At 55.3% G+C, this 115,343-nt stretch carries 106 protein-coding genes and 2 tRNA genes (1 of these 108 running past the window's edge); 25 read left to right on the forward strand and 83 right to left on the reverse strand.

What is annotated here, in order from left to right; all coding sequences use genetic code 11:
• Window positions 1-225: 225 nt before the first annotated feature.
• The 20 genes from KI367_RS04645 to KI367_RS04740 form a co-directional block, all read right to left on the reverse strand.
• The gene (locus KI367_RS04645) at window positions 226-1,548 is read right to left on the reverse strand and encodes a LysM peptidoglycan-binding domain-containing protein (protein WP_246536635.1); all 1,323 of its coding nucleotides are present in this window, start codon (window positions 1,546-1,548) and stop codon (window positions 226-228) included.
• Between the two features lie 136 nt (window positions 1,549-1,684).
• A complete protein-coding gene (locus KI367_RS04650) occupies window positions 1,685-2,590 on the reverse strand; it encodes an RluA family pseudouridine synthase (RefSeq protein ID WP_212947979.1) in 906 nt (301 codons plus the stop codon).
• Window positions 2,587-3,885 (reverse strand): glutamate-1-semialdehyde 2,1-aminomutase, encoded by a 1,299-nt coding sequence (gene hemL, locus KI367_RS04655; RefSeq protein WP_036712997.1) that lies wholly within the window; start codon window positions 3,883-3,885, stop codon window positions 2,587-2,589. The genes KI367_RS04650 and hemL overlap by 4 nt, the downstream gene beginning before the upstream one ends.
• 26 nt (window positions 3,886-3,911) lie before the next feature.
• Complete coding sequence (hemB, locus tag KI367_RS04660; protein WP_036712994.1) at window positions 3,912-4,913, reverse strand: porphobilinogen synthase; 1,002 nt, start codon at window positions 4,911-4,913, stop codon at window positions 3,912-3,914.
• 35 nt (window positions 4,914-4,948) lie between these two features.
• A complete protein-coding gene (gene cobA, locus KI367_RS04665) occupies window positions 4,949-6,502 on the reverse strand; it encodes a uroporphyrinogen-III C-methyltransferase (RefSeq protein WP_212947981.1) in 1,554 nt (517 codons plus the stop codon).
• 12 nt (window positions 6,503-6,514) lie between these two features.
• Complete coding sequence (gene hemC / locus KI367_RS04670) at window positions 6,515-7,471, reverse strand: hydroxymethylbilane synthase (RefSeq protein ID WP_212947983.1); 957 nt, start codon at window positions 7,469-7,471, stop codon at window positions 6,515-6,517.
• A gap of 2 nt (window positions 7,472-7,473) precedes the next feature.
• Window positions 7,474-8,121, reverse strand: a complete 648-nt coding sequence (locus KI367_RS04675; RefSeq protein WP_246536637.1) for a precorrin-2 dehydrogenase/sirohydrochlorin ferrochelatase family protein — start codon at window positions 8,119-8,121, stop codon at window positions 7,474-7,476.
• 7 nt (window positions 8,122-8,128) lie between these two features.
• Window positions 8,129-8,950, reverse strand: a complete 822-nt coding sequence (ccsA, locus tag KI367_RS04680; RefSeq protein WP_212947992.1) for a cytochrome c biogenesis protein CcsA — start codon at window positions 8,948-8,950, stop codon at window positions 8,129-8,131.
• Window positions 8,951-8,972: 22 nt separating this feature from the next.
• Window positions 8,973-10,367: a glutamyl-tRNA reductase gene (gene hemA / locus KI367_RS04685; protein WP_212947994.1), complete on the reverse strand. Its 1,395-nt coding sequence runs from the start codon at window positions 10,365-10,367 to the stop codon at window positions 8,973-8,975.
• A gap of 263 nt (window positions 10,368-10,630) precedes the next feature.
• The gene (locus tag KI367_RS04690) at window positions 10,631-11,155 is read right to left on the reverse strand and encodes an S-adenosylmethionine decarboxylase (RefSeq protein WP_212947996.1); all 525 of its coding nucleotides are present in this window, start codon (window positions 11,153-11,155) and stop codon (window positions 10,631-10,633) included.
• A 136-nt stretch (window positions 11,156-11,291) separates the two neighbouring features.
• On the reverse strand, window positions 11,292-11,690 hold the full coding sequence (gene speD / locus KI367_RS04695; RefSeq protein ID WP_036712991.1) for an adenosylmethionine decarboxylase: 399 nt from the start codon (window positions 11,688-11,690) through the stop codon (window positions 11,292-11,294).
• A gap of 333 nt (window positions 11,691-12,023) precedes the next feature.
• A complete protein-coding gene (locus tag KI367_RS04700) occupies window positions 12,024-12,611 on the reverse strand; it encodes a non-ribosomal peptide synthetase module (RefSeq protein WP_212947998.1) in 588 nt (195 codons plus the stop codon).
• A gap of 347 nt (window positions 12,612-12,958) precedes the next feature.
• Window positions 12,959-13,591 carry a ribosome biogenesis GTP-binding protein YihA/YsxC gene (gene yihA, locus KI367_RS04705; RefSeq protein WP_036712987.1) on the reverse strand — a complete coding sequence of 211 codons (633 nt, stop codon included), beginning with the start codon at window positions 13,589-13,591 and terminating at the stop codon, window positions 12,959-12,961.
• A 17-nt stretch (window positions 13,592-13,608) separates the two neighbouring features.
• Window positions 13,609-15,945 carry an endopeptidase La gene (gene lon, locus KI367_RS04710; RefSeq protein WP_212948000.1) on the reverse strand — a complete coding sequence of 779 codons (2,337 nt, stop codon included), beginning with the start codon at window positions 15,943-15,945 and terminating at the stop codon, window positions 13,609-13,611.
• Window positions 15,946-16,035: 90 nt separating this feature from the next.
• Entirely contained in the window at window positions 16,036-17,811 is a 1,776-nt protein-coding gene (gene lonB / locus KI367_RS04715) for an ATP-dependent protease LonB (protein ID WP_212948002.1), read from the reverse strand.
• Between the two features lie 213 nt (window positions 17,812-18,024).
• Complete coding sequence (gene ispG, locus KI367_RS04720; RefSeq protein WP_036712981.1) at window positions 18,025-19,122, reverse strand: flavodoxin-dependent (E)-4-hydroxy-3-methylbut-2-enyl-diphosphate synthase; 1,098 nt, start codon at window positions 19,120-19,122, stop codon at window positions 18,025-18,027.
• 122 nt (window positions 19,123-19,244) lie between these two features.
• Window positions 19,245-20,501 (reverse strand): ATP-dependent protease ATP-binding subunit ClpX, encoded by a 1,257-nt coding sequence (gene clpX, locus KI367_RS04725; protein ID WP_160045113.1) that lies wholly within the window; start codon window positions 20,499-20,501, stop codon window positions 19,245-19,247.
• 12 nt (window positions 20,502-20,513) lie between these two features.
• Window positions 20,514-21,104 carry an ATP-dependent Clp endopeptidase proteolytic subunit ClpP gene (gene clpP, locus KI367_RS04730; RefSeq protein WP_036712979.1) on the reverse strand — a complete coding sequence of 197 codons (591 nt, stop codon included), beginning with the start codon at window positions 21,102-21,104 and terminating at the stop codon, window positions 20,514-20,516.
• A gap of 387 nt (window positions 21,105-21,491) precedes the next feature.
• A complete protein-coding gene (gene tig / locus KI367_RS04735) occupies window positions 21,492-22,817 on the reverse strand; it encodes a trigger factor (protein ID WP_036712978.1) in 1,326 nt (441 codons plus the stop codon).
• A gap of 141 nt (window positions 22,818-22,958) precedes the next feature.
• Window positions 22,959-23,804 (reverse strand): hypothetical protein, encoded by an 846-nt coding sequence (locus KI367_RS04740; protein WP_246536639.1) that lies wholly within the window; start codon window positions 23,802-23,804, stop codon window positions 22,959-22,961.
• Window positions 23,805-24,232: 428 nt separating this feature from the next.
• Here KI367_RS04740 and KI367_RS04745 point away from each other — a divergent pair.
• The 3 genes from KI367_RS04745 to KI367_RS04755 all read left to right on the forward strand — a co-directional run bounded on the left by KI367_RS04745 (window position 24,233) and on the right by KI367_RS04755 (window position 26,635).
• Window positions 24,233-24,306: transfer RNA gene (locus KI367_RS04745), tRNA-Arg, on the forward strand.
• A gap of 272 nt (window positions 24,307-24,578) precedes the next feature.
• Window positions 24,579-25,457, forward strand: coding sequence for a UTP--glucose-1-phosphate uridylyltransferase GalU (galU, locus tag KI367_RS04750; RefSeq protein WP_212948004.1), 879 nt, complete (start codon window positions 24,579-24,581; stop codon window positions 25,455-25,457).
• 53 nt (window positions 25,458-25,510) lie between these two features.
• Window positions 25,511-26,635, forward strand: a complete 1,125-nt coding sequence (locus tag KI367_RS04755; RefSeq protein WP_036713589.1) for a glycosyltransferase family 8 protein — start codon at window positions 25,511-25,513, stop codon at window positions 26,633-26,635.
• 142 nt (window positions 26,636-26,777) lie between these two features.
• Here KI367_RS04755 and KI367_RS04760 read toward each other — a convergent pair whose 3' ends face one another.
• The 10 genes from KI367_RS04760 to KI367_RS04805 all read right to left on the reverse strand — a co-directional run bounded on the left by KI367_RS04760 (window position 26,778) and on the right by KI367_RS04805 (window position 38,988).
• Window positions 26,778-28,595 (reverse strand): ABC transporter ATP-binding protein, encoded by a 1,818-nt coding sequence (locus KI367_RS04760; protein ID WP_212948005.1) that lies wholly within the window; start codon window positions 28,593-28,595, stop codon window positions 26,778-26,780.
• Window positions 28,588-30,333 (reverse strand): ABC transporter ATP-binding protein, encoded by a 1,746-nt coding sequence (locus KI367_RS04765; RefSeq protein WP_212948007.1) that lies wholly within the window; start codon window positions 30,331-30,333, stop codon window positions 28,588-28,590. The genes KI367_RS04760 and KI367_RS04765 overlap by 8 nt, the downstream gene beginning before the upstream one ends.
• Window positions 30,334-30,717: 384 nt before the next feature.
• Window positions 30,718-31,599, reverse strand: coding sequence for an AraC family transcriptional regulator (locus KI367_RS04770; protein ID WP_212948009.1), 882 nt, complete (start codon window positions 31,597-31,599; stop codon window positions 30,718-30,720).
• A 166-nt stretch (window positions 31,600-31,765) separates the two neighbouring features.
• The gene (locus tag KI367_RS04775; RefSeq protein WP_036713586.1) at window positions 31,766-32,986 is read right to left on the reverse strand and encodes a CynX/NimT family MFS transporter; all 1,221 of its coding nucleotides are present in this window, start codon (window positions 32,984-32,986) and stop codon (window positions 31,766-31,768) included.
• Window positions 32,979-33,692 (reverse strand): FadR/GntR family transcriptional regulator, encoded by a 714-nt coding sequence (locus tag KI367_RS04780; RefSeq protein ID WP_212948011.1) that lies wholly within the window; start codon window positions 33,690-33,692, stop codon window positions 32,979-32,981. Before KI367_RS04780 ends, KI367_RS04775 begins: the two co-directional genes overlap by 8 nt.
• Before the next feature lie 151 nt (window positions 33,693-33,843).
• A complete protein-coding gene (locus KI367_RS04785; protein WP_052147254.1) occupies window positions 33,844-34,479 on the reverse strand; it encodes a phosphatase PAP2 family protein in 636 nt (211 codons plus the stop codon).
• Between the two features lie 254 nt (window positions 34,480-34,733).
• Window positions 34,734-35,615: a phosphate ABC transporter permease PstA gene (gene pstA, locus KI367_RS04790; RefSeq protein ID WP_212948013.1), complete on the reverse strand. Its 882-nt coding sequence runs from the start codon at window positions 35,613-35,615 to the stop codon at window positions 34,734-34,736.
• Window positions 35,612-36,562 (reverse strand): phosphate ABC transporter permease subunit PstC, encoded by a 951-nt coding sequence (pstC, locus tag KI367_RS04795; protein WP_306433215.1) that lies wholly within the window; start codon window positions 36,560-36,562, stop codon window positions 35,612-35,614. The genes pstA and pstC overlap by 4 nt, the downstream gene beginning before the upstream one ends.
• Window positions 36,563-36,654: 92 nt before the next feature.
• Window positions 36,655-37,509, reverse strand: coding sequence for a phosphate ABC transporter substrate-binding protein (locus KI367_RS04800; RefSeq protein ID WP_212948020.1), 855 nt, complete (start codon window positions 37,507-37,509; stop codon window positions 36,655-36,657).
• A 30-nt stretch (window positions 37,510-37,539) separates the two neighbouring features.
• Window positions 37,540-38,988, reverse strand: coding sequence for an LpqB family beta-propeller domain-containing protein (locus KI367_RS04805; protein ID WP_212948022.1), 1,449 nt, complete (start codon window positions 38,986-38,988; stop codon window positions 37,540-37,542).
• 211 nt (window positions 38,989-39,199) lie between these two features.
• On the opposite strand from KI367_RS04805, the gene KI367_RS04810 reads away from it, so the two are divergent.
• Together KI367_RS04810 and KI367_RS27440 are read left to right on the forward strand one after the other, a co-directional pair.
• Window positions 39,200-40,168 carry an MraY family glycosyltransferase gene (locus KI367_RS04810; RefSeq protein ID WP_036713579.1) on the forward strand — a complete coding sequence of 323 codons (969 nt, stop codon included), beginning with the start codon at window positions 39,200-39,202 and terminating at the stop codon, window positions 40,166-40,168.
• 149 nt (window positions 40,169-40,317) lie between these two features.
• A complete protein-coding gene (locus tag KI367_RS27440; protein WP_281422487.1) occupies window positions 40,318-40,440 on the forward strand; it encodes a hypothetical protein in 123 nt (40 codons plus the stop codon).
• Window positions 40,441-40,513: 73 nt separating this feature from the next.
• On the opposite strand, the gene KI367_RS04815 is transcribed toward KI367_RS27440, so the two are convergent.
• The 7 genes from KI367_RS04815 to KI367_RS04845 form a co-directional block, all read right to left on the reverse strand.
• Entirely contained in the window at window positions 40,514-41,500 is a 987-nt protein-coding gene (locus KI367_RS04815; protein ID WP_036713594.1) for a LacI family DNA-binding transcriptional regulator, read from the reverse strand.
• 143 nt (window positions 41,501-41,643) lie between these two features.
• Window positions 41,644-45,006, reverse strand: a complete 3,363-nt coding sequence (locus KI367_RS04820; RefSeq protein ID WP_212948024.1) for a GH36-type glycosyl hydrolase domain-containing protein — start codon at window positions 45,004-45,006, stop codon at window positions 41,644-41,646.
• A 118-nt stretch (window positions 45,007-45,124) separates the two neighbouring features.
• Window positions 45,125-47,284: a glycoside hydrolase family 3 N-terminal domain-containing protein gene (locus KI367_RS04825; protein WP_212948026.1), complete on the reverse strand. Its 2,160-nt coding sequence runs from the start codon at window positions 47,282-47,284 to the stop codon at window positions 45,125-45,127.
• 422 nt (window positions 47,285-47,706) lie between these two features.
• Window positions 47,707-49,305, reverse strand: coding sequence for a type 2 periplasmic-binding domain-containing protein (locus KI367_RS04830; RefSeq protein WP_036713575.1), 1,599 nt, complete (start codon window positions 49,303-49,305; stop codon window positions 47,707-47,709).
• Between the two features lie 174 nt (window positions 49,306-49,479).
• Window positions 49,480-50,382 (reverse strand): carbohydrate ABC transporter permease, encoded by a 903-nt coding sequence (locus KI367_RS04835; protein WP_212948027.1) that lies wholly within the window; start codon window positions 50,380-50,382, stop codon window positions 49,480-49,482.
• 18 nt (window positions 50,383-50,400) lie between these two features.
• On the reverse strand, window positions 50,401-51,357 hold the full coding sequence (locus KI367_RS04840; protein ID WP_036713572.1) for an ABC transporter permease: 957 nt from the start codon (window positions 51,355-51,357) through the stop codon (window positions 50,401-50,403).
• 20 nt (window positions 51,358-51,377) lie between these two features.
• Window positions 51,378-52,136, reverse strand: coding sequence for an alpha/beta hydrolase (locus KI367_RS04845; protein WP_036713570.1), 759 nt, complete (start codon window positions 52,134-52,136; stop codon window positions 51,378-51,380).
• A 494-nt stretch (window positions 52,137-52,630) separates the two neighbouring features.
• Here KI367_RS04845 and KI367_RS04850 point away from each other — a divergent pair, with 494 nt between their 5' ends.
• The gene (locus KI367_RS04850) at window positions 52,631-53,542 is read left to right on the forward strand and encodes a serine hydrolase domain-containing protein (protein WP_036713568.1); all 912 of its coding nucleotides are present in this window, start codon (window positions 52,631-52,633) and stop codon (window positions 53,540-53,542) included.
• Between the two features lie 553 nt (window positions 53,543-54,095).
• On the opposite strand, the gene KI367_RS04855 is transcribed toward KI367_RS04850, so the two are convergent.
• Window positions 54,096-54,169, reverse strand: a tRNA-Arg gene (locus tag KI367_RS04855).
• Between the two features lie 142 nt (window positions 54,170-54,311).
• Here KI367_RS04855 and KI367_RS04860 point away from each other — a divergent pair.
• Both KI367_RS04860 and asnB read left to right on the forward strand, forming a co-directional pair.
• Window positions 54,312-54,608, forward strand: coding sequence for a magnetosome magnetite crystal formation protein family (locus tag KI367_RS04860; protein WP_036713566.1), 297 nt, complete (start codon window positions 54,312-54,314; stop codon window positions 54,606-54,608).
• A gap of 469 nt (window positions 54,609-55,077) precedes the next feature.
• Window positions 55,078-56,922: an asparagine synthase (glutamine-hydrolyzing) gene (gene asnB, locus KI367_RS04865; protein ID WP_212948031.1), complete on the forward strand. Its 1,845-nt coding sequence runs from the start codon at window positions 55,078-55,080 to the stop codon at window positions 56,920-56,922.
• Window positions 56,923-57,088: 166 nt separating this feature from the next.
• Here asnB and fucU read toward each other — a convergent pair whose 3' ends face one another.
• Window positions 57,089-57,514, reverse strand: coding sequence for an L-fucose mutarotase (gene fucU, locus KI367_RS04870; RefSeq protein ID WP_036713563.1), 426 nt, complete (start codon window positions 57,512-57,514; stop codon window positions 57,089-57,091).
• A gap of 43 nt (window positions 57,515-57,557) precedes the next feature.
• Window positions 57,558-58,418 carry an AraC family transcriptional regulator gene (locus tag KI367_RS04875; RefSeq protein ID WP_052147253.1) on the reverse strand — a complete coding sequence of 287 codons (861 nt, stop codon included), beginning with the start codon at window positions 58,416-58,418 and terminating at the stop codon, window positions 57,558-57,560.
• Window positions 58,419-58,561: 143 nt separating this feature from the next.
• On the opposite strand from KI367_RS04875, the gene KI367_RS04880 reads away from it, so the two are divergent.
• Complete coding sequence (locus KI367_RS04880) at window positions 58,562-59,359, forward strand: histidinol-phosphatase (RefSeq protein ID WP_212948033.1); 798 nt, start codon at window positions 58,562-58,564, stop codon at window positions 59,357-59,359.
• A gap of 53 nt (window positions 59,360-59,412) precedes the next feature.
• Here KI367_RS04880 and KI367_RS04885 read toward each other — a convergent pair whose 3' ends face one another.
• The 5 genes from KI367_RS04885 to KI367_RS04905 form a co-directional block, all read right to left on the reverse strand.
• Window positions 59,413-60,288, reverse strand: coding sequence for an endonuclease/exonuclease/phosphatase family protein (locus KI367_RS04885; RefSeq protein WP_036713560.1), 876 nt, complete (start codon window positions 60,286-60,288; stop codon window positions 59,413-59,415).
• A 57-nt stretch (window positions 60,289-60,345) separates the two neighbouring features.
• Window positions 60,346-60,798 (reverse strand): ASCH domain-containing protein, encoded by a 453-nt coding sequence (locus KI367_RS04890; protein ID WP_212948034.1) that lies wholly within the window; start codon window positions 60,796-60,798, stop codon window positions 60,346-60,348.
• A 147-nt stretch (window positions 60,799-60,945) separates the two neighbouring features.
• Window positions 60,946-61,584: an XTP/dITP diphosphatase gene (locus tag KI367_RS04895; RefSeq protein ID WP_212948036.1), complete on the reverse strand. Its 639-nt coding sequence runs from the start codon at window positions 61,582-61,584 to the stop codon at window positions 60,946-60,948.
• Between the two features lie 2 nt (window positions 61,585-61,586).
• On the reverse strand, window positions 61,587-62,345 hold the full coding sequence (gene rph / locus KI367_RS04900) for a ribonuclease PH (RefSeq protein WP_036713558.1): 759 nt from the start codon (window positions 62,343-62,345) through the stop codon (window positions 61,587-61,589).
• 139 nt (window positions 62,346-62,484) lie between these two features.
• Window positions 62,485-63,555 carry a GerMN domain-containing protein gene (locus KI367_RS04905; RefSeq protein WP_036713557.1) on the reverse strand — a complete coding sequence of 357 codons (1,071 nt, stop codon included), beginning with the start codon at window positions 63,553-63,555 and terminating at the stop codon, window positions 62,485-62,487.
• A gap of 260 nt (window positions 63,556-63,815) precedes the next feature.
• Here KI367_RS04905 and KI367_RS04910 point away from each other — a divergent pair, with 260 nt between their 5' ends.
• Entirely contained in the window at window positions 63,816-64,382 is a 567-nt protein-coding gene (locus tag KI367_RS04910; RefSeq protein ID WP_212948038.1) for a phosphatidylglycerophosphatase A family protein, read from the forward strand.
• Between the two features lie 85 nt (window positions 64,383-64,467).
• On the opposite strand, the gene KI367_RS04915 is transcribed toward KI367_RS04910, so the two are convergent.
• The 4 genes from KI367_RS04915 to KI367_RS04930 all read right to left on the reverse strand — a co-directional run bounded on the left by KI367_RS04915 (window position 64,468) and on the right by KI367_RS04930 (window position 69,257).
• Window positions 64,468-65,451 (reverse strand): MBL fold metallo-hydrolase, encoded by a 984-nt coding sequence (locus tag KI367_RS04915; protein ID WP_373316204.1) that lies wholly within the window; start codon window positions 65,449-65,451, stop codon window positions 64,468-64,470.
• Window positions 65,452-65,457: 6 nt separating this feature from the next.
• The gene (locus tag KI367_RS04920) at window positions 65,458-66,228 is read right to left on the reverse strand and encodes a class I SAM-dependent methyltransferase (RefSeq protein ID WP_036713592.1); all 771 of its coding nucleotides are present in this window, start codon (window positions 66,226-66,228) and stop codon (window positions 65,458-65,460) included.
• Window positions 66,229-67,074: 846 nt separating this feature from the next.
• Window positions 67,075-68,304 (reverse strand): MFS transporter, encoded by a 1,230-nt coding sequence (locus tag KI367_RS04925; protein ID WP_036713555.1) that lies wholly within the window; start codon window positions 68,302-68,304, stop codon window positions 67,075-67,077.
• Between the two features lie 56 nt (window positions 68,305-68,360).
• Window positions 68,361-69,257 (reverse strand): TetR/AcrR family transcriptional regulator, encoded by an 897-nt coding sequence (locus KI367_RS04930; RefSeq protein WP_212948040.1) that lies wholly within the window; start codon window positions 69,255-69,257, stop codon window positions 68,361-68,363.
• Between the two features lie 280 nt (window positions 69,258-69,537).
• On the opposite strand from KI367_RS04930, the gene KI367_RS04935 reads away from it, so the two are divergent.
• On the forward strand, window positions 69,538-69,708 hold the full coding sequence (locus tag KI367_RS04935) for a hypothetical protein (RefSeq protein WP_197070033.1): 171 nt from the start codon (window positions 69,538-69,540) through the stop codon (window positions 69,706-69,708).
• A gap of 201 nt (window positions 69,709-69,909) precedes the next feature.
• Here the strand turns inward: KI367_RS04935 and KI367_RS04940 are convergent, their stop codons facing one another.
• The 4 genes from KI367_RS04940 to KI367_RS04955 form a co-directional block, all read right to left on the reverse strand.
• Entirely contained in the window at window positions 69,910-70,839 is a 930-nt protein-coding gene (locus KI367_RS04940) for a manganese-dependent inorganic pyrophosphatase (protein WP_212948042.1), read from the reverse strand.
• Window positions 70,840-70,977: 138 nt separating this feature from the next.
• Complete coding sequence (locus KI367_RS04945) at window positions 70,978-71,322, reverse strand: DUF1904 family protein (RefSeq protein WP_212948050.1); 345 nt, start codon at window positions 71,320-71,322, stop codon at window positions 70,978-70,980.
• 114 nt (window positions 71,323-71,436) lie between these two features.
• Window positions 71,437-72,186, reverse strand: a complete 750-nt coding sequence (gene gpmA / locus KI367_RS04950; protein ID WP_212948053.1) for a 2,3-diphosphoglycerate-dependent phosphoglycerate mutase — start codon at window positions 72,184-72,186, stop codon at window positions 71,437-71,439.
• Window positions 72,187-72,264: 78 nt separating this feature from the next.
• Complete coding sequence (locus KI367_RS04955; RefSeq protein ID WP_212948055.1) at window positions 72,265-72,624, reverse strand: hypothetical protein; 360 nt, start codon at window positions 72,622-72,624, stop codon at window positions 72,265-72,267.
• A 133-nt stretch (window positions 72,625-72,757) separates the two neighbouring features.
• On the opposite strand from KI367_RS04955, the gene KI367_RS04960 reads away from it, so the two are divergent.
• Together KI367_RS04960 and KI367_RS04965 are read left to right on the forward strand one after the other, a co-directional pair.
• Window positions 72,758-73,219, forward strand: coding sequence for a DinB family protein (locus KI367_RS04960; RefSeq protein ID WP_036713548.1), 462 nt, complete (start codon window positions 72,758-72,760; stop codon window positions 73,217-73,219).
• 359 nt (window positions 73,220-73,578) lie between these two features.
• The gene (locus tag KI367_RS04965) at window positions 73,579-73,803 is read left to right on the forward strand and encodes a helix-turn-helix domain-containing protein (RefSeq protein WP_036649309.1); all 225 of its coding nucleotides are present in this window, start codon (window positions 73,579-73,581) and stop codon (window positions 73,801-73,803) included.
• A 264-nt stretch (window positions 73,804-74,067) separates the two neighbouring features.
• On the opposite strand, the gene KI367_RS04970 is transcribed toward KI367_RS04965, so the two are convergent.
• Window positions 74,068-74,436: a hypothetical protein gene (locus tag KI367_RS04970; protein WP_212948057.1), complete on the reverse strand. Its 369-nt coding sequence runs from the start codon at window positions 74,434-74,436 to the stop codon at window positions 74,068-74,070.
• A gap of 212 nt (window positions 74,437-74,648) precedes the next feature.
• Here KI367_RS04970 and KI367_RS04975 point away from each other — a divergent pair, with 212 nt between their 5' ends.
• The 9 genes from KI367_RS04975 to KI367_RS05015 all read left to right on the forward strand — a co-directional run bounded on the left by KI367_RS04975 (window position 74,649) and on the right by KI367_RS05015 (window position 83,849).
• Window positions 74,649-74,945 carry a hypothetical protein gene (locus KI367_RS04975; protein ID WP_052147321.1) on the forward strand — a complete coding sequence of 99 codons (297 nt, stop codon included), beginning with the start codon at window positions 74,649-74,651 and terminating at the stop codon, window positions 74,943-74,945.
• A 197-nt stretch (window positions 74,946-75,142) separates the two neighbouring features.
• Window positions 75,143-76,015 (forward strand): iron uptake system protein EfeO, encoded by an 873-nt coding sequence (gene efeO, locus KI367_RS04980; protein WP_212948058.1) that lies wholly within the window; start codon window positions 75,143-75,145, stop codon window positions 76,013-76,015.
• A gap of 4 nt (window positions 76,016-76,019) precedes the next feature.
• A complete protein-coding gene (gene efeB / locus KI367_RS04985; RefSeq protein ID WP_212948067.1) occupies window positions 76,020-77,312 on the forward strand; it encodes an iron uptake transporter deferrochelatase/peroxidase subunit in 1,293 nt (430 codons plus the stop codon).
• A 28-nt stretch (window positions 77,313-77,340) separates the two neighbouring features.
• On the forward strand, window positions 77,341-79,197 hold the full coding sequence (locus KI367_RS04990) for an FTR1 family iron permease (protein WP_212948069.1): 1,857 nt from the start codon (window positions 77,341-77,343) through the stop codon (window positions 79,195-79,197).
• Window positions 79,198-79,420: 223 nt separating this feature from the next.
• Window positions 79,421-80,305: a MurR/RpiR family transcriptional regulator gene (locus KI367_RS04995; protein ID WP_212948071.1), complete on the forward strand. Its 885-nt coding sequence runs from the start codon at window positions 79,421-79,423 to the stop codon at window positions 80,303-80,305.
• A complete protein-coding gene (nagB, locus tag KI367_RS05000) occupies window positions 80,302-81,030 on the forward strand; it encodes a glucosamine-6-phosphate deaminase (protein WP_212948073.1) in 729 nt (242 codons plus the stop codon). Before KI367_RS04995 ends, nagB begins: the two co-directional genes overlap by 4 nt.
• Window positions 81,027-82,199 (forward strand): N-acetylglucosamine-6-phosphate deacetylase, encoded by a 1,173-nt coding sequence (nagA, locus tag KI367_RS05005; RefSeq protein ID WP_212948083.1) that lies wholly within the window; start codon window positions 81,027-81,029, stop codon window positions 82,197-82,199. Before nagB ends, nagA begins: the two co-directional genes overlap by 4 nt.
• Before the next feature lie 286 nt (window positions 82,200-82,485).
• Window positions 82,486-83,259 carry an MATE family efflux transporter gene (locus tag KI367_RS05010; protein WP_212948085.1) on the forward strand — a complete coding sequence of 258 codons (774 nt, stop codon included), beginning with the start codon at window positions 82,486-82,488 and terminating at the stop codon, window positions 83,257-83,259.
• On the forward strand, window positions 83,217-83,849 hold the full coding sequence (locus tag KI367_RS05015; RefSeq protein WP_212948087.1) for an MATE family efflux transporter: 633 nt from the start codon (window positions 83,217-83,219) through the stop codon (window positions 83,847-83,849). The genes KI367_RS05010 and KI367_RS05015 overlap by 43 nt, the downstream gene beginning before the upstream one ends.
• A 61-nt stretch (window positions 83,850-83,910) precedes the next feature.
• On the opposite strand, the gene KI367_RS05020 is transcribed toward KI367_RS05015, so the two are convergent.
• Both KI367_RS05020 and KI367_RS05025 read right to left on the reverse strand, forming a co-directional pair.
• Window positions 83,911-84,891 carry a YhcN/YlaJ family sporulation lipoprotein gene (locus KI367_RS05020; protein ID WP_212948088.1) on the reverse strand — a complete coding sequence of 327 codons (981 nt, stop codon included), beginning with the start codon at window positions 84,889-84,891 and terminating at the stop codon, window positions 83,911-83,913.
• A 109-nt stretch (window positions 84,892-85,000) separates the two neighbouring features.
• Window positions 85,001-85,561, reverse strand: a complete 561-nt coding sequence (locus KI367_RS05025) for a hypothetical protein (protein ID WP_212948090.1) — start codon at window positions 85,559-85,561, stop codon at window positions 85,001-85,003.
• Between the two features lie 217 nt (window positions 85,562-85,778).
• Between KI367_RS05025 and KI367_RS05030 the strand changes: the two genes are divergently transcribed.
• Window positions 85,779-86,693, forward strand: a complete 915-nt coding sequence (locus KI367_RS05030; protein WP_036714376.1) for an NAD-dependent epimerase/dehydratase family protein — start codon at window positions 85,779-85,781, stop codon at window positions 86,691-86,693.
• 74 nt (window positions 86,694-86,767) lie between these two features.
• On the opposite strand, the gene KI367_RS05035 is transcribed toward KI367_RS05030, so the two are convergent.
• From KI367_RS05035 to KI367_RS05045, 3 genes are read right to left on the reverse strand one after another with little or no spacing between them, the layout of a single operon-like run.
• Window positions 86,768-87,151, reverse strand: a complete 384-nt coding sequence (locus tag KI367_RS05035) for a hypothetical protein (protein WP_212948092.1) — start codon at window positions 87,149-87,151, stop codon at window positions 86,768-86,770.
• A 14-nt stretch (window positions 87,152-87,165) separates the two neighbouring features.
• The gene (locus KI367_RS05040; RefSeq protein ID WP_212948094.1) at window positions 87,166-88,227 is read right to left on the reverse strand and encodes a glycosyltransferase family 4 protein; all 1,062 of its coding nucleotides are present in this window, start codon (window positions 88,225-88,227) and stop codon (window positions 87,166-87,168) included.
• 27 nt (window positions 88,228-88,254) lie between these two features.
• On the reverse strand, window positions 88,255-88,590 hold the full coding sequence (locus KI367_RS05045; protein WP_036714372.1) for a hypothetical protein: 336 nt from the start codon (window positions 88,588-88,590) through the stop codon (window positions 88,255-88,257).
• Between the two features lie 182 nt (window positions 88,591-88,772).
• Between KI367_RS05045 and KI367_RS05050 the strand changes: the two genes are divergently transcribed.
• Window positions 88,773-89,402: a DUF1796 family putative cysteine peptidase gene (locus KI367_RS05050; protein WP_212948096.1), complete on the forward strand. Its 630-nt coding sequence runs from the start codon at window positions 88,773-88,775 to the stop codon at window positions 89,400-89,402.
• A gap of 89 nt (window positions 89,403-89,491) precedes the next feature.
• Here KI367_RS05050 and KI367_RS05055 read toward each other — a convergent pair whose 3' ends face one another.
• The 23 genes from KI367_RS05055 to KI367_RS05165 all read right to left on the reverse strand — a co-directional run bounded on the left by KI367_RS05055 (window position 89,492) and on the right by KI367_RS05165 (window position 113,360).
• Window positions 89,492-89,653: a hypothetical protein gene (locus KI367_RS05055; protein ID WP_246536647.1), complete on the reverse strand. Its 162-nt coding sequence runs from the start codon at window positions 89,651-89,653 to the stop codon at window positions 89,492-89,494.
• 34 nt (window positions 89,654-89,687) lie between these two features.
• A complete protein-coding gene (locus KI367_RS05060) occupies window positions 89,688-90,911 on the reverse strand; it encodes a glycosyltransferase family 4 protein (RefSeq protein WP_212948100.1) in 1,224 nt (407 codons plus the stop codon).
• Between the two features lie 204 nt (window positions 90,912-91,115).
• On the reverse strand, window positions 91,116-91,553 hold the full coding sequence (locus KI367_RS05065; RefSeq protein WP_052147319.1) for a hypothetical protein: 438 nt from the start codon (window positions 91,551-91,553) through the stop codon (window positions 91,116-91,118).
• Window positions 91,554-91,671: 118 nt separating this feature from the next.
• Window positions 91,672-92,385 (reverse strand): glycosyltransferase, encoded by a 714-nt coding sequence (locus tag KI367_RS05070; protein WP_036714368.1) that lies wholly within the window; start codon window positions 92,383-92,385, stop codon window positions 91,672-91,674.
• Window positions 92,382-93,314, reverse strand: a complete 933-nt coding sequence (locus KI367_RS05075; RefSeq protein WP_212948102.1) for an NAD-dependent epimerase/dehydratase family protein — start codon at window positions 93,312-93,314, stop codon at window positions 92,382-92,384. Before KI367_RS05075 ends, KI367_RS05070 begins: the two co-directional genes overlap by 4 nt.
• The gene (locus KI367_RS05080) at window positions 93,275-94,123 is read right to left on the reverse strand and encodes an SDR family oxidoreductase (RefSeq protein WP_036714367.1); all 849 of its coding nucleotides are present in this window, start codon (window positions 94,121-94,123) and stop codon (window positions 93,275-93,277) included. Before KI367_RS05080 ends, KI367_RS05075 begins: the two co-directional genes overlap by 40 nt.
• Window positions 94,123-95,106: a polysaccharide biosynthesis protein gene (locus tag KI367_RS05085; protein WP_212948104.1), complete on the reverse strand. Its 984-nt coding sequence runs from the start codon at window positions 95,104-95,106 to the stop codon at window positions 94,123-94,125. The genes KI367_RS05080 and KI367_RS05085 overlap by 1 nt, the downstream gene beginning before the upstream one ends.
• Window positions 95,099-96,190 (reverse strand): non-hydrolyzing UDP-N-acetylglucosamine 2-epimerase, encoded by a 1,092-nt coding sequence (wecB, locus tag KI367_RS05090; protein ID WP_212948106.1) that lies wholly within the window; start codon window positions 96,188-96,190, stop codon window positions 95,099-95,101. Before wecB ends, KI367_RS05085 begins: the two co-directional genes overlap by 8 nt.
• 12 nt (window positions 96,191-96,202) lie before the next feature.
• A complete protein-coding gene (locus KI367_RS05095) occupies window positions 96,203-97,621 on the reverse strand; it encodes a glycosyltransferase family 4 protein (protein ID WP_212948108.1) in 1,419 nt (472 codons plus the stop codon).
• Between the two features lie 144 nt (window positions 97,622-97,765).
• Window positions 97,766-98,902 carry a CgeB family protein gene (locus tag KI367_RS05100; protein ID WP_212948109.1) on the reverse strand — a complete coding sequence of 379 codons (1,137 nt, stop codon included), beginning with the start codon at window positions 98,900-98,902 and terminating at the stop codon, window positions 97,766-97,768.
• Between the two features lie 88 nt (window positions 98,903-98,990).
• A complete protein-coding gene (locus KI367_RS05105; RefSeq protein ID WP_212948111.1) occupies window positions 98,991-100,118 on the reverse strand; it encodes a CgeB family protein in 1,128 nt (375 codons plus the stop codon).
• A gap of 253 nt (window positions 100,119-100,371) precedes the next feature.
• Window positions 100,372-100,731 (reverse strand): hypothetical protein, encoded by a 360-nt coding sequence (locus KI367_RS05110; RefSeq protein WP_036714362.1) that lies wholly within the window; start codon window positions 100,729-100,731, stop codon window positions 100,372-100,374.
• Between the two features lie 24 nt (window positions 100,732-100,755).
• Window positions 100,756-101,031, reverse strand: a complete 276-nt coding sequence (locus KI367_RS05115; protein ID WP_036714360.1) for a hypothetical protein — start codon at window positions 101,029-101,031, stop codon at window positions 100,756-100,758.
• Window positions 101,028-101,366 (reverse strand): alpha-helical endospore appendage domain-containing protein, encoded by a 339-nt coding sequence (locus KI367_RS05120; protein ID WP_212948113.1) that lies wholly within the window; start codon window positions 101,364-101,366, stop codon window positions 101,028-101,030. Before KI367_RS05120 ends, KI367_RS05115 begins: the two co-directional genes overlap by 4 nt.
• Window positions 101,367-101,396: 30 nt before the next feature.
• Window positions 101,397-101,684, reverse strand: a complete 288-nt coding sequence (locus tag KI367_RS05125; RefSeq protein ID WP_036714357.1) for a hypothetical protein — start codon at window positions 101,682-101,684, stop codon at window positions 101,397-101,399.
• Window positions 101,685-101,817: 133 nt separating this feature from the next.
• A complete protein-coding gene (locus tag KI367_RS05130) occupies window positions 101,818-103,161 on the reverse strand; it encodes a glycosyltransferase family 2 protein (protein ID WP_212948115.1) in 1,344 nt (447 codons plus the stop codon).
• A 54-nt stretch (window positions 103,162-103,215) separates the two neighbouring features.
• Window positions 103,216-104,094, reverse strand: coding sequence for a GT-D fold domain-containing protein (locus KI367_RS05135; protein ID WP_246536651.1), 879 nt, complete (start codon window positions 104,092-104,094; stop codon window positions 103,216-103,218).
• Between the two features lie 236 nt (window positions 104,095-104,330).
• A complete protein-coding gene (locus KI367_RS05140) occupies window positions 104,331-105,062 on the reverse strand; it encodes a sugar phosphate nucleotidyltransferase (RefSeq protein ID WP_212948117.1) in 732 nt (243 codons plus the stop codon).
• Between the two features lie 27 nt (window positions 105,063-105,089).
• On the reverse strand, window positions 105,090-105,848 hold the full coding sequence (locus KI367_RS05145) for a glycosyltransferase family 2 protein (RefSeq protein WP_212948119.1): 759 nt from the start codon (window positions 105,846-105,848) through the stop codon (window positions 105,090-105,092).
• Window positions 105,845-106,957, reverse strand: a complete 1,113-nt coding sequence (locus KI367_RS05150) for a glycosyltransferase family 2 protein (protein WP_246536652.1) — start codon at window positions 106,955-106,957, stop codon at window positions 105,845-105,847. The genes KI367_RS05145 and KI367_RS05150 overlap by 4 nt, the downstream gene beginning before the upstream one ends.
• A 5-nt stretch (window positions 106,958-106,962) precedes the next feature.
• On the reverse strand, window positions 106,963-107,793 hold the full coding sequence (locus KI367_RS05155; protein ID WP_212948121.1) for a glycosyltransferase family 2 protein: 831 nt from the start codon (window positions 107,791-107,793) through the stop codon (window positions 106,963-106,965).
• A 205-nt stretch (window positions 107,794-107,998) separates the two neighbouring features.
• Window positions 107,999-112,138 carry a WIAG-tail domain gene (locus KI367_RS05160; RefSeq protein ID WP_212948123.1) on the reverse strand — a complete coding sequence of 1,380 codons (4,140 nt, stop codon included), beginning with the start codon at window positions 112,136-112,138 and terminating at the stop codon, window positions 107,999-108,001.
• A gap of 64 nt (window positions 112,139-112,202) precedes the next feature.
• Window positions 112,203-113,360 (reverse strand): glycosyltransferase family 4 protein, encoded by a 1,158-nt coding sequence (locus KI367_RS05165; RefSeq protein ID WP_212948125.1) that lies wholly within the window; start codon window positions 113,358-113,360, stop codon window positions 112,203-112,205.
• A gap of 306 nt (window positions 113,361-113,666) precedes the next feature.
• Here KI367_RS05165 and KI367_RS05170 point away from each other — a divergent pair, with 306 nt between their 5' ends.
• Complete coding sequence (locus KI367_RS05170; RefSeq protein WP_212948126.1) at window positions 113,667-114,749, forward strand: YheC/YheD family endospore coat-associated protein; 1,083 nt, start codon at window positions 113,667-113,669, stop codon at window positions 114,747-114,749.
• Window positions 114,750-114,774: 25 nt separating this feature from the next.
• On the opposite strand, the gene KI367_RS05175 is transcribed toward KI367_RS05170, so the two are convergent.
• Window positions 114,775-115,343, reverse strand: the 3' portion of a protein-coding gene (locus KI367_RS05175) for an energy-coupling factor transporter transmembrane component T family protein (RefSeq protein WP_212948320.1). 238 nt of this gene lie beyond the right edge of the window; the window shows 569 of its 807 coding nt (coding positions 239-807); its start codon lies beyond the right edge, outside the window; the stop codon is at window positions 114,775-114,777.

Here is a 115,343-nt window from a genome sequence, read left to right on the forward strand (position 1 = left end):
TGGGAAGACTATCCACTTCCATTTTACCAAACGGAAAGGTGTTTTTCTGTCAAGAACGAGATTTTTCAATAAGAAATCCTAGTCATATCAAGGCTTAACACTAATTTTCAAGGTGCGAAAGTTGAGTTATTAACATATGTATCTTTCTTAAACAAGGTCCTTCGGCGAAGGCACAAAAAGAACCGCCCGGCGCTTATTCGGGCACCGGGCGTCGTCAACGCGAATTTATGGGATGTAGAGAATCTGTCCTTCCTCGACGGTCTGTTCGGACAGACGGTTATACAGCAAAATTTCGCGCGCGGTGAGCTGGTAGCGGCTGGCGATCGTCTCCAGCGTTTCTTCCCGCTGCACGATGCAAAGGCGCACCTTGCGGAACTGGTTTTTCTCGGTGCTGCTGCCGAGAAAGAGATTCTGCCACTGAATATCATCGCTCACGGACGACTCGCGTTCCGCCTCCTCCGCTTTCGGCTCTTCCGGGGCGGCCTGCTGCTCCTGCTGATTCTGGGAGCGGCTGGAGGATAGCAACGAGGAAAATCCGATCGCTTCTTTTTCGCCGGACTCCGCTTCCTTCTTGCTGCCGAGCGCGACCCGCATTTCCCGCTCATCCGGCGCTTCTTCCTGCGCAACCGACTCGCTATGGAAAGCGCTGAACGGGAAGGCAGGCTCAAACGGCTGATCCTGACCCACGGAAGTCAGGTAGAGATCCTTTTCCGTATCCTCATCCGCTTGGATCGCCGTTTTTTCGGGATGCAGCAGTTCCGACTCGTCTTCATGCTCGAAATGCCAAACGTTCGGCTGGTTTTTGCCCTTTCCGCCGCGCTCCCCGGATTCCTTGTCCGTATGTAACGCGGCAAGCGCAGGTTCTTCTTCCGTCTGCGCCACCTCTTCGGAAGGACGCTTAACGGCTGCCGGTTCGTTTTCAGCCGCCTCCGCTTCGGCATCGCCGGGGCTTCCCGCAGCCTTCGGAGCGGCAGCGAATCCTTCCGTCGCAAATGCCTCCGCATCCTGTTCGTCCGCGGCTGCTTCATCGTGCGGTTCCCTGGTCTTCGCTTCATCGGCATCAAGCTCCCCTTCCTCCAAAAAAGCGGCAAGCACCGGATCCTCCGCGGGATCCTCGGACGCATGTACAACGGTAAATTCATCGGCATTCCATGAAGATTCCGGTTCGCTCGCCGCGGTCTCGATCCCGCGAAGCGAAAGGACGCCGGTAATGTTCATGCTTCGTTTGGACAAAAGATCCACGTCGAAGTTTTCGATTTCGACCGATATTTCGTCCAGCGAAGTGACGCGGTTCGCAGGGACCGTAATCTCCACGGGAATGAAATGCTCAAGCCGCTGCGTCCCGTCTTCCTCCCCGTCCCCCCGGTACAAGCCGGTAAGCAGCAGGTGGCCGCGCAGCGCGACCTGCTCATCCTGGCTGATGACCTGGATATTGGGCAGGAGCTCCACTTCTTCCAGCTCGGCAATGCCCGGCAATTCTTCCGTCAAATGAATCCGTTCATAAATATCAAAACGCAAACCGTAGGACTGGTCAAACACTAGAATCATGTCCTCCTTTCGGCATATTTCTAACCGCGAGCCTGCTCACGGCATGAGCCCCAAAAATCGTTACTCATTTTATCTATATGCTCCAAACAGGAGGGCATTCCATTTTTGCGCGCGTCCGGCGGTTTGCGCCGACATTTTATATTGTGGGGCTCAACAGCTTTTGCTCGAGCTGCCGGATATCGCTTGGCCAAGGATCGGCGACTTCGATGCGCTCGCCCGTAAACGGATGCGTAAAGGCAAGCCGGTCCCCGTGAAGCGCCTGCCGTCCGATGAGCGCGGTGCTGCCCCCATACAGCGCATCGCCGAGCAGGGGGTGTCCCAGATGGCTCAGATGCACCCGGATTTGGTGCGTGCGGCCCGTCTCCAGCTCCAAATGGACCAGCGAAGCGTTCCGGTACACCCTGCCCAAGCGCACGCGGGTCACGGCGTGTTGGCCCGTTGGCGATACGCGTCTGCGCTGCTTGTGATGGCGGTCCTTGCCGATCGGCAAATCGATCACATGCAAATCGGCGGGCACCGCCCCGTGCACGAATGCCGCGTAGCTGCGGGCGATGCGCTTATGGCGCATATCTTCGTCCAATTTAAGCTGGGCCCAATCGTTTTTGGCATACAGCACCGGACCTGACGTGTATTGGTCCAGCCTGTGAATATGACGGACGGCAATCTCTGCGCCCTGCATCTCGTAATGGGCGGCGACGGCATGATCGAGCGTCGGCTCCGATTCGCCCTTTCGACCGTCCGGGTGAATATTCATGCCCGCCGGCTTATGGACGACCAGGCAAAAGTCGTCCTCGTAGAGCACTCCCAAATCCTGCCATACGGGTTCGATGCCAGCCGTACTAACGGGAAAGAGGGCCAGCCGCAGCCGGTCCCCCCTCCATTCGATTCCACGGTTCGCTTGCAGCTGCCGGAACAGCTTTTCCGGCATCCCCAGCGTTTCGAGCAGCCAACGGGCGGTCGCTTCATTCCGGTCCGCCGCCCCGGTCAGGACTTTCCCCGGGGTCAGCTCCAGCCACTCGCCGCGGCGCCTCCACGCTGTCACAGGTTTTTCAGGGCATTGTAGTTGGCGGCGATGGTTGCATCGATATCCTCGACGCTGTGGGCCGCCGACACGAACATGCCCTCGAACTGGGAAGGAGCCACGCTGATGCCTTCCTCCACGAGATTGCCGAAATATTTCGTGAAACGCTGGATGTCGCTTGCTTTGGCCGTATCGTAGTTCACGACGGGTCCTTCCGTGAAGAACGGGCATACCATCGAGCCGACCCGGTTCAACGTGACCGGAACACCCAGCTCCTTGGCGTTTGCCTCGAACCCGGCCGCAAGCCGCGCCGCGCGTTCCTCGAGCTGGTCGTAAACCGCAGGCGTCAACAGCTTCAGCGTGGTGTAACCGGCCACCATCGCCAACGGATTGCCGCTGAGCGTTCCCGCTTGGTAGATCGGCCCGGACGGAGCGACCTGCTCCATGATTTCGCGTTTGCCGCCGTAAGCGCCGACAGGCAGTCCGCCGCCGATGACTTTGCCGAGGCAGGTCAGGTCAGGCGTAATGCCGAACAACCCTTGCGCGCAGTTGATGTGCACGCGGAAGCCCGTCATGACTTCGTCGAAGATCAGCAGGCTGCCGTAACGGGTCGTAATGTCGCGGAGTCCTTGCAGGAAGCCCGGAAGCGGAGGCACGACCCCCATGTTGCCGGCAATCGGCTCGACGATGACGCAGGCGATTTCCTCGCCGAAACGTTCAAAAGCCACCTTTACCGACTCCAGATCGTTATAAGGGACGGTAATGGTGTTCGTTGCCACGCTTTCCGGCACGCCGGGGCTGTCGGGCAGGCCGAGCGTCGCTACGCCCGAACCCGCTTTGATCAGCAAGCTGTCGGCGTGGCCGTGATAGGAGCCTTCGAACTTCACGATTTTGCCGCGCCCCGTATATCCGCGGGCAAGCCGGATCGCGCTCATCGTCGCTTCGGTGCCGGAGTTGACCATCCGCACGACGTCGATCGACGGAACGCGCTCGCATACCAGCTTGGCCATTTCCGTTTCGATCAGCGTCGGAGCGCCGAAGCTGGTGCCTTTCGCCGCCGTTTCCTGGATGGCCGAAATGACTTCGGGATGGGCATGCCCCATAATGAGAGGACCCCAAGAGCCGACATAATCGATAAAGCTGTTGCCGTCGATATCGTAAATCCGCGAGCCTTGGGCATGGTCCACGTAAATCGGCGTCAGGCCCACCGATTTGAATGCCCGCACGGGGCTGTTCACCCCGCCGGGAAGATACTGTTTGGCTTCTTCAAACGCAGTGCGGGAAGCCTCTTCTTTCCGTCTACCAGTCATACTCATGAAAGTCACTCCCGTTTCTTAAGTAATTAGCGCTCCTGCATCCAGCGGGCAACGTCTTTGGCGAAATACGTAATAATGATGTCGGCGCCGGCGCGTTTCATGCCGGTCAGCATTTCCTCGACGATCGCCTTTTCGCTGATCCAGCCTTGAAGCGCGGCGGCTTTCACCATGGAATATTCTCCGCTCACGTTGTAAGCGACCAGAGGCAGATCAAACTGGTCCTTCAGCGTCCGAATGACGTCCATGTAAGCAAGCGCCGGTTTGACCATCAGCATGTCCGCGCCCTCCAGCACGTCCGTTTCGGCTTCGCGCAGCGCTTCGCGGGCGTTGGCCGGGTCCATCTGGTACGTTTTGCGGTCCCCGAACTGCGGGGCTGAATCCGCCGCTTCCCGGAACGGTCCGTAGAAGGCGGAAGCGTATTTGACCGAATAAGACATGATCGGCACATGCTCGAATCCGGCTTCGTCCAGTCCGGCGCGGATCGCCTGCACGAATCCGTCCATCATGTTCGACGGGGCGATGATGTCCGCGCCCGCTTTCGCCTGGGATACGGCGGTTTTCGTAAGCAGTTCGAGCGATTCGTCATTCATCACGTCGCCGTGGACTTTCCCGTCCACTTCGAACGTATGAACCATGCCGCAATGGCCGTGGTCGGTAAATTCGCATAGGCAGGTATCCGCTACGACAAGCAGATCGGGATACCACGATTTGATCAGACGGGTCGCTTCCTGCACGATGCCGTCTTCCACGAACGCCGACGTGCCCACGCTGTCCTTCGTCTCCGGAATGCCGAATAAAAGCACGGCCGGAATGCCGAGAGACACGATTTCATCCACTTCGGCCTTCAGCATGTCCAGCGAAAAATGGTAAATCCCCGGCATGGAGGAAATTTCGTTTTTCACTCCTTGGCCGTATGTGACGAAGATCGGCATGATCAAATCGTTGACGTTCAGCACGGTTTCGCGTACCAGGTTGCGCATGCCTGCGGATTGGCGCAGACGGCGGTGTCTTACTATCGGAAAACTCATGATTCATGACCTCCTGTGTCGTTTATTCTTGAAGTTTATTGCGCTTGCTCATGCGAAGCGTTCAGGTATGAGCAAAGCGATTCGAGCAGACCGTCGATCGTCGCCTGTTCGGCTACGACGCTGACGCGCAGCCCTGCTTCGGCGGCCGTCTTGGCCGTGATTTCCCCAATGCAGGCAGCCTCCGCCTTGTTCAGCAGCCGAACCGGATCCTGTACGCCCATCTGCTTCAGCTTGGCGATCAGATTCGTTACGGTCGAGGAGCTGGTAAAGGTCACCACGTGAATGGCCCCTTCCTCAAGCAGCTTCAGGAGCTCCCCGTCCTCATCTTGGCTCATGACGGTCTGGTAAGTATCTATGGCGGTAACCTCAAGCCCCATTTCGGCCAGCTTCCCGGGCAGCCAGGCCCGCGCCAAGTCCCCGCGCGGCAGCAGCACCCGCTCCCCCGGCTGCAAACGGCTGCCGAGGGTTTCGATCAAACCTTCGGCCTGAAAGCGCCCGGGAAGTTCTACCGGAACGAGCCCGCGCTGCTTCAGCGCATCGGCCGTCGCCGGCCCGACCGCGGCGATTTGCGCCCGGTGCAGTTCCCGGATATCCCGGCCTTGCTCCTGCAGATGGCGGTAGAAATATTCGACGCCGTTCACGCTCGTAAAAAATACCCAGTCGTAACTTCCGAGCCGGGAGAGGGCGTCCCGAATCTCATCCAGCCGTTTCGGATCGTCCGGATACGCCGTTTCGATGACCGGAAACTCGTACGATTCGCCGCCGAGTTCGTCGATGCGTTCCGACAGCCTGGAGGCCTGGGATCTGGCGCGGGTGACGAGGATCCGTTTGCCGAAAAGCGGAAGAAACTCCGCCCATTTCAGCTGCTCCCGCTGCAGGACGACATCGCCGACGACGATCACGGCCGGCGGCTGGAAGCCGGCTTCGCGCACCCGCTGCTCGATATCCGCAAGCGTCCCGGTCAGCGTCTCCTGCTCGGCTCGCGTCCCCCATCGCACCAAGGCTACCGGCGTGCTGCCCGGCCGCCCGTGCCGCATGAGCTGATCCGCGATATAGCCGATTTTGGACACGCCCATCATAAATACGAGCGTCCCCGTCGCATGGGTGACCCGCTCCCAATCGATCATGCGGTCCAGCTTGTCCGGGCTTTCATGGCCGGTAATGATCGACAGCGACGAAGCCATTTCCCTGTGGGTGACGGGGATGCCGGCATAAGCGGGAACGCTGATGGCAGCGGTGACGCCGGGCACGATTTCGTAAGGTATTCCGTTTTTTTTCAGCAGTCCGGCTTCTTCCCCGACGCGTCCGAAAATCGTCGGATCGCCGCCTTTGAGCCGGACGACCGTCTGGCCTTCTTTCGCCAAATCCACCAGCAGCTGGTTGATTTCTTCCTGTTTCATCGTATGCCGGTCCGGCAGCTTGCCGACGTATATTTTCCTCGTTCCCGGCTTTACGGCCCCCAGCAGCTGCGGGGCGGCGAGACGGTCATAGACAACCACATCCGCTTTTTGCAGGCACTCCAGCCCTTTTACCGTAATCAGCTTGGCGTGGCCGGGGCCTGCACCAACCAGATATACTTTTCCCGCCATCTCCTCATCCCCTTATTCCCTGGCTTGTTCGAGAATTTTCTCTGCTCCCCGCTCAATCAGCTTCCGCGCTACGTCTTCCCCAAGCTGCAGCGGATCGGTGTCGGACATCGTTTCCTTCAGGATGACGTCTCCTTCCGGGGATCCGACCATACCCGTCAATTGTATAACGTTTGGTCCGGCAGGGGAATCACCTTCCGGCGCCTTGGCCAATACGGCATACGCTCCGATCGGAACCTGGCAGCCGCCGTTCAGGACGCCCAAAAATTTGCGTTCCGCCGCGACCGTCAGCTCGGATTCCTTGTCGTTGTACAGGGCCAGCAGCTTCAGCAGCTCTTCGTCATCCCCGCGGCATTCGATGCCGAGCGCACCCTGCCCGACCGCAGGCAAGCAGGTTTCAACCGGGATATAGGCAGTAATGCGGTCCTCCCAACCCATCCGGTGCAAACCGGCCGCCGCCAGCAAGATCGCCTGGAACCCTTCCGTCTCCAGCTTCTTCAGCCGGGAATCGATATTGCCCCGCACCGGCTCAAGCGTCAAGTCCGGACGGTATGCCTTAAGCTGGCTCGAGCGGCGGAGGCTGCTTGTTCCGACCTTTGCGCCCTGCGGCAGCTCGTCGATGTTTTTGCCGTCCAGCGTAATGAGGCAGTCGCGCGGATCCACGCGGCGCGGTACGGCGCCGTTGACCAGCCCTTCCGGCAAGACGGAAGGCATGTCCTTCATGCTGTGGACCGCCATGTCGATTTCGCCGTCCAGCATCGCCTGCTCGATTTCCTTGACGAACAGTCCTTTGCCCCCGACTTTGGACAGCGTGACGTCCAAAATGCGGTCGCCTTTCGTTACGATTTTTTTTACCTCGAAATCAAATTCGAAGCCATGCTCCTTGCATAGCCGTTTCAGGTCGTCGATCACCTGTCCCGTTTGTGTCAGTGCCAGCGCACTTTGTCTGCTGCCTACTACGATTGTCCGCATTCCTATTCCTCCTGGTTGTCGTGGATCCACTGCCTGATCCTCTCCGCGCTCCACAGGCCGAAACCATCCTGCCGCAGGGATTCAAGCATCTCAGGTCCGCCAGCCTTTTTTAACAGCTTTTGCCGTGCTGCCGGATCGCAAACCTGTTCCTTGACCGTTTTTCGTATTTCATATAAGCAATCGAGATATGTTTCGTATTCTGTTCCGAATTCCTGCTCAAGCCTTTTCCGGATCGCGCTTGCGGCATACGGCCCGGCTCCCGAAGCCGAGACGGCGATGACAAGCCGCCCCCGCCGAAGCACGCTCGGATGGATGAAGTTCCCCGCTTCCGGACGGTCGGTGACGTTGGCCAAAATCCCCCTGGCCCTCGCTTCCTCCGCCACGCGGCGGTTCACTTCGGGATCGTCGGCGGCGGCATGGGCCATAAACGCCCCCGCCAGATCTCCCGCCTCGTATCCCCGGGGAATCCATTCCAGCTCCCCTTGCTCATGATGCCGCCGCAAAACCGGCGTCACCTCCGGGCTGACGACCTTCACCTGCGCCGAGCAGGCGAGCAGTTCGCCCACCTTTCTTTCGGCGACGCGCCCGCCGCCAACCACCACGCAGACCCGGCCCCAGCAATCGAGCATGACCGGCATGTACGTTTTCACGTCAGCTTCACTCCCCGCCCCAGCGATGGAAATCAGACCATGAATTCAACACGAAAATGATGATGATAAATACGTACCCCGCCAAAAGCCATTTGGCCATCAGCGTGCCCGTATGCTGCTGCGAACGTTTTTTGAACAGGTAAAAATAATAGAACGAAAGTCCCGCCAGCGTCGCAAGCACCTTCAAATCCAACAGCAAATTGATCCTTCCCTCCGAAACGACCGACAGCACCGCCACGATAAACGAAACCGTCAGCACGGGCGTGCCGACAAACGCAAGCAAGTAGGCGTATTTGTCGAGCATTTCGAGGCTGGGGAGACGCCGGACCGCGTCCGTCCATTTCTTTCCTTTCAATTTTCGGTGAAGGAAAAGATACATCAGCGCAAACACGGCCGCGATGGTGTATACAACGAAGCTGAGATTGGCGAGCGTGATGTGAAGGATCAGCAGCCCGTGCACGGTTTCCCAATGCTTAAGCGGGTTGTTCCCGGGCGAAAACCACAGCCGGTTCAGCACCTGCACGCCAAAACCGATGATCCCCAGCAGCAAAACGGCAAATTCCGCCCGCTGCAGCAAGTTCATGATCAAAGCGGCGACCACAAGGCTGAACGCAAGCAGAAGCAAAAAATCGAACGGCGTAAAAATCGGAAGCGCATGTTCCTCGAAAGCACGAACAAACAACGCTCCCGCCTGCAAAACGCCGACAACGGCAAGAAGCCCTGTACCCATCCGCTTCGCGGCCCGATTGCGTCGAATGCAATCCGAGATAAAAAACAGAAGGCTCAGGGCATAAATATAAATTGCTGCATCATAAAATCCAGTGAGCATGTCCACTCCCCCTGACACCCGGTTATAGGCCAGCTGGCGTCAGCGTTCCTTTAATGGCAAACGGTTTGTGTTCATGCTTTTCTCTGCTGTAATCGTTTGTTGTTCCGGGCTTGTTCTGAAGGCCTTCCTTCGTTTGTCCGGCATCGTCAAGCTCGTTTTCGAGCGCGAAAATTTGCGTGAAATACTCCAGCGCCTCGTTTCCGTTTTTCCCTGCCGTCATTTCCTTGATCCGGTTGATCGGGTCGTGCATCATCTGGTTGACGATGCTTTTGGTCAGACGGTGGATCACCTTGCGCTGGCGCTCATCCAGCTCCGGCAGCTTGTTGAACAAGCTTTGGAGCGTTTCTTCGTGAATCGCCGAAGATTTTTCCTGCAAGGCCCGAATCACCGGTCTTACGCCCAGCGTTTTCAGCCATTGCTGGAATTCGTCCATCTCATGGCGGATCATCACTTCGATTTTGGCCGCTTCGGCCTTCCGCATTTCCAGGTTGCTTTCCACGATCCCTTCCAGGTCGTCGATATCATACAGGAAGACATTGTCAAGATCGGCAATCGCCGGATCAATGTCCCGCGGAACCGCGATATCGATAATGAACAACGGTCGGGACTGGCGTTTTTTCATGCTTTCGCTGACCTGCGCGCGATCCAGGACGTAATCCTTGGCTCCCGTAGAGCTGATCAGGATATCGACCTCCTGCAGCCGCCCCAAAGCCTGCTCCATCGTGCACGGCGTTCCCTTGAACTTGCTGGCGAGTTCCTCCGCCCGGGCAAGCGTGCGATTGGCGACGATGACCTCTTCCGCTCCGTTCGCGTACAGATGTTTCACCGTAAGTTCGCTCATTTTCCCGGCCCCGAGGATCATGACTTTTTTGTCGTCGAACATGCCAAAAATCCGTTTGCCCAGCTCTACGGCCGCATAGCTGACGGAAACGGCGCTTTCCCCGATGGAGGTTTCGGAATGCGCTCTTTTGCCCAGCGTGACCGCCTGCTTGAAGAGCATGTTAAACCATGTGCCCGTCGCTTTCTCCTGCTGGCTGAGCAAAAACGCCGAACGGACCTGGCCCAAAATTTGCGTTTCGCCAATCACCATCGAGTCCAGTCCGCAGGTCACGCGGAACAGATGCGAGATGGCCTGTTCATCTTCATATATATATAAATGCCGGGTAAATTCCTCGCGCGGAATGTCGAACCACTGCTCCATGAAACTGCGGATAAAATGTCCGCACATGTGCAGGCGGTCCACCACGACATATATTTCGGTACGGTTGCACGTAGCAACGATGACGCCTTCCATGACGCTTTTCGTCTGCATAAGCTGGCTGAGCGCTTCCGGCAGTTCGTTCGGTTCGAACGTGAAACGTTCCCTCACTTCTACAGGCGCTGTACGATAGTTCAATCCGACAACGACGATATGCATTAACATGTTCACCTGCCTAAGCTTTCGTTTCAAACACCAAATTTTGCGCAGGTCAGGCCATAAAATCCCTTCGAAACCCGCGCAAACCGTTTAAATCATCAGCAATCCAATGTTGCTGTTTTTGTCGAGTTGCTATATTAAGTATAGCACAGTTGTCTAGTGCCCCTGCATCATTTTATGAAATGTTTATGAAAATGCACGGCGTAACCCTAAAGCATTTTACTATCTTGCCAAAAACTGCACGGGATTATACGACAAGCCCTTTATTTCCCGTCGATCAGGTCGGCGAGCTGTTTGCCCGCTTTCTTCAGATCGTCGTTTTTCGAGGAAATGACTTGCCCGCCGTCGCTCAGCAGCTGCTGATAGGACTGGACCGCTCCCGAAAAAATCCCGCTGTATTCCTTAAGCAGCTCCTTCTCCTCTTCCCGCAGCGGCCGGTTGCCTCCGATCTGCCAGGACGTGATGGCGTCCACAAGGCCGCCAATGGCCGGGAACGCGTAAAGACGGTCCTTGCCGACCGCGTTGACAAGCCTGTCATGGGTAAAGGCAGCCGAATAAGCCGCCAGCTTCAGCGCGTTCAGGTCGTTCGTACCGCCGCTGTCCGCGGCGTCCAAAAGCGAAGTGTTCAGGACCTGCATCTGAAACAGCGCCACCTCGTACAGCATTCGCTCCGCATCCGCATGTTCCGTTTGCGGCCGCATCATCCGGTAACCCTGAATCACAAGAACCAGGAGCAGCAGCGCCGTCAGGCCCATAAACAACAAATCCCTTGCATTCCGTCTTCTCATTGGTCGCAAAGCCCCCTTAAAGCATCATATGAAGCTTGTTCCATACTTTAAAGTATATTGGGGACGCGCAAAACAAATAACCATGGAGGACGGCTCCATGGTTATGATCATTATCGTTCGGTAGCGCAGCGGCCTGTTACACCAGCTCGGCTTGTTTGAATTCCGGCGTTTCCACCTTCAATTCGCCCAGACCGCGCACAAGCTTTTTCGCATACGTTTTTTCGGGCTTCAATACGGATACCAGGTAATCGATTGCCAATTGCGGATCGACGGTTTCGCCACAGGTGTAGCAATCGATCGCTGCAAATCCTCTCTCGGGGTACGTATGAATCGAGAGGTGGCTTTCTGACAGCAAAACAAGCACTGTCGCTCCTTGAGGCTCAAACTGCTTGGATTGTACCGACATCACGGTCGCGCCGCATGTTTCCGCAGCTTCAACCAGCTGGGCTTGCAAAAACTCTGCGTCGTTCAGCATGTCGAAGTCGACTCCCCAAGTATCAACAGCAACGTGTCTTCCGAAAGTTGAATATTCCATCTTCCGGTTTCCCCCTTCCTAGGAATAAAATGTTTGAAAATTTCATCCGCTAGGACCTACGTCATTCACTTCCCGAGGGAATAATCTCTCGCAACATTCAATGTCCTGAGTGAATCCTGGTTCCTAATATATTCTTTTCAACGAGATTAAAAATAACATCTCTCCGGGCGAATTGCAATACTTTTTTTCGCTCCAGAACGTTTTATTTTTTCCTTATTTTTCAAGGGTAATACCGGACAATCCTTTCACTCTCCCGCCCGGCGCAAACCAGAATCAAAACCAAAAAAAGAACCCCTTCTTATGCGAAAGGGTTCCCGGTTTCTGTGTATGGGATCAAGCTTCTAATGCAAACCATTTTGCGGCTCCGAGCCGCAGCTTTTCGTCGATGCGGGCGATCTCCTCGCCTGTCTCCGCCTTGTTCCGTTGATCCAGCCAGTAATCGATGTCCTGATACAGCCGCGTAATTTCCTGCTCGACATCGTTCAGCTGATACACCCGCTGCAGTTCGCCTGCGGTATGTTTGTATTCATACACCAGCTTGCGATGGGAAGCGGTCACTTCCTCGATCTTGCGGACGGAACCCTGTTCATAATAATACATCATTGTGAATCCTCTATAAATCCGGTTGACGATGCCGCTCCCTTTGCATGAGGTGAACAGCTTGCGCACCAGGTTCGTCAAACGGGGATTCACCAAGCGGCATGACAGCACGCAGAAGTACAGGCCATTCTTACTTTCGAGAGGGAAATGAACCTCCTCGCCGCTTTCGTCCACCAGCACGATTTCTTGTCCTCCGCTGCCGAGCACTTTCACGATGGCGTGCATGTGGCAACATTCAGCCGAACGCATAAACTGGTTCAATTGAAGCTCCGTCATTTGCAGAGTGGCTTTGACATACTCCGTGGCTAACCGCTGAGCCATAAAAATCTCCTCAATTCTTTGTCAACGACCATAGAATCCTTCAAATCGAAATGAACGGAGGATTCCATAATCCGAACAAAAATTTCCGTCAAAAACGGCTTCCGTCATGGTTTCGAATCCCGGAATTTTTTCCGTCGAATCCATTCCTTAGTATTATTATACAGCACATCGCAAAACGATTGCTTGCAGGCGGAACCATGAATTTTCTTCATATTTCATTAAAAAACGGATTAAACCGGATTTTTGGGCAGACTTTTTACGGGATGCTCACTTTCCTGCCGGATAAGGTCCCAATCCCTACGCCATGCGCCTAAAATATCTGGTTTAACCCGCTTTCGCATTTTCCGTTATTCGGAAGTTTCCTCCGTTTTCGGCGCCTCGGCTTTTTCTTGCCCCAGGCCGGCCGCGGATGCAATATGCGCCCACAACTCGTCCCGTCCGACTCCCGTTTCCGATGAAAACATGATAAAGGCATCCGTTTTGCGCAGCAACAACGCGTCTTTCATTTGTTTCACATGTTTTTGCCAGCGCGTTTTCGGGATTTTGTCGGCCTTTGTGGCGACGACGCAGACCGGAATGTCATAATGCTTAAGCCAGTCGTACATCAGCTCGTCGTCCTTGGTCGGCGGATGGCGGAGATCCACCACAAGCAGCGCCAGCTTCAGCGTCTCCCGCTCAAGCAAATACTTTTCGATCATTTTCCCCCATACCTGCCGCTGGGTTTTCGAGACCTTGGCGTACCCGTAACCCGGGAAATCGACGAAATACAGTTCCTCGTTGATGCGGTAATAGTTTAAATGCTGGGTTTTGCCCGGGGTCGAGCTTGTTCTGGCCAAATTTTTGCGGTTGATCATGCGGTTGATCAATGAAGACTTGCCTACATTGGAACGCCCTGCCAGAGCAATCTCCGGCAAGGCGTCCACTGGATATTGGTCAGGGCCGACGGCACTGATCACAAATTCAGCTTGGGTTACTTTCATCGTATATTAGTTCCTCTCTAATGCACTTCCGTCTGCTCCACGAGCGCATGTTTCAGCACTTGGTCCATATGGGACACGGGAACGAACTCCACTTCGTCGCGGACGCTTTCCGGAATATCGCGAAGATCCCGTTCGTTGTCTTTCGGGAGCAGTATTTTTTTGTAGCCGGCGCGGTGCGCGGCAAGCGATTTCTCCTTCAGCCCGCCGATCGGAAGCACCCGGCCGCGCAGCGTGATTTCTCCGGTCATGGCCACATGCTTGGAAACATGTTTTTTGGTAAGAGCCGAAATGAGGGCGGTCGCGATCGTAATGCCGGCTGACGGGCCGTCTTTCGGGATGGCTCCTTCAGGAATGTGAATGTGAATGTCGTTTTTCTCATGGAAGTCGGGGTCGATCCCGAGCTCCGCCGCCTTGCTGCGCGTGTAGCTGAATGCAGCCTGGGCCGATTCCTTCATCACGTCGCCGAGTTTGCCCGTAAGCGTCAGCTTGCCGGAACCCGGCACCACCGTGACCTCGATCACCAGCGTATCGCCGCCCACCTCGGTCCAAGCAAGTCCGGTGACGGCGCCGATCTGGTCTTCCAGGTCGGCTACGCCGTGGCGGAACTTCGGTGCGCCAAGGTATTCCTTGACATCGTCCGCCCCGATCGTTATCGCATCCGATTCGCCCGACACGATTTTTTTGGCCGCTTTCCGGCAAAGGGCTGCCACTTGCTGCTCCAAGTTGCGGACGCCCGATTCGCGGGTATACTCCCTGACGACTTTCAGCAGCGCATCTTCGCCGATTTGCAGCTGCTCATCCTGCAAGCCGTGCTCCTTCTTTTGCTTCGGCAGCAGGTACCGTTTGGCGATCTGCAATTTTTCAAGCTCGGTATACCCCGGAATGTTCAGCACTTCCATCCGGTCGAGCAGCGGCCGCGGAATGTTGTGAATCGCGTTGGCGGTCGTAATGAACATCACCTGCGACAGGTCGAAAGGAATTTCGATGAAATGGTCGCTGAACGTGTTGTTTTGTTCCGGATCCAGCACCTCCAGCAGCGCGGCCGAAGGGTCTCCCCGGAAATCGGACGCCATCTTGTCGATTTCATCCAGCAAAAAGACCGGATTCAACGCGCCTGCCGTTTTCATTCCTTGGATGATCCGCCCCGGCATGGCGCCGACATAAGTCCGGCGATGGCCGCGGATCTCCGCTTCGTCGCGGACGCCGCCCAGCGAGATGCGGACGAACTTCCGATTCAGCGATCTGGCGATGGAACGGGCAAGCGACGTTTTGCCGACGCCCGGAGGACCCACCAAGCAAAGGATCGGCCCTTTCATTTTTTTCACCAGCTGCTGCACGGCCAAATATTCGAGCACCCGCTCCTTTGGCTTATCCAGGCTGTAATGGTCTTCGTTCAGCACCTGCTCCGCTTTATGGATATCGAGATCGTCTTCGGTTTTGGTGCTCCAAGGGAGCGCCAGCAGCCAATCGACGTAGTTGCGGATGACGCCGCCTTCGGCCGAGCTAGCGGGCATTTTCTCCAGCCGGTCGATTTCCTTCTCGACCTTCTCTTTCACCCGCTCGGGAAGCTCCTGCTTCGCCATCTGCTCGCGCAGCTCCTCGACTTCTCCGGCGCGCCCTTCCTTTTCGCCGAGCTCCTTCTGGATCGCCTTCATCTGCTCGCGCAAATAATATTCCTTTTGGGTCTTTTCCATCTGCTTTTTGACCCGCTGATTGATCTTGCGTTCGAGCTCCAGCACTTCCCGCTCGTTGTTCAGGATATCCAGCAGCTTTTCAAGCCGTTTCCCGACGTCGATCGTCTCCAGAATTTCCTGTTTGTCCTTGATCTTCAGCGACAGATGGCTGGTAATCACGTCGGCGAGACGTCCCGGCTCCTCGATATCGCTTACGGCGGCAAGCGTCTCGGGCGTCACCTTTTTCGATAAATTGATATAATGCTCGAATTGGCTCAGGACGGTGCGCATCAAAGCATCCACTTCCGGATTGCCGCTTTCTTCCTCATGCAGCTCCCGCGCAAGGACCTCGTAATATTCCTCGTTGTCGGTATACTGTATAATTTCGGCGCGCTCCATGCCTTCCACAAGGACACGGATCGTGCCGTTCGGGAGCTTGAGCATTTGTCTCACATTGGCAACCGTGCCGATGCGAAAAATATCGTCATGCGTTGGTTCTTCTATGTTCACCTCGGACTGAGAACAAAGGAGAATCAAGTTATCGTCCACCATCGCTTTTTCCAGAGCCTTGACCGATTTCTCCCGGCCTACATCGAGATGCAGTACCATGCTCGGGTAGACCAGAAGGCCACGCAAAGGCAATAACGGAAAACGGCGGCCTTTCGCTTTACTAAGCCCCATTTGCTTTTGCACCTCCAGCCGTTCTCAGGTTATACACATCCGGTTTTATTTTAGCAAATGTTCACAGAAAACACCAATCATTCGGCATGTTTAACAGCTGCCCGCATCGCTGATTTGTCCCTGACGGCCCGGCTTGGCCTGCAAAAACGACGCGGCGGGGGCTTGCGGGAAAATTTCGGGGGATGCGCTTTTTTCCAAGGCTTCGGCCGGCTCTTCCTGCGCCTGCGCGGTTGCTTCGGCAGCCGCCGGCTTCAGTTCCGTGCCGAATACGTGGAGGAACACTTCTTGTACGTTTTCGACCGGGATGACGCGATAGTCTTCCAGATCTTCAAACAGCGTCTGCCAGTTTTCTTTCGGTATGATGACGGTCGTCGCCCCGGCCTGGAACGCCGCTTCGACTTTGGCGATGACGCCGCCGATCGGTTTGACCCGGCCGTGGATGCTGATTTCTCCGGTCATGGCGACCCGGTTGTCGACCGGCACGCCTTTGATCGCCGACATGATGGCCGTAGCCATGGCGATCCCCGCGGACGGCCCGTCGATCGGCGTGCCGCCCGGGAAGTTGATGTGCAAGTCGTAGTCGCTTGGTCTCAGCCCCATCGAACGAAGCACGGTCAGCACGTTTTCGACCGAACCTTTGGCCATGCTCTTCCGGCGCAGCGTGCGGGAATTGCTCCCGATCTCCTCTTCCTCGACGACGCCGGTAATATTGTACGTGCCTTTTCCCGGAGTAACCGGCACGGCGGTCACTTCGATTTCAAGCAGCGCCCCCATGTTCGGGCCGTATACGGCAAGGCCGTTAACGAGGCCGACCTGCGGCCGGTCGGGCACTTTGCGGTCCGGACGCGGCTGAAGCTGGCTGCTGCTGGCTACCCACTCGACATCGGAAGCGGCCAGCGAATCCCTTTTTTCGGTCAGGGCAAGGCCGGCGGCAAGCTGTATGATATTGACGGCTTCGCGGCCGTTCGTAGCGTACTGCTTCACGACTTCGACCGCCTCCGGGCAAGGCTTGAGCCCGATTTTCTGAATGGCGTCCTCCGCGATCCGTCCGATTTCGTCCGGCAGCAGCGGACGGAAATAAATTTCCATGCAGCGCGAGCGAAGCGCCGGCGGGAGTTCATGCGGAGAGCGCGTCGTTGCGCCCACGAGACGGAAATCGGCAGGAAGCCCGTTTTGGAAAATGTCGTGGACATACGCAGGCGTATTGCTGTCCTCCGAATTGTAGTATGCGCTCTCGAGCAGCACTTTACGGTCCTCGAGGACTTTTAACAACTTATTCATTTGGATCGGATGCAATTCCCCGATTTCGTCGACGAACAAAATCCCGCCATGGGCTTTCGTGACGGCTCCAGGTTTCGGCTGCGGAATGCCCGCCACCCCCATCGAGCCGGCCCCTTGGTATATCGGATCATGCACGGAACCGATCAAAGGATCGGCAATGCCCCGCTCGTCAAAGCGGGCCGTCGTCGCATCGATTTCCGTGAATTTGGCGTCGGCTTTAAAAGGCGATGCCGGATTGCGTTTCGCTTCTTCCATCACGACGCGCGCGGCGGCGGTTTTGCCGACCCCCGGCGGTCCATATATAATGACATGCTGCGGATTGCCGCTGCACAGGGCGGCTTTTAGTGCGCGCAAACCGTCCTTTTGCCCGACGATGTCCTGAAGCGACTGCGGTCTCGTTTTTTCGGCCAGCGGTTTCGTCAGCGAGATGGAACGCAGCTTCCGCAGCTTATCCATTTCTTTGCGGGATTCCCGGTCGACGGCGGTGCGGTTGGTCTTTTGTCCGCGCAGCAAATTCCAAAAATAGATGCCGATGATGACGGCAAAGAAAAATTGAACCAACATCATGATCATGCTTAAATTCATGTCCAAAACCCTCCCGTTTCTCTTCCATGGCCAGATTCCCCATCTTTTTTGTTCCTACGGGTTGGCCTGATACATGGTAGTATAGCCGTTTCACACCTGCGTAAACGCAAATCGGGCGGATTTATGGGGATATTTTTATATTCTCGCAAAATGTCCGCAAAAAAAAGCCGCATGCCTTTTCGAAAAAGGCCATGCGGCTTCCTGGGTTTATCTTTAATGCTTGCGTCCCGGAATTTTTCCGGTTTCCTCGTATACTCTTACGATTTCGTCGATCTCTTTCTTCAATTCGTCCACCATTTCCGCTTCCGGAACTTTGCGGATCATTTCCCCGTAGCGGAATAGGAGTCCTTCCCCGCGCCCGCCGGCGATGCCGATGTCCGCCTCGCGCGCTTCCCCCGGACCGTTTACCGCGCAGCCGAGCACCGAAACTTTGATCGGCACTTTCAGCTTCGAAATGTAAGCCTCGACTTCGTTGGCGATCGAAAACAGATCGATGTCGAGTCTGCCGCAGGTCGGGCAGGAAACGAGCGTCGCCGCATTGGAGATGAGACCGAACGCTTTAAGCAGCTCCCGGGCGACTTTTATTTCCTCGACGGGGTCTGCGCTAAGCGAAATGCGGATCGTGCTGCCGATCCCCATCGCCAGGAGCGCGCCGAGGCCGGCCGAGCTTTTGATCGTACCGGAGAACAACGTTCCCGATTCGGTGATGCCCAGATGCAGCGGATACGGAATGACTTCCGCCGCCCGGCGGTAAGCCTCGATCGCCATCGGCACGTCGGATGCCTTCAGCGAAACGATGATGTCGTGGAAATCGAGCTCCTCCAAAATTTGAATATGGTACAAGGCGCTTTCCACCATCGCTTCCGGCGTCGGGTAGCCGTATTTCTCCAGCAGATGGCTTTCGAGCGAGCCGGCGTTGACGCCGATGCGGATCGGGATGCCGCGCTCCTTGCACGCCTTCACCACCGCTTCGACTTTGTCGCGGCTGCCGATGTTGCCCGGATTGATCCGGACTTTGTCGATGCCGTTTTCGATCGCTTTAAGCGCGAGCTGGTAGTTAAAATGAATATCCGCGACAAGCGGGATATGAATCCGTTTTTTGATTTCCTTGATCGCTTCGGCAGCTTCGTTATTGTTGACCGTCACGCGCACGAGCTGGCAGCCGGCTTCCTCCAGGCGGAGAATTTCGGCAACCGTCGCTTCGACGTTTGCGGTTTTGGTGGTGCACATGCTTTGAATGACGACTTCATTGCTGCCGCCGATCGTCAAATTACCGACTTTTACGGGTCTTGTATCTTGTCTCAAAAACATGGTTTGTTCTCTCCCATAACGCCAAGACTCCACCCCTGCCCCTTTGGCGTTGGCAGCCTAAGGGGCGGAAGTGGAGAACCGGCAATGAATTTCGGAAAACGGTGCGTTGCAGCCCTGCGGGCTTAGGCGCTTTCCTCTTGTTTATTCTCTTTCTTGCTGAGCAGTTCAGGCACGATTTTTTCCTTCACGACCTGCTCCGTAATGACGCAGTCTTTGATATCGTCGCGGGAAGGAACCTCGTACATGACGTCCAGCATGATGCCTTCGATGATCGCTCGGAGGCCGCGGGCGCCGGTATTGCGCTTGATCGCTTCCCTGGCGATGGCTTCGAGGGCTTCCGGCTCAAAGGTCAGCTTGACGTTATCCATTTCAAGCAGCTTTTGGTACTGCTTCGTCAGCGCGTTTTTCGGCTCGGAAAGGATGCGCACGAGCGTCTTTTCATCCAGCGGCTCCAGCGTGGAGATGACGGGAAGACGTCCGACGAATTCCGGAATGAGGCCGAATTTCAGCAGGTCTTCCGGAAGCACCAGGCCGAGGTATTCCCCGGGTTTCAGGTCCTTCTGGTTTTCGCCCATCGCATTGAAGCCGATGACTTTTTTGCCGATCCGGCGTTTGATCATTTGCTCCAGGCCGTCAAAGGCACCGCCGCAGATGAACAAAATGTTCGTCGTATCGATTTGGATGAATTCCTGATGCGGATGCTTGCGTCCTCCTTGCGGCGGAACGGAAGCGACCGTGCCTTCAAGAATTTTGAGGAGGGCCTGCTGCACGCCTTCTCCGGAAACGTCGCGCGTAATCGAAGGATTCTCGGATTTGCGGGCGACTTTATCGATTTCATCAATATAAATAATGCCACGTTCGGCTTTTTCCACGTCGTAATCCGCAGCTTGGATCAGCTTCAGCAAAATGTTCTCCACGTCTTCGCCGACATAACCGGCTTCCGTCAGAGACGTCGCGTCCGCGATCGCAAACGGCACGTTCAAAATTTTGGCCATCGTCTGCGCAAGCAGCGTTTTACCGGAACCGGTAGGACCAAGCAGGAGAATGTTGCTCTTTTGCAGCTCGACGTCCTCGATTTTGCTGCCGGTATTGATCCGTTTGTAGTGGTTATAAACGGCAACGGACAGCGACTTTTTCGCTTGTTCCTGGCCGATGACGTATTGGTCGAGGATATCGCAAATTTCCTTCGGTTTCGGAATGTCCTTCAAATCCAGCTCTTCGTCATGACCGAGCTCCTCTTCCACGATCTCCGTGCACAGCTCGATGCATTCGTCGCATATATAAACACCGGGTCCCGCAACAAGTTTGCGGACTTGTTCCTGGGATTTCCCGCAAAAAGAGCATTTCAGCTGCCCTTTTTCATCGTTAAATTTAAACATGTAAACACCCCTTTAAGATTTAATCGGTGAAGTGAGAACCTCGTCGACGATACCGTACGCTTTCGCTTCCTCCGCGCTCATGAAAAAGTCACGATCCGTGTCGCGTTCAATTTTTTCAAGGGGCTGACCTGTGCGTTCCACGTATATTTGATTGAGCTTTTGTCTCGTTTTAATGATCCAGCTCGCGTGAATCTGGATGTCGGCTGCCTGCCCTTGAACTCCGCCCAGCGGCTGGTGAATCATCACTTCGCTGTTGGCCAAAGCATAACGTTTGCCCGGCGCACCCGCTGTCAGCAGAAGGGAGCCCATGCTCGCCGCCATGCCTACGCAGATGGTGGATACGTCAGGTTTAATGTATTGCATCGTATCGTATATACCCATCCCTGCAGTAACCGAACCACCGGGAGAATTGATATACAAATGGATATCCTTCTCAGGATCTTCGGCAGCAAGGAACAATAGCTGTGCTATGACGAGATTGGCTACATCATCGTCGATCGCATTGCTGAGGAAAATGATGCGGTCCTTCAGCAATCTGGAGTAAATATCGTAAGATCTCTCGCCCCGACTGGTTTGCTCTACAACCATAGGTATCAGACTCATGTGTCCAACCTCTTTTCCGTTTAAAGATGTAATGCGTGCATCCATTCAGGCTTACAGCATTATTCTAACATGTTCAAAGCTTGATGTCATTTTTCACTTTATAACCCGCAGTACAGTGTATGAACCCGTTCAGGAAAAATAGCCCTTCCAAAGGTTTTGACGCTTGTATGTATCAGGATGTTGCATGATCCGCCTCCATGCATCTCCTCATAATTCCGGCCGAAGAGTGAATAATATCCATTTTATACATCGTTTATGAATAAAATGGATAATCCTAGTTAAAAATAAGGCACGCAATGGAATATACGTGCCTTATCTCTATGGATCCATCCGAAAGCGTATCGACAAGATGTCATGCCTTCAGATAGGTTATGCTCTTTGCGGAAATTATTCTGCTTTTTCTTCAGCAGGCGCTTCGCTTGCTTCGACTTCCTTGCTGTTTTCAACGAGGAGGTCCACCGTTTTGCGAAGCGAAATTTCTTCACGCAGGCTGCCCAGCGTTCCGTTTGCCGTCAAAATGTTGCGGATTTCGTCGGCGGAACGTTTGTAGGCTTCAGCCATCGTTTCGAGTTCTTTATTGATGTCTTCTTCGGTCACTTCGATGTTCTCTTCTTTGGCGATTTGCTCGAGAACGAGGTTGTTGCGAACGCGTTTTTCGGCGTCGTCCTTCATTTGCTCTTGCAGATCGGCCGTTGTTTGGCCGGAGAAGCTCAGGAACATTTCAAGGTTCATGCCTTGGCTGCGGAGACGGTTGTCAAAATCGCGCATCATGTTTTGAATTTCGCTGTCGATCATCGCTTGCGGAATGTCCACTTCGGCGTTTTCGGAAACTTTGTCTACGACTGCAGCTTCTTTTTTGCCTTTAGCTTCTTGTTCCTTGCGGGAAAGAAGTTCTTTTTTCAGATCTTCTTTGTATTCGTTCAGCGTTTCGAATTCACTGACGTCTTTGGCAAATTCGTCGTCCAGCTCAGGCAGCTGTTTGCGTTTGATTTCGTGAACTTTCACTTTGAACACGGCTTGTTTGCCGGCCAGTTCTTCCGCATGGTAGGTTTCAGGGAACGTGACTTCAACGTCCTTGAAGTCGCCCGTTGCCATGCCGACAACCTGCTCTTCGAATCCAGGAATGAACGTGCCGCTTCCAAGCTCGAGGGAATAACGTTCTGCTTTGCCGCCTTCGAACGGATTGCCGTCCACGTAACCGTCAAAGTCGATAACGGCGATGTCGCCGTTTTGAGCCGCGCCTTCGTCGATCACGACGAGTTCCGCATGACGCTCTTGCAGGCGTTTCAATTCTTCGTTCACTTCTTCGTCGGTTACTTCGACTTTTTCCACAGGCACTTCTACGCCTTTGTATGCGCCAAGCGTAACTTCAGGTTTAACCGTTACTTTGGCTTTGAACTTGAAGGCTTGTCCTTTGGCGAATTGGTCGATTTCGACTTCAGGGCGGTCTACAGGGAAGATGTCCGTTTCGTTAACGGCTTCCGTGTAAACTTCCGGAAGAAGGATGTCGATGGCGTCTTGGTACAAAGCTTCCACGCCGTAGCGCGCTTCGAAAATCGGGCGCGGCACTTTGCCTTTGCGGAATCCAGGCACGCTCGCTTTTTTGACTACTTTATTAAAGGCTTTGTCAAGAGCCTCGGATACGCGTTCCGCTTCGACTTCGACTTCAAGAACGCCAAGGTTCTTCTCTATTTTTTCCCAGGTTGCTTTCATTTTATGCTTTCCCCTCCAAAAATATTTCACATGGTCATTGGTTTAACACGCACAGAATAACCACTATAGTATAAACAAGATTGTACCCTTTTTCAAGGGCATCCCTAAGGCAAAGTCTTCAGGCAGGGCTTCCTGTTTTTTCTATGTATCGGTTCCTGCGGCCGCAAACTGTCTCATCGTGCGATATGCCTGTTCAAAACGAAAGTGCATCGTGTCGGTCACGCCGTACAAATGCCTGATGTCCTCGTCGCTGCGGCTGCCCGTCAGCGTTTCGGATACGATCTGGTGCAGCGCGGCCGCCCAGATGTCGATCGTTTCGTCATCATGTTCGTCGACGATGGAATAGTAGTCGTCCGTTCCGTATATGGCCATAATAAACTGCGTCCACATCTCCTGCGCAAAATAATAGAGCGTGGGCTCCTGTACTTCCGTTTGTTCGGCTACCCGTTCCGTAATAAGCCCGATTTGTGGCGGAAACTCTTCGGGACTCAGCGGCACGGCTTCGAGATCGATGTCGGCCCGCTCCTGCCCGCGGAGCAGTTCGATGCTTCCCTGCGTCCCGCGTTTGCGCAGCGTCTGCAGGACGCGGAATTGCAACAGCGGATGCAAGGGCCGGCTCTGCAGCCAATCCACGAGCGCTTGGTCGATATCTGCGCCTTCGAGATAGGAAAGCTGCTCAAGGGCAAGCAGATTTTGCTCGCTGAACGGTTCCTGCTGGGCCGTATGCAGCAGCTTATCGGCATAAAAGCGGTCTTCCGCAAGCTTGGCCCGGACGTTCTGCCGTTTCATGTCGTCCTCGCTCGGTTCTTCTGCGGCCTCTTCCGCATCTCCGGGTCCTTTTTTTCCTTGCCCCGAATGGGGAAAGGCGGCTTCGAGCCATTCCAGCAGCGCGCGCCATTCGTCGTAATGCCGCTGATCCTGCCCCTGACACTGGAGCAGAAAACGCAAAAGATCCATGGCTTCCCCGTACCGTTCGTTTTCCAGCATGACCGTCAGCTGAATCTGATAGAAGTCGAGCGTCTTTGGAAAGAGGATGATGTTGTCTTTTACGGGGAATTCGGATTCGTTGATAGGGGATTCCTCCTTTCTGTCCGTTTAGCCTCAATTAATTGTTGATTATAGCATAACCCTGCCGCACATGAAAAAAACGGCCGGAAATCGATGCGATTTTTCATCATGCCGGGTAACAGGATGCCGGAATATAAAAGAATTGCGTTCCAAATCGATGCCGGGCTTAAGGTGCCGTTCTTTTTGGATGGACTGAACATATTATAGAACATAATGATCATGCCCTGTTATGGAAAAATCTCTTCTATAATGATTTTAACCCTAAATTTTTTTGCTAATTTATATCAATTTCATATTGTAAAACTCTCGTCCATATGTTATGATATTTCTTGCTTGAAATTTTTTATGTCCCAGTAGCTCAGCAGGATAGAGCAACGGCCTTCTAAGCCGTCGGTCGGGGGTTCGAATCCCTCCTGGGACGTACAAAGCCACTCATTGGAGTGGCTTTTTTTAGTTTCCGGGGGATTCGAACCCGGGTTCGTCGGAGCGTAATCTTCGTAAGCTTCCGCTTCGCAGTCAGCCCGGTGGGCTGCATCCCGACCTGGGACGGGTGCCACTCATTGGAGTGGCTTTTTTCATTGAAAAGGACGCGCCATTCAATATTATTTGCGCAACTAGACAAGTGTCCATTATTCTAAGTGCCTTTGAGAATATAATGGATCAAATATCACTGCGTCAAAGGAGGAGGACCGCTTGAAGATACGCAAAGCGATCATTCCGGCAGCAGGTTTTGGAACGCGGTTTCTTCCGGCCACAAAAGCAATTCCCAAGGAAATGCTTCCGATCATCGATAAACCCACCATCCAATTTATCATCGAAGAAGCCGCCGCTTCCGGAATTGAGGAAATTTTGGTCGTCACCGGAAAAGGAAAGAAGGTCATTGAAGATCATTTCGACTTTGCCCATGAGCTCGAATATTATTTGGAGCAAAAAGGAAAATTCGAGGACCTTCGCAAGGTAAGGGAATTCATGGGGAAAGCAGACATTCACTATATCCGCCAATCGGAACGCAAAGGACTTGGGCATGCCATCAGCGTCGGCAGAAAATTTGTCGGAGATGAGCCTTTTGCCGTTATGCTCGGAGATACCTTCTTCGAGGCGGAGCCCCCGGCCTTAAAACAGCTCATCAAAGGATTTGAAAGGTTTCAAACCTCGATTTTGGGGGTGCAGACCGTGGCGGCAGACAAGGTTTCGAGCTACGGAATCGCGGATGCCAAGCCGTTGATCGAATCGTTTGCTTACGTGAACCGGTTAGTCGAAAAGCCTCCGGTCGGTACTACGCCCTCGCGGCTGGCCATTGTCGGCCGGTATATTTTAACCCCATCCATCTTTCATGTTTTGGAGAATCAAGCGCCGGGAGTCGGAGGCGAAATCCAGCTCACCGACGCTTTGAACCGGCTGTTGGCCAAGGAGGCTTTATACACCTGCGAAATCGACGGCCGTTGGCATGACGTAGGGGATCCGCTTGGTTATGTAAAAGCGATATTGAACATGACGGGACAACGGGAAAACCTGAAGCATGACCTTCAGGACGAAATCACCCGGCTTTTGAAAGACAACCATCCGGAATAAACACCTGCGAAAAGCACTGATTAAAAATGATTTAGGGAGAGGTGAGGGACCAAATGATCGAATTGGCTTTAGCTTTTAATGATAAAGATGGAAGCTACTCGGAGCATGCCGGCGTGGTTCTCGCATCGGTTTTCCGCCATACGGGTTCTCCGGTCAACGTTCATATCCTCCACGACGAGACCTTAACGGAAGAAAACAAGAACCGGCTGACGGAGTTGGTTTCCGGATTCAACAACAATATTCATTTTTATCCGGTGACTATTCCTCCGGAAATGGCTGAGGCATTATCGGGAACAGGTTCGCTGGACCGGTGGACATGGGGAAGCTTGTACCGGCTGCTGTTGCCGTCCTTGATCCAAGTGGATAAGGTTATTTACCTGGACTGCGATGTTTTAGTGAATATGGACATTGCGGAGCTGTGGAATATTGATTTGAACGGCTATTATTTGGCGGCGGTCCGCGACCAGGGGATCCTGGGCATTGCAGGACTCGTCATGACCTACGGGCTAAATCCGGAAACCTATTTTAATTCCGGGGTCATTGTATTCGCGCTGAACAATATACGCCAAAAAATGAACTGGTATGAAGAGACGTTACATTTTTGGCGGAGCTATCCCGGAACGACCATGCCGGATCAGGATGCATTGAATCATGTGTTCGGAGGAAATTCCCTCCTGCTGGATGAGCGCTTTAACTCGTTCTGTCTCCCGGGCAGCGGGCAGGACTTAAACAACAAAATCGTCCACTTCGCCGGCGATACAAAAATGTGGGATCCCCTATCCGAAGGATATGGCCTGTATCAGGAGCTCCTCGGTCTGACCCCTTGGAAAACGCCGGTTGTCCCGCCGGCAACACCTAGAACAATCAAAAAAAGAAGGGTTGGCGCCCATGGAAGATATTACTTGGCAAAACCCGGAAACCGGAAGAAGCGTTTGGAAAGACGCCGGCCGATGCAAAAAACCAAACGGGTAAGAAAAATCAAACCTGCGGGAACGAAACGTCTTAAAACGATACGCTTTTCCTTGAATGCCCAGGCTCCGGGTACACGCCGAAAATCGAAAAGAACGGCAATGGCTCCCCGGATCTACCACGGGCGTATTCGAAGCAAAAAACAAGGCCCGAACCATATTCTTTGGTCTTCCAAAATGCCTGCCCCTCCCTTCCTGGACTTGAGGTAACGATCATGTCAAAGGCCCGAAGCAGTGATGCATAGCAAGCCTTCCCTAAGCTGCTAACCGGGCCCGATCCAACATCAAAGCCGCTTCCGGTCGTACCGGAAACGGCTTCTTTTTTTGAAGGAAAAACGAAAAGTGTCCCGCTTCATTCCTCCTCCGACGCCTGCCTTGCGTGATGGTACAGCTGCTCGTAATAGCCGTGCATGGCGATCAGCTCCTCATGCGTGCCCTCCTCCACCGCCCGGCCGTTTTTCATGACCAGGATGCGGTCGGCGTGCATGACCGTCGATAACCGGTGCGCGATGATCAGCGTCGTCCGGCCTTCGGATACGGTTTGCAGGGCGTTTTGCACCAGCTGTTCGGTCTGGGAATCCAGATGCGCCGTGGCCTCGTCCAGAATGAGAATTTTCGGCTCAAAAACCATGATCCGGGCAAAGGAGATCAGCTGCCGCTCGCCGGCCGACAACCCGCTTCCCCTTTCGGACAGCTTCGAATCGTAACCTTGGGGCATCCGCATGATCATGTCGTGAACGCCGACCTGCCGGCAGGCCTCCATGACCTGCTCCCGGGTGATGTCATCTTGGAAAAGCCTTACGTTATCCAGCACGCTGCCCGAAAACAGAAACGGCTCCTGCTGGATCAAACCGACCAGACGGTGCAGCTGCCGCTGCGGGATGTCGCGGATATCGACGCCGTCGATCCGGATGCTGCCCCGGTTCACGTCGTAAAAACGGTTCAGCAGGCTGATCAGCGTGCTTTTGCCGGCCCCCGTCGTTCCGACGATGCCGACCATCTCGCCTGCGGTCAAATGCAGATCCAAGTCGGGAATCACCGGGTCCGCCGGGTTATATCCGAAAGTCACATGGTTAAAATCCACCTTGCCGAGCGCCGTATCGGCTTTCAAATCCGCTTTGCGTTCGGGCCGCGGATCTTTGACCTCCGGCTCGGTGCCGAATATTTTCCAAATCCGGTCCATGGACACCATCGTCGATTGAAACGTGTTCCATTGCATCGTAATCTGGTTGATCGGCTGGAAAAACTGGCGGATATAGCTTGTAAACGCGTATAAAACGCCCACCTCGACCGCATGGTCGAACACGGCCATGCCGCCGAGCCAGACGACCAGCACCAAAGCCAGGTTGCCCAAAATATCGAAGGTCCGGTTAAAAAGGACGTTGGCCCTCACCTCCCGCATATTGCCTTCCCAATAGCTCTGATTATGCTCATCGAACCGGCGCGTCTGCTCTTCTTCCTGCCGGAAGGCCTGGATCAGCCCCATGCCGGACAGGTTTTCGGCGATAAAGCCGATCAGACGCGACAGGCGGCTGCGGGTCACCTGGTAAGCTTCGCGGAGATAGCGCCGGAACAGGAAGGCCACGAGGCCGATGACCGGAAGGATCGTCAGCGAATACCATGCCAGCGTCGCGTCGAGGCGGAACATGAAGTAAATGATGAGGACAAGCGTCATGCCGTCGCGGATCAGGCTGAGAAGCACCTGCGTGAAAAATTGGCTGATCGTCTCCGTATCGCTGGATACGTTCGTGACCAGACTGCCGCGGTGGACCTTATCGAAATACGACATCGACATTTTGGAGATATGATGGAACAAATCTTTCCGGAGTTTCGCCACGATGCTTTGTCCCGCAAACTGCAGCAGGTTGTTTTGCAAATAGGAAAACAAAAAGCTGACGATCGAGATTCCCAGGTATATGCTTGCCATCATCGCGATGTATCCGAATTCCGCCTGGCCTTTGGCCAAATGGTCGTCAATGACGATTTTGACGAGATACGGCTGCACCAAATCCGCCGAAATCCCCAGCAGGGCGCAAACGAAAATGGCGGCAAACGTCAGCTTATGCGGCCTGGCATATTTGAAGACATGTTTAAACGCATCCAGCGACTTGCCTTTCTGTTCATGGGAGGTCGTTCTGCCGGCCGTCGCGGCAGCCGAAGAATTAGGCATGCTGCAATCCCTCCTGCTGCATCCGGTACAAGGAGGCGTACAATCCGTCGCGGCGGGCCATCAGCTGCTCATGGCTGCCGCGCTGCACGATGCGCCCCTCGTCCAGTACGATGATTTCGTCCGCGTGCTGCACGCTGCTGATCCGGTGGGCGATGATCAGGGTCGTTTTCCCCCGCCGTTCCCGGATCAAATTCCTCAAAATCCCCGACTCGGTGAGCGTATCCACCGCGCTCATGCTGTCGTCGAGAATAAGCAGCTCCGGCTTTTTCATCAGGCCCCGCGCCAGGCTGGCCCGCTGCCTTTGTCCGCCCGAAAGGGTCAACCCGCGTTCGCCCAGTTTGGTCTGAAACCCCTCCTTGAATGTATTCACGCTGTCCAGCAGCAAAGCCTGATCCGCTGCGCTGCGGATTTGCTGCATATTCGCCGAGCGGTCGCTGAACGCGATGTTGTCCGCGATGTCGGTGCTGAACAAAAAGCCGTCCTGCGGAACATAGCCGATTTTGCGCCGGAGCGTGTCCAGGGATACTTCCCTGATATCCTCGCCGCTCACGCGGATGCTGCCTGCGGGAGGTTCGTAGATCCGAAGCAGCAGCTTGGCAAGGGTGGACTTGCCGCTGCCGGTCCGGCCGATCAGGCCGATCGTGCGTCCTTTGGGAATCGTAAAGCTGACATCCTTCAGCGCTTTGTCCGAAGCGCCGGGATACGCAAAATCCAAATGTCTGATTTCGATATCGCCGATGGAGCTGAGCTCGATGGCCGAATCATGGTCCCGGACGCTCGGCACCTCCGCCAGCAGGCGGTTCACCCGTTCCAGCGACGCGCCCGAACGCTGCATCATATTAATGACGTTGCCGATTTGCTGGAGCGGTCCCATCAGCATCCTTAAATAAAACGTCAGCGCCACGAAGCTGCCGAGCGACAGCTGATGCCGAATCGTCATGTACCCGCCGACCAGCAGCGACACGACCAGGGACAATGCCCCGAGAAACGGCAATATCGCCTGAAACAACGAAGACATCCGCACCAAGCGCAGCTGCGCTTCCCGGACGCCGTCCACGGTGCCGTCAAACCTCCGCTGGGCGGTCTCCTCGATGGCGAACGTTTTCGTGACCCGGATTCCGCCGATCTGCTCATCGGCCGATTCGGTCATCGTCGCCAGATTCTCCTGAACCCTCATCGACCGTTCCCGGATTCGCGGGCCGAAATAGATGACCAGAAACGGGATCGCCACCAGCGGACCGACGCTGACCAGGATCAACGTGATCGGTATGCCCGTAATGAGCATCATCGCCACGCAGGAAATCACCATAAACACCGCGTTGGTCGTTTGCGTCACGCCGAAGGAGATCGCCTCGCGCACCGAGGTGACGTCGTTCATCACGTAACTGAGCAGCTTCCCGGTTCCCTGCCTGGAGAAAAAATCCTCGCTCAACCTGGAAAACTGGGCAAAAATGCGTCCGCGGGTCATAAACTCGAACCGCCGTCCGAGCCTCATGATCGTATACTGCCCCAGCCCGAACATCACCCCGTAGGATACCGCGATGGCCAGCAGGATCAGGCTGTACTGAATGATTCCGTCCCGTCCCAGCGTCCCGTCCTTCAGCCCATCCGTTACCTTTCCCAGCATCTGGGGAAGCAAGGACTGGTCTACGTTGGATAAAATGATCAGAAGCACGGCGGTCAAGTAGAGCAGCTTGTTTTCCTTCAGATAGCGGGTGAGAAGTTCAAAGTTTTTCAAAATGATCGTCCCTCCTCATGCTGGATGTGTTATGTTCCCTTATCGATTCTTCACCTAAAATATAGCACAATTAAAAAAATCCGGGCCGCCGCCAAGCCGGCAACGCGGCCGCAAACCGTTGATGCGGTCGGTTTTTTCGCGGCAAAAAAAATTTGCGGCTTATGAAAACGCTCTATTCTCGCTGTTCTTAGAAAAGGAAACGAGGGCACCGCTTGCATACGGCCGCAGCCGGAATTCGTGTGCGACTCAAATTGGATAGCGGCAACGAATAAACAAAAAAGGACCCGCGCTCCGCAGGAAAGGAAGTGGGCGCATGCCCATCCCTTCCATGCAGGGAAGTCCTTTTTTTCATCCATCACAGGGTTTCAAGGTGACGATCGGGGATTACACCGCCGTTTTTTTGGCGACGGGAATCCAGATTTCGCTCCGGAATGCCGGCGAGGAAGTGTCCTTGCTTTCGTTCCACAGCAGTTCCGGGCCTTCAACGGCTTCATACCCCGAAGACGGGAACCATTCGGAATAAATCCGCCCCCATACCGATTGAAGCGTTTCGGGAAAAGGACCGACCGCTTCGAACACGGCCCACGTCATGGCCGGCACCTCCAGCATCGACAGATGCTCCGGGCATTCGGCGGTTGTGGCCGCCCCGATGTAATGATCAAGCTCGCCCTGCTCTTCCATGCGGCCCTCCGAAAAATTGGCGGAGGCGCTGATCAGCCCCTGAGGTGCAACGTTGGACAGCCTTTTCAGCAGGGTAATCGTCTTTTCGTCCAAGCCGGCCCACATGGAGGCGATTTCCGGATTGACGCCGCTGAATTGGATCGGGACCCTTTTCTTGAGCCCCACGATGCGAAACGCCTCTTTTTCCTCCAAACGATAGTTCATTTCTTCTCCTCCTTCAATGGATAAACGGAAGGTCATGGGGGGAAATGCTTTTAACGAACGTCCTTGATTTCGCGCCTCGGACGGCGTGATTCCATGCAGCTGCTGGAACGCCCTGGCGAACGAATCCGGCGAATGATACCCGTATTTGACGGCGGCATCGATCACCTTCATTGCTCCGGCGGCCAGGTCGATCGCGGCCAAAGTCAGGCGCCTGCGCCGAATGTATTCGGACAACGAAATCCCGGCCAGGAACGAAAACATTCTTTTAAAATGATATTCCGAACATAACGCCAGCCGTGCCGCCTCTTGATAGTCGATCTCGCCGTCCAGGTTCTCTTCGATGTACCGGAGCGCCCGGTTCAAGTTTTGCAGCATATCCATTGGTTATGACCTCCTTTAATCTCATCCTAACAGGATCAAGAAACGGGCATCCGACAATCCATGCACCGTTTTGCAGGGGCTCCTCGTCAACAGAGACCCGCGTTTGTCTCTAAAATAAACGGCAGCCCCTATGAAGATGTTACCTCTTCCGGGCTGCCGTCGTTCATTACTTATCTCCGATATAACGATTGCTTCCGGCTCCCCAACCCGCAAGCATATAGATGATGCCGGCCGCCATCAGCAAGATGATGGCTACCGTCCAGCTTCCGGTTACGTCGTGGACGAATCCGAACAGCAGCGGGCCGACCGCGGCCAATAAATAGCCGATCGATTGCGCCATTCCGGACAGCTCGGCTGCCTGCTGCGAATGGTGGGTGCGAAGCACGAAAAACATCGTGGCCAGGCCAAAAGCGGACCCCGTCGCCATGCCGATCGGAATGACGGCGGCAGGCACCAGCGCCGCGACGCCGGTCATAAGCAGCGAGAATCCGATCATGAAGCATAGGAACGTAAGGAACACAAGCAAACGCTGATTCTTGAATTTGGCTGCCAGTACGGGCACGATAAACGTAACCGGCACGCTGAACAACTGCAGCAGGGACAGCATCCAGCCTGCCGTCGAAGGACTCATGCCTCGTTCGGTCAAAATTTCGGGCAGCCAGGCGACCACGGAATAAAATACGAAAGATTGCAGTCCCATGACGATCGTGACCTGCCAAGCGAGCTTGGAGCCCCAAACGCCGCTTTTGCCCGAAACCTGCGCCTCGCCCGCCTGATGGCGGGAGCGCAGCTGCGGCAGCCAGACCAGCATCGCGACGGCGGAAAAGATGCCCCACATGACAAGCGATCCCCGCCACCCCGAATGCAGATGGGAAGCGACCGGGACGCTGATCCCCGAAGCCACCGCCGCAAAAATGTTCATCGATACCGAATAAATCCCCGTCATGACGCCCGTCCGCAGCGGGAAGTCCCGTTTGATCAAGCTTGGAAGCAGGACGTTGCTGAGCGCGATGCCGACGCCAAGCAAAATGGTCCCCGCAAACAACGCGGCCAGCGACGGGATAAAGCGTAATAACACGCCCGCAGTCACGGCGAACACGCCGAGAAACAACGTCCGCTCCATCCCCCAGCTGCGCGAAATTTTGGGTGCGAGCGGAGAAATGACCGCAAAGGCCAGCAGCGGAAACGTGGTCAGCAATCCGGCAAGCGTGTGGGACATGCCCATATCGCTGCGGATCGTTTCGATCAGCGGTCCCACCGCGGTGATCGGCGACCGGAGCGTCGTGGCGATCATGACGATCCCGAGCAGCAGCACCGCCGCCTTCACGCCGGTGGATGCGGCAGGATCGGTGTTTTGTTGAAATTTCGTTTCGGTTGCGTTATTCATGATGTGTTTTGTCTCCCCCTTGTATCTCTTTTAGCAATACGGTGCGCGAAGCGTCAAGATAGTCGCGGACCGCCTCCGCCGATCGGCTTTCGTCCTGTGCGACGATGGCTTCGATCAGCCGGGCGTTCAGCTCCGAATGAAGCTCCAACAAGCACAGGTGGCCGCTGCCGTAACTCACCACCTGCCGGACGGATTCGCTGATGGAATCGTACAGGTCGCTCAAAATCGGATTATGCGCGGCCACGATCATCTCTTTGTGAAATTCGTAATCCGCCCGGATGTAACCTTCGATATCCCCGGCAGCTTCGGCACGGATGCATGCCTCATAAGCCGAACGGATTCGGACGATATCCTCGGGCGTACGCCGGAGCGCCGCCAAACGGGCTCCCTCCTGCTCCAAAGCCGACCGGACTTCGAGCGTATCGCTCAGCTTCGACCGTTCCAATCTCCGCGTCAATGCCGGCGCCAGGCTGCTGGCAGAGCACACATAGGTTCCATCCCCCTGCCTTGTCCGGAGCATGCCCGCATGGATCAGCGCGTGAATCGCTTCGCGGATCGTGTTCCGGCTGACGCCAAGCTCCTTGACGAGCTCGGGTTCCGCGGGAATGCGTTCGCCGACCGGCCATGTCCCGTCTTCGATAAGCTGCTCGAGCTGGGCGGCGATTTGTTCGACCAACGTTTGTTTCGTCGGGCGTTGAAGTGTCATCGGCAAATCCTCCAAACATCGGATGTTTGGTTCGATTATAACACTATTTTCATATCCATGCTATATTTCAGAAAAAATTTCAAAAATACGATGTAAATAACAAAAAAAAGACCGCTTTTCAAAGCAGCCTTTTTCAAAGAAATGGGTCCGATTATGCCTGGAATTCTCGGCGTTCCGCCGCCACTTTGTTTTTATGCAGGGCAGGAAGCTTGATGAACAGGAAATTGTAAATTTCGACAAGAGCGATCGCGCCGATGACGTCCATGATGACGTGCTGTTTGATAAACAAGGTCGATAAAATAATAAGCAGCGACATGCCGGTGATCAAAGAGACGTTTTTGCGGTTGCGCGCCGGGCTTTGCCATATCATCCGCATCACCATGTAGCTGGAGAAGCAGTGAATGCTCGGAAAACAGTTAAACGGTTGGTCCCGTTTGTAAATGAACCGCATAAGCATTGCAAACGGATCGTCTCCGACGACGACGGGCCGCGGCACGGTCGTTTGAAACACCAGATAAATGACGTAACACGTAAGGGCGCAGACCGTGTACAACAAGATGGAACGGTAAAACGACGGCCGGTCCTTGAAAAAGAAATACACGATGCACACATAGATGTAAAAAATCCAGACTCCGTACGGGAGCGCAAAATATTTAATGAACGGCGTTGCCTGGTCCAATGGCGTGACAAGCGAATAGACGTTGTCCGTCGGCTGGTTGACCAGTTGATAAAGGCTCCCGAGCACGGGAAAAACAAGCATCAATAAAAGAGGAGCCCAGCGTTGCATCGGCCTAGGGATCCAGTTTTTTAGCCAAGACATGGGATCAATACCTTTCCAATTTCGAAATCGGGTCATCGGACAACCGCTTTTATCCAAAACTCACTGATTCATTGTACTCCGCCATCCGCCATCATTCAACACCGATAAATGTAGATATTTCGTGAAGTTTTCGTGCTTTTCGGCGGTTCCGAATGATTATCGCGCGCAAAACGCAAAAAAGCCCCCGTACCTTGCAGGCACGAAGGCTTCCTGAATGTTTCCTAACGTTTTAGTTTGCGGTTGTTGATCCACAGCGGAATGCGGAAAAGCAGGTTGATGAGCAAAACGACGACGACCAGCACGGCCGCGGACCGCTGCGCGATCGATGCGGCATCTTCCACGATCGCTTCCGACTGCACGTACCACAGATGGACGGCAAGCGTTTCGCCGGGCGCAAACAGGTTGAAATCCCACATTTCGCCCGACGTGCTGAGGCCCGCCGTGAGCAGAATGACGGCCGATTCGCCGAAGGCGCGGCCCGCCACCAGGCAGATGCCCGTTATGATGCCCTGCAGCGCGATCGGCAGCACGACGGTGCGGATGCATTGGAACCGGGTCATTCCGAGCGCATAGGAAGCATTTTTAACGTCATGGGGCACGGCGCGGACCGCTTCTTCGGTCACCCTGGCCAGCATGGGTAAATTGAGGAAGGCAAGGCTGACAGCCCCGCCCAGGATCGTCAAGCCGATTTGGAAATACTCGGCGAAAATCGCGAGACCGAGCATGCCGAAAACGATCGACGGAACGGATGACAAGCTCTCCACGCAGATGCGGAGCACCTCGGTCAGCTTGTTTTCGGGCGCGTATTCGGCCATGTAAATGCCGGCTCCGACCCCGATGGGGATCGAAACGACCAGCGACAAAAACAAAATGTAGAAGGAGTTGAACAACACCGGGCCGATGCCGCCCCCCGGGTCGATATCCTCCGGCACTTTCGTCAAAAAATCCAGCGTCAGGCCGGGGAGCCCTTTGCCGAGAATCGTAAGCAACAGCCAGACAATCAGCAGCAGCACGAGCGCCCCCAATCCATAAAAGGCGGCCGTGGCAAGCTTGTTATACGCAAGCGACCCTTGCATTTTTCGGCTTTGGGCCGTCGGCGTCATGTTTGGTCACTTCCCTTCCGTCCAAGATAACGGATCAACAGGATGAGCAGGAACGAAATGGCCAGCAGCAGCAAAGCCATCATATGAAGCGCGTAGTTCCAGGTCGTATCGAATTCGACGTTGGAGATTTGCATGACGATGTTGCTCGTCAGGACGGATGCCGGAGTGAATAACGTCGTGGCAAGCTGCGCGGTATTCCCGATGACCATGACGACCGCCATCGTTTCCCCGATCGCCCGGGTCATCCCCATAATCACAGCCGCGACGATTCCCCGTCCCGCCGCCGGAATCACGACCCTCATCGTCACCTGAAGGCGCGTCGATCCAAGCGCATACGCCGCTTCGCGGTACTTCTTCGGCACCATCGAAATCGCTTCGTCGCTGATCCGGCAAATGGTCGGAAGCACCATCAGCGCAAGCACCAGAGCCGCGGCAAGCAGCCCGTCGCCCAAATTTTCCCCGCTCATCCGGCGCAGGACCGGAATCAATACCGTGAGGCCGAGATAGCCGTAAACGATGGACGGAATGCCGACCAGCAGATCCAGCACCGGACGCATCATGTTCCGCAGCCATTTCGGAGCGATTTCGGCGATCAGCACGGCCATGCCGACCGCAACCGGCACCGCCATGGCCAACGTCAGCGCCGTCAAAGATAACGTATTGACGATGATGCCGGCCGCCCCGAAGCTTTCGTTTTCCGGCGTCCAATCGAACGACAGGAAAAAGTCGGCCAGGGAAATATGGGCGAAGGTCAATAACGCCGTTTTGCCGATAAAAAAGATGACGAGCCCGAGCACGAAGCAAAGGGCCAAAATGCTGAACAGGAAATAATACTTAAACAACCGATCCGCGAAACGGGCGCGAACGTAACGGCCGAACCGTCCGTCCGCCGGCTTCGCGAGCGAACCCGATTTATCGGGCATCGTTGGCCGGGCAGAGATGCTCACTCAGGTTTCCTCCCATAAAGCGGCCAGCCCCGTGATCAGGGCTGGCCGCTCGCTATTCCTTGTTAAGGCATCAATCACGTACCGCTTGCGGTTTAGCGCATCGCCGAAATCGGAATGAATTTCAGCTTTTTGAGCGATCCCTGCTGAAACTTCGGGCTTTGCACGTATTCGATGAACGCTTTCGTCGCGCCTGTCGGTTGTCCTTTGGTCATGTAATAACCGTACGCCCAAATTTTGTACGTGCCGTTGATGACGTTGTCGGTCGTCGGGGCCACGCCGTTGAAGCTGACGGCTTTTACGTCGCTGTTCACGTATACCAGGTCGATGTAGCCGATGGCGTTCGGCGTCGTCGCCACGGCTGTTTTCATGTCGCCGCTGGAGCCGACTTCCTTGTAGTTTTTGTCCTTTTTCACGATGTCGCCGCCTCCCAGCGCCTTGGCCTGGTAGTTGACGCGCGTGCCGGAGCCGAAAGCGCGGGTGATGACGACGATGTCCGCATTGTCTCCGCCGACTTCCTTCCAGTTGGTGATTTTGCCGGAATAAATGCCTTTCAGCTGCTCGGTCGTCAGGTTGTTGACCTTCACGTTTTTGTTCACGATCGTTGCGAACGGAATGACTGCAACTTTGTTGGCGACTTGGCCGTCAAATGCTTTGAAACCGGGGACGTCCATGCTGGCGTCCCAATCGCAGGCGCCGATGTCGGCGATGCCTTTTTTCACGGCCTGAGGTCCGGTCACGGAGCCTTTGCCGGAGGCGGCGATTCTGACTTTAGGATTCAGCTTTTGAAATTCCTTGGCTGCTTGCAGCGTCAAAGGAAGAAGCGCCGTCGAACCGTTGATCGTAATTTTGCCCGACAATCCCGAAGCCGCCGAAGCGGAGCCGACGAGGGTGGATACGGCCACAAGCGAGGCTGCGGCCAGAAGCGACATTTTTTTGAACCATTTCATACGTATAATCTCCTCTCGATATGACGCAAGTTATTTGGTAAGCTGGTCGGTTTTACCGTTTTGAACCAGGATCACTTTGCCGTCCGCGACGACGGCCACGCGGGTGCCGTCTTCCGAAATGGCCAGGCCGGTAACGTCCGCCTGGGCGGCGTACACTTCGGTTTTGACGCCTGATACCAGGGCGTAGACCTTGCAGCTTCCGTCGTTAGCCACGCCGGCGGCAGCCAAATGGCCGCTTGGGCTCGAAGCGCTGAGCAAGAAGTCCGCGTCCGCGATCAAATCCCGGGTACCGCCGCTTGCGGAAACGGCTTTGATCGTTCCTTTGGCATTCGCTTGTTCCGGATCGGCGCTCAAATACGCCACGCTGCCATTGCCCAGGAAGGCGGGATACAGTTTGTTGTCCCCGGAGGCCGTCAGCGCTGCGGGTTTGGCGTCCTTCACGCCGAGATCCAACGTATAGATCTGCTCCCCGGCGCCGGAATAATCGATTTTGAGGGAATCTTCCGTGCTGTCTTTGTCGTTTTGCGCAACGCCCGTCGCGGTGACGATATAAGCGATTTTCTTCTCGTCGGCCGAAACGCGGACCTCGGATTTATTTTCGACCTTGTCAGCCAAAATTTCGGTGATTTGACCCGTGTCCACGGAGACGCACGAGATTTTTTCCTGTTTGTCGCCCTGAATGAAATAGATTTTTTTGCCGTCGGCCGTCCAGGCCAGATCCGTCTTCACGGAGGTGTCCGCACCCAGTTTGTACGGCTCTCCGCCGTTCAGGCTGACGAGGTACAGCTGTCCGGTTTCGTCGGTGTACGCGGCGAGGTCGCCGTTCGGAGAAATTGTCATATTCGACGCGTTCGGATTTGAAAATAATAAACGTGAGCTGTAGTCTGAGCCAAGGCTGTACAATTGGGCCGGATCGGCATCCTCCTTCACGGCGACGAGTCGGCCTTTGGCGTCGAAAGAAACGGAAGCGAAACTTCCCTCGATTCTCCCCGCCGTCAGGATTTGCAGCGTATCCCCGGCAGCGATGACTTCGCCTCCCAGAGCGGCTACGACGGGCTTCAGCTCAACGAAAGCACGATTGTCCTGAATGACGGGAGCGGCCGTAAAGGTCTGTGCTTCGCCGTCAAGCTTGAAGGTTTTGGAACCCGATTGCAGCTGCAGGGTATGCCCGTTTTTGCCGGTCTTTACCGTGATGAGGCCCTTGGTGGAAGTTGCGGCCGCGCCGTACATTTTAGCCAGATCGCCCAGCGCGATCAGCTTCCCGTTCCCGGCTTTCAGCATGGAGACGGTCATGTTTTGGCCGTTGACGCGGATGCTTTCGCTCGCTACCGCGAATTTGGCCGGTGAGACTTGGGATGCAGTACTTTGGTCCTGCGCTCGCAATGCTTTGGCCTCCGGCGCTCCCGCCGACAGCGCGGCCGTCACGAAAGCCGCTGCGGCAATGGTCTGCAGCATTTTATTGGTTTTCAAATCGCTCACCCTTTTCTTCCCTTTTTTCTTCGCTTCGGTGAATCTAGGTCTATTTTCATATAGATTTGTTAGATTGGTTTAATTGGTATGTTATGGAAACATAAAATATTTACCGTTGTCATTTGGAAAAATAGGTATTATCCTAGTTAAAAATAAAGCTTTTCCAAGAAACATGGCTAATGATGGGACTTTATGTATTAACCCATTGTTAACTGAAGTGATGGAGGCCAAAAACGTGTATGTAATCGCATTTATTTTATCGCTTGTCATCGTGCTGGCATTGATTCCACCTCTGCGAAAGCTGGCCATCCGGGTCGATTTCGTTGACAGGCCGACAAGCCGGAAAATCCATAAAGAACCTGTCCCCCATTTGGCGAGCATCGCCATTTTCCTGGGATTCATGATTCCGTACCTCATCCTGAGCCGTCATTGGGATTCGGAAATGGCCGGCATCATCGCCGGTTCGCTCCTCATTCTCGGCATCGGCATGGTGGACGACTGGTACAAAACGCGCGGCAAAGACTTTCCGGCGCTGCCGAAAACGGTGGTGCAGGTGGGAGCGGCCGTGATCGTCTACTTTTCCGGCATCTCCTTCGTCGGAGTGACGATTCCGTTTGCCGGGCATATGATCGTATTCCCTGAGTGGCTCCAGTTCATCCTGACCATCCTTTGGATTTTCGGCGTTACGACCGTCATCAACTTTATGGACGGACTGGACGGGTTGTCGGGAGGCGTAGCCGGCATTTCCGCGCTGACCTTGTTTATCGTCGCGATTTCCAAAGGCCAGACGCAGTCGGCGATCATGGCGATCATCCTCGTGGGGGTGGCGCTCGGCTACTTGAAGTACAACAAGCCGCCGGCAAAAATTTATATGGGGGACGCGGGTGCCACGTTTATCGGCTTCATGCTCGGCATCATCGCGCTGGACGGAGCCTTCAAGCAGGTAACCGTCATCTCGATCCTGGTTCCGGTGCTGGCGCTCGGCGTGCCGATCTTCGACAACATTTACGTGATCATCAAACGTTATTTGAACGGAAAACCGGTATACAAGGCCGACCGAAGCCAGATTCACTACCGGCTGTTGTCCTGGGGGCTGAGCCCGAAGCAGGCCGTCTTGTTCATCTATTTGATCAGCGCCTGCCTGTCGCTTTCGTCCATCATTCTAATGCTGCTGAGCAAATCTTCGTAAACAGCCAAAAGCTCCATGCCTGCAAACAGGCATGGAGCTTTTTTTCGTGTTACGCAGGCGACCGCTGGCGCAGCATCGACCGGAAAATCGCCTTCAGCAGCGGCGGAACCGCCAGGAAGATAAACAATGTCCTGAACAGCTGATAGCAAATGACAACCGACAGATCGGCTCCGGCCTCTTTGCCGATGATGCTGCTGCACGTGTACGTCTCTTTTTTCGAAAATAATCCCGCCGTCGGCGCCTATGCCAAACAGCTCAGCTTAATGTTTTGAACGAATAGCCATAGCAAAATGACCCGAATACGAAGACCATGGACGGTTTGCCTCGATTCGGGTCATTTTAATGTTAACGGGATGCGCCCTTGACGGAAGGCTTCCCTACGGATTCGCCTTGGATGAGCGTTACGTAGATGCGCTCATGCTCGACTTTTTCGCCGGAAATGATTTTGATGAGCTGCTCCGACGCGAGCGCCCCCCATTTCCGTTTGGAATAGTCGATGGTGGCCAGCCGCGGCTGCATATACCGGGTCAGCTCGATATTATCGAAACCGATCAAATGGATCTGCTCGCCGATCCGGAACTCCGTATCGGCCAGCCGGTTGCACAGGCCGATCGCCATCTCGTCGTTCAGGCAAAACACCGCGACGGGTTCCGTATACTCCCGCATGATTTGTTCGGCGGCCTTTTCGCCACCGCTTTTTTTGAAATCGCCTTGAATTTCGATCCATTCGATGTCGCTGCGCCGGTCCGCAACCATTTTGACGGCTTTCATGCGCTGGATCGAGTCGAAGGACCCTTCGGGCCCGGATACGATATAGATCTTTTTATGGCCTTGCTCCACCAAATATTCGGTGGCCAAGGTCGCCCCGGCCTTATTGTCGAGCAAAACCTGATTGATGTTCGGATGATCCAGCTCGCGGTCGAGCACGACGATTTTATGGTTGCGGTCCGCGTACTTCAGCAGTTCCTCGCTGGAGAACGTATGGTCCAGTATGACCGCGCCGTCGATCAGGCGCTCCGGCAGCATGCGGTGGGACTGCTTGCCGCTGCAGACGATGAGGTCGTAACCCTGCGAGTTGCAGACCTCCTTCATGCCGTCCAGCAGTTCCCCGTACACATCCCCTTTGAAGTCCGTCAGGAATACGCCGAGAATTTTCGTCTCCCGTTTTTTCAGCGTTCTGGCAGCGGCGTTCGGAACATAGTTCAGCTCTTTGGCGATTGCCAGTATTTTCGCGCTGGTTTCGTCCGTCACCTTGCTGCTGCCGTTCAGGGCATAAGATACCGTTGAAATGGAGACTCCGGCTTTTTTAGCGATATCCTTTATACTTACCAATTTGTCCTCGCTCCTTATCGTTGTTCGCCGGGGAATTTTGCAGGCGAGGCGCTTGCTGGCGCCCCTTTCCCGCAAAATCCCGTTCATTCTTGGATGAATCGGATCCTATGGAAAATGGCGATCCGTTAAGATCGCCTAAAAATTTACATAAAAATTTCAACGACGTTATGATCGTCCTTCATCGCCTGCTCAAAGGCTTCCTTGCTGATGCGCAAGCCGCCCTCGCGGTAAGGATTGGCCACCCGCTCCGCCTGAAGCGGATTGCCGTTTAGCGTCACGCGGCTGACGGAAGCGCCGGTTATATGATAAACGAAGGTAACCTTGACCCCGTCGTATTCGAAATCGAAATGCATTCCGTTCAGCGACGCCGGCAGGACCGGGTCGATCGTCAGTCCGCCTTGGTCCTGGCGAATGCCGAGGGCGTTCGAAATCAGCTGGTTCATGTAAATCCCCGGACCGCTGGAATAAATCCGCCATCCGCCTTTCACCTGCACCTTGCCGCTGCGGAGGTCGTCAAAATGCGTCTGCGCCTCGTAGCGGTTGTTGAACTTGCCGTCCGAGCTGCTGAAATACGCGTTGCTCTGCCGCATCTCCGCATTCGGCACGACGTCGCGGATGCCCACCGGGTTAATGACGTTAAGCCCGTTCCATACGTCGTCCGCATGTCCCAGCTTCGCCATCGCTTCGATGAACCGGATGTGGGCATGGACATATTGAAGCCCGACCTCGCGTCCGAAATTCGAAGCCTGCTCCGCCCGTTTGAAATGCGTGCTGACGCCTCCGGCGTACTGGGCGGGACGGTTCATCAAACGAACGCCGTCAGGGAAGAACAGCTTTTCCTTGATCAATGCGTAATGCGATTTCGCGCGCTCCGGATCGAGCAGTTCCGCGATCATGCTGCGCGTCATCGGCAGCAGGCGGTATTGGATACCCGTTTCGGTGTCCGTCGGATGCAGCATCAGCTTGGCGTTAGCAGGGTCTTCCATATAGAGGAATCCCGGAATAACGTCGGTTTGCAGCATATACCGGCGGTAATCGCGTTTAATGCCGTCCGCCATTTCCTGCAGCTCCGCCGCAAAGGACGGTTCTTCCGCCAGCAGCGCAGCGGACAGCTGGGTAAACGTCTGGTACGTCAGGGCCACCGTCCAGCTGCTGACCATGTATTTCTTGAGCTGGGCGTTCGCCGGCTGCAGCGTATCGTCCCAGTCCCCGTCGCCGTAAGACGACAAATACGTATCATGCAGGAAGTGGCTGCGGATGTAGCCGATTTCCTTATGCACATGCTCGAGCAGCGTGTATGTTTGTTCCGTGAACTTGAAGCTTCCTTTAACGGTATAGGAAACCTTTTCCTTCAAAATACTGTAATCCCGCGTAGCCGTCAAATAATCGCTGAGCACCTTGAGCGGCCAGACGATAATGTCGCCGTGGCTTTCCTCCTGCTGCACCGGGGCATACCGGTCGAACATGAACCATTGCGGCCAGTTTCCGTCATGCTCGTATTGATGGGAATATACCGTAAGCAAAATATCCCGGACCTGACCGAATTTTTGCGTGGCCATGAAGTACTCCGACGGTCCCTGGCACACGTCGCGCGTTCCCCATGCCGCCCCGCCGTATTGCTCCAGGCCATGCGGAACCGAATAATGGACGAGCATGTTATGCGTGTACCACCAAGCCAGCGCGTTCACCTTGAAGAAGTCGGCGCCCTCGGCTCCGTCCCCGCCGGTAAGGCGGAATCCGTTCATGACCTCCCGGTAGAATTCGCGATATTTGGCGATCTCTTCCTCGACGTTTTTGTCTTCGGCCGGCATGTGTTCGCCGTTCAGCAAACCTTGCACCGTCAGGGTCCATTCGCGGGTTGCCTCGATTTGCATTGTGTAGAGCGACGCGCAGCCGGCCGGTACGCCTTCCGCAAGCACGGTCTCGTCGCCGATCTCGGCCGCGGCGCCATCCAGCCACATGCGATATTGCAAGTTCGGGTAGGCTTCCTTGCGGAGGTCATCCTGCCCGCCGAAGAAGGTAAGGACGCCGTTTTCGTTTGCCATGCGAACCGGCGCTTCGTATTCGTTGACGTTCATCGTCACTTGGCTTGTCACGAGGAAACGGTACGCCTTTCCGCTTTCGGAACGAACGTTCAGCCGAACTTCCGGCGTGTCCACGGTCGTAAAGTTCGTAATGACCAGCATGTCGTCGGCCGTTTTGTAATACCAGCGCACATAGTTAAAACCGATTTCGAACAGCGATGGCATCGTCAGCAGCCGGTATTGCCCGTCCACTTCCACGTAAATCCGCTGTCCGGCCGTTTTCGGCACGTTTAGCGCGTTTCGGGCGTTGCTCATCATTTTGTTGAAGTTCGTGTTGCCCACGACCAGATGCGAGTTGAAAATGCCGTACATGTAAGACGTGGTCGTGATGACCGTCGCCCCGAATTCAACGTTGTTCCCGCTCATCAAAATATGGCCGTGCGGACGTTCAACCAGCAATTCTTTTTCTTTGCATACGATATGTTCGTAGGAATCCGTGAAAAACGAAAGGAGTTGTCCGCCTTCGCGTTCTTCCTGTTGTCTCTTATGTTCCGGGAAACGCGCATCGATTTCCTCCGCCGACATGGAGAGGGTTTGCAGCGGTTCGCCGATGGTTCCGTTAAACCGAACGGCGGGCAGCTGCCGCAGCGTTTCTTTGTCGCCTTCGGCCAAATAAGCCTCCCAAGCCTGCTGAACCTCGGCTTTATACTCGAGCTCGGTTACCGCTGCCGCATGGTTTTCTTTGAACAGGCCGTAAAATACGAAACGCGCTTCGCCGTCAAGCGTCACCCGCTCGGATTGCAGCGCCGTGTAAGCAAACTCGTATTGATAGATTTCATTGGCCAGCCCGGCCTTGCTCAGGCAGGAAGGCACGTTTGTTTCCTTGTAGGACAAGCCGAAAAATTGGAAGCCGTCCGTCGAATAGCCGGCAGCGCGCGTCAAGGCGCCTTGCTGGATATATGGGAACGCTCCGCCGCTTTGCGGCATGTTTTGTCTGGAGCAAACGACGTAACCGAAATCATCGTCCTCGAAAACGGTATGGTCGATATATTGGGACAAATAGGCTTCGTTGCTGCGCACCGCCCCGATGTCGGCATTGCCGAGATCCTGTCCGTAGATGATGTCGATGCTTGCCCCTTCGCCCCGGGCCACCACGTCCCAGAACCAGACGCCGAGCGGAGACACGGCAAAAGTCACGCGGTATTCGACGCCGTCGGCGCTGCCTTCCCAAAGAATCCGGCGTTGCCCGGCGCTGACTTTGCTTTGGGAACGGATGCCGAGCAGAGGGTAAAACGAAATGCCCGACTCGCGGTGAATACGCAGGTACAGGTTATTCAAAGCTCCTTCGATCGGGCTTGCCACCAGTTGGTTTATCATGGTTTGGCCGCTTAGAGCCTGGTGCAAATCGCCGCTTTCCCAAAAGGTAAAGCTCAAATCACCCGCTTGGATGTTTAGCTTAGAGTTCGTAATCGTGGCTGTCATATGTTGTTAATTCCTCCTAACCCTTGAAATAAACCTGCGAGCGCGGTGTCCGGATCGTGCCGGAGAGGCCGTCAGGCCCCTCGCACGGTCCGCCTTCATTCACGTTCACCTGTTTCGATTAAACCAGCTTAAAGGACGCTTCCAGCGTGTCGCGGCTGTTCGCCCCCACGAATACCCGGAAGGAACCGGGATCGCTTGCGAAACCGAGATCGGAATGATGGTACCGCAGCTGCTCTTCCGTCAATGTGAAGGTTGCGGTTTGGCTCTCGCCCGGCTGAAGCTCCAATCGTTCGAATCCTTTAAGCTCGCGGAGCGGACGGACGACCTCTCCCGCCACGTCGCGAACGTACAATTGAACCGTTTCGATTCCGGCCCGTTCTCCCGTATTGGTTACCTTCACTTGCACCGTGATCGGTTCATCCGCCTTCATTTCCGGGCTCGACAGGGTCAAATCGCTGTATTCGAAGCTCGTGTACGAAAGGCCGAACCCGAACGGCAGCAGCGGATCGTTAGGGCTGTCGATATATTTGGATACGTAACGTTCGTCCGATTTGGAAGGATCCATCGGGCGTCCCGTATTAAAATGGTTGTAGTAAACAGGCACTTGGCCCACCGATTGCGGGAAGGACATCGTCAGACGCCCGGACGGGTTCACGCGGCCGGTCAAAATGTCGGCGATCGCCGCCCCGCCTTCGCTGCCCGGGAACCAGGCTTCAAGCACCGCATCGGCCTCGTCGAATATGCCGTGCAAATCAAGCGGACGGCCGTTGAAAATGACGGCTGCCATCGGCTTGCCAAGCTTCTTCAGCCATTTCACCAGCTCGAGCTGCGCCTGAGGCAGGCGGATGTTCGTTCTGGAGCCGCCTTCGCCGCTCATCGCGGATTCTTCGCCCAGGGCCAACACGACGATGTCGGCGCTGCGGGCCGTTTCGAGCGCCGCCTCCAGCTGCTCCGGCGTCATGCTGTCGATGCCGCAACCTTCGCTGACGACAAGGGTTCCGGTGAAACGTTCCTTGAGCGCCGAAGCGAGCGGAGCCGCATCTTCCTTCTCCCCTACGCAGGACCACCAGCCGAGAATATCGTTGCTCTCCGCGTACGGGCCGATCAATGCAACGCGGGCATCCTTTCGCAGCGGCAGCACGCCGTCGTTTTTGAGGAGAACGCTCGATTTGGCAGCCAGCTCATAGGAAACCCGGCGATGTTCCTCGCAGAAAAGAATTTCCTTCTCGCGCTCCGGGTCTGCCGCGCGAAGCGGATTCTCAAAAAGTCCGAGTTTGTCTTTCAGGCGCAGGATGCGCAATACGGCTTCGTCGATGAGCGCTTCGTCCACCTTGCCGCTCTCCACGAGCTCCGGCAAATGGCGGACGTAACAAGGGGTCATCATCTCAATGTCGACGCCGGCCCGGATCGCCCGGTATGCCGCTTCGCGGTCGTCTTCGGCCGCGCCGTGCGCGATCATCTCCCGAATGGACGCCCAGTCGGAGATCAGCACGCCGTCGAATCCCCATTCGTCGCGCAAAATGCCGCGCATCAGTTTTTCGTTGCCGGTCGCCGGAATGCCGTCCACCGTGTTAAACGATGTCATGACCATTTCGCAGCCTTCGTCAAGCGCCGCTTTATAGGCCGGCAAATATTGCTCGCGCAGCTGCCGCTCGGACATGTTGACCGTATTGTAGTCCCGTCCGCCCTCCGGCGCGCCGTAAGCCGCAAAGTGTTTCACGCAAGCCGCCAGTCGGTCGGTTTCCTCTTTCAGATTGCTTCCCTGATAACCTCTGACGAAGGCGCGGGCAAACATTCCGTTGAGATAAGGATCCTCTCCGGTCGTTTCCATGACTCTTCCCCAGCGCGGATCGCGCACCAGATCGACCATCGGCGCAAACGTCACGTGAATGCCGGATACGGCCGACTCTTTGGCGGCGATTTCCGCGCTTTTCTCCGCCAGCTCCAAATCCCAGGAGCAGCCGATGGCGAGCGGGATCGGGAAAATGGTTTTAAAACCATGCACGACGTCCGCCATAAACATCAGCGGGATTCCCAGCCGGCTTTTTTTCAGGTACGATTGCTGCACGTCGATGACCGCCTGCGCCCCGGAAAGGCCAAGCACGGAACCGCTGCCGGTAACCATCGGCTCGGTAATTCCCATTTCCTCCATCGGTCCGGTCACTTGACTTTCGTTGTCCGTGCCTTCGTGAAAATGGGCGGTAAGCTGAAGCAATTGAGCGATTTTCTCTTCCAGCGTCATTTGTTGTATAAGGCCTTTTAATTGCTGAATATCCATACAGTTCCCTCCACTACCTGCTCAAACATTCAAGCGGGTTTTTTCTCTTTTTTTGCTGTACAGGCGCCTGGGCCGAAAATTGCTTCATTATATATGAAAGATTTATAGAACGCCGCGAGCCGCTTGAAGACTCCGGCATTCTTTCTTCTTTCTCAGGAGCTTGCGCAACATCCGTCGCCCCGGAAGCGGGCAGGACGGATCGCTTTTTGTTTCCATCCGCTTGTGCAAACTCCTCAATCAGAAGAGAGGGGATAACTTCGTCTCTTTCACGAGGCCGGAAGCCTGCCGTCCCAGCTGGAAAATAGAGGTCTTTCCGGCCGTCATGAAGAGAAGAACCCGGCTGCACCCTAATGCTGCACACCGGGTTCACGGACGGGGGTTTGGGTAAAACCCCTCGCCCATCGTCCTTTTTAGAGATATCTTTACTTGGCGAATTTGCTGTTCAATTCATCCAGCACCGGTTGAACGAGGGATTGCTTGCTTTGCACCCATTTCTTCCAGTTGGTTTCCAGATCGCCGCTTTGCAGAATCAGGTTGGCATACTCGTTTTGATATTCGAACGTTGCTTGGCTTTTTGCCTTGGAATCATACAGCTGTACGTCCCAATCGTAAGTCGCCAGCTTGCCGCCTTCTTTGCCGAGTTTCGCTTTTTCTTGGAAAAGCTGCACGGCACGGTCGCGGTATTCCTTTTTGATCGCCGGGTTCACGACGCTGAAGTCGTCGCCCAGGACATACAGGCCTTCAAAACGTGCAGGATATTTGTCTTCGAGCGTCGTTCCTTCCGGAAGCAGGCTCACCAGCTCGTTTTTGTCGTCGTATTTCCAGTCTTTGCCCTCGAAGCCCATGTTGACGAGCAATTGTCCTTCTTTGCTTGTCGAGTAATCGAGGATGTCCATGATGCGTTCAAACTTCTCTTGGCTGATGTTCGGCGAGAAGATCAGGGACGACCAGAAATTAACCTGCTCCAGGTTGCGGTATTTGCCGTCATCGCCGAGAACGATGGCCGTGTGGACCAGATCGTCGCTGCTGACGCCCAGGTTTTTCTGCATGTTTTTGTCCAGATCTTGTCTGTACGATGCCAGGCCGCCGAGGGACATGATGCCGGCTACGCCTTTGACTCTGAAGTTGTCGGTGCCTTCGTTGTTTTTCCATGTGTAAAACTCAGGATTCAGCAGGCCTTCTTTATACGCCTTTTGCATCAGCTTCAGGCCGGTCAACGTTTCCGGATCCGCCGGACCCCAATGGAATTTGCCGTCTTCGCCTCTGTAGAATGCGGATTCCACGCGGGAGTGTTCGCTGTTGGCCATGATGATGTTCGTCAGGGCATCGTCCGCGTTATAAGACATCGGAACCAGCTTGGAGCCCAGTTTCCCCGGATCCTTCTCTTTGATCAGCTCGGCATAATGGATCAGCTCGCTTGTCGTGTATGCGTCCTTCAACTCGAATCCGACGGCTTTCGCCCAGTCCTTGCGCAGCGCGATGACGCCGATTTGGTTCACGAGCGGGTCGGCCGGTTTGTTTTGGTAGTAGACCGGTTTCGGCAGGATGTACGTGCCGCCCGTCAGCTCTTCCAGTTTGTCGCCAAGGCCCGTCAGCTTGTAGGCTGCGGCTACGTTCGGCCAGCGTTCCTTCCAGTCATCCGGAAATTTGTACAAAAGTCCTTGGTCCACGTAATTCATGAAATCGCCGTGCACGTAGTTCCAGCTTGCCACGTCAGGCAGGTCGCCGGAGTTGATCCACAGGCGGAGTTTTTCCGGCCAGGAATCCCATTGCACGTAGTTGTAATCCCACTCGACGTTGAACTTGTCCATCCAATATTTGTGGAATTCGTTGTCCAGCACGCCGTCCTTCACTTCGGTCGTCTGCGCGACGGAGATTTTCAGCTTGTCCTTGTAGTTGCCGTCCGCGTCTTTTTCGTTGCCGCCGGATGATGCCGAGTCTTTCGAGCAGGCAGTGACCGTCACCATAACCGCCGACAGCGCGACGGCCAGGAGAGGTTTAAGCAGCTTTTTGGTGTTCATGTTTTTCCCCCACTTTGATCAGATTTTTGCAGTTCAGGCTTTTGCAAAATTCGATTCCGGCCGCTCCAGAGTACAATATATGGAGGAATGAAACCGTTTCGCTCTATATATTGCTGATAGGAAGTGCTCTTTTTGAACTTTTGCAAAATCCTCAGTTAAAAATCTATTGTGTAATCAGGTCTTGATAGCCCCTGTCAACACCCCTTTGGCGAAGTGCTTTTGCAGCATCGGGAAGAAGCACATAATCGGCACCATCGATACGAAAACCGAAGCCATCTTCATTCCCGTGGAAAAACCGGATTTGTTCAGGGCGTCCACGCTGGACGCGTTCGAAACGTTTGTCGAGGATTCGACGATGATCGTTCTTAGGACGTTTTGCAGCGGCAGCATCTCCGCCTTTCGCAGGAAAATCATCGCGTCGTACCATCCGTTCCAGAAGGCGACGCCGTAGAACAGCGTAATCGTTGCCATGATCGGCGCGGCCAGCGGCAGCACGATGGAGAACAGGATCTTCCATTCCCCGGCTCCGTCGAGTCTGGCGGATTCCATCAGCGATTCCGGGAGGCCTTGGAAATAGTTCATCATCAGGATCATGTTGAAGGCGCTGAAGCTCCCCACCAGGATGACGGACCACAAGGTACCGGTCAGGTGAAGCGACTTCATGACCAGGTAAAGCGGTACGATGCCGCCGTTGAAAATCATGGTGAACAGGACCAGGAAAAAGATCAGCTTTTTGCCCGGAAACTTGTCCCGGCTAAGGCCGTAGGCCATCGTGCTTGTCAGGAACAAGCTGAGCGGCAGCCCGACGACGAGAATTTTGATCGTATTCCAGAAGCCCGTCAAAATCCTTCCGTCATTCAACAACGCCTTATAAGCGTCCAGCGTCGGATGCTTCGGAAACAGCATCATCGGGTTATCGGCGTATTCTTTTTGCGAAGCGAACGAAATCGCGATCACGTTGATGAACGGGATGAGGATCATCAAGGACAAAATGATCAGGACGACCAGCAGCGCATAGTCGAGAAAGGTCATTTTGCCGATCCGGTATTTATGCCGTTTTGCGGTAGCGGTACTCATCTGTTATTCACTCCTTTCCTAGCGGAACAAGCCGTCTCCGCCCATCATTTTTGCCACTCGGTCGGCGGCCAGCAACAGGATCATGTTCACCAGGGAACGGAACAAGCTGACGGCGGTCGAGAACGAGAAGTCCGTCGAGGACTGGAACGTAATGCGGTAAATGTATACGTCGAGCACCTGGGACACGTTTTGCGTGGCTGCGTTCGCCAAGTTGAAGATCTGGTCGAAGCCCGCGGACATCAAACCGCCCACGTTAAGAATGAACATGACGGTAACGGTCGGAAGAATGTTCGGCAGCGTAATTTTGAAAATTTGCTGCATCCGCGAAGCGCCGTCGATTTGGGCCGATTCGTACTGGTCCTGGTCGATGCCGGAAATAGCCGCCAGGAAGATGATCGCGCCCCAGCCGGTCGACTTCCAGATGTCGGTTAGAATCAGCATCGGCAGGAACATTTTTTCCGAACCCAGGAAGTTGATCGTCGGCAGCCCCATCAGCTGCAGCGCGCTGTTCAGCAATCCGTCATAGGACAGCACGTTGATGACGATCCCGGAAACGATGATCCAGGACAAAAACTGCGGAAACGTAAATACCGTTTGGAACAGCTTTTTGGTTTTGCGCATCCGCAGCTCGTTCAGCAGCAGCGCAAGAAGGATCGGGAACGGGAACGTGATGACCAGCTTGATGATGTTGACGTACAGCGTTCTCCACACGGCCTGCGCGAAGGTTGGATCGCGGAAGACGTATTTGAAGTTTTCGAAGCCGACCCAAGGGCTTCCCCAAATGCCCTCGTTGGCCTTGTAGTGCTTGAACGCCAGCGACAGGCCGCCCATCGGCAGGTAAGCGAACAAAATCAACCAAACCAGGCCGGGAATCAGCAGGGTATAGGTCATTCGGTGCTTCCAGATTTCCTTGTACCAAGGAGTCGCGGAACGCGCTCGTAATTTTTTGTCAGGCCCTAAGGCTGCGGGTTTCAATTTGCATCGCCTCACTCTACTTATTTCTTTTCGTTGAACAGGAAGTCGAAAGCCGTTTTCAGGTGCCTTTCCCAGAAAAGCCAATCATGGGCTCCCGGGCCTTCCACGTACGCGAATTCGAACGGCGTGTTCCGCATGTAATCGGCGAACTCCCGGTTCATCCCGATAAAAGGATCTTCGGTTCCGCAGCAGCAAAGGACCGAAGGGAGCGGCCCGCCTTCATCGATACGTTTCGCAGCCAGCGCGTACAAGTCCTGGTCCGGCTTGACCTGAAGGTCCGGTCCGAATACCGCCTGCATCTCCTTCGCCATCCCCGCTTCCATGTTCGGATCGCGGAGTCGCTTTTGGATATCGGTAACGCCGGATAAGGATACCGCTTTCGCATACCGGTCCGGATAGGTCAGGGCGCATTTCAAAGCACCGTACCCGCCCATCGACAAGCCGGCCACGTAGGTTTTCCCGGGATCCTCGTTCAGCCGGAGCAGCCGGCCGCAAAGGTCCGGAAGCTCCTGCGTCACGTAGCGGAAATACTCGAGACCGTATTCCATGTCCGTGTAGTAGCTTCGGTTGGCTTCCGGCATGATGACCGTGCAGCCGTATTTGGCCGCATACAGCTCGATCGTCGTCAGGCGGTGCCATGTACTGGCGTTGTCTCCGGCCCCGTGAAGAAGATAAAGCGTGCTGCTTGCCGGAACGCCGGCATCGACGGGCGAGATGACATGAATGTTGGTGGTCATCCGCAAGGCAGGCGAGCCGGTATCCATCGTTATATGCGCCATATGTAACCCCTTTCAATCGCGTCGTTTTATAACATACAGTTGCAAAATCGGCTTTATTGTCTTTCGTCTTTGATTAAACTTGCAAAATTCGACAAAAATCTCGGACGGCTTGGCGAAACGTTTCTTTTATGCTCAAACCTCTCCCACAAACGTCCAAATAATGCCTATTTCCCTGTAATGTTCGACCTTAGAGCCTCTGGCAATCCATCATTCCAGATATTTCATATAGACCGTTTTTTGGTTTGTAAGCGATTCATTCGAATCGTTTCGATAACATCATAATCCTCTTGTCACCTCATGTCAACTATCTTTTTCTAAAACCTCTTTCCATGACATGGAATGTTCATCATTCTACTAAAACGATCCATTTCTGGTCTTGATTTCAGCAGGAAAGCGATTGCCGAGGGAAGTTGACAGGGGCATTCTCTTGTAATAAATTCTAGTTTAAAAGAATATCATGGAAACGTTTCTATGAAGAAGAAAGAAGGCTTAACATGTCCATATCGTTATCCGGTTTCGTGGATCGCATATCGAGCCAACGTTTAAACGTGCTTTCGGCGCGCGTGCTTCAACATGGAGCGCCTGCCGCGGCATGGGACTTGACCCGGGATGAGCGCCGGCTGCAGCATTCGGTGAGCAAATCCTTTACATGCATGGCCGTCGGGCTCGCGATTGCCGAAGGCAAGCTGTCCCTTGACACGAAGCTGAAAGATTTTTTTCCGCAGCATGCCGGAGGGCATGTTGGCGCGCCCCCGGACATGCAGCCCGGGGAACTGACGCTTTACAATCTGCTTCGGATGTCTTCGGGCCATGATTCGCCCCCGCTGTGGGCCGAAGAAAGAGCGTCCCTCCAGGAAAAGGATTGGGTGAAATATTATATGTCCTTGCCGCTGGACAGGCCTCAAGGGGAAAAATTCACGTACAGCAGCGGCGACACGTTCGTGGTCTCCGCCCTGGTGCAAGCCGCTGTCGGCGAAACCGTCAAAGATTATTTGACGCCCCGCCTGTTCGAGCCGCTTTGCATAAAGGACGTCAGTTGGGAGACTTCCCCGCTTGGCGTAACGCTCGGATGCGCGGGACTTTCCATCAGCAACGAGGAGCTCAGCCGGTTCGGGCAGCTTCTTTTGCAAAAAGGGATGTGGGAAGGCAAGCAGCTGGTGCCCGCGGAATGGATCGAATTTGCGACCCGCAAGCAGATCGACAACGAGGGCAGCCCGGATTGGAGCCAGGGTTACGGCTGCCAGTTCTGGATGTGCAGGCATGACGCTTACCGTGCCGACGGCGCGCACGGGCAGCTGTGCGTGGTCATCCCCGGCAAAAACGCCGTGATCGCGGTCAACAGCGAGGAAGACGACATTCAAGGGATTCTTGATGCGGTTTGGGCGGAGATTTTGCCGCAGCTGTAATGGAAAAACGAGAATTTTGCAGCGGATTGCAAAGGAGCCAGCCGGATTTTCGGCTGGCTCCTTTGCGGATGCGGCAATAGATAAGCGGGATATGGTATAATATGGGACGTACATACACGCCTTGAGTGGGCGCACCCTCCCGAAAGGGGGTGGTGCGATGAACATTTCGTTCGGTGAAGTGCTTACCTTCGGATTATTCCTGTTGGCTTTGCTGATTTACATCGATAAACGAAAGTAACCCACTCCTGAGGTTCGCGCCTAAGTGGGTTACTTCACGTATCATTGACATGATCTGGAGGGGAATCCCGCTCAAGATGTTTGTACAAGGGGCAGCCTGGGCCGGCTGCTCCTCGCTTATTGTTATCTTAGCATATGGGGAATTATACCTCAAGGAATAGGAACCGCTGCTTCGAGTTGGCACCCGTCCCAGGTCGGGATACACCCCTCCGGGCTGACTGCGAAGCTTATGCTCCCGATGTTGATGCTTCGACGAACCCTGTTGGGTTCTCATCCCTTTATAAATTAAAAAACCACTCTCACGAGTGGCTTTGTACGTCCCAGGAGGGATTCGAACCCCCGACCGACGGCTTAGAAGGCCGTTGCTCTATCCTGCTGAGCTACTGGGACTTGTTATGTAATAGAAAAGCGATGCGTTTATTATTATAGCGCATTTTCCGGAAAATTCAAAGGGAAATTTTTAAAAATGAATCATCGCCATCTTCGCGGGGTAATATGATAACAGCAAACCCACGTCAAAGGAGTTTTTGCAATGCGTCAATTGCTGTCGGCCTTATCGTATTTCAGCATCTTTTTCGCACCGTTTCTCCTCCCCCTGATCATCTGGATCGCATGCAGGGAAGATTCGTATGTCGCCATGCATTCGAAACGGGCGCTGATCTCGCACATCCTTCCTTTCGTCGCGGCCTTACCGCTGCTTTTTCTTACGTTCGGCGCGGAGCATTTAGGCTCGGTGCTTGGATATATCATTTTGTTCATCATCATCTACTTCGGAACGTTCATCTACAACATCGTCAAAGGCATTCAAGTCCTTCGCGAATACGCGTAGCCGAAAAATCCCTTCCATTATATGTAACATTATCCAACCCAAAAACCTCCGATCGCCCGGAGGTTTTTGCGTTTTCAGGGGTACCTACTTATTGCCAAATCGTCTTGGGTTTTGCGGAACAGCCAAATTTCTGTCGTTTTTACTCAGGACTTCGTCAGCAAATTCAGTCTGGTGGGCATACTTGTTGCCTTTCGTCTTTTTGTACGTCGTTGCCACTTTCGCTCACCCCCCTAAGCATAGTATGGGATGCGATGCAAGCCGCTATGACCTTCAATATCTGGCTCGCCTTACAGCTCTTCTTGGGCAAGCGGCAGCGAAAAGAACCGTTCCATCCCGCGACATCATCCCGCTTCTTGTGACAAGTTCTGGCGGCGACCTGCGCCCGGACAGACATTTTATGCCCTTCTTCGGCATATAACTGTATCACTTTCAGAAAATGAGGAATTTGCAAAAGAAAGGATGATCCGTCATGTGCGGAATAACCGGTTTTATTGAATGGAGCGGCGATTTGACGCAGCATTCGCAGACTCTCGTAAAAATGACGGAAACCTTGACACCAAGGGGACCGGATGCCTCGGGAACCTGGATTTCGGGCCCCTGCGCCTTCGGGCATCGGAGGCTCAGCGTCATCGATCCGGAAAACGGGGCACAGCCCATGCTTGTATACGATGATGAGGATTTATACAACATTGTATATAACGGGGAATTGTACAACGCTGCCGAGCTCAAGCAGGAACTGCGAAAAAGAGGACATCACTTCCGGACGAATTGCGACACGGAAGTTCTTTTGGTCTCCTACATCGAATGGGGGCCTGCTTGCGTCGACAAGTTTAACGGCATTTTTGCTTTTGCCATCTGGGACAGCGTGCGGGAACAGGTCTTCATGGCCCGCGACCGGCTGGGCGTCAAGCCCTTTTTCTACAGCCTGATCGGCGGCACCTTCATCTTCGGCTCCGAACCCAAAGCGCTGCTTCAGCATCCCAAAGTCGAACCGGTCGTCGGGCCGGAAGGTTTGGCGGAAATTTTCATCATCGGACCGGCGCGTACGCCGGGGCAAGGCGTATACCGCGACATCCAGGAGCTGCGCGCGGGGCACGCGATGATATTCAGCCGCCAAGGCTTACGCACGTATCCGTACTGGAAGCTGGACAGTTACCGGCACGAAGAAGATACCGAAACGACCGCCGCGCGGCTGCGCGAGCTCCTTCAAGATACGCTGGAGCGGCAGCTTGTCTCCGACGTGCCGGTATGCACGCTGCTTTCCGGCGGCCTCGATTCCAGCGCGCTGACGGCGCTTGCCGTGCAGTATTACAACCGGACGGGGCAAGGACGGATGGATACCTATTCGGTGGACTACGTCGGCAACGACAAACATTTCAAATCCCACGCCTTTCAGCCGGGAGCCGATGCTCCGTGGATTCAGCGCATGGTTGAAGAGCTCGGTACAAGGCATCATTTCATCGAATTCGACACGCCGGAGCTGATCGAGTCGCTGAACAACTCCACCTTGACGCGGGATTTGCCCGGCATGGCGGACGTGGACGGTTCCCTGTACCTGTTTTGCCGGGAAATCAAAAAAGGCGCCACCGTCGCCGTCTCCGGGGAAGCCGCGGACGAAATTTTCGGCGGATACCCGTGGTTTCACCGCGATGACATGCTGAATTCGGGCACTTTTCCGTGGGCCGTCGCCTCCGACATGCGCGCAAGCCTGCTTTCCCCCGAAATCCGCGAGTGGACGCGGCCGCTCGAATACCTCGGAGACCGTTACGCCGAAGCCGTGCGGGAAGTGCCCAGGCTGCGCGGCGAAACCGGCAAACAGGCGCAAATGCGCGTGATGTCCTATTTGAACATTACCCGCTTCATGCCGACGCTGCTTGACCGCAAAGACCGCATGAGCATGGGGGTTGGCTTGGAGGTCCGCGTACCGTATTGCGACCACCGGCTGGTTCAATATGTGTGGAATATCCCGTGGGACATGAAAATGACCGGAGGCCGCGAAAAAGGCATTTTGCGCAAAGCGCTGGAAGGCGTTCTGCCGGAAGACGTGCTGTACCGCAAAAAAAGCCCATACCCGAAAACCCATAACCCCGATTTCCTGGCCGCCGTCAAACAGCAGGTGCTCGACATTCTCGACGACCCGTCATCGCCGATCCTTCCCCTCATCGACCGGAATAAAATCCGCGAAATCGCCGCTTCCCCCGAAGCGTCAACGCATTTGCCCTGGTTCGGCCAGCTGATGTCCGGCCCGCAATTGTTCGCTTATTTGGCCCAAGTCAACCATTGGCTGAAAACCTATCATGTATCGATCAAATAAATAACGCCGACGCCACCAGGCTTCATTCGACCATCGTATCCGTTTGGGATCGGAGGTTACGCCTCCATGGCAATCCATGCAAAAAAAGCCCGTTCGCCGGAACGGGCTTTTTTGCCGTTTTGCCGTTTCTAAGATGTGAAAGTGACTTGCATAGGAAAGAAAAGCTTTAACCGATAACCCCTTTGGACAAAATCAAATTGCCGTAAAGCGCCTTTTCCCCGGTGGCCACCACCGCATAAGCCTTTTTGGCGCGTTCGTAAAATTCGAAACGTTCGATTTCAGCAAATTCGATGCCCTGTTCGACCCGATCCACCAGTCCCCGGTACACGTCCCACACGGGGGTTTCCACCGGATCGCCGGGGGTCACCTGCATCAGCATGACCGGATGGGTCAAATAGCGGTTCAGCGGAAAAAGCTCAAGCGTCGCCGCCAGCAGCTCGGGAATGCCGTGCCCGTCCGCGCGGACCAGGCGTTTGGCCGTCGAGACGGCGGGAAAATTCGCGTCCGCAAACACAATTTCGTCGCCGTGTCCCATCTCGCATAAAACTTTCAGCAGCTCGGGGGAAAGCAGCGGGGATATCCCTTTCAGCATGAGGAAGCCTCCTTTATGTCCTTCACATCACATCCCCTACTAATTACGACGTCGAACCGGGCAATCCTCCCCGGATGGAACAATATTGCCGGCGGTATTTCAGCGGGGACATGCCCGTCACTTCCTTGAATACCCTTCCGAAATGCGTCAGGCTCTCGAAACCGACCTGGCCGGCCACCGCCGCCACTTTGTCGTTCCCCGTCATCAGCAGCCCCTTCGCTTCCTTGATGCGCACATGGTTCACGTATTCGGTAAAGGTATATCCCGTGCTTTGGCGGAACGTTTTGCAAAAATAAGACGGACTGATGCCGTAACGCCGCGCCATGTCCGCGATCGTCAGCTTGTCCTGATAATGGCGGTTGATATAATCGACGATCTCGAACGTTTTATTGCGGACGGAATGGACCAGCGGCTGCTCCCCGGATACGGCGTTCGTTTTTCGGCGGATGAGCAGCAGCAGCTGATACAGCAGCGTCTTCAAGCAGGACTCGTATCCTTCGGGCTTTTCCGTAAATTCACGGATCATGTGGTCAAAAAGACGTTCAACCAGCCCCCGCTCCTGCACGGAAAGCTTAATGAACGGCAGTCCGCGGCTAAAAACCGACATGACGTCGACGGGCATTCCTCCCGCAAACAGATCATCCAAAAACTCCTTTTTGAACTCCAGCGTTACCCGCTCGAAGCTTGCCCCGCCGGCATTCACCAGTTTATGAATCTCGTTCATATCGATGACGAACAGCGCGCCGCTGACGGCCTGATAGGCCCGATCGCCGATGAAATAACAGATGTCGCCGGAAACCAGGTAAAAAATTTCGTATCCGTTATGGTAATGCCGGGACGGCATGCTGGAGCGCTTTTTCCGTTCCCTGTCGATGTAAAACCGCGAAGCTTCGTAAAATTCCATGTCGGCCGCTGCCCCCCTTTCCCGCGTCGATGACAAGATATGTAGAAAAAACCTAATCAAGGCGAAGATTTGTAATGAAAATGATCGTATCATGCGCTATGGTAGGTGGCAAGACGAACAAACCCAGGAACGGAGGTATCATCATGAAATTCGACCTTCATACGCATCACGCCCGGTGCGGACATGCCCATGGGCATATTCGCGATTACATCGCGGCTGCCGTCGGCAACGGTTTATCCTGCATCGGCATCTCGGACCATACGCCGTTTTTCGCCGAAAAGGAAGATCACCCTGCCCCGGAAGCATCCATGGCAACATCGGAGTTTCCCGCATACGTTCGCGAAGTGCTGGAGCTGAAACGGGAATTTGCCGGGCAAATCGAGGTGCTTCTCGGCGTAGAAGCCGACTTTATTCCCGGCTCGGTGGACGTATACCGGAAGGTGCTGAACGATTATTCCCTGGATTACATCATCGGCTCCGTCCATGATTTCGCCGGGGTCAGCCTGTACGATGCCGAACATTGGGAGTGGCTGACGGAAGCGGGCAAGCTTGAACTGAAAAACAGCTACTACGACTACATCTCCCGCTCAGCCCAAACGGGATTGTACGATATTTTGGGACATGTGGACGCCTTGAACCGGTACTTCCCGGGGTATTCCAACCTGTATACGGAAGCCGCCGAACACACGCTGCGCACCATCGCCGCCCACGACGTCGCCATGGAGATCAATTCGTCGGACGACCTGTGGGTTCCGGGCCCCGACCTGCTGGAACGGGCGTTTTATTACGGCGTCAAAGTCACCTTCGGTTCCGACGCCCATGAACCGGCGCGCGTCGGCGAACATTTTGAAGCCGTCGCCCGGCAGCTCTACGACATCGGTTACCGGGAATGGGCCGTGTTCAAAAAACGCAAGCGCATCATGCTGCCGTTGGAACGGTAAGCGAAAACCGAAAAGGCGTGCCCCTGCGGCACGCCTTGCCCATTCCAGCCGTATTAAATGCGCACGTCGGCCACGACCGGATAATGGTCCGACGGCATTTTCCCGTTCCGATGATCCGCGATCGCCCCGTAATTCAACACGCGCACCGGGCCGGCTACGAAAATAAAATCGATCGGGCTTTCAAATTCGATCCCATGTTCAGCCAGCGGCTGCAAAAACTTGGGAAACATGCGGGCGGCCACTTCCCTGGAATCGAACCCCTGAAACGTAAACGCAGGCCCGAAATGCCGATAATCCGCCTCTTTGCTTGCATCCCGCAGCATAGCCGGTTCCGTCTGCCCCTGGCCGGTGAGGACGCGGTATGGCACCGAATCGGAAGTCACGTTGAAGTCGCCCGTCAGCACGGCCGGCCGATCCGCCGCCAGCTCCTTGATCCGGTCCACGATCAAATGGGCGCTTCGTTCGACGGCCACCTTGCCGATATGGTCAAAGTGGGTATTCAAATGCAGGAAGGTCTTGCCGCTATAACCATCCTGAAATTCAGCCCATGTCACGATCCTTCTGCAAGCGGCGTCCCAGCCAAGCGAACCCGGTTCCTCCGGACGCTCCGACAGCCAGAAGGTATCCTGGCGCAGCGGCTTGAGCCTTTGTTTGCGATAAAAGATGCAGGAAAACTCGCCGTCTTTGTCGCCGTCCTCCCTGCCTACGCCAATCCAGCCGTATTCGGGCAGCAGCGCCTGCAAATCCTCCAGCTGTTCGTACAGCACCTCCTGCATGCCCACCAGATCCGGCCGGTGAAAACGGATGATCCCCGCCACCAGCTCCTTGCGGCTGCCCCATACGTTTTCGCCTTCCCTATCGTACGCGTTTTTGATGTTATAGGACATGCAGCGCAGGTCAAGTTCCAGGTTCGCTTTCTCTGCAGACATTCCCCTCACTCCAATCGATGTCAATTTTTGATTCCAATCTTCCCCATCATAGGGACATTAGCTTTTGGCGTCAACCAGCCGGAAACGTTCGCATACGAGCGGAATGTCGTCCGAGAATGCCAAACCAAGCCGGTTCAGCTCTTTCGTAAAAAATTGTTCATGGACCTCCCGCCAGTACCGGTAAGACCGATCCCCTTCGCCTTCCGCCACGGCAAAATCCTCCGGAACTTCGTTCATCGGCATCACGTTGACTTCGACCGTTTGGATGATGGCGACGGGCAGATCCTTGGCATTCAAAATAATGCTGTAATCGCCGACCGCGGGAAGCGGCTCCCCTTCGGCTTCATAACAGGCGAGCGCGGAACAGGTTGCCGTTTTGATCCCGTCGACGACCAGCCGGGCCAGCTGATCCGGGTCGGCCCCGAACGGCCAGGCGCTTACCGATTCCGGTTTTTCCCCGCCCCGCTTGTCCCAATATTCATTCCAATACGCTTGCGCTTCTTCGTTCATGCTTCTTAAACCTCCCCTGCTTTGAAAAAGCTCTTGTAACCCAATCAAATCATATCTTGCCGGCCATGTCCATGCGAAAAAAACCACGGCAGCCGCATATCCGGCTCGCCGTGGTTCATTGTGTGCTAAAGCTTATATGACGCCGACTTAAACCTTCGATTCCCGCTCCTGCAGCATGCCGATCAATTTCCGCAAAGCGGCCCCCCGGTGGCTGATTGCCTGCTTTTCCTCCACGGAAAGCTCAGCCATCGTTTTTTCGTATTCCGGCAGGTAAAAAAGCGGGTCATACCCGAATCCGCCGCATCCGGCAGGCTCGTCCGTAATCCAGCCGTTGACGTCCCCGCTCGCTTCGAGGTGGGCGCCGGTTGCCGGGTCGTACAGGACGAGGGTACAGACGAAACGTGCCGTGCTGAGCAGCGGCTGCTGCGTATCGTCGCCCATTTTTTTCTCCTCCAACATCCGCAGCAGCTTTTCGTTATTTTCCTGATCCGTCGCATGTTCCCCGGCAAAACGCGCCGAATAGACGCCCGGGCGCCCGTCCAGCTCGTCCACGCACAGGCCGGAGTCGTCCGCGAGTACCGGCAGGCCCAGCGCGTCCCCGACCGTCTTCGCTTTTTTCAGCGCGTTGTCGGCAAAGGTTTCGCCGTCCTCCACGACCTCCGGCAGCTCCGGATAGTCGAACATGCTTTGGACTTTTTTGCCGAGTTTCGCGAAAGCATGCTCAAATTCCTTGACCTTCCCCTGGTTCCGGGTCGCGACGATAATCAGATCTTGATCCAGCTTCATTCCTAAACCTCTCTTCCCGATTGGCCCGAGCCAATCATGAGGGCGATCGGTCCAAGCGCTTCCTTTTGTTTCTCGATCAACTGCAATATCCCCCGTTCCCCAAGCTCCAGCAGCTGGTTAAGCTCCTGGCGGGTGAACGGGCTTTCCTCGCCGGTCCCCTGCAGCTCGACAAAAGCGCCGCCGCCCGTCATCACGATGTTCATGTCCACCTTGGCCGTCGAGTCTTCCTCATAATTCAGATCCAACATCGGCTCGCCGTTGACGATGCCGACGCTGACCGAAGCCAAAAAATCCGTAATCGGAAACGCCGGCAGCCTGTGCTGCTCCGCGATCTTGCTTACGGCGATGGCCAGCGCCACGAAGGAGCCGGTGATGGAAGTCGTCCGGGTGCCGCCGTCGGCCTGAATCACGTCGCAATCCAGCGTAATGGTCCGCTCGCCGAGCGCGCGAAGATCAACGACGGAGCGAAGGGCCCGGCCGATCAGCCGCTGAATTTCCATCGTCCGGCCGGTGAGCTTGCCGCGGGCGCTTTCCCGCTGGTTCCGGGATTGCGTCGCGCGGGGGAGCATCGAATATTCCGCCGTTACCCAGCCTTTGCCTTGTCCCTTCAAAAACGGGGGCACCTTCTCGTCTACCGTTGCGGTACATAATACTTTCGTGTCTCCCATTTCGATGAACACGGAGCCTTCGGCGTACTTGTTCACGTTTACTGTTAAATTCATCGGCCTCAGCTGGCTTTCGCCGCGTCCGTTTGATCTCATGTTTTCTGCCTCCTACATTTGCGCGTCCTGTGATATAGAACGGGCTGAAGACGGCTTTTCGGCCGTTTTTCAGCCCATCTATACGATAGCAAGTTTTATTTTATCAAAGTGTCGGCATAAAAGCACCCCGGAAAGGCGCTTACAGCGGAATCTCATTGATGTACTCGGGTTTGGAAACGGGCTTGCTGTAATCCCGGGTATCGCTGATGCCTGTAATGCGGGTCTGTCCGTTCATGTCGATTTTGACCTTGGCGTTGTTGGCGTTTTCGGACACGGTCAGCACGACGGATTGGAGCAGCTCATCCGGAATCGGATCCTCTTTTTCGAACATGTCGTCCTTCAGCGAAACGGTCACCGTGCCGTCTTTTTCAGTTTTCACCGAATCCACGGAAGTGCCTTGCGTCATGACCATCTCGAGGCCGTCGTTTTGCTGCGGGCCGGCAATCAGCTCATGCAGCGCCGCGCTTACCTTGTCTTGCCCGGGCTGCACGAGCCGCGTGACGGGGACGTAATAAGAATAGGTGCCGTCCGGCGTAATGGTCGAAAAATAGACCGTCACCGGCGTCGAATTCGTCAGGCTGGCGCCGTCGGATTTTTGCAGATTGATGCCGAAGCTCCGCGTGAGCGGCTGATTGAGTGGCGTTTTGTTCTGCGGCATTTCCGTCAACCGCTGGCCTTCGACCCACAGCTCCACTTTTTGCACGCCCGGGAATCCGGTTGCCGTCCAAACGACGGCCTCCAATATTTTGCGCTCATCCTGCGGATTATATTGGTTAAACGCGCCGTTGAATTCCACGACCGCCGTTTTCTGCTCCTTGTCCACCGACAATTGCGTAATCTCCGTCCCTTTCGGCAGGATGCCCGCAAATCCCTTAGGCACGTATTTGGAATAGGCTCCTCCCGAGACAAGCGCCGTAAGCGCCTGCTTCAGGCCGTCCTGGTCTTTGGCTTCGGGAATCCCGAGCGACACGGGGGCGAGCAGCCCTTTATCGTTGGCCAAATATACCGTCGTTTTGGGACCGGTTTGCTCCCCGTTGTTCGTCGAGGCCGGGCCGTTCGCCATGTTCAGCATTTGCTGCTCGATGTCGACCGGCGGCTTGTCGATGTCCATGGAAGATTGTGAACCAAAGAGGCTGCATCCGGACAACAACACAGGTACAGCCAGCAATCCGGCAACCGAAATGCCGCGAATTTTTTTAGCCTTCGTCATATTGATGGTTCCTCCTAATCATTTTGTACAGTTTGTACTACCATGTATACGAGCCCCTGCCGCAAAAAATAACAGCCGGTCCAAATAAAAATCCGCGGCAAAACGGGGCCTTCCTCTAAGGATTTGCGAGTGCCCCGACAAAGGCCGGAAAAGTATAAAAAAAGCCCGGGACCGAATACATAATTGGTTAAAACTGGACAAACCCTAGGGGAGGGACGTACAATCGAACTATTACGATGAGCATATTGCGGGGGGATAAGATGAGTGATCCGAACAACGAAAAAATGCCTTACAGCCTGAACAGCCGGAAGGTAGCCAGCGCTACCCGGGAATGGCTGCATAAAAGGGGCGTCAAAGTGGAAGAAATCGCGGAGCTTGTTATGCTCCTGCAAAACAAATATTACCCTGATCTGACGATGCAGGAATGCTTGGACAACGTGGAAAAGGTTCTTGCCAAACGCGAGGTGCAAAACGCGGTGCTGACCGGCATCCAGCTGGACGTGCTCGCCGAAGAAGGCAAGCTGATTTCCCCGCTGCAGGAAATGCTGGTCAATGACGAAGGTTTGTACGGAGTGGACGAAATATTGGCATTTTCCATCGTTAACGTGTACGGCAGCATCGGTTTCACCAACTACGGTTACATCGACAAACTGAAGCCGGGCATCCTGGAACGTTTGAACGACAAAAGCACCGGCGAAACGAACACGTTCCTGGATGACATCGTCGGCGCGATTGCCGCGGCGGCAAGCAGCCGGATCGCGCACCGGAAACAGGCCGAACGCGAACGCCAAAACGGAGAGCCCGAACCGGAGCTTCCCGAGGATTAAAACCAAGCCGGCGCTGCCGGAGCGAACGAGAAAGAGCCGTCCCGAAAGGTCTTGGACCCCGGGGCGGCTCCTTTCGATGCATGGATCACGCAAGGCGGAAATAGACCCTGCCGCCTTCGCACGTCCATGATTCGATCCGTCCTCTGCGTTCAAGCTCCCGGGCATGCGCCAACGTTTCGCACATCGCAAAACGCATCTGGTGAATGCCGAGCTTCGTGCCAAACAACGAAACGCAAAGCCCGAACCCCGTGGCGGGAGCTTCCTCCAGCAGACGCTCCATCTTGGCAAGCCTCTCTTCATGATGCAGCAGCAGCGCCTCCAACCGCTCTTCGAAATGCGTAAAAGGGTTGCGGTGCCCCGGGTAAGCGGTTGAGACCTCCAATGTTTTCAGCTTCAACAGCCCTCGCATAAACGATTGAAGCGGCTCCGGATCGCTGCCCGGCATCAGGCTGACGTTGGGGGAAATTTGCGGCAGAACGGCATCCCCGCAAAGAAGATGGCCGGTCTCCGGGTGGTAAAAGGAAAGATGCCCCGGAGCATGGCCCGCCGTTTCCATCGGCAGCCACCGGCGCCCGCCCATGGCCAAAGGCCGATTTGCATCGATAAAAGCGACCTCCGGTATCGGGGTAACCTGCGGGATAAATCCGTTCAGATGGGCTTCCAGCTGGCCGGCCCATTCTTCCGGCATGCCGTGGCCGCGGAACAGCGCCGGCAAATCCCGGTTCATCGTCGAACCCGGTCCCCACATCAGCTGCGCCTCCCGGTAAGAACGTTCCGACATCCATACCCGGCAACCGGACTGCTCCTGCAGCCACCCGGCACAGCCGAGATGATCCGGATGGTGATGCGTCAGCACGATTTGCCGGATGTCGGCCGGCCCGATCCCCAGCTCCGCAAAGGCTTTTTTCCATTCTTCCTCGTTCCCGGGGGTCCGCGGCCCCGGATCGACGATCGTCACCCCATCAGGTCCGGGCAACAAATAACTGTTTACCCATCGCAGCGGAAAGGACATCGTTATTTTGACTTGAATGATTCCGTTTAAATGATCCGTTATCTCCGGCATGTTCACTTTGGATTAAACCTCTTTCCACGCTTGCTTGGAGCTTTGCGGGCGGTGTCCGACGAAGATCATCCGCTCGGATGTTCGCTCCTCGTAGCCTTCGTCTTCGTCGTATCCGCCATGGACTTCGTCCACGGCCAGACCGGCATCCGCGAGCATTTGCTTCATCTGCTCCAGCGTATACAGCTTGACGCGTTCGTGGTACTGGCGCTGTTCGCCATCCCCTTGCAGGGGAGTAATCGTGATGTCTTTGATGACGAAATCGCGTTCGATGCGGCGTTTTTCGACGATCCGCTGCCCCTCCGCCTCCCGCCGTGATTCCGGCACCAGATGGGAGCGGACATACGGGGAATTCATAAAATCAATGATGAACCGGCCTCCGGGCTTCAGCATCCGGTAAATTTCCCGCAGCACTTTCAGCTGCTCCCCGTCCTCGCGGAAGTAGCCGAAGGACGTAAACAAATTCAGCACCGCGTCAAAGCCTCCGTCAAGCGGAAGGCTGCGCATATCGGCCTGATGCCACTCGACGCGCCCGCGGTCGTCGGATTTCCGCGCTTCGCGGAGCAGCACGTCCGACAGGTCGACGCCGCTCACGCGGTAGCCGCTGTCCGCCAAAGCAAGCGCATGGCGGCCGGTTCCGCAGCATAAATCAAGCACCCGGGCGCCTGAAGGCAAATTCAGCCAGGAGATCATTTTTTTGACCTCCCGGGCCGCGCCCTCCGCATCCCGGTGTTTATAAACGAGCAGATAGTCTTCTCCGAAACTTTTTTCGTACCAGTCTTTGATCATGGCGGCCTCCTGAGACGATAGCGGTTTATGTATTACTTAACCGCGGTTGATCCTATTGTACCCAGGCGGCCGGATCTTCAAAAAATGGCTCCCGCTTGCATCCTACCATTCAGCTTAATGCATCTACCCGATCTTGCCAAGGCGAAAAAGGCTCGTTCTGCTGGCCGTTCGAGGCGTAACATCGGGCGACAAAAAACGTTATAGATACATATCAATGAAATTGCGGAGGGATATTTATTCGAACGAAAAAATATTGGCTGCCCCTTTTGATTTTTTGCGTGCTTCTGTTTGCCGGATGCGCCGACCGCAATACATGGAACGGACCGCTTTACGAAGGAAAGCCCTTAACCATCGGCGTCATCGGAGAAGCGCCTGAGGTGAGGGAAACAAACGTCTCTTTTGTGCCTTTAGGGCTGGAGGAGATGGCCAAAAATCCGGAGAAGCTGTCATCGCGGTTCGACGCCGTCTTTATTACGAAGGATTATTTTCGCGAGGCGTATGCCCCGCAGTATAAGAAAGCATATCAAGAAGCAGGCCTCCCCTTTATCTTCATTCAGATCGACAAACTGCTTCCGATGTACATGGAAGAGGACGTATCTTACGATGACGCTCCAAGCGCAAACGACCTTCGGTTTGCCGCCGGCAATTACCGATCGCCAACAGGAGAAGAGACGCAGGTGCTATTCGCCTTTATAACGACACCGAAAACGAAACGAATATCAAAAGCGCGTACTCCAAAATTTTTAAAACGATCGAATCCAAAAGCATTTGGGAGTAATCCCTTCCAAAGCACAAAACGCCCGGATCCCTCCGGGCGTTTTGACTTAAGCTCTCTATTCGTTGTTACCCCTGCGTGCCGGCCGTTTCCAGCTTTTGCTTGCGCATGCTCGAAAGTTTTTTGCCCCAGGTTAGAGACAACACGAGGCTCAGCACCAAAATGACGGCCCCGAAGGAATACGGCAGATTCATGTGAACGTCGAACAAAATGCCGGCGAGCGCCGGCCCAAAAATATTGCCAAGGCTCATGTAGGCGTTGTTCATCCCCATGACGAATCCCTGCTCCTCAGGCCCGGCCATTTTGGACAAAGCGGTGTTGATCGCCGGTCTCATGATGGACGTAAACGTGAAGAAGATGAGGATCAGCAGCATGTTGTACCAGAAATTGCCCGAAAGCAGCATCAATACCATCATCAATGCCGACACCAGGAAGGACACGTTGATCAGCTTGTTTTCGCCGAAACGAAGCAGCAGCTTGTTGATCACCGCGCCTTGAATGACGACGCCGACGAGCGATCCGACCGTGATGATGACGGAAATTTCCTTCGTGGTATACGCATATTTGTTGTCGACGTACAGGCTGAAGACCGCCTCAAAATTGACGAGACCGAAGGTCAGCGTAAATACGAGAATCAAGTAGATAAAATACGGCGCCTTCACGGAAGCGACCAGTTGTTTCAAGATGCTTTCGCGTTTTTGCTGCGACGCTTTGGCTGCCTGACGGCGTTCCGCCGACAGCGTTTCTTTCAGCATGAAAAAAGACAGGACGGTGGCGACCGCCGCCACGAGAGCCGAAATGTAAAACGGCGCGCGCAGGCCGAGATCCGCCAAAAAACCGCCGATGCCCGGGCCGATCACGAAGCCGAGCGACATCGCTGCCCCAAGCAGCCCCAAACCTTTGCCGCGCGTCTCCTCCGTCGTGCTGTCCGCGACGTAAGCCATCATGGCCGGAATCATCATCGCGGCGCCGATGCCGCCCAAAAAGCGGGATGCGTAAAGCATCCACATGACGTTGGCGACGGCAAACATAAATTGGGAGACCGTAAACAAGCCCAAACCCAATACGATCATCAGCTTGCGGCCGTATTTGTCGGCCCATTCGCCGGCCAGCGGCGAAAACAGAAACTGCGTGAGTCCCGAGGCGGCGATCAAATATCCCGCGGCCGTTCCCCCGGCGTGGAAATCCTCCAGCAGTTTGGGCAAAATCGGAATGACCAGCCCGATGCCCAGCATGGCTATAAACATATTAATCATCAGTACGTACAACGACCTGTTTATTTTTGAACCGGATGACATGAAGTATAGTTCTCCTTTTCCTCGTTACGGATTTTTCTTTCTACATCCTTGCATCTCTAATCTAAATAACGTTTGATGCCGGGCAGCGCGGCCAAGCGGCCGGCAAGCTCCGTCAGCGCCCCGACCTGCAGCAGGTTATGCAGCATCCCCTGCACGATAATGCGCCGCGGCGAGGAGCTTTTCAGCTCATGGTCGAGCATCAGGATCGAATTGCGGATATCCTGTTCTTTTTTTCCCGATTCCCCTAGGCAATCGGCTTTGCGGTACAACCGGCAAATCAGGTTTTCCACATTGTCCGTCTCGGGCTCCGGCATTTCGCACAGCAAATATTCGGGGTAGTTATGCACGCCAAGGATCGGTTTGACGCCGTTATCGCCCATCAACCCTTCCGCCATATATCCCAGCAGCTTCAATATATAACGGGACAGCTCGGTAATGTCGATCGCCACGTTTTCCAAAATGATCAGCACGCTGAACTGCTCCAGCAGAGCGAACATCGAAAAGACCAATTCCACCGCATACGGCTCGATCTCCGGCCCGTACACCCGTTTGAACATCTGCTCGAAGTGCCGGATCATCCGCGCGCGCATCGCGCCCGACGCTTTCACGACCTCTTCGGTATACGCATTCGGGTTTTCCGTGATCAGCATCCGGATCAAATCCCGGTTCGCCAAGGATTCGCGAAGCTGCAGCTCGATCTGCTGTCTCAGGCTGTCAGCCGAATCGCCGTGTTCCCGGTTCATGCTGGCCTGAAGTTTGACGTAAAGCCGGTCGTTGATCATATGGAAAATGGACAGCAATAGCTGGTCTTTCGATTTGTAGTGCTGGTACAGCGTCGCTTTGGACATGCCGCAACCCTCGGCGATATCCTGCATGGTTGAACCGTTGAATCCCTTCCGGGCGAAAATATGGATGGCTGCATCCATAATCTCCTGTTTACGGTCAATGGACATGGCTTGATTTCACTTCCTCTTGGTTTCTTGCCACCCTCGAAAAAACTATACGGTTTTGCAACTGAACGATATAGTTTTATCGAGATTTTAACCGTTCGCTTCCTCCCCGTCAAGAGAAAGTTTTCAATTTCGACAAGGGTTAAAAGCGACCCGATTTCTGGCAGAAAATAGCGGAAAATAATCCGTTTGCGGCCACACCTTCCGACAAACGTTTTGAGAGACAAATGATATATTGAAAGTGCACTTACGATTCAAGTGTATAAAATGGAGGGATTAATCAATGGAAAACTTTGAACAAGAACTGCTGCTGTCCGACGAAGAAGTAGAGTCTCAAATCGAAGACGTCGAGGAAGACGACGAAGAAGAGGAAGAAGAATCCGAAATCGAATTCGATTCCGACGATGAGGACGAAGATTCCGAAGAAGATTCCGAGGAAGACGAAGACCAGTAACCCTAATGCCAATCCCTTCAACCAGAACGGCAGAACTTATCAAACCAACCTGTTCAGCCATGAACAGGTTTTTTCACGGAAAAATTCCGATAAGGGATCTTGGCCACGGCCCTTTGCGGGTGCATTGCGCGGGAGCCCGGGCACTTGAAAGAGGCGCCCGTCCCGCCGATGGGACAAGCGCCTGCCATGATTCAATCTTGATTATTTGCTGAGCGTTTCGGTCAAAACCGGCACGATTTGCGATTTGCGGGATACGACGCCTTTCAGCACGGCCGTATTGTTTTCCAGCTTCACGTTGTACGCCGTTTCCACGGCGGAAGCGGCTTTGCCGAGCGCCAGGGCGACGGAGTCGTTGTTCAGGATGTCGGTGACGACAAAGACGAACAGATCGAGGCCTTTTTGGGCGATGATGCCGTTCAGGGCGTCTTCCAGCTCGGCTTGGCGGCCAAGGACATCGTTCGTGTCCACGACGTTCACCTGAGCGATTTCCACCTTGTGGCTGCCCATTTGGAATTCTTTCGCATCGAGGGAGATGAGTTCGGCAATCGTTTTGCTGCTCATGTCCGCACCGGCTTTCAGCATGTCAAGGCCGTATTCTTCCAGTTTGACGCCGGCGATGTCGGCAAGCTCGCGGGCAGCAGCCACGTCTTCGTCCGTGCAGGTCGGCGATTTCAGCAGGAGCGTATCGGATATGATCGCCGATACCATCAGTCCCGCGATTTCTTTCGGAACCGCGACATTTTTTTCCTTGAACAGCTTGTTCAGGATGGTGGCCGTGCAGCCGACAGGCTCCGCGCGGTAATAAAGCGGATGGCTTGTCTCGAAGTTCGCGATGCGGTGGTGGTCGATGACTTCCGTCACGCGTACTTGGTCGATGTCGTCGGCGCTTTGCTGGCGTTCGTTATGGTCGACGAGAATGACTTCGCCGGCTTCGCCCGCCACTTTATCCACAAGGCGCGGAGCTTCGACCTTGAACGTATCCAGCGCGTACTGGGTTTCGCCGTTCACATTGCCCAAACGCACGGCTTCCGTGTCGAATCCGAGCTGGTTTTTCAAATAGGAGTAAACAATCGCTGAAGTAATCGTGTCCGTATCCGGATTTTTATGTCCGAAAATCAAAGTTTTGGCCATGAGTTTCATTGCTCCTTATTGATTATTGATGTAATAAAGCACAGACATTCCAGAAATGTCTTCGTTTCTACATTCGATTATAGCGGTAATTCGTTAATATTCCAATTCCTTTACAGAGATTTATTTCAAATCGGCGGGTCAGGCTTCGGGAACGGTCTTTTTCGGAATATCGCTTAACGGCACGCCTTCCTTATAATAAAGCGAATGCTGCAGCAAAACGAAAAAAATATGCGCGCGGTCGAAGCCGCGGCGCTTCAAATGCCCGTCGATCATCTTGGCGATGGCGTCATGCTTTTCCTGTTCTCTCGGAAACATATAGATTTCAACCGACTGCGGGCTGTTTGTGATTTTTTCCACATGCAAAAGCTCGATTTTGACGATCTCCTGCGGAATGTTGGCGATGGCTGCCATTTCTTCGACGATCGCGGGCGAGAGGGCCTCCACCACGTTTTTTTCGAACCCCGTAAATCTGACAAAAGGCACTGCATTTCCCTTCTTTCCTGAAGTTGGTGTTACTGCGCATTAGGCACTATATACCGTAACACAAAAACACCGGAGGAGTCACCTCCCGCACGGGGGGACCCCTCCTTGCCAACGTTATTCCATAATTTTGGACGGGTTGGCCACCACGTCGATTTTCTCCTGCACGCGTTCCCGGTCGCCGAGAAACGTCCGGTTCAGCGGCTTTAAATCGTCATCCAGCTCATACAGGATCGGCACGGCGGTCGGAATGTTCAGGTCGACGATCTCCTCGTCGCCGATGTTTTCCAGCACTTTCATGAGCGCCCGCAGGCTGTTGCCGTGGGCCACGACAAGCACGTGTTCCCCGGCTTTGATGCGCGGGACGATCTCCGCTTCCCAATAGGGCACGACCCTGGCGATCGTATCCTTGAGGCTTTCCCCGAGCGGAATTTCCTGGTCGGTGAGTTTCCCGTATCGCCGGTCGTTTTTCGGATAACGTTCGTCTTCGGCGGTGATTTTCAGCGGGGGCACGTCATAACTTCTGCGCCACAGCCGCACCTGCTCCTCCCCGTATTTCTGGGCGGTTTCGTCCTTGTTCAACCCCTGAAGCGCGCCGTAATGCCGTTCATTGAGCTTCCAGCTTTTGCGGACGGGAACCCAAAGCAGATCGTTTGCCTCCAGTATGTAATCCAGCGTTTTAATGGCTCTTTTGAGAACCGACGTAAATGCAATGTCGATTTCGTACGGGAGCGCTTTGAGCAGTTCCCCCGCTTTGATCGCCTCGCGGACGCCTTTTTCCGTCAGGTCGACGTCCGTCCAACCCGTGAACCGGTTTTCCCGGTTCCATTCGCTTTCCCCGTGCCTTACCAATACGACTTTGTACATCTCAAGCATGCCTCCCTTGCTGACGCAGCGGTGTTTCGCTGCAATGGGCCGTGAGGGGCCATCTTCATTATTTAACCGTTATTCGGTTCTTTGATTCATGCGGGCGACGTAATTCTCGGAGGCGAGAAAATGGATCTTGCGCGCCTGTTCGTCATATTCGTAAATGAGAATCGTCCCGTGATTGCTCGAATCGGGATTGTTGTCGATGACGGCGAAACGGTTGGCGCCGAGGGATACGATTTGCTCCCCGTTCGTCGTGATGTTCATCTCGTCGGGAAAACTGGGAATGTCGATCCCATGCGCGTAGGTTTCCATGCTCCCCGTAAAATGGGACGTAGCGTCCGGCTGCGGCTTGACGATCATAATGACCAGGCAAATGACGACAATCATCATGATGCCGCTTAATACCAACATAAATACATTATTTTTCTGATCCAAATCGCTTCTTCCTTCCTATCCAAAAAAATCCGCTTAAATCAGGTTATTTCCTCCCGCGGGGCCTTCGGTTGCCCTGCATGCCCGTCTACTGTAAAATTGAATGGTAGTTACATATCGTAAGGAGGAACATCACATGAGAGACGCTTACTTATTCGCGCTGATGGAGAAAAACCGCAACACGATCATCAGCAAGGTTGAACAACTTCCGGAAGACAAACGCACGCTTGTCCCGCAAGGTTTCAACAACAACATTCATTGGCAGCTCGGGCATCTGCTGACCGTCACAAGCGGCATTTTGTTCCGTTTTGCCGGCAAGGATGCCGTCGTGCCTGAAAATTACCAATCCTTTTTCGGCAATGGAACGAAACCGGCCGATTGGAACGGCGAACCTCCCGCTTGGGATACGCTGGTTCAAGAGCTGACGGCACAATGCAAGCTTGTGGCCGACACCTTCGAAGGGAAACTTGACGAGCCGCTGGCGGTCAAAGAAAATTTCGCCAAAGCCGAAACCGTCCGCGAAGCGTTCGTCGTGAACCTCGGGCACGAAAACTACCATTACGGCATGATCAACGCCATGCTCCGAGTGCTTGCGTAATTCGCGTGCGGCCATCCAGCCGGCATCCGAACAACGCCCTCTGAAATCATATAAAAGACCAAAATACCCTGGCTTTCCAAAAAGCAGGGTATTTTTGGTATCCATATTATTACATAACACGTCTTTTTAGTAAATCGGTTTTTACAGTATTTTCTATTTTTTCTTTATGTTTCGGGGGATTTCTGATCTTGCTTTAAATATTGAGAATCGTCTTATCGCAGCTTGAGGCGGTATTAAACGACGCAAGCCCATTTTTTGGCCGCAACGACACCATTGCCCCGGACCTTACATAATATGAGTTGACTGTATCCCTTTACCTTGTTATACCATACAAACCCGAGCAAGGAGGGGTGACACCATTGAAGGGGAACGATCATAAGAGCAAATTTTTATTGACTCACCGTGAACGTGAAGTGTTCGAACTGCTTGTTCAGGATAAAACGACCCGTGACATCGCCGGTCAACTGTTTATCAGTGAGAAAACGGTGCGGAACCATATCTCCAACGTTATGCAGAAACTGAACGTGAAAGGCCGTTCTCAAGCCGTCGTCGAGCTGATCAAGCTCGGGGAATTAAAGATCTGATCGAGCCCTCAAATGCCTTGGCCTTCTGTAGCATGTCTTCCTTTTGGGGAAGGAATGACAGGAGGTTCTTTATTTTGTCGTTCCCATTCGATACAAGGCTGCGGGACCAGCCCAAAAGCAGGGATTCGTTCTTGCCTTTGATGGGAACGACCATATGCTGAATGGGCCGAAAGGGATCCGCTCAAACGTCGAAAAAACGAACATCATCCGGTTCATTTCACGCAAGGAAGGGTGCCGCAAGGGCACCCTTTTTTTGTACTGCAATTACTGTCTTACGATGAGAATGTCTTGAGGCGGTCTGCCTGTTCTTTGGATTTCGGCAATCTCGGCGTTCGTCAGGTTGCGGCCGACCAAAATGAGCGAAGACGTGACATTATCAAAGTTACCCAGATTGGCTACGTTTTGGCTGCCGCGGAACACGCGGAATGCTCCCCGGAAATTCACCTGCGAGAACAAAACAAGCGTAACTTGAGCAGGCTGCACACGGTTTCTTAGACGGAAGCTGGAAAGCACGTTGTCAAAACGAAACGCTCCAAGATCCCGGACTGCGACTCCTCCACGTCTGAATACTATTCTGCGGCCCGAAAAATTGATGCCGGACCAAAGGGCAAGGCGTACATCACGGTTTGCCAAATATATCAACTCCTTTTCAAAGATTGATATATTCTATGCCGGCTTCATAAATCGGTATAAGACAAACGATCCAGTGAAAATGATGGTTTTTTCATATTTTTAACTCTGTTTTCATAGAATATGCCGTGATCGAGCGGGCTTCTCTCCCGGGAGCCGGGAGTTTAAACCGCTGCGCGCCTGCCGAGAATAGACTCTGAAGGAGGTGCACGGCATTGCTGTTTTGGCTGATCGCCGGCTTTATTGCGGTTCCGTTTGTTATGGCGGTCCTGGCTGCGTTAAACCGCGGGTTCCGTTGGATATGGAGTTTGCTTGCGCTGCTATCTTTTTATATCACCGGTTCCATCCTCGCGGCCGATGTGTACCGGAACATCCTCCATGGGACCGTTCTGACCACGGACGTCCACCATTTGCTGCTTAACCCGTGTTTTCTCGTTGCGGGCGCTTATCTCGGGTTATACGTCCCCTACCGGATGCTTGCCGGGTTATGGGTCCATATGCGCCGCCGATGATCGGCTCCCGCCCGCCCTGGCTGCGCGTATGCAGTGAGGGCCTTTTTTTTGCCGGCCTGCCGCATGTTTGTTTAACCAAAAAATATGTATTGACAGCAATCCTGCGCCTCTATATTATTAATCCATGCATATGACTGAGAATCATTATCAATTATAACCGACATCAAAACTTCCATATAAAAAGGAGCTGCTTTTTCTTGAAGTACAACGTCATTCTTCCAACCGGCATTCTCGCCGCTTCCCTTCTCTTCAGCGGATGCGGGCAGCAACAAAACCAGGACGCCGATGCCGCGTCCGCGACGCCTGCTCCGCCTGCGGCCGCTGAAACGAAAACGGCCCCTGCGGCCGACTTTTCCGCCAGCGTCGAACAATACCGGACTTTTGCGGTGGAACAGTGCGATCTTTTCGTCAAGGAGACCGAAAAATTCACGGCAGCGGTCAAAGCCGGCAAGCTGGAAGAGGCGAAAAAGCTGTACGCCCCTGCGCGCGCTTATTATGAACGGATCGAACCGGTAGCCGAAGCGCTCGGCGATTTGGACCCGAATATCGATGCGCGGGTGAATGACGTCGACGCCGCCGACTGGCGCGGTTTCCACCGGATCGAAAAGGCGCTGTGGGAAGACAAAACGACGGCCGGAACGGAAGGGTTCGCCGACCAGCTGCTGAAGGACGCCCAATTGCTGCGCGCCAAAATCGAAACGATCGATCTGGATGCCAGCCTGATGGTCACCGGCGCGGTGGAGCTTCTGAACGAAGTGTCCTCCTCCAAGGTCACCGGCGAGGAAGAGCTTTATTCGCATACCGACCTGTACGATTTTGCCGCCAACGTCGAAGGCGCGCAGAAAATCTATGAAATATTGAAGCCCGAACTGGCGAAAAAAGACGCGGAGCTGGAAAAAGAAATCGAAACGCGTTTTGCCGCCTTGCAGAAAGAGCTGAATGCGTTCAAAAAAGGCGACGGTTACGTCGATTACACGGCATTAAAACAGGACGAAATCCGCAAGCTCAGCCAGAACCTTGACGCATTGGCCGAACCGTTGTCCAACATGGGCAAGATTTTGGGAGTGTAGCGACATGCCGGAAAAGCACCAGCCATCAAACGACGATTCTATCCTAAAAAAACCGATGACCCGCCGCGATGTCCTTCGTTTGGCGGGTACCGGCGGTCTTGGCCTTCTTCTCGGCGGCGGCGCGATCGGAACGCTGCTGACGACGGAGAACAAGCGCAAGACGAAAGCCGCCGGATCCATCTCCACGGAGGAGGACTCCATTCCTTTTTACGGAGCGCACCAAGCCGGCATCATCACACCTGCGCAAAACTTCATCTGCTTTGCAGCCTTTGACGTGACCGCTAGCGGCGCGCCATCGCTGAAAAAGCTGTTCCAGGCCTGGACCGCCGCCGCCGCGGCGATGGCCGCAGGCCGACCGGTGGGCGAGGAAAGCGGCAATGGCAACCTTCCGCCGACCGACACCGGCGAATCGGCCGGGCTCAGCCCTTCCCGGCTTACGATCACGTTCGGCGCAGGGCCTTCGCTGTTTGACGACCGGTTCGGCCTGGCCGCGAAAAAGCCGCCGACCTTCAAAGAACTGCCCGCATTTAACGGGGATCAGCTTGAACCCGAGTGGTGCGGTGGCGACATTGGCGTGCAGGTATGCGCGGACGATATGCAGGTCGCATTCCATGCCGTGCGCAACCTGGCCAGAATCGCGCGCGGAAAAGCGGTCCTGCGCTGGGTGCAGGAAGGCTTTCAGCGGACGAACCAGGCTGACCCTTCGGGAAGCACGCCGCGCAACCTGCTCGGCTTCAAGGACGGAACCGCCAATCCCCAGGTGGCAAACGAAAAGGAAATGAACCGGATCGTATGGGCGCAAAGCGGCGACGGAGCCCCATGGATGGCCGGAGGAAGTTATATGGCCGTCCGCCGGATCCGCATGCGCATCGAGGTATGGGACCGATCCACCTTGAAAGACCAGGAGGAGACGTTTGGCCGTTACCGTTCCAGCGGGGCTCCGCTTGGCGCGAAAAACGAATTCGATCCGGTCGATCTGAATGCCGCGGACGAAAGCGGCAAACCGTACATCCCCCGGGATTCCCATGTCGCGCTGGCGCGGGGCGACGGCTCCGTTCAGATTCTCCGCCGCTCCTACTCTTATTCCGGAGGCATGGACATCAAAACCGGTCAGCTCGACGCCGGGCTTTTGTTTATCAGCTATCAGCGGGACCTGTTCAAGCAATTCGTCCCCCTGCAGCAAAAACTGGCGAAAAGCGACCGCTTGAACGAATACATTCTGCACGTGGGCAGCGCCGCGTTTGCCTGCTTCCCCGGAGCCGCCCAAGGAGGGTATATCGGGGATACCTTGTTTTAACAATTGATTTTGAAGGAGACTAATGCCAATGCGGTCCATACGCCATGACGACCAGACGAACATAAAACGCAGCCGCCGAAGCAAACCCGGCATGACGGCCATTTTGGCGCTCGCCATCCTGATGTTTTTCCATCTGGCGGCGGACCCGGCATTTGCCGAAACCGGTCAAACCTCCTCCCTGGACCGTCTCCTCCCCGCCGTCGGCAGCGCGCTGGTGGAAAGCGGTCAACAACAGTGGAAAGAAGCAGCCGCAGATTTGGAACAGTTTAAAACGGATTGGACCGCCTTGAAGCAAAACGGCGGCAAAGATTTGGCCGGACAAACGGCACGGGTCGATGCGGCCCTGGCCGAGGCCGAGTCGAAGCTCCGGCAGGAGGATGCCGGGGCCAAGCAGGCGTTGTCGGCACTAGCCAAAGCCGTCAACGCTTACGTCGAGGCCGCTTCCGGCCAGCGGCAAGGCGGCCGCCAAACTTCCGGCGGTGCGGAATCGGCCGCAAAGCTGCTTCCTTTTGCCAAGGAAAGCCTTGCCGCCATGGAGCAAAAGGATTGGGCCAAAGCCAAGTCGAGCTATCAAAACATCGTCGATGCCTGGCCAAAAAGCGAGACGCCGATCCGCAGCGACAACTTTGCCGTCTACGGGCAGCTTGAAACCCAAATCAGCCTGGTGCGCATCGCGCTGCAAGCGGATCCCGTCCGCGAAGACCAGGCCGTCCAGCAAATGAACAAGCTGGTTGCGCTGTTGACGGATTATGCAAACGGAAAAGTCCAGCTGGCCGGCGACGACAACGAAAGCATCCATTCGTTGTCCGACCTGCTGGGCGTGCTGGAGACGGCACGCAAGCAAACCGCGGACGGCCAATCCGCCCAAGCCGCGGACAGCATGAACCAATTCATCGCGTCTTGGCCCGCCGTGGAAGGCGAGGTCCGGGTGTCGTCCCCGTCTTTGTATACCCAAGTGGAAAATCAGATGTCCGAGGTGTCCGGTTACCTTCTTTCGACGCCTCCGCGCAGTCAGGAAGCGCTCCAAATTATCGAAGACATGCAGTCCTCCCTGGCGGAAGTTGCCGGCAGCCACAGCTATACCGCCTGGGACGCCGCGCTCGTCCTGCTCCGCGAAGGGCTGGAAGCCATTCTCGTCATTGCCGCGCTGCTTTCCTACCTGAAACGAAGCGGTCACGCCGAAGGGCGGAAATTCATCTGGTCGGGCGCGGGAACCGGTTTGGCGCTGTCGCTGCTGCTCGCCGGCGTGTTGACCTATACGATATCCAAAGCCGCTTCCGGCAGCGCCCGTGAGCTGATCGAAGGCATTACCGGACTGGTCGCCGTCGTCATGATGATCACCGTCGGGCAATGGCTGCACAACAAATCGAACACCAAAGCCTGGAACCGCTATGTCGGCAAGCAAATGGACCAGGCGCTGGCGAAAGGCAGCCTATGGTCCCTGTTTGCCGTAGCCCTACTGGCCATTGTAAGGGAGGGTGCCGAAACGACGATTTTTTACGTCGGCATGGCACCGTCGATGCCGATGTTTCAGCTGATCCTCGGCGTCGTCATAGCGCTGGCCATCCTCGCGGTATTGGGTTATGCCATCATCGCGCTCAGCGCTGCGCTGCCGATCCGGGCCTTTTTCCTGGTCGCGACGCTGCTGATTTATTACCTCGTGTTCCGCTTTCTTGGGGACAGCATTCATTCGCTGCAGGTCGCAGGCAGGCTGGCGGCCCATTCGGATCCGTCGCTGCCTTCCGTTTCCTGGCTCGGCATGTATCCGACGTGGGAAACGTTCATCCCGCAAATGGTCGTTTTGGCCTACATCATCTGGCAGGTGTTGCGGCAGGAAATCGGCCGATCGAAAAAGTCCCGCGTCAGCGCCGGAAACGTTCAATAACAACAACATTACCCGCTTTATTGCCCGAGTTCCGCGCGAACGCGGGCTTTTTCTTTTTCTTAAACAATACCGGCCCTGAAAAATCCCGTTCCCCCCTTGTCACCGGAAGACTTTTGACCTATGATGGGAGGGAGATAAAAATAATTTTCTTGCAATCCAAAATAAATATTAAAATAATTTTCACACCTCATCTGCGGATGAAGTCGTAAAGGGAGGTCCTTTCGTGGCTCCGTTCTTATATGCGCTGGCGCAGGAAAAGGATAAGCTGTCCCCGCAGGAACGCCGGATCGCCGATTTTATTCTCTCTTCCCCGGCCCAGGTGGTCCATATGGGGATCAAGGAATTGGCCGAGCAATGCGGAACCAGTCCGGCCACGGTCACCCGTTTCTGCAAGGTGTTCCATCTTAAGGGATACCCCGATTTGAAGGTCAAGCTGTCGGCGGAACTCGCCCACACGGGGCTGCAGGAACGAAACCAGGCTTCCTCTTACCAGGACATCGTGGCCAACAATCCGTTATCCAAAATCGTGGAAGCGATGGAAGCCAACCATTTGACCTCCATCCGGGATACGACGCAGCTTCTGGACATGAACCGGCTATCGCAAGCCATTCGGCTGCTGTGCGATGCCCAGCGGATCGATTTGTACGGCGTGGCGACGTCGTCGGTCGTGGCGCTCGATTTTTACCAGAAGCTGATCCGGATCGGGAAAAACTGCACCGCCTTCGCCGATCCCCACATGCAAATCACTTCGGCGTCGACCCTGACGGACCGGGACGTGGCGATCGCCATCTCCTATTCCGGGGAGACCGAAGAGACGATCAGCGCGTTGTCCTGCGCCAAAGACAGCGGCGCCGCAACGATCACGCTCACTTCTTACGGCAGCAACACGCTGGCATCCATGGCCGATATCCCCCTCTTCGTTTCTTCCCTGGAGGAAGGCATGCGAAGAGGCGACATGGCTTCCAGGATCGCCCAGCTTCATATCATTGACATTCTTTTCATGGGCATGAGCAGCGAGCAGTTCGGACAATACGTTCCCAAGCTGGAGCAGTCCTATCAAAACGTCCGGAACTACCGCAAAACAAGAGGAGGGTATTCAAAAACATGAACATCTATACTTTCAAGCATGAGGCCGACTTCAACGCGACCGGTGCGGGTCTCATCGCCAGCCTGCTTCATACGAAACCAAGGTCCGTTCTCGGCATGGCGACGGGCAGTTCGCCGATCGGCATCTACCAGCGCCTGATTGAAATGAACCGGCAAGGGCTGGTCAGCTTCGCCAAAGCGTCCACCTACAACCTGGACGAATACGTCGGCCTGCCTGAAGGGCATCCGGAGAGCTACCGCAGCTTTATGAACGAAAAGCTTTTTAACTACATCGACATCAAAATGGAGAATACGCACGTGCCTGACGGCAACGCCGCCGACCTCGAGGAGGAATGCCGGAAATACGACGCCATGCTCGAAGAAAACGGCCCTGTCGATCTGCAGATTCTAGGACTCGGGCACAACGGTCACATCGGTTTCAATGAACCGGGTGAAAGCCTGATCGGCGGCACCCATGTCGTCGAGCTCCAGGAAAAAACGCGCACGGCCAATGCCCGCTTTTTCCCGTCTTTGGCCGACGTGCCGACGCAAGCGATCACGATGGGCGTCGGGAGCATTTTGAAAGCCAAACAAATCCTGCTGCTGGTCCGCGGCGAAGACAAGGCGGAAATCGTCAAACGCGCCTTGAAGGGGCCGATCACGTCCCAATGCCCGGCATCGCTTCTGCAATGCCATCCGAACGTCGTCGTGCTGCTGGATCAAGGAGCAGGAGGGTTATTATCATGAGCGAAACTTCAGGACAATTGTTGTACGGTAAAGTCGTCGTGCCGGGCAACGTCATCGAGGACGGCGTCGTCGCCATCCATGAAGGCACCATTCTTTATGCCGGCGAGGTGCAGCATTTGCCGGACCACCTGCATCATCTGAATCCCGGCAAAAAAACGGAAGGATATCTCGTGCCGGGTTTCATCGATGTCCACGTTCACGGCGGCAACGGCGAAGACTTTATGTATTCCGGCAAGGAGGAGCTCGACAAAATCACCTCCTTCCATTGTTCCCAAGGAACGACCGCCATGCTTGCCACCACGATGACGGCTCCTAAAGCATCCATCGACAAGGTGCTGAAGGAAGTCCACGAGTACAGGCAGCAGGATATGCCTTATGCCGTGATTGAAGGTGTTCACATGGAAGGGCCTTTCATCAGCCCGAAGTGGCCCGGAGCCCAAAATCCCGAGCATATCGTCCATCCGAACGTCGAATGGCTCGAAGCCTGGGAGGCACAGTATCCGGGACTTATCAAACAGGTCACGCTTGCTCCCGAACGCGAAGGCGCGCTTGAGGCCATCGCCTGGATGAGCGAACACGGCATCAACGCCGCTCTCGGCCATACCGATGCATCTTACGAGGAAGTCGAAGTGGCGGTAGAAGCCGGTCTCCGCCAAGCCGTCCATACGTTCAACGCCATGACGCCGATCCACCACCGCAAGCCGGGCACGGCCGGAGCGGTGCTCAGCGACGACCGGATCCATGCCGAAATCATTGCCGACGGCATTCATGTGCATCCGGCGTGCATTTCCATTTTGACGAAAGTTAAAACAAACGATAACTTGATCCTGATTACGGACGCGATGTCCGCAGCGGGCATGCCGGACGGCGATTATACGATCGGCGATTTGCCCGTGGAAGTAAAGGATGGCATCGCGATATTGAAAGGCGAGTCGAACAGCCTGGCCGGCAGCACGCTTACGATGATCAAAGGTTTCCGCTACCTCGTCGAAACCGTAGGATTGACCGTCGAGCATGCCTCGCGCATTGCCAGCTACAACCCGGCGAAACGCCTTCGCATCGAAGACCGGACCGGGACGCTCGAAGCCGGCAAGCAGGCGGATGTGCTGATGCTGGATGAGCGTTTGAACATTCAGGGCGTTTGGGTACGCGGACGCCAGGTCTTTTAATGAATTCCATCCTATAACAAAAATGACGCTGGATCGCCGGCGTCGTTTTTTTATGCCGCCCTTCCGAATGGAAAGCGTCTTACGCATCAAAAAAAGCGCCAATCAAAGCGTCATCAGATTCGCTTTTTAAGACTTTTTCACCCAATTAAAGTACCCTCCTATTACTCCCCCCCTAAAAAACCGCAAATAAGGCATTTATAGAGCGTTAAACAACGTATTTCACACCCGCTTTTCCTATGTTATGATGCTCAAATAACGAAAATTAATAAACAAGGATGGACGTCCAATGAACAATCCAATGAGCAACCGATTCGCCAGCGAAAAAATCCCCAAATTGATACTCTCTTTGGCTGCTCCTGCCGTCGTAGCACAGGTTATCAATGCCCTGTACAATGTAGTCGACCGCATGTTTATCGGAAGGATGCCGGGTACGGGGACCCTTGCTCTAACCGGCATTGGGGTAAGCTTTCCGATCATCATGGTGATTTCGGCCTTTGCTGCTCTCATCGGTTTTGGCGGCGCGCCGCTTGCTTCCATTCGGATGGGAGAAGGGAATCATGAAAAAGCCGAACGATTGCTTGGCGCAAGTTTTGTGATGCTGCTGATCGTTTCCATGCTGTTGACTATTTCATTGCTAACGTTGAAGTCCCCGCTGCTGACCTTGTTCGGGGCAAGTCCGGATACCCTGCCTTATGCCGACGATTATATGGGGATCTACCTGACGGGTACGGTAACCGTGCTGCTATCGTTAGGATTGAACCAATTCATCGCGGCGCAAGGATTTGCCAAAACGGCCATGGTTACGGTATGCGTAGGCGCGGCCGTCAATACGATCCTTGACCCTGTTTTTATTTTCGGGATGCATATGGGCGTCAGGGGCGCTGCCCTTGCGACGGTCATTTCGCAAACGATCTCGGCGGTATGGTGCTTGGATTCCTCGCATCGAAACGATCCCATCTGCGTTTGCGAATCAAACATATGCGCATCAACGTTCGGATCGTCTGGAGCGTGCTCGCCTTGGGGCTGTCTCCCTTTATTATGCAGTCCACCGAAAGCCTGATTCAGATCGTGTTCAACACCTCCCTTGCCAAATACGGCGGGGATCTGTACGTTGCCGCCATGGGCATCATGAGCAGTTTGATGCAAATTTTCACGCTGCTGCTGCAAAGCTTCGCGCAAGGAGCGCAGCCGATCATCGGTTACAATTTCGGATCGGGCGACTTTGCGCGGGTGAAATCCACGATCATATACTGCAGCTTGTTTTGCGCAGTCTTCGGTCTGGCGATGTGGAGCATAGCCGTTTTTCTTCCTCGGCTTCCCGTCCTGATTTTTACGAACAATGCCGAACTGATCGCTCTGACTTCGGCGCTGATGAACATATTTTTTATGGGCACCTGCATTTACGGCTTCCAATTGGCGTTTCAGCAAATTTTCATCGCACTTGGCCAAGCGAAGGTTTCCATCTTTATCGCCGTGTTGCGCAAAATCATTTTGCTGATACCGCTCGTTTACGCCCTGCCGGCATTCATTCGCCCGAAAACGGGCGGCGTCATTTTGGCCGAACCCATTGCGGATACTTTAGCCGCTCTTACTTGCTGCATTTTATTCGGCTTAACGGTCAAACGGCTTCTTGTCATAAAAAAGACGTGATACGCTAAAACACCAAAAAGCAGCCCGCAATAATGCGCAAAGCTGCTTTTTGTGTTTGTTTTTACTGCGTCATGTGTCTGCCTGCAGGCGTTTTGCCGGGAGCGTTGTGCGTCGTGCCCATCGGGGTTACGCGATGGTCGGTCGTGCTTGTATTCGTCGGGAAAATCCGTTCGATCATCGTCGAAAGCTCATTCACCATGCCGCTGATCGGATGGCCGTTTCTCACATCGGTTGCATAATTGCTGACGCGTTGGACAAAATCAGGATTAGCAGATACGTAAACATTGGTGATGTTTGGATCGGCTTTTTGAACGATCTTCGTGATTTTGTCTTTTACGTCGTTGCTTACCTTATAATTTTGCGAATAGGTTTCGCTTGTGCCAGCCGTTCCCGGCGTGGTGGCGTTAAAACCGTTGTTTCTCGTGATCGGTTCGCCGGCGCTCGTCGTATATCCGCGGAAGTTGCCGCCGGTTCCGGTTCCTGCCGTACCGGTTGTGCCGGCGCCTGTTGCGCCCGTGCCGTTAGTTCCTGCCGCTCCGTTGAAACCGCGGGTATTCACGCCTGCCGCGCCGGTGTTAAAGCTGCTGTTGCTGCCGCTGGCGCCGTGGTTCATCGTGCCGAAACTGTTATTGCGGAAACGGCCGTGGGTGCCGTCCGTGGCATGATTGGCTTGTGCGCCGTGCTCCAGGGAGACTGCCACGTACGCGCTGTTGCCTGCCTTAAGGACGTTGGCGGTGCGCACTTCCTTCAATGCAGCCACTTTATCCGCGACGTCCTGGGCCGAAGTCAGGTTCGACAGGTCATGTCTTGCGTTTCGCGTACCGAAGTTGCCGTCCGTATTGTAGGTGGAAAAACGGTTGCCGTTTCTCAAAGAGTTGACGTTCAGTCTGCCGTCCCGGGTATCCAGCATGCGCCCGTCATGAACGTTGCGGGTGCGCACGTTCGTATTGGCAGGTTCTCTCGTGCCGCAGCCGGCCAATCCGGCCATGCTGACGATCAGTGCGGCGGATACGGAAAGACTAATGGCTTTGGATCGTATCATGAGTTCATCCTCCGTTATAATTAATGTAGTAACATCGTTTAGGATGACCTCGCGCCTAACGCGCTATGCTGAAAGGATTTGGCATCCTGAAGGCCTTTTCGCGGCAGCATCAGGCCGAAGGAGCTGATTTGAGCCTGTCGACGTCCCCTTCCAGCAACTCCAAATCCTTGACAAATACAGGGTAAGCAAAAGATGCCCCCGACGGAATGATCCATACCCTGTCCGGCTCTGACGGTTCGGCTGCGATCAAATACACGGTTTCTTCCGTCTGAGCCATGCCGGCAACGGTTACGGTAGAGTCGATTATTTCATCTTTTAATGAAGAAACCGGTTGCTTTTGTGCCGCCCCTTTGGCCCAAAGCAAGTTCATCTGGGACAGCACCCGCATGGCATCGGATTCCGCTGCGGGCTTGCCGTTAAGCGACCATCCCCCTTCCCCTGCCCCATCGTTTGAATCGGTACGCTGCAGGAGCCATGACGTTCTTTTCCCCTCCCATTCGACCGCCGTCACGTCTTGCGGATCTACCCAGGCCGGAAGGGGATCGGATCGCCCGGCCGCAGAATCCGGCTTACCCGGCGCTTCGGTTTGATCGGGGCGAAAGAAATACGCAATGCCGACGATCAGAATGGCTGCAATCGCAACGATAAGCGCCAAAACCCTTTTTTTCATCTAACACCTTCCCCTTTCGCATGGCGTATTTTGCATGCATGAACGATGCGGCCCCGGCAAAAAGATGTCATTCACATATTACCCCGTTGGAAGCTTTTTACTACCTCTTTCTCCAAGATGCCCGGCGCCGGATCGAAATCGGGACAATGCCTAATGCCAATGTTGCCGCTGCCACATACGATATCTCATGATTATAGCCTTTTAAGGAGGTCATGACATGACGACGGTGGTAGTGACGGGCGGTGCCGGATTTATCGGATCGCATCTGGTACGTCATTTGATCGGTATGGGGCATCGGGTACATGTCATCGATGATTTGTCGGCCGGCAAGGCGGAGAACGTTCCTCAAGGCGCGACCTTGCATCAGGAGGATATTCGCTTCCCTGCCGCTTTTGAGGCGATCGTTGCGCTTCAGCCGGATACCGTGTTTCATCTAGCTGCCCAAGCGGATGTGCAGCATTCCATCCAGCATCCGCGGGAAGACACCGAAATCAATGTGCTTGGTACGCTGAACATGCTGGAGGCCTGCCGCCAAGGCGGAGTCCGCAAATTCGTGTTTGCATCCACCTCGGGCGTTTACGGAAATCTGCAAAAGGATTTGCTGGAGGAAACGGACCCCGCCGTTCCCATCTCGTTTTACGGATTATCCAAATATGCGGCGGAGCATGATGTCCGGCTGTACGGCGAATTGTTCGATCTGGATTGGACCGTCCTGCGGTTCGCGAACGTCTACGGTCCCGGACAAACTTCGAAAGGGGAAGGCGGCGTCGTGTCCATTTTCCTGAACCAGCTCCGGCAAGGCATGCCCTTAACGGTCAATGGGGACGGGGAACAAACGAGGGATTTTATTTACGTTCAAGATGTCGTCGCCGCCCTGGCAGCGGCCCAAACGTCAGGAGAACGGAAAATCCTTCATGTCAGCACCGGCCAAGCGACCTCCGTCAATCGGTTGGTTGAGCTTCTTCGGCTGCACCATGGCCAACATACCGTTTGCGTCCATCGTCCGGACCGGGCCGGAGACATCCGCCACAGCCGCTTGTCCAATGCACGAGCCTTGGCGCATTTAAATTGGCGGCCGGCATACGGCATCGAGGAAGGACTCCAGCTGACGTACCAAAGCTATTTTCGGTAAAAGGAATGCAAAAAAAGCCGATCCCCGGCTGATGGCAGCCGGAGTCGGCTTGATCCGCATGATTCGATTCGTTTTTACGGAGTATCCACCGTTCCTTCCAAATAATACGCGGCAAGCTGCGCTTTGTGTTCGATCGAGCGGGCCGTCAGGAAAAAATGGCGCATAGCGCCGTCTCCCGCCAACACGCATTCTTCTCTCGTACGGGCCTGGGCATAGCAGGTTTCCATCGTCCAATAGATGATGGGTCCGTCCGGGGCGTCCCTCCGAATCATCAGTTCGAGCTCTCCCAGATCGCACATCGGTTTCAGCCAGGATACGTCGATATCCAAAATCACGCGGTCCCCCTCGGCGATTCCTTCCAATGTGACTCCCGTCAGGACCATCTCATCGGGACCGACCGTAAACGGCATGAAGGTTCCCGCTGCAGCCCCCACCCTGGTGTTGTATTTTGCCGTCATGCGACTTCCTCCCATCAAATATGATACAGCATATCAATAAAGCGCACGCAGTACAGATGCGGGTTGAATTCCGTTTGCACCCGTTTTAACGCGCCGCTCCGGATGTTTTCCCTCAGCGGAGCGTTATGCATCAAGTCCAGCCCTTCCTGCACGGCTTGCGCAATATTGCCTAGCGTATAATTTTTGCCGGTTTCGTTATGACGGATGCAAAGCGCGACCCCGTCGGAATTCGTCGCCAGCACCGGACAGCGGCAGCTCATGGCTTCGAGGACCGATAACGGGCCGCCTTCCACCTTGGACGTATTGCACACGAAACCGCCCGAATCGCCTATGGCCGAGAAATAATGCTGCATCTGATGGTTTGGCACGTTCGAATGCATGATTAAACGCGAATGAAGCCCCAATTGATGCACCACGGAATTGAACTGTTCGCGTTCATGGGGAATCGACAAGTTGGGGTCTTCGAAAACCCAAAGTTTCAAATCGGGCACGTAGAAAGACAGCTGATAGCCGATATGAAGGAATTCCCTCCAGTTTTTATTGTCTTCCATGCGTCCAAGCCATGCGATCACCGGGTGTTCCGGAATCGGTCCCGGCCGGTAGGTAAAGCTTTCGGAATCAAAAAAATTGGGGAAATTATACTGAGGAATATTCGGAAACAGTTCCCGAAACAAAGCGGCAATATGCGGAGTGCTCGGATTCAGCAGCGCGCTTGCGTACGTGTTCACGTAAGGAATGGCTTCGATCAGCTGCTGGCGGGCATATTCCTTGGCGCCGTACCCCTGAATTTCCAGTACGAGCTTTCCCGTATATCCCAGCTGCCTGAAGCGGGGAAAGCTTTTGTGATCCGTCGTGACGACGATGACATCGTAATTCCCGGCGGCCAGAATTCCCCGGATCTCTTCATCGTTGTTCGTAATGTACATAGGGACCCCGTCGTTATTTTGCACCCCCGCCCCCCAATGGAAGTAAAGGCAGGAAGCTTGGATTCCGTATCTGGCAAGGGCTTTGCAGCGAAGCCGATTCAACGTATCCATGCCGCCGCTCGGCACGTAAAACACAAACAGCACGTTCATGGCATCCCCTCCTTTGCGTCTTAACGGTCAGATCATTCGAAACATGTCCTCCTGGGTAAACAAAGCGACAAGGTTGCCTTGGTTGCGGACTCTAACGGTCACTGCGGTATGCGTATAATCGTTCACGTTCGTCACCAGCACCAGCTGAAAAGGCTTATGCTCCGTCATCATATGATAGAGGGGAACCGTGCTGCCCGAACCGACATGGATCAACTGAACGTAAAACAGTCCCTGTTCGCCGTAGCCATGCACAAGCATCTCAAAACCTTCCGTACCGACATTGCATATTTCAAGATCGACGGACTGGATGTACGTAGAGTCGATCGGGGCAAAAGGAGCGGCTTCGAGCCGTAATATGGACATAACCTTTCCTCCTGAAAGTCAAGTCTTAATCCTATCCTATGTGACTGCGCTCCAAGTGGAAGGGCGTTTAACGCCCGCCGCAAACCTATTCTTCCGGGAATAAGCGAGAATACAAGCGAAAGAAGCGGCTCTCGCATCTACTATATTGCGAATCGCAATTTAGGAAGAAAGGATGAAAGAATATGAGGGTTGCCGATCTCAAAGGATCCTACGACGCGATTTTCAGTTTGGGAGACTTATGCCTCGCCGCGATGAAGCTCGAAAAATTCGGCCTGCGAAATTATGCCGGTCCGATCGATTGGATGGCGACTTACAACCTATCCGACGTGAACCGCCTTTTAAGGAACCGATTCGCCCATTTTATGGTCTACAATAACCTCGTCGTTGAAGATAAAGTCAGCGAGCAGCTTTATTTGGTGCGCGACACTTATTACGATTTTCTGTCGAATCACGACTTTTTTACCCACAACAACTTTCCGCCAAATCTTGAAGCTTATCCTTACGTAAAAGCCAAATACGACCGCCGCGTTCAGCGTTTCATGGAAAAAATGCTAACCAGCCGTAAAATTTTGTTCATTCGCACGGAAGGCACGTTCGAACAAGCCAAAGAGCTCCAGGAGGTTTTATCGAGTCTTGTCGCGCATGATTTTCGGGTGCTGCTGATCAACCATACCCCTGTCAACGACATCGTGGAACTGGACTGGCCGCTTGAAAAGGTCTGCTCCATCCAATTGCCGAACGCCGATAAATGGTTGGGAAATGATCACCTATGGGGACAAATTCTAAGCGGAATTCATATATCCACTCGCTGAAGAATCGATGAAGGCCGCCGATCCGGACACATGACATGCCGAATCGTGCGGCCCTTTTTTTGGCTGCGGATCCCTGTTTGTTCGATCGTTTAGAAAGTCAAAACCTCCAAGTCCGGAAGTGTGTAATCTATTGGAAGCTGCTCGAAAATCCGGTTCCACACCGCGTAGTTCACCAGCAGATCGACATGGGACGATTGCACGGCAAAAATCCGGTTATACAAATCGCCGATGACCATATAAGGCTCAGACACGTCGTCTCCTCCCTTCCTTGGCATGGTTCGCCAATTATGCTCCTGAAGCTACCCTCGTATATTCGTTCAATAGCCTGGAAATCATCTGATCGAGCGACCAGTGCTGCTGTCCCCAGCGCGCCGCATTTTGGCCGAGCATGCGCCGGTATTCATCGTTTCCTAGCAGCGTATTCAGATGCTGTGCCAGCGTAAGCGGATCTTTCACCGGGGAAACCAGTCCGGTCACGCCATGTTCCACCATCTCCGGCAGTCCTCCGGCATTCGACACGCATGCCGGCAAGCCGGCGAACTGTGCCTCCATCACCGAAAACGGCTGATTATCCTGGATGCAGGAATGGACGAAAATGTCCGATTGCAGAAGCAGGGCCGGAATATCATGGCGCTCGCCGAAAAACACCACATCATTTTGCAATGCCAGAGCTTGGGTTTGGTTCCACAGCTCCTCCCTTTTATCGCCGTCTCCGACGATCCAGCACACCCAATCCTGCTGCCTCATGCTTTTCAGGATGCCTAGCGCCGAAATCAGTACATCGATCCCCTTGACGAACGACAGCCTTGCCGGACAGATGATCACCTTTTTATCCGGCGGCCGGCTGACATCCGTTCCCATATGGGCTTTATGCCAAAATTCCTGGGCATCCAGGCCGTATTGGAAAACGCTGATGCGATGTTCCGGAATGCCGAAATCGCGGACGAGCAGGTTTTTCTGCCACTGCGTCGACGTGATCGTGACGTTTCCGGACGCAGCGCCGCGAGATTCAACGGAAGGGAAATACTTCCAGGCCGGTGAATGCTCGTTGATGCCGAGCTGCGGGTTCATCCGGAAATGGTTGTGAAGCTCTCCCGTGACGGAGCCGTGAACCTGGGCAATCAACGGAACGTGAGCCGGCTTCACCCGGGCGAGCGAACGGGCCGCAAATATATCCTGGGTGTGGATGATGTCATATTGATCCAGCCCGAAACACGCGGCCGAAAGCTCCAGCATATATCGGTCTATCTCATAATAGTGAATGAGGGGATCCGCATGCAGCAAGGGCGCGTATTCCCTGGCCAGCTTGGTGACCACAAGCGGGCGGATCCATTCCTTGGAGATTTCGCGGCCGCGGTTAATAATATGGAATTTGGCGTAATCCGGGCTGTTTCCGAGCAGATCCACCTGATGTCCCATGGCTTCCAGCCGCTGCTGGATTTGCGTCATGTATTTCCATACTCCGCCGACATGGGGAATCAGCCAGTATGTCGCTAGCAGTATCTTCATGCCTTCTCCTTCCCATGGGATCCGGCGACGGGAGCCGGACTCATTGATGGTTTAATGGACGATGCCGACAATATACTATATTGGAAAACGATGCGGCGGGACACGACTCTTGAACCCCCTCACGCCGAATGTTCGGAAATTTCGGACAAAAAAATCACCGGAACATCAGTTCCGGTGATCCCAGTTCGTTTAAGCGCCTTTGAATTAGTCGGAGTAAGCCACGGCTTCGAAGCTTTCGGGCCCTACCCGGGTCGGAATGACCGCCAGTCCTCCAGGAATGCTGACGAAGGCCTGGTAAACGACGAATCCAGGGTTCGTCGTCAACAAATCGATGCCCGTTACGGTAATGACGTCGGTCGTCAGAAGCAACGTTCCTACCGGCATCGACTCGGTAGCGGAATAGACGAGAGTGGATACCCCGCCAACGACCCGGAAGATTGTGATGGTTACAGGAACAAGGACGGCAACGACAGCGCTCAGCGTAACGGTTGCCGTGAAGTGAACGGAAAGATTCGGCCCCGCGGCGGCTGTGTTCAAGCCAAGCGTTCCGAACAAAGCGGGGGTGGCGCTTGCAGGGATGCTGACTGCGCCTGCGGTCGAGACGTTTTGGGAAATCTGGCTATCTATCAAACGGTTTGGCATAAGGAATTCTCCCTCCTTTCATCCATAGATTATGCGAGAGTTTCGCATCATGCATGGACGAACCATCCAGTCTATTCATACAAAAACCGGAAGAAGAGAGAAGGAGTAGAATTCCATATTACCCCATGATTGACAAAATCGGATGGATCGTGTTCCGGACGCGTTCCTGCGTCACGGCATATTCCTGCCGAATGAGATCCTGATACCGAAGCGTGCCCATCGCTTCGTGCCATCGGTACCCGACCAGCGCCTCATCGAGGTACGGGAACGATATGCCTGCCTGGATCGCCCTGATCCATAAATCCAGATCATGCGTATAAGGGAGGGACTCGTTAAACAATCCGATGTGGTAAAACAGTTCTTTTTTCATGATCACCGTGCAGCCGTTGACCGGATTGTTGATCAGAAAAGTGCGGTAAAAGTCCGCCGTCCCGTGAAAAGCGAAGCCGGCACGATGCTGTACGATCTGGCTTTGCCTATCGATATAATCGAAGTTGGTATGGGATATCCACGCCCCGCGTTCCAGCATAAACTGGATCTGGCGGTTGATTTTATCGTGGTAAAATATATCGTCGGAGCTGAGCCATGCGACATATTCCCCCGAAGCATACCGGATTCCGTGATTTAATGCGCTTGCGGTGCCGCCGTTGGCCTTTCCCAGATAATGGATATACGGCATGTACGGACCTAACCGGTCGGCATGCATCGTCGAACCGTCGTCGACGACGATAATTTCGATCGGCCTGTACGATTGCGTCAGCGCGCTTTGCACCGCCTGATCCACGTAAGGATCGTTGTAAAAAGGAATGACGATCGTAACCAGCGGTTTCATTTGGATACTCCCCCTCCGGTGCGGAAATATTGAAGAATGTCCGATACCGACCTCTCGATCGGAATGGACGGCTTCCAGCCGAGCGATTCCAAGCCCATGGGAACCTGCGAATCCCGCTCCTTGATGGAATCGTCCTCATCCCCCCACTCGACCGGGACATCGCTCCCCGAAGCCTTCATGAACAAAACGGCTATTTCCTCAAGCGTGCGTTCTTTGCCCGACGTGACGGTGTAGACCTCTCCCGGCGTTCCCTTTTCAAGCATGATGCCGTAAGCCCGGACGGCATCCCTGACATCCAGAAAATCGCGCCGCGAGGCTCGCGACGAAATGCGGAAAGCCTTCATCGCCTCTCCTCTTTCGCATGCCGCGATGTAGCGGCCCAGCAAAGCGCAAAAGCCCGTCGACGGCCCGGGTCCTATCAAATTCGACGGCTCCGCCAGCATGACCGGCTGCCCGAACAGGCAGCTCCAGGACATGACGGCCGCCTTCTGCAAGCTTTTGCTTAAGCTGTACGGATGGGGCGGCCGGTAAGGAGGAGTGAGGCTGAACACGGCTTTCGTTCCGGCAATCAGTACCCGGCACGCCGGAAACGGGCGAAGGGCATTCAGCAAATAAAGCGTCGGAAGCACGTTGGTTTCCATGTAGAGCAGCGGATCGGCCCAGGATTCGGGGACCGAGTTTTTCCCGCCGAGATGAAGGACATAGTCGGGAGCGATCTTCCGGGCAAGCTCGTCAAGCTTCTGCTTATCCATCAGATCGCAGGTGTGGTATCTTACCCCTTCGATGGCCGGAAGTGCCTGCGTTTGCCGCACGATGCCGGCGACCCGCATGCCGAGCCCGGCAAAATACCGGCAGGCATGGCCGCCGGTAAATCCCGAAGCTCCGGTAATCATAATGACGCGCTTGCGGAGGGAAGCTCGTTCATCCATATCTTCAACTCCTTCAGCATGTCTCGGTAATGGGGGACGGCATAATCGATGTCGGCCCGCGTCGACACCAGCGTGCGGTCCTGCACCGGCTGGTCGACAGGCAAAACCACGACGTCGCGAAGATCCCATATTTCCTGAAACAGCAGCAGCAGGTCATGTTTGCAGATCGGGACCGGGTGGGCCAGATGGATCAAACCCGACACGGAAGAATTCATGAAGCGATCGACGGCCTTCGCCAGCTCCAGCGTCGTCACGCCGTTCCACATGACGTTGCGGTAGCCGGTAACCGCTCCTTTTTGCGACATGAACCAATGCATGAGCCCGATGCCATGGCTTCGGATCTCCGGACCGATAATCGACGTCCGGATGGTCAGATGCCCTGGAGCCCGCACTTCGCCCAGCGCTTTGGTCATCGCGTACATGCTCGTTCCGTCCGGCTGGTCTTCCTCCGTATAGCCGCCCCGGGTTCCTTCGAAGACGCAGTCCGTGCTGATATGAATGAGGCGGGCACCGATCCGGTCCGCGGCCCGGCAGAGCCGGTGGGGCAAAAAGCCGTTGATATGATACGCATTGATCCGGTCTTCATCGGCATGATGGTTCAGGACGCCGATGGCATTGATCACGACATCGGGCCGGACGATGTCCAGCAGCCGGTCGACCATGCACGGTTCGGAGGCGTCAAGGTAAAGTCCCCCGGGACTTCGGGCTTCCCGGGTGGTGTAGAAGACGCGATGTTTTTCCTGACGCCGAAAGTAATGAACCAGCATATGGCCCGCCATTCCGTTTCCGCCAAGAATAAGCAATTTCATCACAGAAACCCTCCGCGCTGGAGAATGTTTTTGATCTCCTCTTTATTCATCAAATGATGGTTGGAGCTGAAGCTGCTGAATTCTACCGGTCTGCAGTGTTTGTAACGTTCCTTGAGCTCGGGCATATGAAGCGTCGGCAGGATGACGAGGTACTCTTCGTCGTATACCACCGTCGTCATGCTTTCGAAATCGCTCATCAGTATTTCGTGGATCTTCTCTCCGGGGCGGATGCCGGATTCCACGATGCTTACGTTTTCTTTGCCGGAGGCTTCGATCAGCACTTCCGCCAGGTCCACGATTCTGCAAGCAGGCATCGTCATGACGAAGATTTCCCCGCCGTAGCTTTCCTCCGCAGCCTTGAACAGCAGTTTAATTGCGTCCGGCAGCGTCAGGAAAAACCGGGTCATCTCCATGTCCGTGATCAGCACCTGGCCTTTGCTCCGGATTTGGTCCTTGAACACGTGCACCACAGAGCCGTTTGTCCCAAGCACGTTGCCGCCGCGAACGGTAACGAAGCGGGTTTCGCTGTTGAGCAGATTCGCGTACACGACCAGCTTCTCGCCGATGGCTTTGGTCATGCCGTAAAAATTCGAAGGATTGGCCGCCTTGTCGGTCGAGATGTAAAACACTTTCTTGACCTTGTTGTCGATGGCTGCTTCGATCACGTTTTGGGTGCCGATGACGTTGGTTTTAAGCGCTTCGTACGGCTGGTCCTCGCACACCGGAACATGCTTGAGCGCGGCAAGATGGAACACGTAGTCGACGCCTTGGCAAACGGCGGTCAGCGCCTCTTTGTCACGGATGTCCCCGATCCGGAAGCTCAGGCGCTTGTCTTCGAACGTCCGGCTCATCGCCACTTGCGACGATTCGTTGCGGGAGAACACGATCACCTCCCTCGGATTTTGCATAAGCAGCTGGGCAACCAATTCATACCCCCAGGATCCGGTCCCCCCAGTCACCATAATACGTTGATTTTCAAACATGCACTTTCCCTCCAAGCAGAAATTTGACTACCTTATCCGAGACGTTTTTGGCCAAATACCCTTCCGGGCAGACCCATTCCCGGTTCAAGCTGATCATCAGGTCCGCCGCGCGCGCGATATGCTTCGCTTCAAGGCCTGATACGATGTTGCTGCCGCAGTCGACGGTTTCCGGGCGTTCGGTCGTATGCCGCATCGTAACGGTGGGGACCTGCATGATGCAGCATTCCTCCTGGACCGTTCCGCTGTCCGTCAATGCGCAGCAGGCGTGCCTTTCCAGCTTGACGAAATCGAAAAATCCGAAAGGCTCGTGGAATTCCACCAACGGGTGCGTGCGCAAATCTTTCAGCCCCGCAATGCGGGAGGCCGTTCGCGGATGAATGCTGCAGATGAGCCGGCGGCCGTATTTTTCCGCGATCATGTTCAGCCCTTCGACGATTTGCCGCAGCCGTTCCGGATGATCCACGTTCTCCGCGCGGTGGGCCGTAACCAAAAAATATTCCTTCGGCTTCAGGGAGAGGCTGTTCAAAATGCGGCTTGCTTCGATCGAATCCTTGTAGTGCTCCATTACTTCATAGATCGGATTTCCCGTCAGCACGATGCGCGAGCTGGGAAAACCTTCGGCAAGCAAATGTTTTTTGCTCTGTTCCGTATACGGCATGTTGATCGAAGAAATCGCGTCGATGACCCGCCGGTTTTTCTCTTCGGGCACGCCGAGGTCAAAGCAGCGGTTGCCGGCTTCCATATGAACCACGGGATATCCGAGCCTTTCGGCAAGCACCGCGCACAGCGCGCTGTTGGTATCGCCAAGCAGAAGGATGGTATCGGGCTTCTCCTTATCCAGAATCCGCTCCATTTGAAGGAACATGGACGAGAGCTGTTCCCCAAGCGTTGCGGCTGCATCCTGCAAAACGTAATCCGGTGAGCGCAAGCCCATCTGCTTAAAAAAAATGCCGCTCAGCCTTTCTGCAAAATTTTGCCCGGTATGCACCAGCACATGCCGCTCTGCATACCGGTCCAGCTTAGGAAGGATGAGGCTGAGGCGGATAATTTCGGGCCGGGTGCCCAAAATCGTCATGATTCTCATAGCGTCCGTCCCCTACTTTCGTTTAATGGACTTGGAGCGACGTTTGGAACGTTTGCCTGCTCCTGCCTTTCTTTGGATCCGGCGTGCTCGAACCGCGGCCGCCGGCCTTCTTGCTTTCCTTGCATGTTTCCTTCTCCTGCCCGCCCTCCTTTTTGCCGGGGCAGCTTGCCCAACCGGAGGCGGCGGAACGTTCAACGCAGGGACGCCTGCGGCGGATACGCGGCGGGAAACGTCCCCGCTCATCCAATCGGGGCATCCCCGCTGCAGCTCCTGAACGAATCCGTGAACCCGCTGCCGGTAGGTCTCCATGCCGTATGCCGTCCTCGCGGCGTTCGCGTTCATGCTTCCGGTATACTGCAGGAACTCCGGTTGATTGACCAGTTCGGATACCTTGGCCGCCAGCGCTCCATAGTCGCCCGTCGGAACCGCAAAGTGACCGTTGCCCGTATTTTTCATCAGCTCGCCGAGACCACCGGAATCGAAGGATACGACCGGCTTGCCGCAAAGCATGCCTTCCAGCGCCGTCATCCCGAAACCTTCCTGCACCATGCTCGGAACGACAAGGATATCCATGGCGCTGTAAGCCGAATGCACCGATTCCACAAATGGGATGAAGCGGAAAGAATTTCGGTGGCCGGAATCATTCACTTCCTGAACGCAGCGGTCGTAATAGGACTGGTCGGCGGGTTTCCCGATCACGACAAACCGGCAATTCGGATACGACGCCGCCAGAATTTTCGCCATGCGGATGAATTCAAGCAGCCCCTTTTCGGGATGGATAAAAGAAGAGATATAGCCGATGCAGATATGGGAGTCCTTCAGGCGGAGAATTTTACGATAGCCGTTCCGGATCAACATTTGGGAAGGCTGCAAAAGCTCATTGTCCGCGGACGGGGGAAGCAGCGTGATCGGTTTGGAGACCGTTCCGCGAAAGACGCGGGCCGACGCCTCCGAAATCGCGATCAGGCAATCGCTGTACTTCTCTACCACGGCCGTGGCCGCAGACGTGTATGCCGTCGTTTGCATCGTTTCGGTTATTTTCCATAAGACCGGAATGCCAAGCAATTTGGCAGCCATGGCGGGCATCACGTTCACGATGGTATTGGTGAGGACGATGTCGGGAGCCGTCTCCGCCATGCAGCGGACAACCGAAGCAAAATCCGGATGGTGCCGAAGCCCCTCCGCTTCCTGTTCGAGCCGTTCGCCGGGCTGATACATGCCAAAAAGCAAGGGGCAGGATTGGATTCGTACCGTCATGCCTTGTTTACGGGCAGAAGCCGTCAGCTTGCCTTCCTGCGGAGCGACCAGAATGCACTCGAAATAAGGCGCGATTTGAAGGCAGAACATCAGCAGGAGCTTTTCGGCCCCCGTGATGCTGCTTGTATTGCTGACATGGGAGAACAGCATCATCTTAGGCTTATACGTCATCATGGGCGTTGAGACCGCTGCAAAAAAGCACAGGGTACGATTCGCACCTCCTTTCACCCAAGTAATACAATATATTAGAAGTGAATCTGTACCGGCACGACATATGCTCCCCTCCAGATGTCCAAAAGTGGAGGGGAACCTCCCCTTTTACGGAAATACGATGGACAGCAATTGGTTCAAGCGATGGCCGTACGTATGCTCGCGGAGCGTGCGGTCCAGCGCGTTCAGGGCGATCTCCCTGCGCTCCTGCTCGTGATGGAGATAATATTGGATTTTGTCTAACAGCTCTTCCGGCGAGTTGTACGTTTCGATCTCCTTGCCGGGCGTATAAAGTTTGGCGAGGTCGCTTCGGGAATCGGTGAGCTGCAGCGTGGCGCAGGCGGAGATTTCGAACGTGCGCGGATTCGGGGATGCGGCGGGAATTTTTACGGCATTGTTGTTGACGGAATCATCTTCGTGGGAACGGTGAAGATTGATGACGATTTTCGAGGCGTTGTAAGCATCCGACGTTTCCTGCGGTCCCATCCATTTATTGACTTCGATCCGGTCCCGGTAAGCGGCAAAATTGGGCAGGCGGTCCCACCAAATGCCGTTGATGAGCGTATTATACTGCATTAACCGGTCCATGATCGGACTCAGGAATTCGATCCGGTTCCAGTAGGCGGAACCGATGAAGCTGACGTCCCTGCGCTGCGGGGAAGGCGTTCTTACCGGTTTGTAAAAATCCGGAAAAGCGGCGAAAGGCAGATGATAAACCTGCTTGCAGCCAAGCTGCTGGTAATATGGAATGCAGTTGGATTCCAATGTGAATACGTAATCGTAATGGTTGACGTTTTCCGTGGTCATATCCGTGTAATACGGATCATCCGTCAGCCAGACGGCCGTTTTGATCCCTTGGCGGCGGATATCGTCCAGCTGCTCGTTTTGAACAAACATGCCGTCCAGCACGAGAACGAGGTCCGGCATCAGTTGATAAGCGATTTCGCAGACCGGCTGGCCAGGCTCAATGACGGTGACTTGGGCAACCAGCCCGCGCAGCGTCGTCGAAATGGCTTCGTCCATCGGAGAATACGGGAACCCTTTCCCCGAGGCGACGTACAGGACGTGAAGCTGGCGGAAAGGGAACGATTCCGTGTGGCTTTTGACGATATAGTCGGCCCGGCCCTTTAAATATCCCTCTTCGTATCCCCCCGAATACCCCGCCTCGCGTCCGCGCGCCCGCGCTTCTTCAGCCGGACTCGGCTGATAGTGGTGCACCATTTTCCGGTGTTTTACGATTGACATGTGACAACCCGCTCCTCTTTCTTTTTTTTCGACAATCTTCAGACCTATCGACTTCGGGGTTCGGTGCCCCGTCTTTGAATAAGTTGGGTTAAACATGCTCCAGCAGCGTTTTGATTCTCGAAACGAAGGAATGCTCTTTTCGCGTCGTCCATAAACCGCGCCATGCCAATTGTAAGCGCTCGTCGTCATGTGCCAGGTAATGGCTGATTTTGTCCTGCAGCTCTTTGACCGAAGCGAATGTTTCGATGTCGTAGCCCGGCCGGTAATGCGAATGCGTATCCTCCCGGATGTCCGTAATTTGCATCGTGCCGCAGGCGCTGATTTCGTACGTGCGCGGATTGATGGATTTGGCGCGGATGCGGTGGGTGTTCCGGTTGTCCTGCCCATACTCGTCCGGGCGATGGATATTGATGACGATTTTTGCCCCGTTGTAATAGTTCACGGTCTCCTCCGGCGGAATGAACCCCAGGTGCAGGAACCGCCCGAGGATTCGGGTCTCCTTCAGCCTTTCCCAAAAACCGCCGGCGATCAGCACCTTTTTGTCTTCCAAAAACGGGGCCATTTCGTCGAAGATCGCAACCCTGTTCCAAAAGGCGTTGCCGATAAAGCAAATGTCGTACAAATGCTGGGGGGCCGGACGTTGGGGCTTGAACATGGCGGTGTTGACGGCCAAGGGCAAATAATGCACCTTCGCCGCGCCAAGTCCGCGGTAAAACGGGACGCAGCTGAGTTCATGGGTAAACACGATATCGTAGCCCGTGCACATGCGGGCCGTATCTTCCGTGAAATACGGATCATCCACGAACCAAATCGCCGTTTTGATCCCCATCCCCCGGATTCTCGCCACATCCTCCAGATGTTTGTCGGGGAATATGTGCAGCCCGTTCATGACAAGGACGAGATCGGGCCGTTCCTTGACGGCCAGCTCCAGCATTTTCGGGGCTTCCCCGACGATGCATTCCTTTACCAGGCTGCGGAGCGCCGACGCAACTCCCTGATCAATGGCATGAAAGCCTTGGGGAACGTAAAGTATTTTCATATCCCGGAAATAGGGCGGCGGCGGCGGGACTCTTTTCTCGACGGCTTGACAAATGCCGAGCCGGTAGCCGGCACCGTAACCGCTTCGGTAACCTTCGCTTTGTTCTGCAACATTTTTTTCCACAGCTCTCACCCTGCCTGTCGTAAAATAAGGTAGAATTCCGGCCGCATATAACATGCGGGAAAAGTGTTCCTATTTGCAGCTGATCTAAGCCGGCTCGGCATTCGCCGAAGGCTTATATCATTCTATAATGATAAATATATGCGGAAGAGGCACATGCATCATGGACGGCTGCCTTTCGGGCGGGAAATTGGCGCGTATCACGTTTTAAGGGCGCGAAAAAGCCTTCAACCCCATAGGTTTCCCATGGAGCGAAGGCTTGACTGTGTTCCTATCCCTGCTAATTTATTTCAGGATTTTGGCCAAATCCTCATTTCGATTGATAAGCGAGCTGATGCCCGTCTTCATAACCTTTGGCGAATCCGGCATTAAAACCTTCGTTGTAAGCTTCGTCGTATCCTTCGTTATAAGCGACGTCCGGCGATTGCGGCAGCGAGCCCTGCTCTACCGGAGCCGGAAGGACGGGGTTACCCCACCCGCGTCTGCGCTTCCTGCGAAGGGCGCCAAGCCGGGAAAGCCGTCCTTTTCTGCCCTTGACAAGCCGGCGCGGCCTGGTTTTGTTCGCACGGAGCCTTCCCGTTCTTTGCACTCGGGCCTTTCGGGCAACGAGAAGCTTCCGCCTCCGGGTGCCGGATCTCGCGGACCGGGAAACACGTTTCTTGGTCTTCATCCGTTATTCCTCCTGTTAGTTCGGTCATCGTGCATGCGGCAGTCGGGATGCGTTTAACCAGGGCGGCGCAGGAGTACCGCTGCGGGGGTGGCATAACGTGATTCCTTGCAGCATCTCGCACATGGCGGCTTGATACTGCGTGAGAAGACGGATGTTTTCGCTCAAACTCCGCGCGGACAATTCCGAATGGGAGGAAATATCCGCAATGCTGCCGAGAATCCGGGCAAGCGCCTGCTGGCTGCGCGCGATGGAGGCGATCAGCTCAAGCTTTGCTTCCTGTTCTCTCACGAAAAGACTCATTTTTCGATGTCTCCCATATCGAATCCCGGGCCGAACATGCCGTCCTCGCCGCCGAAGCCTCCTTCATCCTGAACGAGCACGGCTTTCAAATTGCTGCAAAGCCCGTTTTCGAGTTTGGTCAAACCTTCGAGCAGCTCGACGATTTGGCCGTGAATTTGCAGCGGTTCGTTAAGCTGATGATCATGCGTTTCAAATGCATCCGGGGTCAAGTGGTTGATCGCCCAGTTCCGGACTTTCTCCGCCTCAACCGCCTTTGCCTCCAAAATCATCGCAATGTTCCACTGAATTTTGGATGCGGCGTCCAGCATATGCAAAAATGCCTGCTCCCTGCTCATCTGCAGCACTCTCCTATATCAAGTCTCCAATTACTCTTCCTCATTGCTGCCGAGCTCTTTCACGACATGATTCAGAGTCTCCGCGAGCGCTTCCTGAAGATCCGCGATACTTCCCAGATAGGCGATGATGCTCTTATTGATTTGCCCGGAGTTCTCGATCAATCCGCTAATCCCGTCGAATTCGGGATCGGCGTCCGGAAGGTCGTGAATGATCTGGGACATCCGGACGGCCATTTGCCGCTCGGCATCCAGAACCCTGGCCATCTGTTGATGGGAATGGGACATATGGATTAACATTTCATCGATTTTATTCTGCATGGTCGATTCCTCCTGTAGATGTTCCGCGAAAAGCCGCGAAGGCCCGCCCCTCCTGATCCGCTTCTGCCTGCTATATCTTATGCCGGCCGCCTACATACAGTTACGGGTAACCCGGCCCGCAGTCAAAAATTTATTACAGCACGGGATTTTCGAGCACCGGGGGAGCGATGATCGGCAATCCGCGGGGGATCAAGCGCAGCTTTTCAGGCGGGAGATGAACGATGTTCCGCTCTTTCAGGTTCCAGCGCTTCAGGGCATAGTCCGAAACGAAGGGCCGAACCGAACCTTGGCGCCACTGATAGACGGTTCCGTCGCCGCAGCTGACGATTTGCCCGTCGCTCAGCCCGCCTTCGGCGGGCCTAAGCAAAGCCAGCATCTCCTGTTCCCCCATCGGCGCCTCTGCCGCCGGGATGCTGCGGAGATCCAGCCTGGACAACACAACCGACCGGATTCCCGCCTTCTCTTCCATTCCGCTGCACGGATGTTTTTTGCCTTCGCAGAGAACATACTGACGCCCCCCTTGATCCCGGATCAGCACTTGGGTGGGGAAAAAGTCGGCGGGCGAGCCGCAAGGCTCAGCCTCCCCGTCGGCACCGCGGTATCCAAGCTGCCGTGCCTCCTCTACCCACGCATGGGGATTCCCCCATTTCTCCGCATAATACCGCTCGTTGTATCCTTGAACCGTTTCGAACCGTTCCCGTCCCAGATTCTTCATGCTGACGCTGCCGAAATGATGGATGAACGCGTCGCCCGCAATGACGAGCTTAAGGCCGCACAGCCGGATCCGGATCATCCAGTCGTCATCCTCGTAATTTCCGACGCGGAAGCCTTCATCGAAATAACCGACCCGCTCCAGCAGTTCCTTCCGGAAAAGCACGCAAAATCCGACGATCCTGTCGGTTTGCCGCCATTTGGACGCATCCGGCCGGCTGAAGGCAGCCGCGAACTCCCACATCTGCTCCACGTCGTTATACGGCACCGGGATCTGCTGCTCGCCGCTGATGTAATTCGTCACCGGTCCTACGGCGCCGATTCGGGGGTCGCTTTCCAGGCAGCGCAGCATATGGGTAAGCCAGCCGCCCGTGACCAGCGTATCGTTGTTCAAAATGACGATGGTGTCGCCTTTGGCCATCATGAGCCCTTGATTCACGCCGCCGGCGAACCCCCGGTTCGTTTCCAAACGTTTGTACCGCAGCCGGCCCGCTTTTCGATTCAAGTAGGCTTCCGTCCCGTCCGTCGAACCGTTATCGACGACGATGATTTCGTATGGTTCGGCCGTGTGCGTTTCGATGCTGTCGATGCAGCGGGACAGGTAATCCAGCTGGTTATAGCTGGGAATGACGATGCTTGTGCCGTGGAACGGTCGTCCGAACGCTTCTCTGCCTTGGGCAAGCCCCTGTTCGTAGCCCCGCTCGAACCCGGCTTGGTAACGCAGGGCGGCATCCTTCGCCCGGACGCCGGTTTTTTTCCTGTTCATAGATCAACCCTCCTCGCCTGGCATGATGTCCGCCGGTGCCGGGCACCGGCCGTCTTACGATGCGTCGTCATCGTAGGTCAGCTCGCCGGAAATGAGCTTATCGGCCAAATGGCCGAAATCGAGCGCTACTTTGCCAAGCTCCGCGGCGATGGTTTGGCAGATCACGACCGCGGGAATCCCGCTTGCGACCAGCGCGATATCGAACGTATGCTGCGCCGTCGCCGCAAGCGCGCCAGGAACGTCCCTGAACCCGTTGACGGGGGCGACCGTCCCCGTAATATGCACGCCTGAGGCGGAAAGGACTTCAGCCAACGGTTCTGCCTTGTTGCCGATGACCAGCACTTGCCTGTTTAGCAGCAGCGGTTGAAGCAGCCTGTGCTCGTGAAGCGCATAATTTATGGTTGAGATGGTGAAACGATGCGGGTCATGGCCGATGCCGTAATAACGGAGTACCGGAAACAGCAGGCCCTGATACGTAGGCAACCGCGACGCCGGAATGCCGATGATGTCCGCTCCCCGGACGGCTTCCGCCAGCCGGTCCCTCGCCTCGTAATCCGGAAGGGTGATCCCGGCGCGGGTCAGGAACGGCCCCGCCGCCTTGGCATGCGCCAGCGGAAGCACGGTGTCGTGGGCCAAAGCAAGCAGTTCCCCGTCCCCCAGCCGAACGACCGACAACGGTTTTTTTAAGGCTAACGATTGTTCGAGGCGAACATGAACCTCCTCCGGTTTCAACAACGGCTGAAGCCGGGGCAAAAAACGCTGTAATCCAGCCTCCATCACCTCTTTGGCCGAGACGCCCGGGAGAATCGTGTACGGCGGAAGCAGCGACGCCATCTCCTCTTCCGCTCCGGTCGCGGCGCCCGCCTTGTAACCTGCGTCAAATCCTTTGGCGTACGCCGACTCTTCGGCTTGGTCCGTTCGCGAATCCTGCACCTCCCCCGTGTCGGGCAAGTTGAGTTCTTGAGTGTGCGCTGCTGAAAAATCGGCCATTCGCCTGCGCCGATGAGAGACCGGGGCCGCTTTTCTCCAGGGGCTGCGTCCGCGTCTTGCATGCCGCTTGCCGGATCGGGCGGCCGCCCGTACGCCGTTTCTTCGCCTTTTGGCGCTCCTGACAAGAGCAGCCTTCTTCCGTAAAGGAACGAAGGCTGCCGTGGTATGATATGGCCGTGTCATGGAATCATCCCCTTCATGCGCCGCCCGGCTTCCTGCAGCGATTCGAAGGTGCCTGCGTCGCTCCACCATTTTTGGAGAATGTCGTATTCCAACTTTCCTTCCGCTGCATACACGTTATTCACATCCGTAATTTCAAGCTCCCCGCGTTCCGAGGGATGAATTTGCGAGATGATATCGAATACTGCCGTATCGTACATATATATTCCGGTGACGCAATAAGAGGACTTGGGCTGCGCGGGCTTTTCTTCGATTTTGGCGATCAGTTCCTTGTTTTTTTCGTCGAAAACGGGGACTCCGTAACGTCTCGCATCTTTCACCTGCTTTAAGAGGACTTTGGCCGTTCCCTCCGGCTGGCGAACAAAACCGTCAACGAACGGCTTCAAATCATCCATAAACAGATTGTCGCCGAGCAGCACGACAAAACGTTCTCCTTCCGCCACAAATCCCCGGGCCAATTCCAACGCCTCGGCGATGCCGCCCGCCTCTTCTTGAATCCGGTAGGTGAGATGGACCCCGAATTCCTTGCCGCTGCCCAAAAAGTCCGTGTACAACCCGGCGGACTGCTTGCCTATCACCATCAATATATCGGTAATCCCTGCTTGGCGAAGCCTCTCCAAGCCGTAGAGGATCATCGGGTACTTCCCTACCGGAAGCAAATGCTTGTTGATCAGCCGGGTCAGCGGGTACAATCTGGTTCCTGTGCCGCCTGCCAATACGACGCCTTTCACTGCACTTTCCCTCCTTCGGGTTCGGTTTTAGTGTTCTTCGATAAACTGGCGCGGATCAAAATGCCATTTTTCGATAAACAACCGGTAATTTCGTTCGATCAATGCCTGCAGCTGCTCCGGCTGCGCTTGTCTGAAGCTGACGCTTCCCCGGTGATGCACGAGCACGTCCCCGCAAATCAGCAAACGGTAGCCCGCAAGCCGGGCCCGGTGACAATAATCGTCGTCTTCATAGTGGCCGGGGGAAAACGCTTCGTCAAAATAGCCGATCCGGTTCACCACTTCCCTCTTGATAAGCAGGCACATGCCGATGATCCGCTTTACTTCGAGCCAACGCCCCGGATCCGGACGGTTGTTTTCGAAGGCGATCCGCTGAAATTCGGACAGGTCCTGAAAGGCAATCTCCACCTTCTGAATGCCGCTTGCCTCGTTGGTGACCGGCCCGACGAGCCCGATGTCCGGGCGGCTGTCGGCGGCGGCAAGCAAATTGCCGAGCCAGTTTTTCGTAACGGTCACGTCGTTGTTCAACAGGAGGAGATACTCCCCGCGGGCTGCCTTCATCCCGAGATTGCAAGCCTTGGGAAATCCTTCGTTGGCCGGCAGGGATATAAAAACGACGCCTTCCCGGGCGCAATATTCATCCGTGCCGTCGGTGGACGCGTTATCCACGACGATAATTTCGTAAGGAACATCGGTGTATTCGCGGATCGACTCGATGCACGAGACGAGCATATCCAAGCCGTTGAAGGTGGGAATGATAATGCTGGTCAAACCCCGTTTCCTTTTCACATCGCATTCCTCCGCATCGCGACGTCCTTGCGGGACAAAGGAGGCTTCAGGCCGGAAACTCCCCTTCGTCTCAGCACTTCTCCAAGCGCTTCCGCATGGTCGCCGATAATCATGCCTGCAACGCTGTTGCCCCTGCCCGTGTTGCCTGCCCGCCTCCGGTTGCCCGAAAAGACGTCTACGGCATGCACCGCCTCCACGCGGTACCCTTCAAGCACCGCTATCGCTTGCGCTTTCGGCGGAACGGACAAATGGCGTAGATCCAACTGCCGGAGAAGCCGCCCGGACAGGGCATGCGGCACGGCGGTCATGGAATTTGCGCCCAAATCCCCCCGGGAAAGAACGGCATTCAAAAAGCTTTTGCAGCGCGTGACCTCATCCTGATCGGCGAACAAGGGCAAAAATCCGTTAAGGTCATTCAAGGCCACGTCGCACCCTGCGTCAACGGCATATAAAAAGGGCGCCAGATCCTCCGCGGCGATGGCCATGTCCCCGTCGCAGAACAACACGATGTCCGCTTCGGCGAGCTTGGCGCCGAGGCTCCGGCCTACGTCGTGCCCCAACAGGTCCGGATAATACGCGACCGTTACCCGGCGGTGCTTCCGGGCAAGCGCGTAACTGCGGTCCCGGCATCCGTTCAGCACGACGATGATCTGCCGGAGCGGCAGCCTTTCCAGCTCGCGCAGCACGGCATCGATGCTGTCCTCCTCGCTGCTCGCGCACACCACCGCAGCCGCGCTGCCGCGCAGCGGAAGCGGAATCCCCCTGTCCTTGCGCCCGGCGGCATCGGAGTACCCTTGAGCGTAAGCTTCCGACAAACGTTTCATTCTGGCGTAACCCGGTTTTTCTTTTATGCTTTCGTTCATCCATTCCGCAAACGATTGCTGAAGCGCGGAAGCATGGAACGCCGAGGCTCCGGAATCCGGCGGGGCGGCGTTTCCGGCTTCCCATCCGGCGCTCGCCGCGCGGCGCAGCCACGGGTCCCTCCGGGTTCCTCCGCGGTAAACCGATGAACGCTTTTTCGTTGTTGATACGCGATGTTTCCTTTCGGGGCGGCGGGACCGCCCGCTATTTCGGCGTTTTCTTGCCGACCGGCCCGTTCCTGAACCCATGCCCTTCACCTCCCCACCCTGTCTCTATCCCGGCCCAGATCGGTGAATCCGGCCCTGGAATCCGTATGGGATATATACCATTCCATCGCCCGCAAATGGTCGTCGATGACGACCTGCTGCAGCAGATCCTGCCCGTTATGTTTGCCCCTGCGCCGGTTCATCCTTCCGACAGGAACCTCGTGAACGGCAGCTACCTTAAGGCCGCTCCGTACGGCGATCGCCTGGGCAAGCGGGGGGACGGAAAGATTGCTTGTTCCGATGCAATCGGCGGCTTTGCGGCTGATCGCATGCGGAACGGTGGTCATCGAGGCTCCGGACAAATCGGGGCGCCCCAAAAACGTGTTCAGCGTATGCTTGGCTAATACGACGGGATGGGGGTGTCGCAGGCGGACCGGCCCGCCGTAACGGTTCAACGCGACATCCGTCCCGTTTAACACCGCGGACACAAACGGTTTAAGATCCGAACCGCCGATCCTGATGTCGGCATCGACAAACAACAACGCCCGACCCGCGGCCGCGGCGGCGCCAACGGCCCGGCCCGCGTCGTGTCCAAGCGGCTCGTCGTAATGCAGGACCCGGGCTCCCATCGCTGCGGCAATCTCCTCCGTTCGGTCGGTACAACCGTTAGCGACGACGATCACTTCGCAGGACTCGTGGACTTTCCAGGCTTCCCTGATGACGTGGCCGATTGTCCTTTCCTCGTTCATTGCCGGGATAATGACCGATACGACCGGGCTCCCGCATGTCCTGCGCGCCAAAAAGCTTGCAACGGTGCGGTTGCTTCTCCTCCGCCGCGACCGATTTGTAGTTCGTATTCGTCCAGATGGCTTGTGCATGCGGGCATACTCCCCCCTGTTCGAGTCGGCTGATATTCCTTAAGTATCCTATGCGGCGGCCACAAGAGCGGACGCGGCGTTTGTGCATGTTTGCTTCGCTCCGCAGCGGTTTGAGCGGCAACGGCTCGCGTGGCTTCAAACGCAAAACGAGCCGGGATCAAGGTCCTTCCAACCTTGACCCGGCTCGCATCATGTCCGGCTTTGATTACATCGGGGCGCTGCCGACGGCAATCCAGGAAAGGAATCCGAACGTTTCGGCCCCGTTTTGGCGGCGAACCACTTCAATGAACGCGGTATCCTCCCGTTGGGTTTTCAATACGGCATAAAAATCTGGGTGGTTGCACATCGCCACGATGACGTACTGGTTGCTTGGGTACGGCTCCTGCAGCATGACGGGGACTTCGACCTTCGTCTCGCCTTCCCCGATGCGGAAAGAGGTCATTCCGCACTGCTGCACGGTCGGCACCCGCGATGCGCTTCGGACCGGAGCGAAGGCCAAATGGGCGGCCGTCACCGATTGATCGGCCAAATGCCTTGCCTCAACGGATTGGTCCTGGAGATGGTTTCCGTTCACGGCCCCCGGCTGCAAATGCCATTCCTGAACGCTTTCGGCCTGCAAATGAAGCGAACGGATCGACTCCGGCTGAATATGGGTGGCGGATATCGCGCCGGGCGCGACCTTGGCCGAATGCACCGCGCCGTCGCGGAGCGCTTCGCCGTGCACGGCGCCGGGTACCAAATGCCGGGCGCCGATCGCTCCGGATTGGATATGGACGCTTCCGACCGAAGATTCCGCCAGTTTTTCGAACGTGACCGCCTCGTTGCCCAAAATCTCCGTGCTCACTGCCCCGCTGGCGAGATGCCGCTCGCTGACGACGCCCGGCTGCAGTTGGTCTTCGCCGACCGATTCGGCGGCCAAATGCATGTAGTCGACCGCCCCCGGTGCGAGATGCCACTTTTGTACCGATTTTTCCTGAAGCTGAGCCGCGGATACCGACCCTGGCAGGATGTGCCCGTGCCCGATCGAACCGGGCGCGATTTTATCCCCGGTGACGGCTTCCTCCTGCAAAGCATCACCCGATACGGCCCCGTAAGCAAGATGCCGCTCCGTGATGATTCCCTCCTGCAGATGGCCGCCGCCGACGGCTTCCGGCGCGAGATGGGAGAAACTGACGATGCCGTCCCCCAAATGCCGTTCTTGTATAGAGCCGGACTGCAGATGGTAAGCCCCAACCGACTCCTCTGCCAGCTGATGGCTTCCGATCGACTCGAAGGCAATTTTGCTTCGCGTTACGGCACCGTCCTGGATCGCCCCGCCGTAAACGGAGCCTTCGGTCAGATGCTCCGCTCCGACGCATCCGTTTTGGAGCTGCTCCGGTCCGACGGAATCCTCGGCCAAATGGCGCGATACGACGGCATTCGGCGCGATATGCCGCTGCTGGATGCTTTTTTCGTGAAGATGGATGGAACGAACGGCCTCCTGCTGCAAATGCACGCTTGCTACCGACTCCGGCGACAAATGCTGGGCGGCAACGGAACCGCCTTGGATCGCTTCCGGTCCGACCGAACCGACGCTAAGGTGACGTTCCTGCACGATCCCCGGCTGCAGTTGTACCGATCCGACAGACTCCGCCGCCAAATGCCGGTGTTCTACCGCGCCGTCTTCGATCGCCAGGGAATGGACGGCCCCTTCGGCCACATGTTCCCTTCCGACCGCGCCCTTGGCAATTTTGGAAGAGAGGATGCTGCCGTCCGCCAGCTTCTCCGGCGTGACAGCCGAATCTTGGAGTTTATCCGTGGCGATGCTTTCGGGCGCCAGCTTCAGCGAAGTGACCGCATGATCGGTGAGATGGACATGGGTCACGATGGCGGGATTCAAATGTCTCGTCTGGATGCTGCCCGGGGCCAATCGGTCCGACGTGACCGCTTCCCTGCCGAGAATGTCCGTGTTGACGATCCCGGCCTGGAGATGTTCGGCCGCAATCGCTCCCGCGCCGATATGGCGGGATTGGATCGCTTCATCCGCAAGGGCATCGGGCGAGACGCTCCGGCCTGCGAGATGGCGGCTGCCCACGGCTCCTGCGCGGATATGTTCCGACCCGATGCTCTCTGCAGCGATCGTTTCCCCGCCGACGGAGTTCGGGGCAAGCTTGCTTGCGGTAACGCTCGCATCCGCCAGCTTCTCGGTCGTTACGGAAGCGGACTGCAGTTGGCCGGCTCCGACGGCTCCTTCCGAAATATGCTTTTGTTCCACGGCCTGGTCGCCTAAATGGATGTTCTGGACCGAGGCCTGCCGCAAATGCCTAGACTCCACGCTGTTTTCCGCCAAATGTTCCCCGCCAACCGCGCCCTGGCGGATTTTGGCGGATAGGATGCTGCCGTCCGCCAGTTTGTTGGCCGTGATGGCCAAGTCTTGAATTTTGTCCGTGGCGATGCTTTCGGGCGACAGCTTTAATGAAGTGACCGCATGATCGGCGAGATGGACATGGGTCACGATGGACGGATTCAGATGTCTCATCTGGATGCTGCCTGCAGCCAGACGGTCGGACGTGACCGCTTCCCTGCCGAGAATATCCGTGCCGACGATGCCGGGCTGGAGATGTTCGGCCGAAATCGCGCCGGGGCCGATATGGCGGGTCTCGACGGCTTTGTCTGCAATCGCGCCGGATTCCACGCTAAGCCCGGCAAGATGGCGGCTGCCGACCGCTCCTGCGCGGATGTGCTCCGACCCGACGCCCTCTGCCGCGATGATTTCCCCTCCGACGGAGCGGGGCGCGAGCTTGCTTGCGGTAACGCTCGCATCGGCCAGCTTCTCGGACGTAACGGAAGCGGACTCCAGTTGTCCCGTTCCGACGGCTCCCGCCGTAATATGGTGTTGTTTCACGGCCTGCCCGCCCAGATGGATGTCCTGAACGGAAGCCGGCTGCAATTGTCCGGACCCTACGCTGTTATCCGCCAAATGCCCCGCGGTAACGGCTCCCTGCCGAATATGGCGGCCGGAAACGGAATCAGGCGCAATCTGTCCTTCCTGTACGGCCCCCTGCCCCAAATGGCGTGTTTGGACCGCTTCGCTTGCGATTTTGCTCGGCAAAATGCTCTGATCGGCGATTTTGGAGGACGTAACGGTCTGATCCACGATATGGGCCGTGCTGACGGACTGCTCCTCCAGCTTCGAGGAGCTGATGCTCTGGTCGGCAATGTGTGCCGCGGTAATTTCCCCCGTCCCGATATGCCGGCCTTGAATGGTGCCGTCCGCGAAATGGATGCCGAAAATGGATGACGGAGCTATAATGCCGCCGCCGATGGACCCCGGCTGAATATGGCTCGAGGTTACGGATCCCTCGGCCAGCTGGGCCGTGCCGATGCTTCCGGCCGCGATCTGCCCGCTTGAGATCGCACCGTCCGCAATCAGGTCGCCCGTCAGCGACCGTTCCCGGATGTGGATGCCTTCAAGCGTTCGTTCCTTGATCTTTTCCCCGGTAATTCCGCCGTCGCGCAATTTGGAGGCCGTGACCGCGCCGTCCGCCAGCTTTGAGGTATCTACCGCACCGCTTGCGAGATGGCGGGATTGGATGCTGGAGCCGGCGATTTTTTCCTCGGTGACGGCCTCATCCTGGATCAGCCGGCTCGAGATGACAAGCTCCGCGAGATGGCGCGTTTTGATCGAGCCGTCGGCGATTTTTTCCGATGCGATCGCTTGATCCTGCAGTTTGTCGGAGGTGATGCTGCCAGCGCGGATTTTTTCTCCGCCGATCGATTGGTCCCGCAGCTTGCTCCCGCCGAATGCGCCGTCCGCCACATGGTCTTCGATGATCGAATACGCCGCGATTTTGGAGGTCGTTACCGCCCCGTCGGCCAAATGGACATGGGTGACGGCATAATCGGCGATCGCTTCGCCATCGACCGCGCCGGGCTTCAGTCTGGACGAGTCGACCGCGCGGAATGCGATTTTGGAAGTGACGACGGATCCGTCGCTCAAATCCTCGGCATAAATAAAGGGCTTCGCCGACTCCGGCAGCTTTTTCTCCGTAATCCATTCCTCGATCGTCTCCTGGGGCTCAAGAACGCTGATCCCAAGGACTTCTTCCCCTGCATCCGGCATCGCCGGGACTTCTTGCTGCTCAGCTTCATATTGCTGTTCTTCTGCCTCCGGTTCCACGGGGATCGCCGGCTCCGGCTGTGCCTCCGCAACGACCGATTTGATTTGAGCATGCGTTTCCTGGACTTTCGGTATAAGATCCAGTTTTGGTTTAGGTATCATTTCCAACTCATGAATATTCGGGTTATCCACGAAATAGCGGCGTCTGCCGTTTCTGTCGGGCTGTTTTTTACCCTTCTTTTTCAAGTACCCTCGCTCCCTTCCTGGCCGTAACATCCTTTGGCATCATATGCGCCCGGATGGGCCTTTGTCACAACGAGGCGAGCTTTTGCATCAGTTCATGCCATCTGGCGGCGGTCTGCTGCCATTGGAAGGACCGGGCGGCCCGCAAGCGCCCCGCTTGCCCCAATTCCCGCCGCAGCGGTTCATCGTTTAAAAGCCGGATCACGGCAGCGCCAAGCTGCTTTCCAAGGGAGGGAAGCGGCAGCACGATCCCGCTTTTCCCGTTCTCTACGATTTCCGGGATCCCGCCCGCATCCGAGGCCACCACCGGAACCGCCGATGCCATCGCTTCCACGTTCACCAGGCCGAAGGCTTCGCCTTCCGCGGAAGGAACCGCCACGACATCGGCCAGATGGTACCAATACGATATCGCGGGGTACGAGACGAAGGGGATGAAGGTCACATGCCCAAGGTAAGGTTCTGCCAGATCGTGAAGATACCGTTCATAAGGATGAGGCCTGCCGGATTGGTAATACGGGCTGCCGACGATCAGCACCATGACGTCCGGCACGGCCCGCACCAGCTCAGGAAGAGCGGCAAGCAGATGATGCACGCCCTTGATCGGCAGCAGCCTTCCGGCATACATGACGATCCGCCTTCCCTGCCAGCCCCTGTCCCTCAGTTTGGCTTCCCGAAGCGCCTCGGAGGACGGATTCCAGCGTGGGGTAAAGTCCTGGAGCCTGACTCCAAGCGGGTTGACGCTTATTTTGTCCCGGAGCGCGGGATGGCGCGCGGTCACCTCATGCTTCAAATACATGCTGTTGACGACGATTCCGTCCAGCGGCTGCAGGACCCGGCCTGCCGACTCCCGATCCATATAAGGCGGCGAAATATAGGTAAGCGAATGAATGGATGCCACCACCTTGCTGTCAGGCAAAGCTTCTTTAATCTTGCAGGCCAGAAGCGGACGGTTCTGCACGTCGACCACCCGCGGCCTCCACGCCGACAGGGCTTGGATCACGGCCGAAGCATAACGGGCGCCTCCGGGAAGGCGATGAACCGGAATCACGCCGTCGATCGACCCGACGACAGGGCGTCCCGGCTCCCGGACTCCGAAAATTCTCGTATCGAAACCTGCTGGCACCATAGGGATCATCTGTTCCACCACCCGCTCCACGGAACTGCTCCGGCCCGAAGGAATATAAAACGAACCCGGCGTTACGACGGCGGCTTTTTGCTTTTCCATTTGCTGTCCCCTCCTTCCCACCAGGTGGAAGTGCCTGTTCAGCATAAACATGCGACTGAACCTTCCCTTCTCTAGCCTATACAACCACGGGGGAGAGCGGTGACAAACGGGGAAGACCCGAAGCCAAAATAGGCTGAAAACGAACGGACAAACGTCCCTTGCTGTCACGAAGCCAGCGGCATAAACTATATCGACCGGGGGGAACGCCATCCGGAAGGCACCGGCCAAGTTTCCGCATCCTAAGATCACGGGCATCTATGGCGAGAGTTTAAAAAAACGACGATAAAGATACAGGAGGGATGAAATGTGTGGTTTTCTTATGTCGGGATTCTGTTGAATGCGGCTGTGCACCGGGGAATTCCGCATGGAACAACCGGGCAGGAATCCCTATCGAACTATGAGGAGGCCGCGCGGGTTTACGGTCTGATCCCCTGCTATATGCGGCTTCAGGATCTTGACCCGGACAACGGGCAGTGCAGCGCTTACGTGCTCAGGGACGATGCTTGGACGCTCGTGCGCATGCCGATCCCGCGCGTCATTCATAACCGGGCGATCTATTTGGACGCTGGGTCGCGGCAAAAAGTCGAATACCTGCTCCGCCAGGGTTACGTTATCTTTAATGCTTTTAACCGCTATGGAAAAGATGAAATACACCATCTGCTCAAAAAAGACCCGCTGCTTGCGCCCCACCTCCCGGAAACGCAAAATGCCACATCCTCATCCATCACGGACATGATGCGGCATTACGACGATTTGGTCATGAAGCCCTGCGTCGGCAGCGTCGGCCGCGGCATATGGCGGCTCCGCCGGGCCGGAGCGGCCTGGAAGCTTACCTATTCCCCCAGCGGCCGATCCTCCGGCTGGAAAACGGTAACGCTGCATCAAAACCAGCTGCCGGCCATGCTGCGGAGACGGCTCGCGCGCATGCCTTACCTCGTGCAGGAGCGCATCGCCCTGGCGGAGTACAAGGACCGGCCGTACGACCTGCGCGTTTCCGTGCAGCGGGGCATCAGCGGACAATGGGAAATCACGGGGTTGTACGCGAAGGCGGCCTCCTCCCGCACCTTCGTCTCGAACGTGGCGCAAGGAGGCAGGGCTTTTCCCGCCGAAACCGTCCTTGCCGAAAGCCTTCCCGGATTGGCGCCCGATGTCGTCTTGACGGACGTAAAACAGCTTGCCCTGCGGATCGCCGCAAGATTGGAGCTGCATCTCCCCTGGGCGGCCGACTTCGGGCTCGACATCGGCTTGTCGAAAACGGGGAAACCTTATTTTATCGAATGCAACGGACGCGATCAGCGTTACGGCTTCCGCAAGGCCGGCCTGAACGGGCTGTGGATGGAAACGTACCGCAAACCCATGGCCTATGCACGTTATCTTCTTGGGGACTGATGCCCGCTCCCTCGTTCCCTCATGTTTAGGAATGATAGCGGACATCGGCGATGCCGAACCACGGGAAGACGACCGCGGCGGCATAAGCCGCGCATGGAGCGAGGGCAAGCAGCAGGACGGCGGCCGCGTCGGTCCATGAAACGTTCGACGGGTAATAATAGGTTCGTTTTCCCCCGCCGTCAAACTGCTTCGCTTCCATCGCAACGGCTACCCGGTGGGCCCGGCGGATGCTTTGGGACAGGAGCGGCACGGCGTACAGCCGGACATGCTCCGCCATCCCCCGCAACCCTTTTCCGCGAACCGTGATCCCCCGTACCTGAAGCGCCTGCCTGCGGATCAAAAATTCCTCCCACACCATCGGCAGCAGGCGGATCGAGGCCATAAAGCTGTAAGCAAACCGTGGGGCCAGCCTGAAATTTTGCATCAGGGCGTAAAACAGCTTCACGGACGGCGTCGTGCTGACAAAAAGCAACCCTTCGGCCGCAAACGCAATCGAGCGGAATCCCAGATGCAGCCCGCGGTAAAAGCTTTCCTCCGAAATGCGAAAGAGCCCCCACTGCCACCACAACGTGTCCCCCTTCCCGAACAGGATCA

Origin of the sequence: Paenibacillus cookii (genome assembly GCF_018333375.1) — a bacterium.
Lineage (GTDB): Bacteria > Bacillota > Bacilli > Paenibacillales > Paenibacillaceae > Paenibacillus_AQ > Paenibacillus_AQ cookii.

What these genes read in the sequence shown, in the direction of transcription:
- KI367_RS04645 (WP_246536635.1), bottom strand. Translation starts at nt 1,548, where the DNA reads ATGATTCTAGTGTTTGACCAGTCCTACGGTTTGCGTTTTGATATTTAT.
- hemL (WP_036712997.1), bottom strand. Translation starts at nt 3,885, where the DNA reads ATGAGTATGACTGGTAGACGGAAAGAAGAGGCTTCCCGCACTGCGTTT.
- hemB (WP_036712994.1), bottom strand. Translation starts at nt 4,913, where the DNA reads ATGAGTTTTCCGATAGTAAGACACCGCCGTCTGCGCCAATCCGCAGGC.
- cobA (WP_212947981.1), bottom strand. Translation starts at nt 6,502, where the DNA reads ATGGCGGGAAAAGTATATCTGGTTGGTGCAGGCCCCGGCCACGCCAAG.
- hemC (WP_212947983.1), bottom strand. Translation starts at nt 7,471, where the DNA reads ATGCGGACAATCGTAGTAGGCAGCAGACAAAGTGCGCTGGCACTGACA.
- ccsA (WP_212947992.1), bottom strand. Translation starts at nt 8,950, where the DNA reads ATGCTCACTGGATTTTATGATGCAGCAATTTATATTTATGCCCTGAGC.
- hemA (WP_212947994.1), bottom strand. Translation starts at nt 10,367, where the DNA reads ATGCATATCGTCGTTGTCGGATTGAACTATCGTACAGCGCCTGTAGAA.
- KI367_RS04690 (WP_212947996.1), bottom strand. Translation starts at nt 11,155, where the DNA reads ATGAGAAGACGGAATGCAAGGGATTTGTTGTTTATGGGCCTGACGGCG.
- speD (WP_036712991.1), bottom strand. Translation starts at nt 11,690, where the DNA reads ATGGAATATTCAACTTTCGGAAGACACGTTGCTGTTGATACTTGGGGA.
- KI367_RS04700 (WP_212947998.1), bottom strand. Translation starts at nt 12,611, where the DNA reads ATGGCTCAGCGGTTAGCCACGGAGTATGTCAAAGCCACTCTGCAAATG.
- yihA (WP_036712987.1), bottom strand. Translation starts at nt 13,591, where the DNA reads ATGAAAGTAACCCAAGCTGAATTTGTGATCAGTGCCGTCGGCCCTGAC.
- lon (WP_212948000.1), bottom strand. Translation starts at nt 15,945, where the DNA reads ATGGGGCTTAGTAAAGCGAAAGGCCGCCGTTTTCCGTTATTGCCTTTG.
- lonB (WP_212948002.1), bottom strand. Translation starts at nt 17,811, where the DNA reads ATGAATTTAAGCATGATCATGATGTTGGTTCAATTTTTCTTTGCCGTC.
- ispG (WP_036712981.1), bottom strand. Translation starts at nt 19,122, where the DNA reads ATGTTTTTGAGACAAGATACAAGACCCGTAAAAGTCGGTAATTTGACG.
- clpX (WP_160045113.1), bottom strand. Translation starts at nt 20,501, where the DNA reads ATGTTTAAATTTAACGATGAAAAAGGGCAGCTGAAATGCTCTTTTTGC.
- clpP (WP_036712979.1), bottom strand. Translation starts at nt 21,104, where the DNA reads ATGAGTCTGATACCTATGGTTGTAGAGCAAACCAGTCGGGGCGAGAGA.
- tig (WP_036712978.1), bottom strand. Translation starts at nt 22,817, where the DNA reads ATGAAAGCAACCTGGGAAAAAATAGAGAAGAACCTTGGCGTTCTTGAA.
- KI367_RS04740 (WP_246536639.1), bottom strand. Translation starts at nt 23,804, where the DNA reads ATGCTGGAAAACGAACGGTACGGGGAAGCCATGGATCTTTTGCGTTTT.
- KI367_RS04755 (WP_036713589.1), top strand. Translation starts at nt 25,511, where the DNA reads ATGATCGAATTGGCTTTAGCTTTTAATGATAAAGATGGAAGCTACTCG.
- KI367_RS04760 (WP_212948005.1), bottom strand. Translation starts at nt 28,595, where the DNA reads ATGCCTAATTCTTCGGCTGCCGCGACGGCCGGCAGAACGACCTCCCAT.
- KI367_RS04770 (WP_212948009.1), bottom strand. Translation starts at nt 31,599, where the DNA reads ATGGATATGCTGCAAAACTTGAACCGGGCGCTCCGGTACATCGAAGAG.
- KI367_RS04775 (WP_036713586.1), bottom strand. Translation starts at nt 32,986, where the DNA reads ATGAATAACGCAACCGAAACGAAATTTCAACAAAACACCGATCCTGCC.
- KI367_RS04780 (WP_212948011.1), bottom strand. Translation starts at nt 33,692, where the DNA reads ATGACACTTCAACGCCCGACGAAACAAACGTTGGTCGAACAAATCGCC.
- KI367_RS04785 (WP_052147254.1), bottom strand. Translation starts at nt 34,479, where the DNA reads ATGCAACGCTGGGCTCCTCTTTTATTGATGCTTGTTTTTCCCGTGCTC.
- pstA (WP_212948013.1), bottom strand. Translation starts at nt 35,615, where the DNA reads ATGACGCCGACGGCCCAAAGCCGAAAAATGCAAGGGTCGCTTGCGTAT.
- KI367_RS04800 (WP_212948020.1), bottom strand. Translation starts at nt 37,509, where the DNA reads ATGAAATGGTTCAAAAAAATGTCGCTTCTGGCCGCAGCCTCGCTTGTG.
- KI367_RS04810 (WP_036713579.1), top strand. Translation starts at nt 39,200, where the DNA reads ATGGAGGCCAAAAACGTGTATGTAATCGCATTTATTTTATCGCTTGTC.
- KI367_RS27440 (WP_281422487.1), top strand. Translation starts at nt 40,318, where the DNA reads ATGACAACCGACAGATCGGCTCCGGCCTCTTTGCCGATGATGCTGCTG.
- KI367_RS04820 (WP_212948024.1), bottom strand. Translation starts at nt 45,006, where the DNA reads ATGACAGCCACGATTACGAACTCTAAGCTAAACATCCAAGCGGGTGAT.
- KI367_RS04825 (WP_212948026.1), bottom strand. Translation starts at nt 47,284, where the DNA reads ATGGATATTCAGCAATTAAAAGGCCTTATACAACAAATGACGCTGGAA.
- KI367_RS04830 (WP_036713575.1), bottom strand. Translation starts at nt 49,305, where the DNA reads ATGAACACCAAAAAGCTGCTTAAACCTCTCCTGGCCGTCGCGCTGTCG.
- KI367_RS04835 (WP_212948027.1), bottom strand. Translation starts at nt 50,382, where the DNA reads ATGAGTACCGCTACCGCAAAACGGCATAAATACCGGATCGGCAAAATG.
- KI367_RS04845 (WP_036713570.1), bottom strand. Translation starts at nt 52,136, where the DNA reads ATGGCGCATATAACGATGGATACCGGCTCGCCTGCCTTGCGGATGACC.
- KI367_RS04850 (WP_036713568.1), top strand. Translation starts at nt 52,631, where the DNA reads ATGTCCATATCGTTATCCGGTTTCGTGGATCGCATATCGAGCCAACGT.
- KI367_RS04860 (WP_036713566.1), top strand. Translation starts at nt 54,312, where the DNA reads ATGCGTCAATTGCTGTCGGCCTTATCGTATTTCAGCATCTTTTTCGCA.
- asnB (WP_212948031.1), top strand. Translation starts at nt 55,078, where the DNA reads ATGTGCGGAATAACCGGTTTTATTGAATGGAGCGGCGATTTGACGCAG.
- fucU (WP_036713563.1), bottom strand. Translation starts at nt 57,514, where the DNA reads ATGCTGAAAGGGATATCCCCGCTGCTTTCCCCCGAGCTGCTGAAAGTT.
- KI367_RS04875 (WP_052147253.1), bottom strand. Translation starts at nt 58,418, where the DNA reads ATGGAATTTTACGAAGCTTCGCGGTTTTACATCGACAGGGAACGGAAA.
- KI367_RS04880 (WP_212948033.1), top strand. Translation starts at nt 58,562, where the DNA reads ATGAAATTCGACCTTCATACGCATCACGCCCGGTGCGGACATGCCCAT.
- KI367_RS04885 (WP_036713560.1), bottom strand. Translation starts at nt 60,288, where the DNA reads ATGTCTGCAGAGAAAGCGAACCTGGAACTTGACCTGCGCTGCATGTCC.
- KI367_RS04890 (WP_212948034.1), bottom strand. Translation starts at nt 60,798, where the DNA reads ATGAACGAAGAAGCGCAAGCGTATTGGAATGAATATTGGGACAAGCGG.
- KI367_RS04895 (WP_212948036.1), bottom strand. Translation starts at nt 61,584, where the DNA reads ATGAAGCTGGATCAAGATCTGATTATCGTCGCGACCCGGAACCAGGGG.
- rph (WP_036713558.1), bottom strand. Translation starts at nt 62,345, where the DNA reads ATGAGATCAAACGGACGCGGCGAAAGCCAGCTGAGGCCGATGAATTTA.
- KI367_RS04905 (WP_036713557.1), bottom strand. Translation starts at nt 63,555, where the DNA reads ATGACGAAGGCTAAAAAAATTCGCGGCATTTCGGTTGCCGGATTGCTG.
- KI367_RS04910 (WP_212948038.1), top strand. Translation starts at nt 63,816, where the DNA reads ATGAGTGATCCGAACAACGAAAAAATGCCTTACAGCCTGAACAGCCGG.
- KI367_RS04925 (WP_036713555.1), bottom strand. Translation starts at nt 68,304, where the DNA reads ATGTCATCCGGTTCAAAAATAAACAGGTCGTTGTACGTACTGATGATT.
- KI367_RS04930 (WP_212948040.1), bottom strand. Translation starts at nt 69,257, where the DNA reads ATGTCCATTGACCGTAAACAGGAGATTATGGATGCAGCCATCCATATT.
- KI367_RS04935 (WP_197070033.1), top strand. Translation starts at nt 69,538, where the DNA reads ATGGAAAACTTTGAACAAGAACTGCTGCTGTCCGACGAAGAAGTAGAG.
- KI367_RS04940 (WP_212948042.1), bottom strand. Translation starts at nt 70,839, where the DNA reads ATGGCCAAAACTTTGATTTTCGGACATAAAAATCCGGATACGGACACG.
- gpmA (WP_212948053.1), bottom strand. Translation starts at nt 72,186, where the DNA reads ATGTACAAAGTCGTATTGGTAAGGCACGGGGAAAGCGAATGGAACCGG.
- KI367_RS04960 (WP_036713548.1), top strand. Translation starts at nt 72,758, where the DNA reads ATGAGAGACGCTTACTTATTCGCGCTGATGGAGAAAAACCGCAACACG.
- efeB (WP_212948067.1), top strand. Translation starts at nt 76,020, where the DNA reads ATGCCGGAAAAGCACCAGCCATCAAACGACGATTCTATCCTAAAAAAA.
- KI367_RS04990 (WP_212948069.1), top strand. Translation starts at nt 77,341, where the DNA reads ATGCGGTCCATACGCCATGACGACCAGACGAACATAAAACGCAGCCGC.
- nagB (WP_212948073.1), top strand. Translation starts at nt 80,302, where the DNA reads ATGAACATCTATACTTTCAAGCATGAGGCCGACTTCAACGCGACCGGT.
- nagA (WP_212948083.1), top strand. Translation starts at nt 81,027, where the DNA reads ATGAGCGAAACTTCAGGACAATTGTTGTACGGTAAAGTCGTCGTGCCG.
- KI367_RS05010 (WP_212948085.1), top strand. Translation starts at nt 82,486, where the DNA reads ATGAACAATCCAATGAGCAACCGATTCGCCAGCGAAAAAATCCCCAAA.
- KI367_RS05020 (WP_212948088.1), bottom strand. Translation starts at nt 84,891, where the DNA reads ATGATACGATCCAAAGCCATTAGTCTTTCCGTATCCGCCGCACTGATC.
- KI367_RS05025 (WP_212948090.1), bottom strand. Translation starts at nt 85,561, where the DNA reads ATGAAAAAAAGGGTTTTGGCGCTTATCGTTGCGATTGCAGCCATTCTG.
- KI367_RS05030 (WP_036714376.1), top strand. Translation starts at nt 85,779, where the DNA reads ATGACGACGGTGGTAGTGACGGGCGGTGCCGGATTTATCGGATCGCAT.
- KI367_RS05035 (WP_212948092.1), bottom strand. Translation starts at nt 87,151, where the DNA reads ATGACGGCAAAATACAACACCAGGGTGGGGGCTGCAGCGGGAACCTTC.
- KI367_RS05040 (WP_212948094.1), bottom strand. Translation starts at nt 88,227, where the DNA reads ATGAACGTGCTGTTTGTGTTTTACGTGCCGAGCGGCGGCATGGATACG.
- KI367_RS05045 (WP_036714372.1), bottom strand. Translation starts at nt 88,590, where the DNA reads ATGTCCATATTACGGCTCGAAGCCGCTCCTTTTGCCCCGATCGACTCT.
- KI367_RS05050 (WP_212948096.1), top strand. Translation starts at nt 88,773, where the DNA reads ATGAGGGTTGCCGATCTCAAAGGATCCTACGACGCGATTTTCAGTTTG.
- KI367_RS05060 (WP_212948100.1), bottom strand. Translation starts at nt 90,911, where the DNA reads ATGAAGATACTGCTAGCGACATACTGGCTGATTCCCCATGTCGGCGGA.
- KI367_RS05065 (WP_052147319.1), bottom strand. Translation starts at nt 91,553, where the DNA reads ATGCCAAACCGTTTGATAGATAGCCAGATTTCCCAAAACGTCTCGACC.
- KI367_RS05070 (WP_036714368.1), bottom strand. Translation starts at nt 92,385, where the DNA reads ATGAAACCGCTGGTTACGATCGTCATTCCTTTTTACAACGATCCTTAC.
- KI367_RS05075 (WP_212948102.1), bottom strand. Translation starts at nt 93,314, where the DNA reads ATGGATGAACGAGCTTCCCTCCGCAAGCGCGTCATTATGATTACCGGA.
- KI367_RS05080 (WP_036714367.1), bottom strand. Translation starts at nt 94,123, where the DNA reads ATGAAATTGCTTATTCTTGGCGGAAACGGAATGGCGGGCCATATGCTG.
- KI367_RS05085 (WP_212948104.1), bottom strand. Translation starts at nt 95,106, where the DNA reads ATGTTTGAAAATCAACGTATTATGGTGACTGGGGGGACCGGATCCTGG.
- wecB (WP_212948106.1), bottom strand. Translation starts at nt 96,190, where the DNA reads ATGAGAATCATGACGATTTTGGGCACCCGGCCCGAAATTATCCGCCTC.
- KI367_RS05095 (WP_212948108.1), bottom strand. Translation starts at nt 97,621, where the DNA reads ATGATGACGTATAAGCCTAAGATGATGCTGTTCTCCCATGTCAGCAAT.
- KI367_RS05100 (WP_212948109.1), bottom strand. Translation starts at nt 98,902, where the DNA reads ATGTCAATCGTAAAACACCGGAAAATGGTGCACCACTATCAGCCGAGT.
- KI367_RS05105 (WP_212948111.1), bottom strand. Translation starts at nt 100,118, where the DNA reads ATGTTATATGCGGCCGGAATTCTACCTTATTTTACGACAGGCAGGGTG.
- KI367_RS05110 (WP_036714362.1), bottom strand. Translation starts at nt 100,731, where the DNA reads ATGAAGACCAAGAAACGTGTTTCCCGGTCCGCGAGATCCGGCACCCGG.
- KI367_RS05115 (WP_036714360.1), bottom strand. Translation starts at nt 101,031, where the DNA reads ATGAGTCTTTTCGTGAGAGAACAGGAAGCAAAGCTTGAGCTGATCGCC.
- KI367_RS05120 (WP_212948113.1), bottom strand. Translation starts at nt 101,366, where the DNA reads ATGAGCAGGGAGCAGGCATTTTTGCATATGCTGGACGCCGCATCCAAA.
- KI367_RS05125 (WP_036714357.1), bottom strand. Translation starts at nt 101,684, where the DNA reads ATGCAGAATAAAATCGATGAAATGTTAATCCATATGTCCCATTCCCAT.
- KI367_RS05130 (WP_212948115.1), bottom strand. Translation starts at nt 103,161, where the DNA reads ATGAACAGGAAAAAAACCGGCGTCCGGGCGAAGGATGCCGCCCTGCGT.
- KI367_RS05150 (WP_246536652.1), bottom strand. Translation starts at nt 106,957, where the DNA reads ATGGGTTCAGGAACGGGCCGGTCGGCAAGAAAACGCCGAAATAGCGGG.
- KI367_RS05155 (WP_212948121.1), bottom strand. Translation starts at nt 107,793, where the DNA reads ATGCACAAGCCATCTGGACGAATACGAACTACAAATCGGTCGCGGCGG.
- KI367_RS05165 (WP_212948125.1), bottom strand. Translation starts at nt 113,360, where the DNA reads ATGGAAAAGCAAAAAGCCGCCGTCGTAACGCCGGGTTCGTTTTATATT.